The sequence below is a fragment of the Rummeliibacillus sp. BSL5 genome (genome assembly GCF_052928305.1).
The window spans coordinates 1,611,967-1,727,309 of record NZ_JAVGCV010000001.1 but is presented as its reverse complement, the minus strand read 5'-3'; the positions used below and the strand labels follow the sequence as shown (position 1 = coordinate 1,727,309).

Below are 115,343 nucleotides of genomic sequence, written 5' to 3'. Positions count from 1 at the left end.
GTGAATGCAAAGGGAGAGGTTGCAGAGGGATCTGAAGTATCTGTTACACCTATCTATAACGACGATAGAACTGAAGTTTCTTTTGATTTATCAAAGGGGAAAAAAGCGTATCGTATCCAATATGACAGTGTGATAGATGAGGGAGATTCTGATTCAGGAAGAGCTACCTATAAAAATACAGCATCTATAACAAATAGTGGTTCAACACAAGAAGCGTCGAATAGTCAAACAGTAAACTGGGGTCCTCCTATTGAGAAGTCAGTAAAGTCAGATGGGTATGGAACCAAAGCTGTGTGGACGATTAAGTATAACTATAACCGAAAAACCATTGTGAAAGATAAAGCTATATTGACGGATGTTATAACAGGGGATCATAAAATCAATAATGCGAGCGACGTCAAGGTCTATAGTGAAGATAATGAACTCATCGATGCTAGCTTGTATCATGTAGACGTTAATTCCGATGGAAAAGGGTACACCCTATCATTTAATCAAGATATTGACAAAACACCTTACCAAATTATATATAAGACAGAGAAAACAGATTATTTTACTAAGGGTGGAAAAGTTAGCAACATTATTACAAGAAAAGATAATAATAAAACCAGCAGTGCATCATTTAATTACAGCAATCCAAGTATCGTGAAATCCACAACAGGAACAAACTACAATGCGAAAACTATTGATTGGAAAATAGATGTCAATAAAGATTCGTATGAAATGAATAACATTGTTATCACTGATACCTATGAGGGTGTAGGTATGAAGTTTAAAGAAGGCTCTTTAAAAGTAATAGGCTTAAATGAAGATGAGTATGAATTTGAGGATCAGGGGAATAAAGGTTTTAGCTTCAAAGTTAAAGGAACAATCAGTAAGCCATTTACAATAACTTATACGACTGATTATGAAATAAAAGATATTGGTGCTAATGACAGGAAGTATATAAACAAAGCAGGCATCGCTTGGGAAACCAATAGCAAAAACTATACATCAAATGCTGAAGCTACTGCCAACATTAGAGAAGAACAAAAAGCAAACGGTTATAAGAAAGGCGTTTATAACTATAAAGAGAAGACCTTCAAATGGACTGTTGGAATTAATTTCAATGGTAACACAATTGAGAATGCTATATTTAAAGATCAGTTACCAGAAGGTCATGTTGTAAGCCAGGTTGAAATAAAACCAGTAATTGTGAATCCGAATGGGACAGTTTCTCCAGATGAAAGTGGAATACCAATTACAAGTAAACCTGATTTGAAGGGTAATAAGATTGAAATTGCTCTAGGAAAGATTACAGGTGCCTATGAAATCACATATACATCTGAAATAGAAAATGGGATTTTCCCTGTTACCGTGGGTAATTATAGAGCGAAAAATACAGCAGAGCTATTCGATGGTGAAAATAAAAATGCCAGTTGGATAGATGAGGTTACTGTCAATTATACAGATGAAACACTTTCAAAAGATGGGAAAGGGAAAAATGCTACATCACAAATTGATTGGAATTTGAAATTAAATTATGGACAATCTAAATTATCTAATATATTTATTTCAGATGCAGTAGGAAAAGATGCAGATGGAAATCCAAATCAATTAATTTTAGAAGATTCCTTCAAAGTATACGAAGTTACTTTAGCGGGTGAATCAAAAAATAGCAAACCAGCTGAAACAAAAACTTTACTAGAAGATGGGTATATTGTAAGAGTAGATAATGCCGAAGGCTCATTTACACTTACATTTAATGAACCTATAACTAAAGCCTATTATATTGAATACAGCACCATTTTCTTAGGAGCACCGAATGATATTGTCGAGAATGGAGCAACTCTTCGTTATGATGGTATTACGACAGGAAAAGAAGAAGTAAAAACAAAGAAATTTAATTATTGGTTTAGTGGATCGGGATCTACAAAAAAAGTACCGTTACAGCTAAAAAAAGTAGATGAGGCTACGCATGAAGTTTTGCCAGGAGCAAAATTTGCTCTTTACAACAAAGACAAAATTAAGCTTACAGAAGGCACTACGAATGATAATGGCGAGCTGCTTTTCCCTGTAAAACTAGGTGAAGGGAAATATGATTTAAAAGAGATAGAAGCACCTACAGGATATCTAAAAAATCCGGCTAAAGAGATTGAGTTGAAAATAGCTTCTTTAAAAGACGGAGTTCAATATGAAACTGTTACAAATAAAAAAATTCGTCAGGCAATTGAATTGACTAAAACAGATGCAGAAGGCACTCCACTTTCAGGTGTTGAATTTGAACTTAGACAAAAAGACGAATCAGGTGAGTACAAAGTAGTTACTGGCTACGAAAAATTAACAACCACCGAAGAAGGAAAAATTAATGTTGATGAGTTGGAGCCAGGAGATTATCAACTAGTTGAAACCAAAGCGCTATCTGGCTATTGGTTAGATCAAAAGCCAATGGACTTCAAAGTGGTAAAGGATCAAACGGAACCGACAAAAGCAACCATGAAGAATGACAAACAGGGTGAGTTGATTGTAAAGAAAGTTGATGCAACTGATACGTCAAAACCATTAGCAGGAGCGGAGTTTGCGCTTTATGACGGAAATGTAGAAATTGCGAAAGCAGTAACAAACGAATCAGGTATTGCAACATTCTCTCCTATTAAATATGGTGAATACACACTGAAGGAAACAGAAGCACCCGCAGGTTATTTAATGAATAACGAAATTGCTACTGGTATAAAAGTGAAAATTGATTCACCAATTGTAGAGACAGAACCGATTAAAAATGAAAAAATCCTCAATGCGTTTAAATTAATTAAAAAGGATGAAGAAAACGGTAATTTCTTAGCAGGAGCGGAGTTTGATTTACTTTATAATGATAAAGATGAGATAGTAAAAGATAAAGAGGGAATAGAACTTAAAGGCCTTAAAACAAATCAAGATGGTGAAATTCAAGTTGGCCATCTTGAACCAGGGAATTATCGTCTGATCGAAACAAAAGCCCCGAAATATTATTTGTTAGACAAAAAAGAACATCCATTTACCATTACTAAAAATCAAACAAAGTTCACAGAGGTATTTGCTACAAACAAACGTGGTAAAGGGCAAATAAAAATTGAGAAAGTTGATGCTTCAGATCATTCTATTCTTTTAGATAATGTGGAATTTGTGCTAACAAATGAAAAGGGAACAGTTAAAAAAACTGCCACAACAGATAAGGGAATTGCAACATTCACAGATTTACCGTATGACACGTATACAATTGTGGAAACCAAAGCACCTTCTGACTATTTATTAGATTCAAAAGAACAAACAATCGTTCTAGATTCAGAAAATCAAACAGACAATGCAATTGTTTCTAAAATGATTGAAAATAAAAAAGCGAATCGTTCAGTTTTGTTAACAAAATATAATGAAGATAAAACATTAAGACTTAAAGGTGCTATCTTTGAGTTAAGAAAAGCAACAGATAATGTGGATCAAAACAACAATCCTATTTATGAAGTAGTAAAAGGAATTGATGTTGAAAAACTTACATCAGATGAAACCGGTCAAATTTTCCTACAAGATTTGCCGGTTGGAAAATATCGATTGGTTGAAATTAAGGCGCCTTCTGGCTATCAATTAAATCAAACACCAATTGAATTTGATATAGTGGATCAACAAAAAGAAACAGTTTACCTTGAAAAAACAAATAGCAGAATACCTTGGAGTGGAGGAGGGTCACCAGGCGAACCAGAAAAGCCTACAACACCAGAACAACCAGGTGAACCAGAAAATCCAAGTAAACCGGAAGAGCCAACAAAACCAGAAGAACCAGGTAAACCCGAAAAACCAGGTGAGCCTGAAGAACCAACAAAGCCTGAAAAACCAGGAAAACCTGAACATCCAGACAACCCAGAACAACCAGGTAAACCGGAAAATCCTCATAAACCTGAGGATCCGAATAAGCCAGATCAGCCAAGTACATCATCTGATAAACCAAATGTTCCAGGAAATTCGAATAATCCTAATAAGTATACAAATACAACTCTTGAAACATTTGGAGGAAAAGCCTTGCCACAAACAGGTGAAGGGTATTCTCTAAACATGATAGTTGGAGGAATTGCCTCAAGTATACTGGGCCTTTGGATGATTCTCTATAGTTTTAGAAAAGTTAGAAAATCATTTGGTAAAAATAATTAGTTTTCTACTTAGGCACTTGCCACTATTAAAAGGTGGTAAGTGCTTTTTTGTTCAGTTTTTGTTCAGTGCTTTAATGGTAGGATTGTCAAGGTGTCCTAATAAAGGTTTCCGAAAATTATTGTATGAAATGGAGTTGTTTTTTTAACAATTTTATATAGAATTTCCTGTATTTTTTGCTATACTATGAAAGTTGAAATTGATTCGAAAGATACAATAGAGGAATTATTTCAAATGAAGTAGAAGTAAGAATAGAACATTATACTTATGTCTAAAAAATAGTTTTTATTAGAAAGTGTGTTTTAGGCATTAAGAATTATTGAGAGGAATATAATTAATAACCCCTATAAACCTAGTGATAATAAGGGTTTCAGGGGCGTTATAAGGAGCCAACGTGCTTACTATGAAGATACGAGGAGAAACAGTATGAAAGTATTAATAACAGGGGGCTATGGTTTCATTGGTTCGCATGTAGCTGACCGCTTTCATAAGGAAGACCATGAAATATTTATTATTGATGATTTATCATCAGGCAAAAAAGAGAATATCACCTTTAAACACAAAGGATACGTACTTTCTGTTGATGATCCAAAATGTGAAGAAATTTTTAAAGCGGTCCGATTTGATATTGTCATTCACCTAGCGGCTCAAATAAGTGTCGTAAAATCCTTTAATAATCCTTTGTTAGATACAGAATCTAATGTTGTTGGGCTTGTAAATATATTATCACTTTCTCAAAAGTATCATGTGAAGAAGTTTATATTTGCTTCATCTGCAGCTGTATATGGTGTGAACGGGGAATTGCCTTTATCAGAAGAAGAGGAATGTGCACCCATATCACCATATGGAATCAGCAAATGGATTGGTGAAACGTATTGTGAAAAGTGGAACGAAATATATGGGTTTGAAACTGTGTGTTTTCGTTTTTCAAATGTATATGGTCCTCGTCAGAATAGTAAAGGCGAGGGTGGGGTCGTTTCTAAGTTTGTAAACAACACATTAAATAGCGAAGCACTGAAGATTTTCGGAGACGGCGAACAAACGAGAGATTTTATATATGTCGGCGATATTGCGGACGCTATATATAGGTCGACCAATGCTCCTATTAGTGGAGTCTTTAATCTATCCACAAACACAGAAACAAGCATTAATGACTTAGCACAAATCTTTCAGGATATACATGGAAAAGTAAAAGTAAATATGCTGCCTGGAAAAGAAGGAGATATCCGCCACTCTGTTTTAAATAATAGAAAGCTCATGAACGGAATCGATTGGAGTCCACTTTATGATATTAGGACTGGGTTGGAAAAAACCTATCAATGGGCTACAAGAGATCGGGCGCAAAAAGAAATAGCAGCTACTACTGTAGAAGCAACAGATAAGCCGAAGAATTTTGCGCATGTAGTAATGCCTTTTAAAGCTTATATAGAAAATATAGTAGTTTTCCTTATTATCGCATGGTTTGTGCTGATAAATGATATATCTATTTTTAATACAACAGAAATTGGTGTTTTTTATATTATGATTTTTGGTGCTATGTATGGTATTAAACAATCTATCTTGTCTGTCGGCTTATCAATTGGACTATTAACCATAGAGAAACTGTTTGAGGGAAGAGAGTTTATATCTTTATTGTACGATACATCATTTTTCTTCCAGGTTGCTTTATTCTTATTTATCGGATTAGTAGTTGGCTACTCTGTGCAACGTAAAACAAATCGTTTACAAGAGCAGCGACAAAAAATGACTGAGCTGGAACAACGCTATGAGTTTTTAGAAGGCATCCATACAGAAACTCGAGAGGTCAAGGATGAGCTGCAATTACGTCTATTAAATAGCGAGGATAGTTTTGGTGAAATTTATTCTATTATTAAAGAGCTAGATGAATTAGAGCCGGAGAAGGTATTTTCAAAAGCTGTTCAAGTTGTAAAGCAGGTAATGGACGCTGATAATGTTTCAATTTATGTCTTTAATCGTAACCAAGCATTTTTAAGATTAGTAGCGAATACAAACTTCTCTCAATCGGCTCAAAAGAATTCGATTAAAGCAAACGAATACGAATATATACAACATGTATTGCAAACAGGCACTATCTTTGTAAATAAAGAGTTGTGGCTGGATACGCCTATTATGGCAGCACCCATCTATCGCAACAATAAGATTTCTGCTGTGATTACAATCGACTGGATGGAATTTAAACATATGTCACTCTACCATGAAAATTTATTTAAAATTACAACAGAGCTCGCTGGTTCGGCATTAGATAGAGCATTGCGTTATATAGAGGCGACAGAGGCCAACCGATTTATTCCTGAAACGAATGTCTTATATCTAGAAGTATTTAAAAGTATATTAGAAAGCAAGAAGGAACAAAAAGATAAGTACGGTATGCCGTATGCAGTGCTTGAGGCTTTTGTTGTTCAGCAAGAGATAGGTACTTATGCAAATAAATTATCAAATTTATTACGAGAAACTGATTATATTGGCATGTTAGACCAGAATCGGATGGGTGTCATTCTTTCGAATACAAATCAGAATGATGTGGAGTTAATTTTATCCCGTTTTGAGGCAAATAATATTTCTATGCGCTTGTTAGAAGGGGAAATGTAAAAATGCTGTACCTCTATCTTATTTATGTAATAGTCTCTGCTATTATCCTTGCGTTGGCTAAAAGAAATGTGAAGGAATGGCTTTTAGGGTTGACGCTTGTATCCTTTTTACCGTTAATTGGCTGGTTGTTACCTAGCATTTGGCCAAAAAAGTTTATTCCAAATGAGGGTAAATCTTTAGAGGATTATATGAATGAGCAAACGAATGATATAGAAATTGAGTTATTAACAAAAGAAGAAAGTGTAAAGCGTGAAAAAGAATTGAATGTGATTCCGATTAAAGAAGCATTGGTTATCAATGATTTTACGACGAGAAGGAAATTGATGCTCGATGTTTTAAAGAAGGACACCATGCAATATATTGATGTCATCAAAATAGCTGTGCTAAATGAGGACTCGGAAACTTCTCACTTTGCTGTAGCTGCTGTCATGGAAGTAAAACGAAAACTATCTCTTTCACTTCAGCGTTTTTCTGTAGAATTTGAAAAGAATCAGCAGAACACAACGGTTGCTAGATCATATGCGCAGGTTGTGAAAGAATACATGGCAAGCGGATTTTTAGATGATCACACGTTAAAGAAGTATAAGTATATTTACATCCAGGCTGTAGGGATATTGATTGAAAATGGGCAAGGTGAATCAGAGATTTATGAAGAGAAGATGAGAGTAGAAATGGAATTGCACGAATACCAAGAGGCTGAGAAGACAGGGCTTCAATACTTGGAAGCCTACCCTTTGAATGAGGAGCCCTACCTGTTTCTGATGGAGTACTATTACAGAACAAAATCTAAAATGAAGATGCAGGAGATTTTAGATGAATTGATGAATTCAACAATCCAATTTTCCAATCGTGCTCTTACCGTCGTGAGATACTGGTCGGGAGGAAGTAAGCATGAACTTCAAAAGTAAGGAATTAAGAAAAGTATATATTATTCTATTTCTTTTATTTGCCTGTGGTCTTTTACTCTTGTTTTCTCGTTCACAAACCGTTTTGAAAGCTCAAAAAGCAGATCATCCACAAAGAAATCAATATTTGGCAACGATGAAGAACCAGCGGAAGACACCTCAGCTAACCGGAGATAATTATTGTATAGCATATAATTCTTCAAGCGATTATAACAGGAAGCTAAAAGCGAATGCTGAAAAAGCGCTTGAAAATATGAAAAAGCGAACCACAATTTTTGATACGAAGGAACACCGAGTGAAGTTAAAGGATTGTAATACCACAATTCTAGCTACCGAGCATTTAAAAGATCTTGGTTCTGTAGAGACTATTGAAAAATATGTACAGAATGGTGGCTTTGTCCTCTTGATGTCAGTACTTAATCAGGATGCAGAATATCAAATTTTATATCGGAAATTAGGTATCTCGAGTTTTGGAGATTATGTATCACCACAAGGTATTCACCTATTGTCGAATGTACTAATTGGAGAAAAAGGATATAAAGTCGACGATGATTTTATAACAAACGATTCGATCAGTCTGGACCTTGATGATCAAACAGAATTGCTTGCTGAAAGTGCAGATAAAACGCCGCTCCTCTGGAAAAGTAAATATGGCGAAGGGGCATTTATGATTTTCAATGGGACTATCATGCAAGAAAAGATTAGTCGTGGTCTATTTACAGGTGCCTTAAGTCTATTACTTCCTGATTTTATTTATCCTGTGTTTAATGAAAAGCTGTTTTATATTGATGATTTTCCCGCACCTATTCCAAAAGGCAGGAATGCTGCTATATCAAAGGAATATCAGCGTGACATCCCATCTTTCTATAATGAAATTTGGTGGCCGAATATGCTGAAAACAGCGAAGAAGTATGGTTTTAAATACACTGGTGGGATTATTGAATCGTACACAGATGTAGTAACACCTCCTTTTGATAGTGTAGAAGATAAAGATAGCCATTACTTAATTGCCTTTGGTAGAGAATTATTAAAAAGCGGCGGAGAATTAGGCTTTCATGGATTTAATCATCAATCGCTTGTTTTAGACTCAAAAGTATCTTCAGCATATGGCTACAAGGTGTGGAAGGATGAAGAGGATATGTCGGATTCCATTCGTGAACTCAGCGCGTATGTAAGCAGGGCATTCCCAAATTACAAGATTACTAGCTATATTCCGCCATCCAATGTACTGTCTGAAGAAGGAAGACGTGCTTTAAAGGCAGCTTGGCCAGATTTGACTGTCATAAGTTCTGTATATAGAGAGGATATGACGGGGCTCGGCTATGTCCAAGAGTTTGAGATTGCAAAAGATGGCATTATTGAAATGCCTCGAATTACATCAGGCTATTTTGAGAGCGGATTTGATCGGTGGTCCATCGCTAATACTGTTACAGAGTTAGGGTACTTTTCTCATTTTGCCCATCCCGATGACGTGATTAGTGAAGATCGCAGCAATAATCTTGGCTGGAAAGAGATGTATGATGAGTTTGATCAATACATGGCAAGAATTAAAGGAACGTATCCGTGGCTGCGAGCTAATACATCAACAGATGCAGCTTATGAAGTAGCCAATACACTGCAAATGCAAGTGGAATGGAAGCATACGAAAAATCGTTTGGAAGGTCATATTAGCAACTATGCGCCGAACCAGTTTTATATCCTACGAACAGATAAGAAGCTGAATAGATTAGAGCATTGTGAAGCTACAAAGATTGATACACATACGTACTTAATAGAAGCAAAAAAGGCAGATTTCAAAATTGATTTGGGGGAATCCTGATATGCGCATATGCTTGATAGCTGAAGGATCTTATCCATATGTGGCGGGCGGTGTTTCTAGCTGGATTCACAGTCTTATGACAACAATGAAGGAGCATGAATTTATCATTTATGCTATAGGAGCAGAAACGAAACAAAAGGGACAGTATAAATACCAGTTGCCGCCAAATGTAGTGGAATTAAAAGAGATATTTTTAGATGAATATTTATATGAGAAAAAGAAATGGGGGAAAAGGTATAACCTTTCGACTGTACAGAAAGAGTCCCTCATTTCGTTAATCAATAATGATGTAAAAGTGCCCTGGAACGAGTTATTTGATTTGATACGAAGCAAGAAGTTTTCTAATGTAGGCGAATTTTTATCAAGCAAGGATTATTATGAACTGGTCGAATTTATGGGGAAGAATGAATACACGCAAGCACCTTTCACTGAACTATATTGGACGATCAGCTCTATGTTGCTACCTCTCATATCCATCATCCAGCATGAGGTCCCTAAAGCGGATATCTATCATGCTGTCTCCACAGGATATGCAGGTGTAATAGGGACATTAGCCAAGCATCTATACCAGAAGCCATTGGTCCTGACAGAGCACGGGATCTATTCGCGTGAAAGAGAAGAAGAAATTATTAAAGCAGATTGGGTTAAAGGATATTTCAAAGATATTTGGATTAACTACTTTTACACTTTATCAAGCTCTATTTATCATGCTGCAGACCAAGTCGTGACACTCTTCAACCGTAACAGAGAAATCGAAATAGAATTAGGCTGCCCTGATGAAAAAATTCAGCTTATTCCGAATGGTGTTGAGTGGAAGGATTATCAACAGCTAGAAGTAAAATCCGATACTCAACATATTCAAATTGGAGCAATCGTCAGGGTCGTGCCTATTAAAGATATTAAAACAATGATCCAAAGCTTTGCATTAGTAGAAAAGAAGGTTCCAAATGTTGAGCTATATATCATGGGCCCGACTGATGAGGACTCTGAGTACTACGAGGAGTGCCTTCAATTGGTAGAAGCTCTCGAAATAAAAAATATTGTTTTTACAGGTTTAGTCAATATCAAAGACTTTTTAGGGCAAATAGACTTTTTCCTATTAACTAGTATCAGTGAAGGCCAACCATTGGCTATTCTTGAAGGGTTAGCCTGTGAGAAACCCTTTGTATGCACAAATGTTGGTGGATGCAAAGAAATGCTGTTTGGCGGATTAGATGATGATTGTGGTCAGGCAGGATTTATTGCACCGGTTATGCATTATGAAGAAATCGCGCATTACATGATTGAACTGTGCAATAAACCTGAATTACGCAGAGAATTTGGAAAGAATGGATTGGAACGAGTGAAACATTTTTATACCAGATCTGCTTTGATATCAAACTATCGACAATTATATCAATCGATAGGAGAGGAATAGACATGGCGGGAATTGGTTTTGAACTTCGAAAACTATATAGAGAACAGGGGCTTGTTCAAAATGTAAGAGCTTATGTATATTCTTCTGTCACTACGATTGGTCCAATGATTTTGTGCTTAATTTTGATGTTTGCCCAACAAATGATGATGAAGGCGAACGGCAGCAGATACTTAGAGAACGAGTTGTTTATTGCAACGATGGTTTATAGTTTTGTGTTCTCCATCATCATCACATCTGGATTTTCAATGAGCGCTACTAGATATGTTGCCGACATGGTGTACCAGAAGTCATTCAGCAAAATTATTTCAGCTTATTATGGAACTCTCATTGTTGTCGTGCCGCTAGCTGGAGTAATTGCTCTACTCTTTCTTTATGGTGTGGAAGAATCGATAGGCTATAAACTAGTTGCTTATTTGTTCTTTATAGAATTAGTGATTATTTGGCTACAAAATGTTTTTTTATCTGCCCTAAAAGACTATAAGAGAATAGTACGAGGGTTCGTGATCGGCGTTGTTATTTCAATATTAATTAGCCTCTTATTGTTCAAATTGACAACACTACCACCCACAATTAGTGCTTTAGCTGGTATTGATGTAGGATTCGCAGTAATAGTGGGAATGATTATGTTTCACTTTGAACGTGTTTTTCCAAGAGATCCTTCAAAAGATTACTTTGCCTTTTTAACGTATATCCGGAAATATCCATCTATTTTCTTTAGTGGTCTGTTCGTGTATTCTGGCGTTTATATTCATAATTTTGTTTATTGGATATTCTCTGATCGTCATTTTATAGTGGCCGGTCGGTTTGTCTTAATGCCATTTTATGATGTGCCAGTGTTTTATGCGTATATTTCTGTATTGTCGTCTCTCGTCTTATTTGTCGTGATGGTAGAAACCAAATTTTATGAAAGGTTTTTAAATTATTACCAAAACGTCGTGAACGGCGGCACATATGAGAGTATGAGCAAAGCAAAGAAGAAACTACGGGAGGTATTGATGCAACAGCTGACCTTCCTTGTAGAAGTCCAAATGCTATTTACGGTTTTATCTATCGCTTTAGGTATTCTGTATTTGCCTAAGATTGGATTTACCATGGAACAACTGGATTTGTTCCTTATATTGTGTTTGGGATATGTCTTCTTTATCATTCTGTTTGTTATCTTGCATTTGCTCATGTATTTTGATGATCGAAAGGGAGTTTTATTTATTAGTGGCTCATTTATACTAGTGAACGTTCTTTTGACGTTTGGCACTATGAAGATAAATTTTGATGGTGCAGGCATGTTTTTTGCGTCATTCTTTGTTTTATTCATTGCCATTTATCGGTTGCTTTATATTATTAAAAACTTAGATTACTATACCTTCTGTTCTCAGCCAGCTATTACGATGAGCAAGAAGAAGCAGGCTTTATCGCGTCCCTTAAAGTCTCTTTCTCTTTTCGTTCTTTCTATTAGTGCAGCAATGTTGCTAACAGCCTGTTCAACAGAGGGTCAGGCCGATAATAAGAAACAACAAGTGAAGAATGAGATAGAGGTCGAATCTGCGAAAAATAACGATAAGTTAGAAGATGATAAGCGTTTGTATGAAAAAGATCACGATCACTCCATTAAAAAAATGTATATTACCGTGTTGCCAGACAAATCTAAAGGGTTAGATTGGTATAAACTCAATCGAAATACCAATCGCCAGAACAAAGACAAATTGGATATTATTTTTGCCGAAGGCACTGGTGGTGATAAAGGGGAATTTAGTGTAAATGAGGATGAACCTAATGCCAAAATAAGCCTTCGGGGGAACTCTTCACGAGAGGCTGCGCAGAAATCATATAAAATCAAATTGTTTGATAGTGCAGGTCTTTGGCAGCAGCAACGCACAATTAATTTAAATAAACATATTGATGATCCAAGTCGTTTACGAAATAAATTGAGTTTTGACTTGATGGAAAAAATTCCTCATATGACAAGCCTTCGTACGCAGTTTGTCCATTTGTATGTAAAGGATTTGACTGATGGAAACAAAAAGAAATATGAGGATTATGGTCTCTATACACAAATTGAGCAGCCGAATAAAAGGTTTCTTCGTACACATTTACTAGATCCGAATGGTTATTTATATAAAGTAACTTTCTTTGAATTTAATCGTTATCCTGATGAAATTAGATTGAAAACAGATCCAAAATATAACAAGCAAAAATTTGAATCCATTTTAGAGGTTAAAGGAAAAGATGACCCCGAAAAGTTGATTTCTATGTTGGATGATGTGAATAACGATAATATGCCAATAGAGGATGTTATTGAAAAACACTTTGATGTGGATAATTTGCTTACTTGGACCGCAATGAATATCCTTATGGACAATATGGATACAGATGCTAATAACTTCTTTCTTTATTCACCATTGAATTCTAATAAATGGTTTATCTTGCCGTGGGACTATGATGGCGGTTGGGAATTACAGAGAAGTGTTAATAGTATCCGACCTTACCAAGCAGGGATCAGTAACTATTGGGGAAATGTATTGTTAAATCGTTATTTTCGTTCAGAAAAAAATGTTCAAAGATTAACTGATAAAATTGAAGAGTTATCAAACCTAATCAATAAACGTACAGTGACTGCTCAAATGAATCAATATAAAGATCTAGTAAAACCATTCGTCTTTAGCAGTCCAGATAAAAATTATTTGCCTATTGAAAATAAGCTTTATGAGAATGACTTAGACTTAATAAGAAATACACCGGATAGAGCTAAGAAAAGATATTATGCGGATATACAAAAACCGAAGCCTTTTTATACAGATGATGTAGAACAAAACGGTAAAAAGTTGATCTTCACATGGGATGTTTCCTTTGATTTACAGGGCGATGATGTATTTTATACATTTACGGTTGCTAAAGATCCTTCTATGAAAAATATAGTTGCTACTAAGAAAGATATACGCACTAATAGAGTTGAATTAGACGATTTGGCTAAAGGTCATTATTTCTGGAAGGTATCAGTTAGGGATAGCAAGAACCATGAGCAAACTTCTTTTGATTTGTATACAGATGAAGAAGGAACAAATTATTACGGAATAAGAGATTTTGAGGTAGATTAATATGGATATTGCACAAAAGGTTTTTAGACACGAATTCAAATATTATCTCAACGCTTTGGAGTATGTTGTATTACAAAAGAAGATTGCTAGTTTCTTACCGCTTGATTCCCATTCATTTGATGAAGAGGGGTATCTCATCTCAAGTTTATACTTTGATGGTATACATCAGCATTCACTGTATGACAAAAATAACGGCGTTCTCAATCGAGAGAAATATCGCATTCGTATTTATAATGGGAGCGATCAAAAGATTACGCTAGAGAGAAAAAGTAAGAATGGAGATTTTATTTGTAAGGAAAATGCTCCTCTTTCTAAGCGAGAGTACGAGGCCATTTTAAATGGGCATCCGGAGGTCTTGGCAGATAAAGAAGATGTATTGCTCAAGGACTTCTATGCCGCTTTAATGTATCGAAATTTCCAGCCGGTCGTTATTGTGAGTTATACCCGAGAACCATATGTGTATGAGCCTGGTAACGTAAGGATTACATTCGATAAAAAATTAAATGCTGCAGTCAATACCATTGATTTGTTCGATGAACATATGATTTCTCAGGAAGTATTATTGCCGGAACAAGTCATCATGGAAGTGAAATTTGACCATTTTTTACCTGATAGCATTCGTCAGTTATTGCAACCTGAGAGAATGCTGCGTTCTGCTATTTCTAAATATGTGCTATGCAGAGAAGCAACATTTCAAAACTTTAAATAGAAACTTGAGGGAAATTATATGAATGATACAATGGGTTTTCAAGATTTTTTTAAGAAAAGCATCCTTCATCTCGAATCTTTTGAAACAGTATCCTATATTGATATAGTACTGGGGTTAGTTTGTTCTTTTGGCATCGGGATGTTTATCTACTGGATTTATAAAAAATATTTCCGTGGTGTTGTCTATAGCTATAACTATAATGTTTCATTCGTACTAATGACAATGATTACCACTTTAATCATTATGACCATCAGCTCGAATATTATCCTGTCACTGGGGATGGTAGGGGCTTTGAGTATTGTCCGTTTTAGAACAGCAGTTAAAGATCCATTAGATATAGCATATATGTTTTGGGCGATTGCAGCTGGTATTGCGACCGGGGCTAAAATGTATCCATTATCTATTATTGGTTCTCTTGCATTTGGTCTGGTTATTGCGTGGTTGTCTAAGAAGAAAGCAAAACATGAAGCGTACTTGCTGATCGTACGTCATACAGATGAAGCAACTGACGAGCTACGTGTATTATTGCGAAAACTAAATACAAAGCTAAAATCCAAAAGCATTCGTAACGGATTTACAGAGGTAACAGTGGAGATTAATTTAGTTGATGACAACACAGCTTTTCTGAGAGAAATTGACCAAATGAATGGTGTGCAGTCTTGCTCCTTAGTCAACTACACAGGCGACTACGCACAATAATGCATAAATTATATATAAACACAGCCTTATATGGAGGCTGTGTTTTTTACGGGTGTGGGCTTTTTTAGTAACCATTAATGGTATTATAGCGGTAGGAATATTTGTAGAAAGGAGGAAACCGATATAGTTAATAATATCCGATTTTTATGGCGTGGCAACACAATAAGTAGAGGTCTTTCTTGTTTGATCATTGCTTGCCTAAGTCTCTTTATCTGGTGTATGGATGCCAGTGCAGAAACAACCACTTCTCGTATTTTTTATGTAGATAATAATGGGAATGATGAGAATAGCGGAACCATCCATGAGCCTTGGAAAACAATACAAAAAGCCGCAGACAATACTGCACCTGGAGATCTTGTGTATGTTAGGGGAGGTATTTACCCTGAATTGGTCTCTATTAAAAATTCCGGCTCAGCGGAAGATGGATATATTACGTTCAAGGCATATCCAGGAGAAACGCCAGTAATGGATATGAATGAGCAGGTGATAAAGAAAGGGAATTCAGCTTTCTTTACGATAAATGCAAATTACATTGTAATTGACGGATTTGAAATGAAGAATTTAATCACAAACAGTCCTGAATATTATCCGAACGGTATCCTAGTTATGAATCAGAGCAATCACATACGTCTCGTTCAAAATGATATTCATCATATTGAAAATCATTCGAAAAAAGGAAATGCGCATGGGATATTGATTTACGGAAATGCCTCAGACCCTATTTCAGATATCACAATCAAGGACAACAATATCCACCATTTAATTCTGGGTAATAGTGAAGCATTAACCCTGAACGGAAATGTAGAAAAGTTTACTATTTCAGATAATGTTGTACATGATAATAATAATATTGGGATTGATATAGCTGGGTTTTATGGGACATGTACTGGGTGCATAGACCAAGCAAGAAATGGAACGATTAAAAACAATCGTGTCTATCTGAACAGTTCTAAAAAGAACCCATCCTACGCCGGGCACTATGCTGCAGGCGGTATTTATGTAGACGGAGGAAAAGCGGTTAAGATATTAAATAATATCGTATATAAAAATGATTTTGGCATAGAGCTTGCAAGCGAAAGAAAAGGGAAAACAACAAGTTCAGTAACGGTGAAGAATAATAATATCTTCAATAATAACGGGGCAGGTCTTCTATTAGGCGGGGCATATACCTCAAATGGTGGAGCAAGCAAAAATATCATTACAAATAATGCATTCTCTTTAAATGATATTAAGGATCAAGGCTATGGTGAGATTACTTTTCAAAAATATGCCAAAAAGAATCAGATTATAGACAATAAATTTTATATAAAGAAGAAATCGACTTCTATTTATCCCGTCCCGAAAAAAAATCCAGAAAACACTTTTAAAAATAACAAAACCTATTTTGAATTCTCCATTTTTCCTACCTATGAATATTTATCTCTATCTTTCTAGAATGCTTTAAATTTTTAATGTAATTAGGAACAATACATCTTAGCGTGAAAAAGCCAAACAAAGCGGAAGTTACTTTCTAATTGTTTGGCTTTTCACTTTGTGGAAATTGTATTTGTAAAGCAGCCTTTCCATCTATTAGTAGATATAGCGGGACAAAAATCGAATAAAGACCAACGATTCGAAAAAGTAGTATAATAATGTAGCTAAATACTTACTCAATATGATATAGTTCCTTTTTAGAACCATGGATTTCTTATATAGCAACGCTGGTAAGTTTTGCGATACATAGTTTTCTTTGAAAGGATTCAATTGTTTAAAAGAAGGAGAGAATATTGTTGAACAAGATAATTTTTGATGTAGATACAGGTATAGATGATGCAATGGCGATGGCATATGCAGTCAAAGCAAGCGAACTGGAGGTGCTTGCCTTTACGACTTGTTTTGGTAATGTGCCAGTAGAGGATGCAACCCGCAATACACTAACTGTGCTAGAAAAGTTAGGGAAACAGATACCGGTTTATCAAGGGGCGGCAGAGACTTTCGCTCGTGGTGAGAAAACGCATTGGGCAAGGCATGTCCATGGTGAGGATGGATTAGGTAATAAAAGATCTGATGATATTTTGAATTTACAGGCGGAAAGCCAATATGCACCTGATTTCATCATTGAACAGGTGAAAAAACACCCACATGAGATTACGATTATTGCTGTTGGACCGCTGACGAACATTGCGCTTGCTATCCAAAAAGATCCAGAGATTGTTTCGCTCGTGAAAGAAGTGGTCATCATGGGTGGTGCAGTAAGAGTACCAGGAAATACGACTCCATTTGCAGAAGCGAATATTCATGCGGATCCGGAAGCAGCAGAATTTGTTTTTGCTTCTGGCATTGAAGTGGTTCTTGTTGGGCTAGATGTAACCATGCAGACATTATTGCCAATTTCCAAATTGCAAGAATGGCGTGAAACAGGAAAAGAGAGCGCTGCATTTTTGGCAGACATTACAGAATTTTATATTGATTTTTATGAATCGACATATCCTGGCATTGGCGGCTGCGCGCTTCATGACCCACTGGCTGTAGGCGTTGTGATTGACCCAAGCTTTGTTAAAATGGAGTCCATCGAAGTCGGTGTCGTAACGGAAGGGGAAGAAGTCGGCAGAACCTTCGAGCAGTCAAATGGAGGACCAAAAATTCGCGTATGTACAGAAGTAGATGCAGATAGATTTGTAGAGCATTTTGTTAATCATACTGTATAACGATTTGAAGAAGGGGACCCTACACAGGTGTCCTCTTTTTCTGTCCTGTCTTCTCGACATTTGAGCCGTGCAACGTGTGAGAGCAGATGTCGTCCTATGCCTAGGAGGTGGATTTCTAGTGAAGTGGAAGAACAACTTGAAGAAGAAACAGGTTTTTATCTTTTGCCTGTTGCTTTTTTTATGTTTAGTTTCCATGGTTTTTGTAACGAATAACTATGGTGTATATGACCGGCCGATTGCTAAAGTGGTCCATATGGAAGTCACACATTCAGAAGCTGAGATAGATATGAATGGAAATAAAGATCGCCTGTATACGCAGAAGCTGATTGGTGAATTAAAAAATGGCAATCAAAAAGGAAAGAAAATCGAGTTAACGAATTCATACACGAAATCGAAGGCCTACGATCAAGCCTATAAAACGGGTGATGAGTTATTTATCACTATCGATAAGTCAAAAGGGAAGACCTTGAAAGGCACTATCCAAGATGTAAAACGCGATAAATATATGATGGCAGGTTTTTGGGCGTTTCTCATTGTTTTATATGGGATTGGGAAAAAACAGGGGCTATTCGCTGTCTTTAGCTTAGCTGTCAATATTGCTTTGCTGGCAGGAGCTCTTGAAATATATGTACGAACTGGACAAAATCTATTACTTCTTTCGGGTTTATTGGTAATTCTCTTTACAGTTCTCTCGCTGCTGGTTATTAATGGGCCGAACCAAAAAACATATGCAGCCATTTTGACAACGTTGTTAGGGACATTTGCTTCTATTGGCATTACACTCCTTGTCATGCGGATGACTTCAGAAAACGGCCTTCGCTATGAAGAGATGCAGTTTTTGACACGACCCTATAAGAACGTTTTCATTGCAGGACTATTTATTGGAGCGCTTGGCGCCGTCATGGATGTTGCGATTACCATCACTTCTTCTATTTTCGAGTTGTGGGAGAAGAACCACGACATAACGATTCAGGCATTGAAAAAGTCTGGGCTCGAAATTGGCAGAGATATCATGGGTACCATGACGAGCATTTTGTTTTTTGCTTATATTAGCGGTTCTATTCCTATGTTGATTCTCTATTTAAAAAATGCACTTCCGCTAGGATATACGTTGTCCGTCAATCTTTCTTTAGAATTAACACGGGCTTTGGCGGGCGGCATAGGTATTGTGCTGGCGATTCCGATTGGCTTATATATTTCAATTTTTTTCATAAAGAGAAAGAGGGCTAATATATGAATACGATTGTAGTATTGGCAGCAATTTTACTTATTTTAATGATTCTTGTTGGAGGGGCAAAAGGGGCAAAATCCTTCATCGCGTTATTTTTGAATTTTATCGTCATTCTATTTACTGTTATCTTAATGTTAAATTCGCATAATAATCCGGTGGTTTTGACCTTGATTGCATGTATTGGCGTTAGTGCAATCAATCTCTTTTATATTAATGGCATTAACAGCAAAACAGTGATTGCCTTCGTATCGACACTTATCACAATAAGTATTCTTCTTTTGCTAATTTATCTATTCGCCAAAAAAGCGATGATTCAAGGTTTCAGCGAAGAAGAAGAGGAGGGTATCAGTATATTTTCACTGCATATAGGAATAGATTTTGTGAAAGTAGCTGTATCCTTAATCATTATCAGTACGCTTGGCGCCATTACCGATGTGGCAATCGCCATTTCTTCGCCGATAAGGGAAGTATTTCATCATCATCCGAAAATAAGCCGCCAGGAGCTTTTCAGCTCAGGGATGGTCATTGGCAGAGATATATTGGGCTCTGATACGAATACACTTTTCTTCGCTTTCATTGGTGGCTACATGGCACTGCTATTATGGTTCCGTGATCTATCATATTCCTTTGGGGAAATCATTAATTCGAAAGTCTTCGGAGCGGAAATGCTGACGATTTTCTGTGGAGGTATTGGCATTGCGCTCATTATTCCGATAGCGGCAGGTCTTAATGCGTGGTATATCACAAAATATGTACAAGGCGAAGAAACAAAACAATTCGAATAGAAAAACTGTAATAAGCCTATCATTTCTCATGGAGATGAAGGCTTTTTCTTTATTGTTGGTGGATGACTAGGTTTCGCGTTTCAGTGCTATGCTTTGAAGGGTAGTAATGTACAAAATGGTTAATTGGCTTCAGTTATTTTTGCGGAAGAATTCACTGCCAATTAACTGAAAAATTTATTTTTGTCTGTGACGAATTAAAGTCCTAAACACCTACTGTTTTCCATATAATAAACCGAATCATCACTCTCACCTGCCGCCGTACAAAAATCTTTAGAAAGAAGGGGAAAAGTTATATAATCAAGAAACACATTGGTGCAGTAGTGGAGGTGATTCTATTTGCAGCAAAAAATATTGCCGGCCATGTCGACGATGAAGGATTTTGAGAAATTTTTAGCTTCGCCCTTTGAGATAGGGGTATTTCTGGAGGTTCACATCTCACAGCTGAAGAATATTCATAAAATGGCTAAAGAACATAATAAAAAAATGTTTTACCATATGGATTTAGTTCATGGACTAAAAAATGATGATTTTGGGACAACGTATGTGTGCCAGGAATATAAACCATATGGACTGATTTCTACCAAATCAACCGTGATTACCACAGCCAAAAAAAATGGCGTAATCGCCGTGCAGAGAATTTTTTTAATTGACAGCCATGCGCTGGAGAAAAGCTATAAACTCATCGAGAAGATAGAACCCGATTTTATAGAAGTAATGCCTGGAGCCATGCCTCATATGATACGTGAGGTAAAAAACAGGTTGAACATTCCAATCTTTGCAGGTGGGCTAATCCGTACGGTGGAAGACGCAGAAAAAGCGCTTAATGCAGGGGCTTCTGCGATTACCACATCAGAGAAAGAAATATGGAAACGCTTTTCCTAGAAGTTTGAAATGTAAAAATACTTGTTGACAGCGCTTTCTTTTACGATTAATATGTATTGTAAGTTAATAATCGTGAAGGAGATTGGGAGATCACAGGCAGTAGTAGCTCTTTTTGAGAAGCTATCTATGTCTATGGTCTCCCTTTTTCTTTTACACAAATTCATTCAAATAAAGGGGAGCGGTTAGTATGACACCATTTTGGGGTGAAATGTTAGGTACTATGATTTTGGTTGTATTTGGCGCAGGGGTTTGCGCCGGTGCTAATCTAAACAAATCTTTCGCAAAAAATGGAGGATGGGTTGTCATTTCGTTGGCCTGGGGGCTTGCGGTGACAATGGGTGTATTTGCAGTCGGCAGTATAAGCGGCGCGCATTTAAATCCAGCTGTCACCATTGGCTTAGCGATGAACGGTGATTTTCCTTGGGCAGATGTACCAAAGTATATTCTGGGTCAAATGATTGGAGCTATTTTAGGATCAGTGTTAATCTATCTTCATTATCTACCACATTGGAAAGCAACAGATGATCCTGCCGCTAAATTAGGTGTATTTGCTACTGGACCAGCAATACCACATACATTTTCAAATCTTTTAAGCGAAATGATTGGTACATTTATTCTGGTGTTAGGCTTAGACTTTATTGGGGCGAACAAATTCTCAGAAGGGCTAAATCCATTAGCTGTAGGTTCCTTGATTGTCGTAATTGGGATGTCGCTTGGCGGAACTACAGGTTATGCGATCAATCCTGCCCGTGATCTCGGTCCTCGTATTGCTCATGCCATCTTACCGATTGCTGGTAAAGGAGGATCTAACTGGGGATATGCTTGGATTCCGGTTGTTGGGCCAATACTAGGTGGTTCACTCGGTGCACTTTTCTTTAAAGCAGCATTTAAAGGAGAGCTAACTGGTTTATTCTGGATTGTACTTATCGTGGTTATCGTGTTGCTAGTTCTGTGCTATATCTTTGGCGAGAAAGGGAAAATAGCACACGATCCCAAAACAGCTAAAATAAATGAATAAAAATATATAATGTTATTAGAGTTACTTAAGTCAATTACATCATACAATTTCAATAGACAAACGTTCTTTATCAATATCGTGGAGCAGAAGACGGCGACTCCGGGGGTACGCAAGAACGAAGTGATGAGAAGATATCCTAGGGAATGTGCCGTCTGAAGGAGAACGGTTATTGGCAGCAAATCGCTGAAAGTTTTACGGAATTATTTTACCTATTAAAATAAGCATTGAGGGGGACATATCATGGAAAAGTACATTTTATCCTTAGATCAAGGAACTACTAGCTCTCGAGCTATTCTTTTTAATCATAAAGGAGAAATCGTTCATACAGCTCAAAAGGAATTTACACAATACTTCCCGCAACCAGGCTGGGTTGAGCATGATGCAAGTCAAATTTGGGGCTCTATCTTAGCGGTGATTGCATCTTGTTTATCCGAAGCAAACGTTAAACCAGAGCAAATCGCGGGTATCGGCATTACCAATCAACGCGAAACAACCGTTGTCTGGGATAAAGAGACAGGCAAACCGATTTACAATGCGATTGTTTGGCAATCACGCCAAACTAGCGGCATTTGCGAGGAATTAAAAGCTGCAGGACATAATGACCTATTCCGTGAGAAAACGGGTCTTCTGATTGATGCTTATTTCTCTGGCACGAAAGTAAAATGGATTCTTGATAATGTGGAAGGCGCACGTGAAAAAGCAGAAGCTGGAAAACTCTTATTCGGAACCATTGATACTTGGTTGATTTGGAAACTATCTGGCGGCAAAGCGCATGTAACAGATTACACGAATGCATCTCGCACACTTATGTTCAACATCTATGACTTAGAGTGGGATGAAGAGCTTCTTTCTATTCTGGATGTGCCAAAACAAATGCTTCCTGAAGTGCGTCCATCATCTGAAGTATATGCGAATACGGTAGATTACCACTTCTTTGGGCAAGAGATTCCTATTGCTGGTGCTGCAGGCGACCAACAGGCAGCGCTATTCGGTCAGGCATGCTTTGAACCAGGCATGGCGAAAAACACATATGGAACAGGCTGCTTTATGCTCATGAATACAGGTGAAAAACCTGTACCTTCTAAACACGGTCTTTTAACAACCATCGCATGGGGTCTGAATGGTAAAGTGGAATATGCATTAGAGGGAAGTATCTTTGTTGCAGGTTCTGCAATACAATGGTTACGTGATGGACTGCGGATGTTCAGAGATGCCGCTGACAGTGAAGAATATGCTACAAGTGTAGAATCTACTGATGGCGTTTATGTGGTACCTGCTTTTGTGGGTCTTGGTACTCCATATTGGGATAGCGATGTGCGAGGTGCAGTGTTCGGCCTAACTCGCGGAACATCCAAAGAGCATTTTGTGCGCGCTACACTTGAATCACTTGCTTACCAAACGAAAGATGTTCTTTCATCTATGGAATCAGATTCAGGCATCGAGCTTAAAACATTGCGTGTAGACGGCGGAGCAGTGAAAAATAATTTCTTAATGGAATTCCAAAGTGATATTTTGAATGTGCCTGTAGAACGTCCACGCATTAATGAGACAACAGCTTTAGGCGCTGCATATTTAGCAGGTCTTGCTGTTGGTTTCTGGGACAATGAGGATGAGATCGCACAACAATGGGCGATTGACCGGGCATTCGAGCCTACCATGGAAGAAGAAAGAAGAAATGACCTATACAATGGCTGGAAAAAAGCAATTCATGCAACAATGGCTTTTAAATAGTAACCACTTTTTAATGACAGCACATGTAGAAAATGATATAATAGAACCAAGTTAATAACAGGTTGGAGATTTGGAGAGGCCAAAGAAACATTTATTTATAAATGTTTTCTTTGGCCTCTTTTTATTTTATTCTCAGGAGGGTTTACTGTGGAATTTTCAAATAAAAATCGGCAAGAAATCAAGAAAGCAATGACTGATGTACAACATGATGTCCTCGTAATCGGTGGTGGAATTACAGGTGCCGGGATTGCGTTAGATGCATCAACACGTGGCATGAAAATTGCGCTAGTGGAAATGCAAGATTTTGCGGCAGGCACATCTAGCCGTTCAACTAAGTTAGTACATGGCGGTTTGCGCTATTTAAAACAACTGCAAGTCGGTGTAGTTGCAGAAGTAGGGAAAGAAAGAGCGATTGTTTATGAAAATGGCCCACATGTGACAACACCTGAATGGATGTTGTTGCCATTCCATAAAGGGGGGACATTCGGCAGGTATAGTACCTCTCTAGGTTTGAAAGTCTATGACTTTTTAGCAGGCGTAAAAAGATCTGAACGTAGAAAAATGCTATCAAAAGATGAAACGATCGAACGTGCACCACTTGTAAAAAAAGAAGACCTCATTGGCGGTGGCTACTATGTAGAATACCGGACAGACGATGCACGTTTAACAATGGAAACGATGAAAGAAGCTGTGAAATTCGGTGCATTGGCATTGAATTATGCTCGTGTAGAAGAGCTCTTGTATGAACATGGAAAAATTATCGGTGTGACCGTGCGTGACCTTTTAACGGATGAAACATTTAACGTCACAGCCAAAAAGATTGTCAATGCAGCAGGACCATGGGTAGATGATATTCGTGAAAAAGACCATTCAAAAAAAGGCAAAGTCCTGCAATTATCGAAAGGTGTTCACCTTGTGTTCGACCAATCAAAATTCCCATTGAAACAAGCTGTATATTTCGACACGCCAGACGGACGTATGGTGTTCGCGATTCCGCGTGAGGGAAAAACGTATGTGGGCACAACAGATACTTTCTATAATAAAGAAAAGGCAACACCACGCATGACAACAGAGGATAGAAACTATATCATCAAAGCGATAAACTATATGTTCCCGACTGTTGGCATCAAAGATGATGATGTCGAATCTAGCTGGGCTGGCGTTCGTCCACTAATTTATCAAGAAGGAAAAAATGCGTCTGAGATATCCCGGAAAGATGAAATTTGGGAATCTCAATCTGGCCTAATCACCATTGCAGGCGGGAAATTGACAGGCTATCGTAAAATGGCTGAAAATGTAGTCGATCTTGTGGCTAAGAAATTTGCTGCAGAAGAAAATCGTCAATTTCCAGGCACAAAAACAAAACATCTTCCATTATCAGGCGGACATGTTGGCGGTTCAAAAGGTTTCCAAACCTTTATGGCCAATCAGCTAAAAAATGGTATTGATGCAGGATTAACTGAAAAAGAATCAAACGATATAGTACGTAAATATGGTTCTAATGCGGAAATTTTATTTGAAATTGCCCGTACGAAAAAAGAGGAAGCAAAAGAATTTGGCTTGCCTCTTGGCCTATTCTCTATGCTTGTATATGCAATCGAGCACGAAATGGCTGTAACGCCGCTCGACTTTTTCTTAAGACGAACAGGTTTCCTTCTATTCTCAATAGACACTGTGAGACAAACAAAAGAAAGAGTTATTCATTATATGCAAACAGTCTTTGGTTGGTCTGAAGAAGAGAAAGTACGTCTTGAGGAAGAGCTAGAACGCGAATTGAATTTTGCAGTGATTCCAGCAGATTTACAAAAATAATAATCACATTGAAACTATAAAAGTCTCCATCTTTTTAGAAGATGGAGACTTTTTTGTTGGATGGAATACTGTCAAAAATCTATCACACCTTTTCTATTTACAATTTGTAAATGGTGTAAATACTAACAAATTGACCTATCTTAGTCAAGATACATCTCAATCTAATGCGTGTCGAATTCTAGCGGAATTTTGGTTACGGAATATATTTCCAAAATTTTGAATAAAAGCTATGATTCATATGACTATGTTTTTAGGAGGGGAAATGTTGAAATCATTTTATCAGAAACTCGCTGTTCTAGGTGTCAGTACTGGCCTTATGGCTTCTACTATCATACCAACTTGGACAGCGGCAGTAAGCAAGCCATATAGTAGTACAAATCTTTCTAAGTTCGAGGCGAAGGGAATCCACTCAGGAGATACCGAAAAGCAAAACCCATTGAGCAAGGATACACTCGTTATTAAATTTGATAAGCCTCTGACAGCAACAGAGCACAAACTTGCAGGCGGTACAGTCGTAAAGCAGTTTTCGAACCTGCACTATGCTGTAGTAAAAGTGAAGGACAAGAAAAACCTGTATAAAGTGATTCAAAAATATCAAAAAATTCAGAAGGTCCAGTCTATCAGCCCAAGCGTAAACTATCAGACAATGGGGAATGCCGACCCGAAAGCTGCAGAGCAGTATCATCTCTCTATGTTAAATATCGCTAAAGCCCAGCAACTAGCGGGCAAAAACAAAGTGACTGTAGCGGTCATTGATACAGGCATTGACACAAAGCATCCAGATCTAAAGGGTTTATTTTTGCCTGGCTATAACGCCCTGGACCCAATGCATCAGCCTGCAACAGATAATCATGGAACACATGTGGCCGGGATTATAGCGGCCAATAAAAATAACGGAATTGGTGGATACGGGATAAATCCAAATGTCAAAATCCTGCCGATAGATGTGTTTGAACGTTGGGGTGCCAGTGACTATAGCATAGCTGAAGGGATTTTACATGCAGTTAAAAAGGGCGCAAAGGTAGTTAATATGAGTCTTGGTGGTCCAATGCCCTCGCCTTTAATCGAAGAAGCGATCAATAAAGCGAATGAAAAAGGCGTGGTCGTCGTGGCGTCTGCGGGCAACTCTGGAGATGATTGGGTGAATTATCCGGCGGGCTATGAAGGCGTCATCAGCGTAGGAGCTGTGGATAGTCGAAAAAAATTAGCGGATTATTCGAGTTACGGAACTTCCGTTGATCTTGTCGCCCCAGGAGATGAAATTTACAGCACTATTTATGAGGCAGAGAAGAAATCAAGCTTTCAAAAAATGAGCGGTACTTCTATGGCTTCGCCAATGGTAGCAGGTGCCGCTGCTTTATTGCTGTCCAAATATCCAAAATTAACGCCGTCACAAGTCGAGTATATTTTAGAGCAAAGCGCGATAGACTTAGGTCCAGCAGGTTTTGACGAGAAATATGCGAACGGTCTCCTTAATATTGTAGAAGCGATGAAATTTAACACTAAGAAAGTTCCTACATTTGTAAAGGAAAAGTGGAATCAGGAGGAAATACTTAACAATGCTCAAAAAGTAGAAAGCAACGATAAGATAAAAATAGATGGCCAGATAACGAAGCCTTTTGAACAAAAGTGGATCCAGTTTAAGGTTGAAGAAGGTGACTCGATTCAGGCTGTGCTAGAAGGTGCTACCCAGTATGATTATAAAATGATGATCCATTTCTATGGGGATAACAAAAAAGAAACAATGGACGTAAATAGCACCGGAGCTGGCAAGTCGGAAGGAAAGCTTGTAAAGGCGCCATTTTCAGGAACTGTGGCTATTGGCGTGAAAGATGTAAACGGTAGTTATGACAGCACATCAAAAAAACAATCTCATTATTCATTGTCAGTTGAAAAAACGAAGGAACTCCCTAAGGATGATTCATCTGTAGAAAATATGGTAGCTATAGATGCACTCCCATTCGAATCGAAAGAGGGCTATACATTCATCGGTGAGAAAGGCGATAATGATTACTATACTTTCAAAGTTGAGGAGAAACAAGCGGTTAAGATTACGACAACTGGAGTGCCAGGTGTGAATCCAAGCATGAGCTTGTATCAATTGGAACAAATATTATCGCCTGATGAGGAAATAACAGAAGAAGAAAAGACAAAATTGCTTAAGAACACGTTAGAGGGAAAAGATGAAATTGAACCAATTGCTTATGCCAATAATGGTAGTACAAGTGAAGGTGATAAGCTTACTTACTCAGCTGAGCCGGGAACCTATATCCTTAAAGTGTCCAATAAACCAAGCAATTACTTTGGCCTTTTTGACTTCTTTATGGGTATGGAGATTTCAGAATCCAATACATCCGTTGAACAATCGATTATTCCGTATGGATTAAAAATAGAAACGAAAGTGCTCCCAGAGGATGAGGATAACTATCCGAAAATGGAAGATAAAGAATCTACTGAAGAAATAGATGGAACTGAAAGCCTACAAACAGATGCACTTGCTAAACAGCGAGCAGCACTTGCGGAGGCAGAAGAACAAGAGTCAGAAGATCCGCAAACAGAAGATCCTAATGAATATATTCAGGGTATACTTGATAGCGCAAGACCTTACTCTATGATTGGGGAGACATCCGCTTATTTGCAAAACAACATGGATGAGGATTGGTATATCATCAAACCAGAACAAACAGCCATCTTTAAATTTACGTTAGAAAATAAAGATAATGAGATACCAATGATGGATATATATCAGCTTGATGAGGAGAAAAATGAAAAAGGTGAAAAAATATTAAACTTAAATAACCTTGGTGATAACATTGATTGGGGCAGTAGTTTAATCTCAACCAAGAAGAATTTCTATACAGGTTTTAAAAAAGGCAAGACATATTTAGTGAATATCCAATCGAATTACTTTAATGATTCTAATAGTATTTCGTTTGAACCGTACAAGCTAAGCTCTAAGGTAAGGCTCTCCGGAGTAGAGGATCAATATGAAGACAATGATTCATTTGAGAATGTGAAAAATTTACCTGGAGCATCGTTTAAAGGGAATTTTGCAATGCCAAATGATAGGGATATTTTTTATTATCAGGCAAAGAAAACTGAGTTAATCGGTGTGACCATTGATGAGCACACCATTACAGATACCATGAAAGCAACATATGCTAAGGATTTATTAAGCATGTATGCAGGTGTGACAGGTATAATTGAAGACCGAAATAATAATAGAAAAATAGATGAAGAAGAATATAATTATATTCATATCATTGACAAGGGTATTTGGGGCCACTTATATGGGTCATTTAACGCTAAAAAGGGAAAGAATTATTTCATTATGATGGAACCAATAATGAATGGTAATGTTCCAATGTCTATTGTCCCTTACACATTTACACTTGCTTCAGCACCCACGAAGGATGAAGATGCTGGCTCAGTTGTGAAGAAAAATATCCCGTCTAAGCCACTTAAGCTGAAAGGATCAAAGGTAAAAACTGCCACAGGCTACTTCAATGCAGGTATCACAAAGGGAGATAGCGACTGGTATGAATATAATGTAACAAAGAATACCAAAGGGGTCATTAAGCTATCTGCTGGCCAAGAAATTGATGGTGTCATTTCTGTTTATAAAAATGGAAAACTAATATTTAAGTCAGATTACTATTCTGGCGGCGATGCTGAAATCACCCCATTTAATCTGAAAAAAGGAAAATACCATATCAAGGTGAATGATGTAAATGGTAATGCTAGCATGAAGCCATATAAACTAAGCATCTCAACTAATAAATAAGAATTAAAAAGTCTTCAATCTCTAAGGAGGTTGAAGACTTTTTATATTATTAGTGAGTTATTTTTAAGCCGAAATTTGAACTTGTGAAGAAGTGGAATTAACTACGCTTTCCGCGGGCGAGCGCGGAGCCTCCTCGCTACGCTGTGGGGTCTCGTCTGTCTCGCTATCCCGCAGGAGTCTTCATTATTTCCACTTCAATCATTTTTATATCAGGTTTTAATACCCGTTCTTTATATTAGCCTTTTTTACGAAACAGACTAATTAGTGCTAGTAAAAGAGCTACTGCTGATAGTGTAATTGGAAGCCAATTGGAAGAATTGTTTGTGCTTGTTTCAGCTTTTGCTTCCGTTGTTTTGGCTTCGCTTTGAGCATTAGCCTTATTATGTTCTGCTTCTGCATCGCCTTTGTTAATCGTAGTCACAGAAGCCGGCTCATCTGAATCAGGAGCGCCTGTCCATTTTACTACAGAACCATCCTTATAGGTTTGTAACGCATTCCAACTCACTTCTCCTGGTTTGCTTGGATTCGCGCCAATAAAGGCGAATTCCATAAATTCGTTGGCTTTAATTCCAGCTTTTTTAGCTGTCCAAATAACTGAGCTAACTTGTCCATCTTTATCTTTTTTAAGTTCATAGCCCCAATCAGGTATTGGCATAACAGAGACAAGGCTAACCCCTTTAGGAACCTTTAATTCTACTTTAGTTGTATTGATATCCTTTTCTACAGGTACGCGCATTGTATACTTCTCATATGCATTTGTTGTTGATTCCTTCGGTTGTACAGAAACATGAGCATCCGCTGTATAAGTAAATCCCATTAAGATTGCTGTAGCCAATATAGGCGTTAACCATTTTTTCTTTGTTTTCATTTTTATCTTCTCCTATTATTAATTATTTGCACTGCTGATTGATACTTGATCAGTCCATTCCGTGGTTTTCCCACCAGGATAGTTTGCTGTGATACTGTAACGATAGTTGCCGGACATCACAAATGGAAGTAAGACCTGATAACTTCCAGTATCCATTTCTTTGGCAGGGTAAGGACCGGCCTTCATATCATGATCGGTCATAAAGATTGTAACGCTCACATCTTTTGGCTTTTTCCCTTTTATCGGAGGTATTTCGATCGTCATTGATTTATTGCCGGCATGCAAATTCTTCATATGAACTTGGACTGTTGACTCCGAAGCTGTCAAAGCTTTATCATACGAAGTTTTTGGCAGGGGGTAAGCTGATTGGCTTAGCCAAACACCAAGTAATATAAGAACAATACCGATCAACCATTCTGTACGAATTAGACGAAAAGTAGAAAATTCTCCGTTTTTCTTCCATTTAAGTGTTTGCACAAGTGCCAGGCAAAGCATTAGAAGAGTAAGCACAATTTTGCAAAGAAGCAATGTGCTCCAATTCATCCAGCCTTCAAATATAGCTTTCCAACTGGTTTGGAAAAACACCATGGCTATTCCGGAAAGGATGACTAACCCGGAAAATGCAAGTACTCGATTGACGAAGAAGGATCTAAATTCTTCCCAATGAACTTTTCCTTTGCGTCTAATTAAAATCATGTACAAAAGTGCGCCTAACCATAGGCTGATGCCTAGTTGGTGTATAATACGCGGAATCAGAGCAGCATACGGATGTGCCAGCCCCCATACATGGCCTCCAAATGCCGGAGTGATGGCCAATGCTAGCCACAAGACAATATACCAGCCTCGCACCATACCAGGAATCATGAGAAGTAGAATGCAAGCTAATTGTGCAAATAACATCAGCACAAATGGGAAGTGCAGCAATAAATCCCATCTTCCTTTAAACATGGCTTGTACCAAGCCTGGTGGTAGTGAATTTACGTAAGCGACTAATTCAGCTACACTCGCTACCAGTAGAATCGGATAAACCCAGTTCAATTTAGTGATTAACTGACGAAGAGCAGGATACTTGCGTTTCTCCGCCCAAATGCTAAATATGTAGACACCTGCTAGTAAAACAATAGCGCCTTGTGCAATAGTTCGGAAGATAATCAACATTACACCGCTTGATTGATTGCCATCCGCGATCGCATTTGCTCCATTACTAGTTGCTTTGCCAACTGAGAAGTAGTAAGAACCGCTGACAGGATGACCATCTAATGACACAACACTCCATTGAACGGTATAAGTTCCTTGTTTTAACTTAGGAAGTGAAAAAGAAAGGTTAGCTGAACGCTCACTCTTACTTTCTGGTTGATGAGTAAAGACAGGCAATGAGTTTCGATCATAAATAGTAACATTCGCTAAGTCTAATTCTACCGGCTCATTAAAGCGCAACTTTAATGTGGTTGGTGATTTTTCAGTTACAGCTTTTTCAGCAGGTATCGATTCGATAAGGGCAGAATGTGCATCGGCAGTAGGCATCCCAAAAAGGGGAAGCAACAAGGCTATGGAAGCTACTATGAACAACGCCAATTGGGCAAAATATTTTTTAAAAATAGTAAACTCCCCCTAGCAATCTGAACAGCAATTATTACTGCTGCCATTCATTTTTTGAGAGACTTGTTCCATAGCTTCTTCAAACGAATACACTTTACCACCAAAACCTTTTACAAAGTTCTCTGCATGCTCACGCCATTGAAAGGGAAGTACTTGAGGTTGGCAGCACCCTAAATTCAGAGAAGTGTCCATCACATACCATGCCATAGGTGCACTAATTGTTGTTTGGGTAAGAAAGTCTGGGCAAATAGCTTGCATGGTTTCCTCTGCCAGCTGTTGATGCCGAAGCAGTCCGCAATGTGTACAACAAGCCATTTCAATCTGATTATTATTTAAAATTAATCGATAGGCTAACTTATCATTAATGCTTTTGTGGCATAGTACACAAACATTTGTGTTAGTGCTTTTGGAAGTTTGGTATGATGGAGCAAGACAAATGCCTCCAAACGTTTTTTCTACAAACCCTTCCTGAATCAATAGCTTTACATCACGATGAATGGTCATTTCGGAAACATTCAATAGCTCACTTAACTCTGTAATCTTCAAATGTTTTCTTTCACTGATTAACTCTTTTATGCGCTTTTGTCGTTCAAGCGGCAACATGATATCCCCTCCTGTTATAGTATTGATAATTTATAACAAAAATAAACATTTTATAACATGATAATTGTAAGTGCATTACAAATAAAAATCAACGAGATAGTCTGATTGTTTACTGCTCTATTATTAAAATAGAAACTTTTTGTGACAGGGAAGTTAATATTCACCCTATTTACAACGGCTAAATTAAATTGTACTCTCATATTCGGGTAATTTACTTTTTAAAATATACTCTTTTCTAGTGTAGAAACACTAGATATCATCAATGTCATACTGTAAAATAAACTAACAATATAATCGACAGAATATTCGAAAGTTATTAAAGGTCGAACTATAGAGGAGTTGCAAAATGGCAAATTCTATAATGGATCACATTGGAAGGCATATAGCTGTTCCTGACTCTCCTAAACGAATACTCTCTATTTGTCCAGCCATTACGGAAACTCTTTTTTCATTAGGGCTTGACGAAATGATTGTAGGACGAACAAAATATTGTATATTTCCAAAAGGAAAAGTAGAAAATATCCCCATCGTAGGCGGCACAAAAGAGGTTAAGATTGAAACTATCCGTAATTTGCAGCCGGATTTAATTTTGGCAGAAAAAGAAGAAAATACGAGAGACATTGTGCTTGCTTTAGAAGAGATTGCTCCAGTTTTCGTCACAGAGGTACAGAGTACAGACGATGCATATCGGTTGATTAAAACACTTGGGGCATTGACCAATCGAAAGAAGCAGGCTCATGAGCTGCTTACCTCATGTCAAAATGTTTTTCCTACACCTACAGAGGATCAAACGCTTAAAGCCGCCTATATAATTTGGCGAAAGCCTTATATGGCCGTTGGCGGAACAACTTATATTAATGATGTCTTAAGGATATTAGGGTTCGAAAATCCCTTTACGAATAAAAAATCAAGATACCCTGAGGTTACAAACGAAGAACTTGCAGAGGCTAATCTTGATATCCTTCTGCTTGCTTCTGAACCATTTCCATTTCAAGAAAAGCATATAGCAGAATTTCGTAAGTTCCTTCCAAAGGTCAAAATTCTTTTAGTAGATGGTGAGATGTTTTGGTATGGCGCAAAGATGCTGGAGGCTTCTGAATATCTGAAGGACGTAAAAAGAAGAGCTATCTCTGAAAGAGATTAGTAAAGTAAATGAATTAGGAAGGTTTTGAACAAAATGAATCCCAAAATTGATGAATATATAAACAGTGCGACCCTTTGGCAAGAGGAAATGAAATTGCTGAGAGAAATAATTCTATCATGTGGCCTAACAGAAGAATGGAAGTGGCGGATTCCTTGCTACACGATGGATGATAACAATATCGTTATGATACAGGCATTTAAAAAATATTGTGCACTGGGCTTCTTTAAAGGCTCCTTATTAAAGGATCCCAATGGCATCTTAGTCAAACCAGGAGAGAATACACAAGGTGGTCGCCAAATTCGATTTGCTAATGTCATAGAGATGGATTCTATGAAAGACAATGTAAAAGCATATATCTTTGAAGCAATTGAAGTGGAAAAGGCCGGCATGAAGGTAGCTCTAAAAAAAGAAGAAGTAGAGATGCCAGAAGAATTGAAAACAAAATTTGTTGAAATGCCAGCTTTAAAAGCATCTTTTGAGTCATTAACGCCTGGACGACAAAGAGCCTATATCATGCATTTTTCAGCTGCCAAACAATCAAAAACGCGCGATGCCAGGATAACAAAGAATATCGAAAGAATTCTTAGCGGTAAAGGATTGAACGATTGTATATGTGGCATGTCAAAAAAAATGCCGAATTGCGATGGTTCACACAAGTTTATATAAGGTTATTGAAAAATAAACAACTAATCTGTCGAATAATAAAGGGTTTTGGACTTCTAGAGAAGAATGAAATAAAAACTAAAATACTGAATGAGGTGCTGAGGAAATGAGAGCATGGAAATCGCACGAGCACATTGAAGTAATCTTCGACGAATCTCAGAAACACCGTCTAAAACTCACTTGTACATGGGATGAAGATTTGCCGGATTGTTTATATATTATGTTAAATCCGAGTTCTATTGAATTGGACAAATGTGACCACACGATTGATCGTTGCATTAAGATTGCCGAATTTAATGGTTATGGCTCAATCAGTATTGTTAATTTATTTTCTTTACGCACAGTTAAAACAGAAGAGTTGCTAGAGGCAGAAATACGTTCTATTCCTCAAAATCTATGGACGATCAAGAAATCGATTGATAAAGCTCATATTGTGGTGGCAGCATGGGGCTCAAAAGGGGGATGGTTCAATGCCAACTATCCTATTTTGAAATACTTAGAAGAGACAGGAAAAAAAGCTCACCTCCTCGATGCTAATAGTTTTGGCTGTCCTATGCATCCATCGTTCATTAAAACGATGACCTATTTTAAGGAATATCAATTTCATGAAAAGATAGGCTTGTCATCGTGACTCCTTTGATAGACTAATTAAAAAATACCAATCATCCTAGAAAGTTAATATACATAAATCATTTTATTAATTAGAATATAAGAAAAAAGGAGTTTTAATGTAAAGCACCATATGAACAGGAATGTCAGGTGCTACTTCCTACTTTGCTAAAAATGTCGGTTAAATTTTGATTAAATCTAATTACAAATAAGAATGCAAGGAGTTAATAATGTGAAGCGAAATCTAGCAATCTTACTAGGGTTTTTGACGTTATGTCTCATGATCTCAGTTACTACCCCTAAAATGGAAGCACAAGCGGCAGGACCTAAAGTAACTATTAAAAAATATAAAGATAAGAAAGAATACCAATACGCAGTTATTAGTGGAGCTAAATATAAAAAAGCGAATGCTCAGATGCTTGCCTATACAAAACATGTTTACAGAGTGAATGAAAAACTCCAAAAGAAAAATAAAGAGGATTTGAAAAAAGGATCTATCCCAAACGGAATGCCATATTTTGCTGTAATTACCTGCTCTAAAAAATTTAGTCAATCTTCTAAAGTAAGCATTTTCTGCGAGAAATATACGTATACAGGTGGAGCACACGGTATGCCTTATTCAAAAACCTTTAACTTCTTGAATGGGAAAAGTATGAGTTTAAAAGGAGCGTTTCAATCTGCTAAAAGTTATGAAGATGGTAAGGCCTATGCTAAGCGCTTTATTCTAAGCCATCCTGAAAAATATCCATTTGCTGATAGCCATACAAGCATTGCAGGTCATTCTTTCTTTTGGACAACTAAAGGTTTGAAGGTCATTTTTGAGCCATACGAAGTTAGTTCATTCGCAGATGGTTTTAAATACGTTTCAATATCAAGCAAGTACTTGAAAAATTAAAAAGTATATAAAGCTAGCCTTTTGTATTAATAAAAGGCTTTATTCTTATTTATACAGTTCTAGGGATAAAGCATATGGAATCGGTAGGAACGCTTAATCCAAGGAGAGCAATGAGTCTTTATAGGTAATGAGAAGATAACATTAAATCCCCAATCTTATTAGATTGGGGTCTTTTTATGTTCAATATCATTGGTATTAAGGTAGGGACCTTATATGTCCATTTATAAAGCTCGTATCCAAAGAACGATTTATGGATATGGGTAAGAAGACTGTTATTCTTCCACTCTATGCAATTGCTGATCTGCAAATTCCCTGTAAAGAGGATGTGATTGGTAGAGCTCCTGATGTGTACCGCTTCCTGTGATTTTTCCTTTTTCAAGAAAAATAATCTGATCTGAATCAATAACTGTTGAGAGACGGTGGGCGATGACAATCGTGGTACGACCATTCATTAGATCGTTTAATGCTTGTTGCACAACTTTCTCCGATTTGCTGTCAAGGCTGGATGTCGCTTCATCTAGCATTAAAATTTCTGGATTTCTTAAAAACGCTCGAGCAATGGCAATTCGTTGGCGTTGGCCGCCAGAAAGTTTCATTCCTCTTTCGCCGACTTCTGTACTATAGCCATTTGGGAGATCCGCGATAAATTGATCGGCATAAGCCATTTTAGCGACAGTCTGAATCTCCTCATCGGTCACCTCACGCCTCAAACCGTAGCAGATATTATCCCGTATAGTCCCGGAGACTATCGGGCTTTCTTGTGATACATAACCGATATGACTTCGCCAAGAGGTAAGGGAGAAATCGTTGATTGATTTATCGCCAATGGTAATACGTCCACTATTGGGCTGGTAGTATCGTTCGAAGAGAGAGAATAGGGTTGTTTTACCGCTGCCGCTAGGTCCGACAATAGCGGTTACTTTTCCTGACTGGATAGTAAAGTTTATATCATGTAAGATTGTATCTTTTTCATTGTAACTGTAGTTGACATGTTCCACATTTAAATCTGCATCTACGTGTTCAACGTCATCTGTAGCATTTGGCTCTGGGGCTAATTCAAGAATATCAATGATTCGTTCTGTGGCACCTGTAGCTTTTTGGAAGTGAGTGAAAAATGACGCCATTTGGGCCATTGGCATAATGATCTGAAACAGATACATGATGAATGCTACTAAAGAGCCCGCTGTTAAAGCACCGGATGAAACGCGCATGCCGCCATAACCCAGTAGCAGAACAAGCAGTGTCATCATGACAAGGCTAATGATTGGGCCAATTAACGATTGGACCTTAGCTTCTCTTAAACCAAAATTGAATAAGTTGGTAATGCCTCGACGTCCATTCGCATATTCAACTTCTTCAGCATTGGAAGATTTAACAAGTCGAATTTCAGATAAAACCTGCTGAAGGACAGCAGTGAATTTTGCCGTTTCATCTTGTGTTCCTTTAGCGATTTTATACATCTTTTTACCAAGTGGAACAAGTATAGCAGCCGCAATCGGTATTGCAATGAACATCACAAGGGTCATTTTCCAATCTAAAATAAAGAGAACGATAATAGAACCAACAATGGAAATAATACCTGCAACAAAGTTTGCTAAGTGGTCAGAGATGAGATCTTTCACAACCGATGTATCATTCGTCATTCGGCTTACCGTCTCACCAGAAGGGTGTTCATCAAAATAACTGACAGGCAATACAAGTAGCTTCTTCCAAAGTCTATCTCGAATGCTCGCCACAACTGTTTGACCAATACGATTCAATAAATAAATAGAGAAACCGCTTGCCAATGCCTGAGCAAGAATCGCTACGACTAGGAAGGATATACTTTTTGCGTTGATGGCGCTAATTGAAAAATCATTCACCAGGTTTTTAGTGAAAAGTGGTACGAGCAAGCCCACCCCTGTCGTAATCAGACTTAGCAAGATGGCTATGCTGATTAAGAGTTTTGGCGGATTAGCTTGTTGTACAAGCTGAAGAAATGGACGCCAGCCTGTTTGATTCTTTTCTTGTTTCATAGAGTAGTGTTCCTTTCTCTCATAGTAATCAAATTATATACATCTTTTAAGTGTGTGTCAGGCAGCAGGGATTGAATAGTATTGAATCAAAAGGTAATTTGCAAAAGGGAGGGTGTAACTTTATATCGAAATATCTGGAAAACAGTCTATCTTCACTTTTGACAAAAAGTGATTTTGCTTGAAAATGCCAATTTAAACCTATAGTATGGGTAATAGATTCCAACAAAGAGCTTTTAATAACAAAAACTGTACTATTTTAGATAGATTAAGTATTTATTTGCTTAAATAAAGGATTAGAGTGCTCAAATGAAGAATTTATATAATAAAATATACTAAGGGGGTAGTTTATAAGAATTGATTTGATAAATGAGTATTTTTCGTAAAATTAGATGAAGATTGACGAATAATCTCTATTTTATAGTTTTTAGGAAGACGAAAATCCTTTGGATAAGCTTGAGCTTAAAATCCAATTGGAGCGAAGCCTTAATTGGCAAAGAAAAAGTTTCCTTTATACACTATTACAAAAAATTTATGAAATGATTCAAATAAACTACTGTTGTATTTGTAATTAGTTTTTGTGACTACATTTAATATTGAAAAATCCTCGAAAAACCTTCTTTTTCATCCCACGATTCTCTTTTTAAATTTCCAGCACATAATCTTGATAGAGATTAGTTTATTTCACCATATTTCAGTTGTTTTCTGGATGCTGTTTTTTGCTATTTTTTAAAAATGGAAGATAATTAGAAACAAAATTATTTATTAATATCCAAGTGGTAACAACTATCGTGTAAAATTCTTTGAATGCTTGAGAATAATTAGGATAGGTAGGGGATAAAGAATATGGGAAAAATGGTAGATCGAGATCAGCTTTATTATATGCAAATAGATGGGATAATACAGCGTTGTAAAGCCTTATCTGTTCCATGTCACATTCAAACAATAAGTACTTTAACCGGTCTGAATGATGAAAAAATATTGGAATTGATAGAATGTAATTATAAAGATAAGATGATTTCAAGCGATAATTACTTTTTTGAATAATTCTTTATATGAAAAATCATAAATTAACTTACAAAAACTATTAAATGGTTATCCGCAACTAGAAAAGCCGAACTATTAGGAATGCTAGCACAGCATTCTATATAGTTCGGCTTTTTGGCTTTAACTAAACTAGCATTCTATTAAGGACGAACCTTCATATTATATGTCCCGCGTTTTAATCAATCTTGTGAGAAAAGAGATTTTAAACTATTCACTCTTTCCAATAAATAAATTAAGAGATTCTGTTTGAAATGTAATCTTTCAATCCATACTGAAGAAAAGAAGGTATGAAAGTTAAATAGATTATATTTAATTAAATTTATAAAAAAAGAGTAGATTAGGGGGTATTAAAGTGCTTCAGCTAGAATCGATGGTTGAAAAATTAAATGCTACTTTTTATAATTCGGTAGATTTTGTAGCTAGAGAAATTTCTTTTCCCAAAGATCAATATGCCATTCTCTGTTACTACAGTTCGATGGCTAATAAAAAAGATGTTCAAAATATAGTTAATTTATTAAAGGTGCAAACAACTCTAGATGAAAAAGAGTGGGATGCAACGACTTCTTCCCAAAAGGAGAGTTACAATCTTGAAAAATTAGTTGAGTATGTGTGCCAAGGATTTACGGTGCTACTATTATTGAATTCTCAGGAAATGGTTCGTTTTACCATACCAGACTTACCTCATCGTTCCCCAGATGAACCGACGAACGAAGCAATTATACGAGGGTCCCATGAAGGGTTTGTTGAAGATATGGATGTGAATTTGGGATTGATTAGAAAAAGGATGCGCGTACCAGATTTAATTGTTAAAAAAGTGACTGTTGGAACAGAAAATAAAGCTGATGTATATTATTTTTATTTAGCCCGCTTTGCTAATCAAGATAACCTCACAGAATTAGAGCGCAAACTCAATCTAATGAAAGATAAAATAGATGGATTGTACACTTCTGGTCAAGCAAATGACTTTATAGAAGATTCACCTTTATCACCATTCCCACAAATCTTAAATACGGAAAGGCCAGATAGAGTCTTTGCCAATCTTTCAGAGGGGAAAATTATTATAATGTCGGATTTTTCACCGAATGCTTTTATCGCACCTGTCACATTATTTTCATTTTACCAATCGCCTGATGATTTTAATAGTCGTGTAATCGTGGGTTCTTTTTATCGGATGGTGCGAGTCTTTAGTTTTCTGGCAGCCATTTTTTTACCTGCCTTTTATATAGCGGTTGTTAGTTTCCATTATGAGGTGCTGCCAATAGAATTAAGTAAGAAGTTAAAATTAGATATAAGTGAAATTCCCTACAGACCCATATTTGAAGCATTGATTGTTGAAGTTATTATTGAACTCATTCGTGAGGCCAGTGTAAGGCTTCCAGTAGCTTTGGTTCAAACTATTGGTATTGTCGGTGGTTTAGTTGTCGGAGATGTCATTATCAATGCAGGTTTAGTTTCAAATATGGTAGTAATTGTGGTAGCTTTAACGGCTATATCTAGTTATGTAGTACCGTCAGTGGAGTTAAATACTTCTATCCGAGTTTTGCGTTTTCCGTTTATGTTTGCTGCGTCAATACTAGGATTCTTTGGCATATTGATAGGAGCGCTTGCTCTAGTTGTTCATTTATGTAATTTAAACTCATTGAAATCACCTTATTTATATCCAATTGTCCCATTTGATCCAAAGAAAGTGAAACAAATTTTATTCCGTGGAAAACACACCAAGTCTTCTCCGCAACCTAGCAGTTTTGACCCGAAAGGAAGGGAAATATGAATTTTACAATTACAAAAGTTCAACTTTTTCTCATGCTCTTTTTCAGATCAACAGGTATCATATTTATTGGTTATCCAGAAACAATTATTTTAGCTGGTGGCCGTGATGCGTGGATTATATTCTTTGTGGGATCACTAATTGTTTTCTTTCAATTATGGATATACGAAAAATTATATAAGTACTTCGATTTAGGGAAATTCACAGCTTGGATATATATTTTCATTTGGATAATTGTTCTCATTGGTTCAATCATTTATATGCAATACAATTTGAATATTTGGGTACAGCAAAACACACCCAATACGATTTCATTAGTATTAATGTTATTAATATCTTTTTATATCAGTGTAAGCAGACCGTCTACAATTATCAATTTACCAGTATTTATAATTCCTTTTATTTTTATTTTTATTATATATTTGTTATTTTCTATTCCAGAGTTAAGTCTTAATCATCTATTCCCAATAGGTACGAGTACAGGAGGTCAATGGATGAAAGGGACGATGGTTGCAATGGCTGCTTTTACAGGACTAGAGGGGTATTTAGTATTAAGAAAATATGTTTTGCCAGAGGATAAAATAAGCTTTAAAGATATTTTAACCTTCCAACTTTCTATAACACTATTTATTGGTTTCTTAGTTATTGTTACCAAAATGTATTTTGCTACAGATGCTTTGCCGTATGTAACAGAACCTATCTTGTATATTTTAAAATCAATCGAAGTGACATTTGTAAAAAGACTCGATATTTTCTTCTTTTTTTTATGGCTGGGCTGGAGCATTATTTCATTTGGTTTAATCGTGTTCAATATACGAATCGTCTATTTCAAACAGAAACGTAAGCATAAAATATGGCCAATGGCTGTTTTGCATTTAATCGTTTTTATTGGTAGCGTAGGAATAATAAACATTCAAGTAATGGAATTCATTCGAAACCACTTCCACTATTTTTATATTCCAACTACTTTTATTCTTCCTGCCATCATTATGTTGATCAACAAAAGGAGGAAATCTAAATGCGCCGAGCTTTGATGTTCTTCCTGATTAGTTCTATTTTTCTAAGTGGGTGTTGGGATCAGAGGCTGTATAAAGATCTCTCTATCATTTCTGTTATAGGAGTTGATGGGTATATTGGGGATATAAAAGCATACTATGCGTACCCTAGTTCGAGTGATGATCCTACCAAATATATTGTACTTGATGGAAAGGGGAAAACAGCTAGAGAAGTAAGGATGGACGCTAATAAAAAATCCGAGCAAGCTATAGATATAGCAGAGCTGACTACAATATTATTTAGTGAAGATACAGCAAAAAAAAATTTATACAAAATGTTGGATGTCTATTACCGTTCTGCTCAAAGTCCGATGACTGCAAAAGTCGTATTAACTGAGGGTTCTGTAAAAAAGTTTTTAGATTTGAAGGAAAACATTCCGAAAGAGATTGGTGAGTATTATTTAGATTTTATAAAAAGCTTTGAAGAATACTCCATATATCCTAAAACTAATTTAGAAATTGCAGCCAATAGAATGTTTAGTGAAGGTGTGGACTTAGGGTTACCATATATAAAAATTAGTGGCAAAGGCCTTCCAGAAGCAGAAGGTTTGGCACTGTTTAATGGTCAAAAATATACAGGTGTACATCTTACTCAAAGAGATTCTCTATTTGTGACATTATTAGGTTATGGGAAATCAAAGATGGTCGAAGTGTCCTATCTGTGGGATAAAGGTGAAGAAAAAGAGCCAGTATCTTTTAATATCATCCGCTTTAAGCAAAAGAAAAAAGTTTCACAGGTAGGTAGTAAGATAAAGGTGAGCTATGAAATAAAAATGCCTATTGTCATGACAGAGTATCCACCGGACCATTTAAATAAAAAGGAAAAAAGAGAGCCCTTAAAAAAGTTTATTGAAAAAAGAATTGAAAAGGACATTGCAAAAATGTTTAAAAAATGTCAAGAAGCTTCTTCTGATGTAGTAGGAATAGGAGAAGATATTAGAGCGTATCATCCGGATCTGTGGAAGGAAGGAAAATGGAAAGAATTATATAAGGATATGGAAATAGAAGCGAAAGTAAATGTACAAATCGAAAGAAGTGGTAGCACTAGATAAGCTATCTGTCTACTGATTGTAATTTGGTTAGTATATTACTACTTATTAAAACAAACATGAATGTTACACATTCATGTTTGTTTAGTGAAAAGGCTATAGCAGCTTAATTTTCATTTTATATCAATAATAATAAAGCACTGATCATCACTTTTAGAGTTATCAATCGGACAGTTGGAAAGTGTTTGTAACATTTTTTTCTTAAATGCAGGCAAAGATAGAGATGCATTTTCCATAAGGAATGGATGCAAATACTCTGTACCAAGTGGGTCTACCCCATCTGTATATAGAAGTAGCCTACCACTGTTTTGATATAAAAGTGTTTGGGTTTCAAATTCCACATTTTTAAACAATCCAAGAGGAGGTGTAGTAGAGTGTAATTCAAATTGTGTACCATTCGCATCTTGCCACAGTGCAGATGGATGACCGGCATTTATGTAATCGATTTGCTGTTTATCTGTATCAATTAAAAGGAAAATAGCAGTACAATAATGCCTTGCATCTTCATTACTTTGAAACAATTCATGTAGATGATTATCCAACCCTTTCATCACTCTTTCAACTGTATGGCCTTCTTTCATAATTAATCTATGGAAAAGGGCATGAAGAGACATCGTGATTAATGCTGATGAGATACCATGTCCCATTACATCAAGAAGTATAATCCCGTATCGGGTTGAATCAAGTTGATATATCCCATAAATATCACCAGATAATTCTTTAGATGCTTTATAGAATGTTTCCATTTCAATATCTTCATTTTGAATAGGCATTGTTAGAGATGTCTGTTGGATTTTTCGAGCCAGTTCAAGCTCTCTTTTTGTTTCTATTTTGAATTGTTGGTTTTGTTCATTCAGTCTTAGAAGTTCCGATGTTTGAGCTTCTAATGCTTCTAGTGTTACCTGTAATTCTTCAATCGCATCATGCTTAGCTTTTAGAGCTGCTTCAGCTTCTTTTTTTGCGATTAACAGTTCGTTTTCATACTTATTTCTTTGTCTAATTGGAATTAATATGCATGCCACATTGTTTCTTTCGTTCATACTTTGTTTAGAAGCATTTATGAGTACAGGAATTTCTCCGCCATTCCTTGACTTTAAAGTTATATACAATTCTTCAACATGGCCCTCTAAAGCTATGAGTGGCATCAGATAAAGTTGAACAAAAAGACAGGATGGGGAGGTAAGAATTAAATTAATATGTTCCCCTATCAAATTCTCTTTCTTATAATCTAGCAATTCTACTAAAGTTTGATTTACCAATGTGACAGTTCCGTCTTCTTCCATATTCAGAAAACCACATGGTGCACGATCCAATAGCTCATCCATTTCATAAAATCTCCTCTGTTTGTTTTTTCGTTAACTGTTCTTCTAAATATTGTCGGATCGTATTTGATAATTCTTCAGGATGGCTCATATGTGGACAATGTCCTATAGCATTCAATTGTTTTAACACACTGTTCGGTATATGCTGATGCGTATATTGTGTCACTGTTTCTGGAGCGATAATATCATCAGAGCATTGAACAATAAGTGTAGGATGTATTACATTTTCAAGATCTTTTCGGTTATCTGCAAAAAAAGTTGCCTTAGCAAAATTAAGCGCTGTTATAGGGTCCGTCGAACAAAAACGGGTTTCTAGCTCTTGTTTAACTTGTGGACGACTTGGATTATTTGTCACGGTTGCTGCAAATATATTTGCCCAGCCTATGTAGTTTTTCTCCATTAATTCGATTAAACCAAGGAGCTCACTCTCTTGAAAGCCTCCGATGTATTGGGGTGGCTCATTAAGGTAACAAGGAGAAGGACCAACCATTATCAGATGCGAAAAGTATTCGGGATGTCTAAAACTTGCGAGCATGCCAATCATACAAGAAACAGAATGGCCCACGAAAATAGCATCTGTTAACTGTAAAGTAGCACAAATCTCTAATATATCTTGGGCATAGCCTTCAAGTGTACTATATCTATTTGAATCGTAGAAATTTATATCAGTATTTCCTGAACCGACGTAATCGAATAGAACTACTTGGTAATCGCCTTCAAATTTCTGTGAAACTGCACTCCACACTGTTTGATCGCAACCAAACCCTGGTGTAAAGATGATCGTTTTCGTACCTTTACCAGTTAATCGAACATTATTACGCAGTAAGATATTATTTTCCATACTGATATCCCTTTCTTCTATTATTCTAAATCGAGTTTAATCATAACATACTTAATCTATGGAAAGATAATTTTCAAGTTTTACAGTTTGGAGTCAAATAATTATTAAAAAAGTCCTAGGGGCTACACATTTTCTATGGAAAGAGCTTAAGCTGAAAGCTAAGCATTAAGCATGACGAGATGGAAGCCAAGACTGCGTAAGGTGATGTCTTTAGTACGAAGCAATTATGAATGAGCGAGGCAGAGTGGTTTACAATGTGGTCGAATACTTTTATAGTGTTGAGGGTAATGGGTAATCATACATACTTTTAAGCTTGAAATATAAAACCCTATTAATAGGAGAAGGTCTTATGTCAGAAAAACAAAAGTCATCCAATCGAGTTATTACACTTTTGACAATCATTGCAGCATTTTTGATGGGATTTATTGATGCCTATACGTTTATGGCGCAAAACCACGTGTTTGCGAGTGCTCAGACAGGGAATATGGTGACGTTTGCCGTGAAGCTGTTTTCTGGAGAATGGCGGCAAGCTGTCCGTAATATCATCGTGTTCTTTGGATTCGCGCTAGGTGTTTTCTTAGGAGAGATTTTTCTTGTGAAGTTTGCGGAGCTGAGAATGCTCAAATATCGATTGTTTCTCTATTTCCAGGCTGCTCTACTATTGTTGCTAGCTATATATCAGCTTCAATTAGATACGCGTGTGATGGGCGTATTACTTGGAATTTTATCAGGCTATGAATTAACAATGTTCCGGAAAATTAGAGATACACAAGTGAACAATGGAATTATGACAGGCAATGCGAAAAATTTAATGAACAGCTTATATCGTATTCTATTCAATAAAGAGAAGAAGGCAAAAAGCGATTTCCTCAATCAATTGACAGTCATTGTGATGTTTATCTTCGGTGTAGGCATTGGGACGCTCGTTGTGCAATGGCACGCTACCTATAGCTTATGGTTTGCCTTCTATCTTGTTTGCTTGTCCATTGTGAGCATGTTTTTTGTAAAAGAATAAGGGACAATCCTCCTATTTGGATGTTTACTTTTTACCAGTAAAGGTAGAAGTATATAAGGTTTAAATATCCAGTATAGGAGGATTTTGTATTGAATAAATTAATTGGTGAAAGCCGTTCCTTTTGGCGCATGTCAGCCAAAGGGCTAAGTTACACGAAGCTGGCCAATACGGTCGAAGTGGATGTGGCTGTTGTAGGTGGAGGAATTTCAGGTATTTTGGCATCTTACTTTTTAGCAAAGAAAGGCAAGAAGGTAGCATTATTGGAATCAAGAGAATTAATTAGCGGCACAACTGGAGGTACGACTGCAAAGCTGTCAGCTCAGCATGAGCTCGTTTACAATAAACTAATTAAACAAAGTGGAGAAGAGTTAGCAAGACTTTATTATGAAGCGAACTCAAAGGCTATCGATATGGCCGAGTCCCTTGTAGAAGAATATGGGATTGATTGTGATTTTGAAAGAACAGATGCGTACGTCTTCTCACAAAAAGAACGTTCTCTAGAGCAATTAGAAAGTGAGGAAATTGCTTACCGGAAATTAGGAATAGATGGACAGATGGTCGATGACATTCCTATTTCTTTTGATATAAAAGGGGCGCTTGTTATGAGGAATCAAGCACAATTCCATCCGGTTAAATTTCTGCAGGGTATTTTAAGAGAATTGGAAGACATGGGGGCCCATATCTATCAGCACACTAAATATATAGGTTATGAAAGAGACGGGGATCGTCTTACTCTTAATACGGATACGCAATTCCAGGTTAGATGTGATGATATGATCCTAGCTACATTGTTCCCCGCAGAAGATCCAGAGTCATTTTATTCGAAAACCATGAAACCCTCTACAACACATTTAACCGCGTTTGCTCACCTGAATCGAAATTTGAAAGGTATGTATATAAGTAATGATAGGCCGGAGCTTTCTTTTAGGTCCGCGTATTATGAGGGAGAACCTGTTTTAATTATCGGTGGACAATCTCATCCAACTGGCGATAATGCCTCTACAGCGGAAAGGTATGAATCTATTAAAGAAAGAGTAGAAAAAGAATTTGGCTTAACCGAAATGATGGACTATTGGTCAGCACATGGTTATATTACACCCGATTCACGTGCCTTCATAGGGAAATTGCATGAAGGAACTGATTCCATTTACGTTATGACTGGCTTTAATGAATGGGGTATGACAACTGGCATAGTGGGAGCAGAGTTGATTACCGATTTAATTATGGGAGAAGAAAACCCATATCAGCCATTGTATGACCCAAATCGTAGTTTGCCAAAGCAACAGGGTCATGAGAAGAAATCAACTCCAACTATTTTAGATGAAGCAGCTGAACTTAAGGAAGGGCAAGCGAAGAAGTTTGAAGTAGATGGAAAACCTGCAGGGATGTATAAGGATGCAAATGGCGAGGTTCATTTTATGAACTTAGCCTGTACACATCTCGGCTGCGAAGTGAAATGGAATGATGGAGACCATACATGGGATTGTCCATGCCACGGTTCTATCTTTGATGGAAAAGGAGAAGTCATATCAGGACCTGCAAAAGAACCATTGAAGAGAGTGAACCCATTTTAAAATATGAAAAGAAAGCTCTAAATCTTTTAAAAGATTTAGGGCTTTCTTTATGTTAAATCAAAGGAGGGAGATAAAAAAACCATGCAGGGTAAATCTGCATGGCTTTACGGTTATTATTTAAATTTTACATTCGGACGTTTATCGCTATGCAATGCATTTTTGATAAATTCATCGCTTAGAGGTAAGTGTTCTTTCAGAAGTGATTTTGGTGTTTGAGACATCCATTGGTTAAGTGAGATATCTGCATAGTGATCACTCTTGAAGATTTCAAGGAAGCGGAGAGGAGTATCTCCTGTGTTTTGAACATAGTGGCCCATCGCAAATGGAACATAGCCAACATCACCAGCCTGATAATCATATGTCCGTGCTTTACCGCCAGAGGCAAACACAGTCATTCGACCTTGTCCTTCAAGATAGTACTGCCATTCATCATTGTTTGGATGCCAATGTAATTCACGGACAGCACCAGGTTCTAATTCAACAAGGGCTGCTGCCACTGTGGTAGAGGCTGGGAAGTTATTTGAATCTGAAATCCATACTTTACCGCCGTTTGTTACAATTGGTTCTACATCATGGAGTTTGAAGCTATAAGGATTTTTAACAAATTCATTTGCATCTTCCGGTAAGTCTTGTGCAATCGGTCCAGGTACCTTTCCTTGGAACATATAGCGTTCGCTGCTAGGGAAATTATCAAATTCCTCTTCTGAAACGCCAAAGTTTGCAGCAAGGACGTCTTTTGGTGTGTGTGCGAACCAATCTGTAATCGAGAATGTACTATTCTCTGAGAAACTACCATCATCAAATGCGAGCAGGAATTCGGCTCCTTCGCTTAGACCCTTGATAGAATGTGGAACACCTCTTGGGAAATACCACAAATCTCCTTCCTCTACATCGTCTACAAACTCACGGCCATCAGGAGAGATAGCTGTAATTCTCGCTTTTCCTTTAATCATGTAAGACCATTCGCCTTCTTTGTGCCAATGAAGCTCACGTACCCCTCCTGGCTCTAAATGCATATTAACGCCAGCGATAGTAGTAGATGCAGGCATCTCGCGAACTGTTACCTCACGAGACCAGCCGCCATATTCTACACGCATATGTGATAAAGCATACGGGAATTTTAAGTTTGGCATAGTCCCTTTATCAGTCGTAGGGGGAACTAAAATATCTGGATTTTGGCGGTCAATTTCCGGATTTTGGGCACCCCAAATTTCTCCTCCGCGCTCACCGCTCATTGGTTGTGGGTTAGTGTTTTCATTTTGTTTATTTAAAGTCATTCTTGAATTTCTCCTTTCAATATGATTGGATTTTTCAAAAAACGAGTTAGTTGCCAATTGCTAGTCCGCCAGCACGCGGATCTGCTCCTGACTCAAGGCGATCAGGCCAGATGCGAATTGCCTGCGCATGACCCATCAAGTCACTGAAGTTTTCTACCATGGAAACGTTAATATGCCCTAGCTCCTCGAGTTTTTTTGCAATTTCTTTATCATAACGGCTCTCTAAACGAAGTCCTCGTATATCATCTCCCCATGTACGGCCGAGAAGCCATCTTGGAGCATCGATTGCTTCTTGGACAGAGTAATGCTGGTTTAATATTCGCATGATAATCAGTGCTTGTGTTTGCGGTTCGCCGTCTCCGCCCATTGCTCCAACAACTAACTCGGGTTTGTCGTCTTTGAATACCATGGAACAAGTCAACGTATGGGCAGGGCGTTTATTAGGTTCCAAAGTGTTGTGCGCTTTTGGATCAAGCGAGAAGTAAGCACCACGGTTTTGAAGCATCATGCCTGTCCCTTCTGCGACGAAACCTGAGCCCCATTCCCAATAGAGGCTTTGGATGACTCCAACTGCATTGCCTTCTTCATCAACTGCACAACTAAATGTTGTATCGCCTTTCTTGGCATATCCGTTTTCCGGAGGTCCAAGCGATGGATCATGCATTTTTTTAACGCGTTCTTCAAAGTATTCTTTACTTAGTAAGATATCAGTTGGAACTTTATTGAATGCGGGGTCATCTAAATATTGGTCCCGGTCCATAAATGAAAATGCAGTAGCCCGAGTAAAGTAGTCAATAAATTTTTCCTCTTGGCCAATTAGGCTTGTGATATCTAAATGATCCATCATACCAAGAATTTGGAGTGTGACCATTCCAGCTGAATTGGGCGGCGGCGCAATGACTTTGCGGTCGCCGTATTCTACAGAAACAGGTTCCACCCATTCTGCTTTGTGATTAGCAAAGTCTTCTCTTGTTAGCAATCCTCCATTTTTTTGTAAAAATGCTGTAACCATATCGGCTATTTCACCTTTGTAAAAGGCATCTTTACCGTGTACTGCTATTTTCTCGAGAGTTTTTCCTAGATCAGGATTCTTAAGGATGTCGCCTTTGATATACGGCGCGACACCATCTTTGAGGTAAACCTTAGCTGTCGATGGGTATGTGCGGAGTAATGTAAGAGCACTTTCTGAGAACTTAGCAAGAGAGTCTCCAACAGGGAATCCATTGTAAGCATAATCAATCGCTGGCTCTAAACAATCTTTTAATGGAAGCTTTCCAAACCGCTCATGCGCTTCAATCCATCCGCTGACAGCTCCTGGTACAGTAGTAACTGCTTTAGCTCCGCGGATGTCCATGCCATCTTCCCGATTGAATTGATCGCGCGTGACATTTTTGCCGGAATGCCCAGTTGCATTTAAGGCGTGACGTTTACCTGTTTTAGCATCATAAATTAACCAAAAAGAATCGCCTCCTGCTCCGGTCATATGAGGAAAAACAACACCTAGAACTGAGTTGGCTGTAACCATTGCATCAATGGCATTTCCACCTTTGATAAGAATCTGGTTTGCGGCCATGGAAGCAAGTTCGTTAGGTGTGGCAACTGCATTTTTGTTAGATATAAAGGAGTTGCCGTAGCGAGGATCAATATCTTCACCATATACCCTGGATTTTTGAACCATTTAAGTACCTCCAAATTAGAAATTTTATAGGTAATTTCGTCCCTATAACTATGCATACCCTTTTACATATGGGTAAAACATATTAATTTTTAGAAGGTGGTTTAATACGATTCCATTTCACTACGTTTTCTAAAATAAGGGCCATCAATATGCCCATTAATAAGCCATTGCCGACAATTGGCTGAACTACCTTTGGAAGGGAAGAAAAATAAGAGTCAGGCATAATCATAATGACGATGGCTAAAAAAAGGGGAATGGCAGAGCGATATACATTTCTCTTGTTAAGCTCTATTTTCTTAAAGAAATCCATGGATGAATTTAATAGCTGCAAATAAGCAACAAAGAGGACCATACTGCCTATGCTAAGAGGAATATTGGAAAAGAAATGCGCGGCAGGCGGTATCAATCCCATTATGAAAAATAGGACACTGCCTATTACAAATGGAAGGCGCTTAACAATGCCTGATTGTTCTAAAAACCCGATTGATGACACGAAAGGTGCATAAGGAACTAATCCAAATAGACCACCCAGTCCAGACAATACACCTGAAATGGTGAGGCTCCGCTTGTATTGTTTCTTGCTCGTTTCTTCATCATATAGATTTTCAGTTCCTTTTAAAGCACCGAATGTATTTGCTAAATTCATCAAGCCTGTAATGACAGCCATCACTATAATGCCAATATTCCAAGCAGGTTTGCCCAAGTTAAATAGTTGGAACTTAAAGGTAGCATCTGTTTTTACAGAATGCTCTGGTCCAAAAATAAGAGCATAAGCAATCCACCCGACAACTATTCCGCCGAGAAGTGAATACTTGCTATATTTAGTTGGGGCTTTCACATTGATAAAAATCATTATGGCTGCGATGATAAACGTCAAGGCCGCTACTGATAATTTGATTTTTGCATCATCAGGCGCGTTACCCATTGGTATACCTAACATGCCTTTTAAAAAAATTTGGATTAATTGAATGCCAAAAAGTAACATAAATACAGCCATGACACCTGGTTTGAAAAGCTTTGAAATAGCAGGCCCCCAGCCAAAAAACCCAATAGCTATATTTAAAACAGCGGAAATCAGGATTCCAACTGTCAAACTGCCCCCTAATTCCCCGAGGGAAGTCCCTTGTGCGGTAGCCATGCTGACAATTGATAAAATCATGCCCCACCATAATCCAGATTGACCTTCAAGAATGGCTCTTTTGTGGCCAATGAAAGCTTGCAATAAACAAGCTGCTCCTGTCACTAAGAAGGATAACTGCAATGTGGTAATAATACTGTCTTGTCCAAGCTTAAATGCTTTTCCCACTGTTAAAGGGATGATGACAATATTGGCGAAAATAAAGAAAAACCACTCAATCCCTGCAATCCATTGAGATGGCTCCTTTAGGCCAGAAAACTCCTTCTTCATTTCTTTTTTCATATTTTGTTCCATTACCTAACCTCCAATCTTTTAGGTTAGTAGAAGATTCCCTAAAAAAATAAAATAAAACGAAATTAGGTTTATTAATACTATTAAAATCTAGATATATATACCTTAAAAATGTAAATACATGTATGAAATATTATGCTATATTTTAGGTGATAGACCATTGATGGGATGGAAGTGAGAAATGACAATGTCTAAAACTACTATAATTGATAAAGAAGCTGCTCGTCGGATCAGAGAGGGAATGAAAGCAGATTGCACAAAATGTTTTAGTCTCTGTTGTACTGCTCTAAATATTGTTGCTTCAAGCGATTTTTCAATTAATAAACCGGCAGGAACTCCCTGCCTGAATTTGCAACCTAATTACAGCTGTCAAATACACAGCCAGTTGAGAGATAAAGGCTTCAAAGGATGTACAGTTTTTGATTGCTTGGGGGCGGGGCAGGTCGTTTCTCAGGTTACTTTTAAGGGACAGAGTTGGCGAGGAAATCCTGAAATAGGGAAGAAGATGTTTCAGGTATTTCCAATTATGGAGCAACTCCATGAAATGATTGCATATGTTTCAGAAGCTCTGTCTTATGAAATACCGGAAGATATAGCAGATAAATTGAGCAAACAGTTAAAGAAATTGCAGTATTTAACTGAGTTGGATGCAGATGATTTACTTGCCCTTGATTTAATAATGTACCGTTTTTCTTTAAATGAGCTTCTAACTATAGCAAGTAATTTTGTTAGGGAAAAAGCGATTAGTAAACTGCCTGGTAATCGAAATATAAAAGATTTTGATCATGCAAGAGTCGACTGGATCGGAAAGAAACTAGAAGGAAAAGATTTAAGGGCTTCTGATTTTAGAGGAGCTTATTTGATTGCTTCAGATATGAGAAATTCAGATTTGAGAGAAGTAAATTTCATTGGTGCTGATTTACGAGATGTTAATTTGGGTGGAGCTGATCTTTCTACTAGTATGTTTTTGACTCAAATGCAAATCAATTCAGCAAAAGGAAATGAGATGACCCGGTTGCCAATATATATACAGAAACCTTCTCATTGGTAAAGGTAGCTATCGCTGTCTGTTCTATATTTTTAATCTTCAGGTAATATGAGCTGCTGAATAACCCTAGCGTTTGATAAAACCGTGCAGTTTCTCTGAGGGAAGCTCTGAAAAGCATGTATGCTTGCTTATTTACTTTTATTGATGACAATACAAAAATGCCTTTGTTCAGCGTCTTGAACAAAGGCATTTCTCTTATACAAATGGACGTCTTACACCTGCAATTACATTACAGTGTGAATTGACAACTGGTGAAATCATTACCTTCTGTGGCCATGATTCGATTACTTTGTTGTCGCCGAGATAGATTGCTACATGCCAGATAGTGTGTGTACCTGGCTCATAGTAAAAGATTAAATCACCGCGCTGCCGCTTGTTGTAGCTTACTTTTTTAAATTTCGAAGAAGCAAACAGTTTGCGGCTGTTCCACTCATTGCCAGGGTGTGCGTGTTGGATGCTTGATACTGGGACAGGGTTAATCCCGCCTGCATACAATCCTTGCGTTACTAGCCCACTACAATCTAGTCCATAGCTTGGTGAAGAGGAAGCGCCGACGATATAGGGTTTTCCTAAATATTTATAGCTTTGTGTTATCATCGCTTCGATATGTTCTTTACGTCCATCCCAAGCAAAGGCTTTTAGTGGTGCAATATACTGGTCAATGCTATACCATGATGCTTCACTGAAACCTAATTTCTTCCAAGTTTTTATATCCACATTACCTGTAACGGGCAGATGATTTTTGGCTTGGAAATTACGTACGGCATTATATGTGGCATCGTTATATTTAGCATAGCCGTTGGGTCCGATAATCCCAAGTTTATTCATAACTTTCCATGTCTTGATTCCTTCGTAGCCTCGACTTAAATTATAGCCAACTTTCCCTGTGGGCTTGATTTGTTTATATTGAACTTGATAGTAGGCTTTGGGATTTTGATAACCCTTCGTTTTTACCACAAAGTGTTTATGAGCGGTAAAATAGTTGCCATTCGTCAATTGAAGGCGCGGTGTTCCTTTAGAAGAGGAGACAATTCGCTTAACATGCAAATAGGTGCCTTTCTTTTCAAAGCTTACTTTCTTTTTAAATTCAACATCTTTATACATGGAGGTACCTGCTATTACCTTTACAATCACAGGATTGGTCTTATAGAACGTTGATACTTCTTTTGCCTGTGCAGTAGATTCCTTGCCAATCGCAGGGGAGAGCAAGAGAATACTTGCCATCAAACCCATTAACCATTTTCGCTTCATCTGTTAACCTCAACTTCCATAGTAGAATAAAAGACTTAAGTTTCTCCTTTAATAGCTGATTGCCCGATATTTGTCATCTTTCCAATGTTTTTTAAATGTACTGATTTTCATGCTGCTTTTTTTACCTGTCCATGGGTCATTAAAATAAACTCTTGAATTATCATAACCTGTTACAGTTAATGCGTGATTTACAAAACCATCGACATTCGCTACCCATACAACTACCGGGTGATTACGATTGATTTGTTTTTTAATCGATGTAAACGATTTGCCTGTCATGTTCACCGAGGAACCGGCATATTTTTTGACTAGTTTCATCAATGCAGGAGGGAAGATCCACCAACCTGCTTTACTATAGGGACTGCCAACGAAGCCTAGATTGCCATTTAATGTACTAGTTCTTGGCATTTCCCTGGCCATTTTCATCTTATCCACTTTGGCTCCTTTATACTGGAGCATCATGGTGACGGCAGTAATTTCACAACCAGTTGGCAACTCAGGAAGCTGATTAATGACCTTTACGTTTAGGTTTTTATAATATTCGCTTAAGCCATTTGCTTCAATCCACCCTAACAATTTGCCATTATATGAAATTCTGTACCATAGTTTTCCGCCAGCTTTAGCAGATCTGCTTATGTACATTTTCTTGCTCTTATAGTTGAAGCTGCGGTGGCTTGGTTTCATGGAATTCTTGTCTACATTATAGGGATTATGTTTATAGATAGGGTAATTTTTCTTTTGCACTGTTTTGATTTTTAGATAGAAATTCTGCTTTTTTTCATCTATCTTTTTATAGTAAAAATGTTTTGCCTTTAAAGGTGTTTCCTTCGGTGGTTTCGTTTGTGGAACTTCTTTACTTTCATCTGATTCTTCAGAAGGAGTTTGTGGATTGGTTGGTTTATTTACCTCTCCGTCGCTTTCATCATCGGTTTTAGGAATAGCCTCTGTAGCACTGGTTGGTGTGTCCTCTAGCAACTGATCGACACGCTGATTTTCTTCGTGTATAGCTGGTGTCTGTTTTAAGATTCTTTGCTGATTTAGCTCATTTGCCTTTGGGAGTTTGGGTGTTTCATTTGCCGCATGAACAGAATAGAGAGAAGGCTCTGCAAATAGAAGCGAAGCAGCCACTATAGTAGATAAGCCAATTTTCTTCCTATTATTCTTCATTTATAGTCCCTCCAATGTTAATTTATTTATAATGTATTACCCATTCATGCTAAAAGTATATAGGTTAATGGGTTAATTTACAAAAAAATTAAAAAATGGAATGTAGCTTATAGTCCTTTTTCTTTATATTTATTTAAAAAAGTTCGCTTAAAAAATAAGCGAACTTGGTTAAGCTATTTTTGTTTAGCTGATGCTCTCGATTGAAGGCTCCACTCCTGCTTCTTGATTGGGTTTTTTATAAACTTCATCTTTGGTATAGATAGTTAAACCTGTTGTATCTTTTGTTGATCGTGAGAATAGCAGACTTATGATATATCCATATACATATGCAGAACAGAATGAAACGATACTAACTGTAAACGGCGTTAAATTAGTCTTTTGAACAAAATACGCTGTAATTGCACTTAAGAATAGGCCGATTAATACACCTGGTGTATTTGCGCGTTTTGTAAATATACCTAATGCAAAAATGCCGGCAATAGGTACACCAAACAATCCGGTAATAGCTAGGAAGAGATTCCATGTTTCTGCACGATTAGTTGAAATTAGATAAAGAGCTGCAGCCATACCGAGTAGGCCTGCTATGATGACGATGATACGAGCCAACCAAACATCTTTTTTCTCATCTTTTCCAAAGAAACGTTGTTTAAAATCAACCGTTACACAAGCAGAAATACTATTCAAGCTTGATGAAATAGTTGATTGGCAAGCTGCGAAAATAGCAGCAATCAGAAGACCTGCCACACCTGCCGGCAAACTGGAAACGATAAAGTAAGGAACAAGAGCAGACGTATTAAAGCCTTCGGGAAGTGAAGTGACATTGTTGTAATAACTGAAAAGCACAGTTCCCATACCGAAGAAAACAGGAATTGTCACCAAAGCTAAAATGCCGTTTGTCCATAGAGATTTATTGGTTTCCTTAATGGAACTCGTGGTTTGATAACGCTGCACCACATCTTGGCTCGCCGTGTATTGATGTAGATTATTAAAAATAGAGCCCAAGAAAATAATGGGAATAGCTGCAGCTGCACCTCCGAATTGGAAGTTTTTCGCCGTGATTAATTTATCATGGTCCATCGCGTTTTGCATCACCGTAGAAAAGCCGCCGTCAATCGCATCAATCCCTAAAAAGACAAGCAGAATTGCTCCGCCCAATAGAATAATTCCTTGGATAACATCACTCCAAATAACACCTTCCATACCACCTAGGAATGTATAGATGATACATAGACCGCCAACAGCTGTAGCGATAATAATCGGATTAATATCAGATACAAGTGTGATAGCCAATGTCGGCAAATAAATAACGATGGCTACGCGTCCAATATGGAACAGTGTGAATAACAAGCTGCCAATAAAGCGAAGAGATACCCCAAATCGTGCTTCTAAATATTCATAGGCAGTTGTCACATTTAACTTTCTGAAGAAAGGAACATAAAAGTAGATTAAGACCGGAATAATCACCAAAATCGTGAGATTCCCGGCTGCATAGGACCAGTCAGATAAAAAAGCCTGTTCAGGTGTTGACATATATGTAATCGCACTTAAAGTCGTTGCATATATACTAAACCCGGCAGCCCATGCGGGAATTTTGCCACTAGCTGTAAAGAAAGCATCTGTATTTTTGCTTGATCTCTTTGTGAAATAAATCCCTACCGCCAACATAGCCAGCAAATAAAGAACAAGTACCGCCCAATTGGCCGTTCCAAAGCTAATTTTCTCCATAAAACTCACCCTTTCAATAAATAAAACATTTTTTATTTATACAAAATTCTTTCAATTTAGCCCGTAGCAATCTACTAAAAGATTGCTAAAAATTATAGTTCATATTTTTCCACAAGGTGTTTAACTGCATCTTTCTTTGCCGGATCAAGAGAAGACATTGGCTGTTTGACGGTGCCGGCTTGAATGCCTTTTACGTTCAAAATTTCTTTTAACGTTTGATACAAGCCAAGCTCTAAAATCTTTTCAATCAAATCATTGGTTTTATGTTGTACTTCGTAGGCCTCTGCGACTTTGCCGGTTTGGCATAAATCCCATATTTGTTTTGCTTGTTTTCCGTTTACGTTATAGGTGCTGCCGATTGCTCCGTCGACACCGCTGATCGCTCCGTAAATTAACATCTCATCAAACCCTGAGTAAATAAGTTTATTAGGATATTGTTTTCTAAGACGTTCAAGTAAGAAGAAGTTACCGTCTGTATATTTCACACCTATAATCTTTTCATTTTGGAAAAGCTCATCAAACTGAGCCATTGACATAGAAACACCAGTAAGCGCAGGAATAGCGTAAATAATCATATCGTTGCCAGTTTCACGAATAATTGTTTCATAGTAAGCTTTGATTTCTTGGAATGTAAATTTGTAATAGAAAGGCGTGACGGCAGAAAGGCTATCATATCCAAGTTCTGTTGCATATTTACCAAGCTCAATTGCTTCATTAAGATTAAGCGAGCCAACCTGTGCAATTAATTTAACTTTACCTTTATTTTCATCGCTTACAATTTGAAAGATCTGCTTCTTTTGTTCCGTGGAAAGTAAGAAGTTTTCTCCTGAACTTCCATTTACATAAAGTCCATCAATTTGTTGAACATCCATGTTAAACCTTACGACATCACGTAAACCTTGTTCAATTATTTGACCATTTTCATCAAATGGTACAAGCAATGCAGAAAATAAACCTTTCATTACTCATTCCTCCTATTTACTAATTGATAAAACAATACGCAAAATATATAATATTGTCAGACCAATTTTTAGTTAGTACCATCATAAAAGGCTCAAATTGAAAAGTCAATATTTTTTGTAAGGGTTTTCATATAGTTGCAGCTTATAGATCAGAGTCGTTATGATAGAAAAAAAGAGGAGAAGAAGGTGAAAGATGGTTATCCAGAAGATATCTTTGGTCGACCTTGCAATTGATCGAATAAAAAATTATATCAAAGACCAAGATTACAAACCGAATGATAGATTCCTATCTGAAAAAGAGTTGGTAGCCAAGCTTCAGGTAAGTAGAACGGTTGTTAGAGAAGCGCTCATATCTCTCCAAACCATTGGCATATTGACTATCAAATCAGGTGGCGGAGTTTATATTGCAGAACCAAAGCTTGATTCTATTACAGAAATCTTGAAATTTCATTATGATACGTACGGGATAAAGCTTAAAGAATTAATTGAAACGCGAGAGATTGTTGAAATGGGTGCTCTAAGATTAATCATTGAAAATAATACGCTCGCAGATACAACCGAATTAACAAACTTAAATGAATCATACTTTCAAGCGATTATAGCAAAGGATGATCCTAAGCCGTATGATCGACTATTTCACCAAGCTTTAATGAAAGCTACTGATAATAGTACGTACTATTTATTTAGTGAAATTATCAACGAATACTTTTCATTCGTTTGTATTGATGTAAAAGAAAAAGAAGACGAACTGCTACAAGCATATACAGAACATAAAGCTATTATTGAAACTATAGAAACAGGAAACCTTCATGAAGCGCAAAATAAAATGAAAAAGCATTTTGAACCTATTTTTAAATTGGTTCAACAATTAAAGGAGACACCTGACGATGGAGCCGATTCAATCATCTGAAAGAAAGTCATTAAAGAAAATGATCATCCAAGAAATTAAGCAATATATTATTGATCATGAATTAAAAGCTGGCGACCAGCTCCCAACTGAAAGGAAATTCACAGAGTTATTCGGAGTGAGCAGATCTGTGGTCAGAGAAGCACTGAGCTTTCTTGAAAATACGGAAATCATTACTGTACGCCAAGGACATGGAGCATTTTTAAACGAAACAAATTTTGAAAATTTATTGGACAACTTTTTCTTCTTATGGCAAATCAATAGCGGGAAAATGAAAGAAATTGTGGGCTTAAGGGCACTTTTTGAATCAAGTGCTATTGATGAAATTGTGAAGGCAAATCGCAAGGACGAATTAAATCGCCTAAAAGAATTGGTGGAAAATAGTGCAGGACTTACAACCCCGGAAGAATTCAGAAATGCTGATCTTGCCTTCCATAAGGAGCTTTTGAAAGCAACGGGCAATGAGTTGTTTATACAAATGACTAATATGATTACAAGCTACTTTTTCCAAGTGCAGCATGTACAGCTGACCCATGCAGAATATCAAGCCATTATTAAAGAACATCAGGAAATAGTTGCAGCCTTGCTAGCGGGAGACGCAGAACGAGCCAAAAAGCTTTTGACAAATCACATGAAAAATACACGTGCATAGGGGGCTACCATGGCTAAATATTTAACAATAGATATCGGCGGCACCTATATTAAATATGGATTGGTTGATGAGCAGCTTCATCTAATTGATAAGGGAAAAGTAGCTACAAAGAGAAATATGGAGTCTGCTATTTTACAACAAGTAGACGAGATAATAGAAAAATTTCTAAGCGTAAGCTCAATAAATGGAATCGGTATAAGCACAGCCGGAATTGTTGATAGGCAGAGAGGCGAAATTGTATACGCCGGTCCTACAATTAAAAATTATAAAGGCACTTCGTTTAAAAAACATATAGTTGAAAAGTTTGATTTGCCTGTTCATGTTGAGAATGATGTAAATGCCGCATTGTTGGGCGAAATATGGAAAGGTGCGGCGCAACATCACGATCAAGTCTATTGCATTACACTAGGTACGGGGATAGGTGGTGCCTATTATGATGAGGGAATTGTAGATGGCTACCATTTGCAAGCTCACTCGGTCGGCTATTTATTATATGACCCTGCTTCTAAAACAAACTATGAAATGAGGGCTTCCACCTCTGCTTTATCAAGGAAGGTTGTAAAAGAATTAGGCACTGATTTTACAGTGCAAGATGCCTTCGACAAAGCGAAACTAGGTGATGTGAGCTGCACCGCTATGATTAGAGATTGGTGTAAGGAAGTCGCGAGGGGGCTTTCTGAAATTATCCTGTTGGTTGATCCAAGCTGCATAATAATTGGTGGAGGCATTTCTCAACAAGGAGACTTTTTATTGCACCTCATTGAAGAACAGGTGGAGGAGTTCTTGCCATCCCATTTTTTAAAGACGGAAATTAAAATGGCGCAACTTTATAATGATGCAGCCTTGTACGGCGCTGTATACCCATTTTTTAAGGAGGAAAAGTAGAATGATCCAACAAGTCAAAGACGGTCTGATTGTTTCATGCCAAGCTTTACCGAATGAACCATTACACAGTTCTTTTATCATGTCAAAGATGGCGTTAGCTGCCTGGCAGGGGGGCGCAAAAGGGATACGTGCAAACTCAAAGGAAGATATTATAGCGATTAAAGAAGAAGTGGATTTGCCTATTGTAGGCATAGTAAAGCGCGATTATAGAGATAGTGATATCTATATTACAGCCACTACGAAAGAAATTGATGAATTGCTAGAAAGCCAATGTGACATGATTGCGCTGGATGCAACAAGCAGAAAACGCCCTGGTGACATTCATTTAAGTGAGTTGGTTGCGTATGTGAAAGAGAAGGCTCCTGAATGCCAGCTGATGGCAGATATTGCAACGCTTGAAGAGGCAATCGAAGCAGAGAGATTGGGTTTCACTTGTATCTCTACGACATTGCATGGCTATACAGAAAAAACAAAGGGGAAGAAATTATATGATAATGACTTTGAATTTCTTAAGAACGTTCTCAGTCAAGTTAAGATACCAGTTATTGCAGAAGGCAATATTTTGACCCCTGAAATGTATCAGCGATGCATGGAGATAGGTGCACACGCATGTGTAGTTGGAGGAGCAATCACACGGCCAAAAGAAATCACTCAGCGCTTTGTGGAAAAGTTTTAAACTGTAAAGTCTTTAATCTCACCAAGGTTAAAGGCTTTTATTATATATATCAAATATCTGGTGAGTTCTTATATATACATAATATTTGGGTGAATCACACATAATTTTATATAATTAAAATGAAGTATTAAATTTGATAAGAAGGGTTTTGAAATTATGGTTGCGAGTATTCGTAACATTACCATCTCCAACAAAGATGAAATTTTAGCACTGCATGTAGCTAAAGCGCAAGAAGGGTTTATTGAAACAACACAAGAATGCTTAGAGGAAGCCGGTGAGAATGCCAATTTTGTCCCCGTTGGTTTGTATGTAGACGACATTCCTGTAGGGTTCGCCATGTATGGTGCCTTTCAGGATGAAAAAGAGGGACAACGAGTGTGGCTAGATCGGTTTTTGATTGATTCGCATTACCAAGGAAAGGGTTATGGTCGTCTTTTTCTTGAGCAATTAATCCAGCATTTGATTGCGAAGTATCAGTGTAAGAAAATCTATTTAAGCGTATATGATAACAACAAGCATGCTATCCATTTGTATCAGCAATATGGGTTCTTCTTCACCGGTGAACTAGATACCAAAGGAGAGAAAGTAATGGTTAAGGATATTTCGAACTAAATTTTTAAAAAAATCCAACGAATAAAGTTGGATTTTTTTGTTTATGTAGTGCAAAAAAGGGTATAAGGTGTTATCTTAGCATGTGTATACATATGTTAGACAATGTGCATTTTTATTTCAAAGGGAGGAAATAAAATGAAAAAATGGTTAGTTACAGGTTTATCGATTGTGTTAGCAGCTACCCTTGCTGTTGTCCCAGCAACCCCAAGCGTTTTAGATGCAGGTCCTAAAACAGCATCTGCGGCTACAAAGACAACGCAAACTTACATGCTGAGTACGAAGAAAACTTATGTACGTAAGGGTGCAAGCACAAAAAATACGGCTGTTGGATATATTGACAAGAAAGTACGCGTAAAGCTGAAGATTACAAAAGGTAAATCTTGGGCTTACTTTAGCGAAAAAGGCTTAAAGGGCTATGTAAAACTAGCTGACTTTAAGGATTTAAAAAGAAAGAGCAGCAGTGAAAGAGAATCAAAGATTATCACGCTTGTTAATAAAGAACGAAAAAAAGCAGGCTTAAAACCTCTTAAAGAAAATAAAGTGATGAACTACACAGCTTATTACAAGAGTAAAGAAATGGCACAAAAAAATTATTTCGGCCACGATGGCGGAAAGTATAAAACATGGTCTAACCTAATTACTAGCCATATTGGCATAAATATTACAGGAATGGGCGAAAACATTGCCTATGGTTATCCATCCACGAAAGAAGTAATGATTGCATGGATGAATTCAAAAGGGCATCGCGAAAATATATTAAATAAAAACTTCAAGGAAATGGGTGTTGGCGTTTATTACGATAAAAGCAACAAACGTTTCTATTGGACGCAGCATTTCCTAACAAAATAAGAAGAGAAAAAAGGATATCTCATGGGAGATATCCTTTTTATTCGTTCAATTTCCATGTAGCATAATTCAAGCTTAGCGCGAAGATAACCCATCCTATATAAGGAATCATCAATGTACCTGCTGCTCGATCCACTTGGAAGAAGTCATAGGCAGTAAGTGCAATCGCGCCCAGTAATACGGTCATTTCCACTAATGCCGTGCCACGAAGCTCCCAACGGAAGAACAAAAATGACCATAAGAAATTAAGTCCAAGCTGTAGTTCATAGATGGAAATTTCCTTTTTTCTTTTACCTTCTTGCTGTTTGGATACTCTATATTTTGCGAGCCCCATTAATCCATATAATGTAGTCCAGGCAATGGGAAAAACGGCGGAAGGTGGAGAAAACGAAGGTTTTTTCAGCTTCTTATATTTCTCTTGAGCATGTCGATTGGCAAGCCAACCGGTTATAGAACCGCCAATAATAGGGACAAGGACATGCTTGGCTAAGCTCTTTGTATCCATCTTTCCATTAACTTTCAATAGTTCCATAGAAAATACACCTCCTGACTATCATCTTTCCCTTGTAGTAGTAATCCAAACAATACCTGATGAATCTTAACGGATAAATTTTTTACTGTCGTTTAAAAGTAATTTACCACCGCCCCGAGGCAAAATACTACCGCAATTCGATGATTTACTTAACGCTAAACTAAAATTTACTCCCCAGACTTTACAGATTCCGTCTTATAGAAAAACTGTCCCATAATAAAAAATCCCCTCGATTAAATTCGAGGGGGTTGCTACATCTAACAACATAAACATTAGTCAGCCATTTTTGCCTGAAGTTCTGCTTCTTTTGCTTCCATAGTTTCAGATTGCCACCAAAGGACATCATCTGGGTCTTGATCTAGGACTTCTTTAAACTCTTTACGTGAATCCACAGCTGGGAATGAGCCTTTAAGTGGACGTCCAGATGTATCGCGGAATAACCATGTAAAGATCACGAAGCCAATAATACTAATCACCATTAGATAGATGGCAGGTGACAACGGATTTTTTGTAGCATGTACAAGATAAGATGCTACAAGTGGTGTAGTACCGCCAAAAATTGAAACAGAGATGTTAAACGATACAGCTAATGCACGGTATCTGACATCTGAGAAGAAAAGTGTTGGTAATAGCGACGGCATAGTACCTTCATAACAGCTTAGGAAAAAGCCCAGCAAAAAGACGCCAGCGAAAATCCAGCCGATATGGCCATAACCCATCATTGAAAATGCAGGGACTGCTAAAATAAGCGTACCAAGCAAACCAATTTGAACAATGCGTTTATTACCAATCTTATCACTCCAACGACCAAAGAAGAGTGCAAGTGGAATCATAATCATCATCACAACTAACAAAATGACTAAGCTTACTGTATTGTGAATATGCAATACCTCTGTCATATAAGAAGGAATGTATGACAGTATCATATAATTTGTAATGTTAAAGAAAGCCACAATTACAATACTTAGAAGTAAATCTTTTTTATAGTACTTGATGATATCCCTAAATGGAATGTGTTCTTCATTTTCACGAGCTTCTTCCATCTCTTCAAATACAGGAGACTCATCTAAATGACGGCGCAAGTAAAGGCCGACTAAACCAATTGGCGCTGCAATAATGAACGGTAAACGCCATCCCCATGATAGCATTTGTTCATGCGACAGCATAAAAGTAAGTAGTGTGACAACCCCAGAGGCAAAAATATAGCCAACGAGCGTACCAATTTCCAGGCCGCTGCCAAGAGTCCCACGTTTTTTATCAGGAGAAGATTCTGCAATATAGACCATTGCGCCTGAGTATTCGCCGCCTGTTGAAAAGCCTTGAATCATGCGTGCTACAAGCAGTAAAATAGGTGCCCAAACACCGATTTGTTCATAAGTGGGTAAAATACCGATTAAGAGGGTAGAGATTGCCATCATAATAATGGTCGTACTTAAGACGATCTTTCGTCCATATTTGTCCCCGATCCGGCCAAAGAATATGCCGCCGAGTGGACGAATTAAGAAAGCAACCGCAAAAGTGGCGAATGTAAAGACGAGTTGAAGACTGGGGTTACTTACTCCTGCAAAGAATAATTCACTGATTACAACGGCTAGGTATGCGTAAAGTCCAAAATCAAACCATTCCATCATATTACCTACACCTGTTGCAAATACAGCTTTCTTTGCTTTCTTTGAGCTTACGATATTAATATCCGAAGGCTCAATATCAAGATTTTTTTGTACCATATTTCTAAAACAGCTCCTCTATTTAGTTTTTGCTATTTTCGAGAAGCTCCAAAAAGATACCTATGTTTAAAAGAAATAGCGGAAACTTAAAAACAATCTCCGTACCTTTTAAGAGACCATATTCAGTTGTATTGTTGCAAAGTAATGAGTGAAAAGAGATGAAACTATGAAGTTGTTAGATGTGAAAAAAGATAAACGCATTTCCTAATGATGAATAGGTATACTATTATAATAGAAGAAACTAAATTTAACAACCCATAATGTCCACCATGTTCTGATTCCCTATTCAATCAGCCTATAAACATATTAAAAATAGATAAATCTTTTTCTGAGTGAAATAGGTTCTTATTTCATACAAATTCAACAAATTTCGACACTAATAAGGTATATTAATATATGTATTTTTTATTGGAGGGAAGCCATTTGAATCGCCGAGGTATCAGTATATGTCTGCTGCTCATATGTTGTTTGCTTGTATTAACGAGCTGCATGAAGAAAAGTATTCAATACCAGGAAGTAAAGCCTCTTTCATCTACCGAAAAATTTGTGATTAATCATTTAATCAATGAGGATGGGCTTTTGCGCACGAATTTAACTGATCAAAAAAATGTCTATTTATCTGAATCTGCCGGTTTATGGTTAGCTTATTTATATGAAAAAGGTGACCAGGAACGTTTTCATCAACAAGTAAAAGTGATTAAAGACCATTTTTTAAAGAACGGATTGCTTGCATGGAAAATTGATGGAGAAAAGCAGGCAACTGTCAATGCATTGATTGATGATGAAAGAATTGCAGGTATTTTACTAAAAGCAGGGGACAAATGGCATAGTGCAGCATATACCAAGTTAGGGAAGACAATCAGCCAATCGCTAGTAAAAGACGGAATGCAGGATGGCTTTTTTGTTGATTATGTAGATGTAGATACATATAAAAAAGCAAATGTATTAACGCTGAGCTATATAATGCCACAATCTTTAAAGGAAATGAAAAAACATGATGTTCTTACAGAGGAACAATATCAAAAGCAGCTATCGATTTTAAGTAAGGCGCCTCTATCAAAAAATGATACCTATCCAAAGGCCTATCAGATTGATAATCAAACGTACGTATATGACGATGATTTGCATTTAGTTGATCAGCTTTATGTCGCATATCACCAAGCATCTGTTGGTCAAAATACCCAAACTTTCAAAAAATGGCTTATTAAGATATATAGAAGGGAACATAAACTTTATGGGAGGTATACAGCAAGTACTGAAAAACCCTCTGTGCAGTATGAATCACCTGCAGTTTACGCACTTGCTACACGCTATATGCTTAAAGCAGGAGACATCAAAATGGCCCAAGAATTTTATGGGAAAATGAATGAAATGAAAATTAATAAAAAATCTGGTTACTATGATGCAAAAACAAAAGAAACTCATGCATTTGATAATCTATCCCCATTATTAGCAGAAAGGGAGATGGCGCATGCAACTAAAAAGTAAATGGCTAAGAGAATTATTTGGCTTTGGGGCTTTATTTATTATACTGAGTCAATTGCCCCCTTATTTTTTGTTGAATGGTGAGAATACACGGCTGTTATTATATATCCTATTGCTTCTTATCTTTTTCTTTACTCTGTGGCGTGGGTTGGTAGCAGGATTAATTAGCAGTTTAATTTATCTGTTTATAACAGGTACAGCCCTGATTTATACGGAGTTTTCAGGAGAAGCTGTATCAGCGACTCGTATGCCATTACAGTTATTTTTAGGATACGGGATTGTACTTTTGCTTGGCGTCCTCGCCGCAGGGAAGATACAAGGAATACTTGTGACGCAACAGGAGTATAACAAAAGGCTTCAACAAGATATCAAGAATTTTGTAGCGGTGGATCCGGAGACGGGTTTTGACAATGAGATGCGTATGCGTTTGACATTAAATGAAGAGATGCGAAGAGCTGATCGTTATCATCATACATTCACCTTTATTCTCTTAAAACTTGAGAACTATAGTCAATTTAAGAAACTATATGGCATGAAAGAAGCAAATAATCTTTGGAAGCAGTTAGCTTTAAGAATTACAGGCAAGCTCCGTCATATTGATAAAAAGTTTCGGTATCAGCAGAATGAAATCGGTTTGCTGTTGACAGAAACATCTGACGCTTCAATTGATATCATTTATCAAAAATTGGATGACATACTCAAAAATCATCAACTACTCAATGGCAAATGGATAACACTCCAATACAAAACAAGCTACATTACCTATACACCTAATAGCGAGCGTACCCTTGATGAATTGCTAGGAGAGATGGAAAGGGAGATGAGGACAAGTGAGCTATAAGAAGTTTTGGCTGTTTACTCTTGTTCTTTTAGGAAGTGTTATTTATGCAGGAAATACATATGCTTCTGCCAAAGAAAAGGACACTGCAATCGTCTATATGACAAGCGACGGGCGAGTCAATGAAGACATCGTAGCATTGCAGGAGATGTTGGAATCTGTAGTGTCTGTCGATATATTCCCCGTAGAATCATTAACTGATAACAACTTGAAGCAATATCGTAGGCTAGTGTTTATTAGCACCTATAAGGAGAAAGTTCCCCTTAAAGCAAAAAGAGCAATGGAACATTTCAAAGGGCCGGCAATTGCTATTGGCGAAAATGCTACGCAATTAAAACCCTTCGGAAAGTGGAGAGACCGTGAAAATATAAAACTACGCAAAATTGGCAACTATTCGTTGACAGAACCAATTAGGTGGCATGCTATAATTCCGCCGAAAGAACAATGGAAAGTCCTTGTACATGCCTCTACGTTAACGCAAAAAGTGCCATTTGTATCGCGTTCCCTTCATTCAAACTGGTCTTATATGGGCGATTTGATGTCGTCAACAGACTTTGTCTACAGCTGGCCGCATCTCTTTAGCCAAGTGCTGGGCATACAGTTTCAAAATACACATCCAGCCTATATCGTCCTAACGAATATAAATATGAAAACCAATTTAACAAAGCTAAAAGAAACAATCAACGAGCTTTCTTCTCGTCACATTCCACTTCATCTAGCAATTACGCCGATTTACAAAGAGAAAGATGGCTCATCCTATTATATTCAGGATAACAAAAAGCTGGTTAAGTACCTGCGTTCTCTTCAACAAAGAGGGGCATCGCTTATTCTATCTCCTTCTGGCAATGAAGTAGATAATAGTTTGGAATATATGGTTTTAAATAAGCTCTATCCTACAATCATCAGCAATCCAACTAAAGGCTTTACGGCTGCCCTGCATGAACATAGCCAACACTTTTATATGGCAAAACAGGATGGTCATATAATATATCCGATAAATGTAAATCAGATACAAGAATCAACGGAGACGTCCATTAATCAGTTTCAGGCATCGCTTACTCAATTAAGAAATGTGCCAGGTTCAGCGATAGGCATGCCTTATCCAGTCTATCTAGGATCTCCCTTGATGGAAAAAATCATCAGCACATTAGAAGATACCCAAATGCCAATTGAATGGATTGATTTTCGGAAGAGTCAGCTTCAAGTCAAGACAAAGAAAGTAGATATCAAACAGGAAAAAAGCGGAGCCCTGCACGTGAAGAAGTCATTTACTATAAAGGATCGGCTACAAATGTATTTCCAGGAAAGGCCTTTTGAAGTTATTTTGTGGGCTATTCTAGTGGTTGTAACAGTATTTGTAGTGATTTTTTTCATAAATACGCTTCGTTTGCGTATCACATTGCGCAAGCGATTGTTTGAGGAGAGGAATGAGCATGGCTGATCTTTTATTTTATATAGCACTATTTCTTATATGGGTAATGCTGTTATATCATATGTTTCTAATGGAAGGGGGCTATCTCCATTTCCGCAGTTTTGAAAAGCCCATTCCTGAATGGTCCAGAAATATGGAGGAGCTGCCAACTGTTAGTATCTTTATACCAGCCCACAATGAAGAACTCGTTATCGAACAGACTTTACGAGCGATGTCTCGGTTGTATTATCCCAAGGATAAGCTTGAAATCATTGTTATTAATGATAATTCGTCTGATGATACGGGGTTGATTGCAAGTAGGTTTGCGGAAAAATACCCATTTATCCGAGTCCTTGAAACAGTGGAACCGAATAAGGGAAAAGGCAAATCCTCTGCATTAAATTCTGCGCTTGCTGACTCTTCCAGCGAGATTGTTATCGTATATGATGCGGACAATACGCCGGAGCGAATGGCGGTTTGGTACTTGGTGATGGGACTTCAAAATGACCCCAAAGCCGCAGCAACTGTCGGCAAATTCCGTGTCATCAATGCGCAAGAAACCTGGCTGACTCGTTTTATCAATATTGAAACGATTTGTTTTCAGTGGATGGCACAAGGCGGACGCTGGAAATGGTTCCGTGTTGCCACCATCCCTGGTACTAACTTTGCTATTCGCCGCAGTATTTTAGAGAGGCTTGGCGGTTGGGATGTGAAGGCATTAGCAGAGGATACAGAGCTGACCATTCGTGTTTATAATCTTGGCTACCATATCCGCTTTTTCCCAAAAGCTATTACATGGGAACAAGAACCGGAAACCTTGAGTGTATGGTGGAAACAGAGAACACGGTGGGCGCGTGGTAATCAATATGTTGTGCTAAAGTTTCTTCGCCAATTTTTAACACTGAAGAGAAAGAGTATTATCTTTGATTTGTTTTATTTCTTTTTCACTTATTTCCTATTTTTCTTTGGAGTAATTCTGTCGAATGCTTTATTTATCATCAATTTGTTCTATGATATCGGCCTTAGCATTGGCAATATCTCCTTAATTCTCTGGGGACTTGCATTTTTACTCTTCCTAGGAGAAGTGATGGTCACATTAAGTATTGAAAAAACAGAGATGAATTGGAAGAATTTCATATATGTTATCGCCATGTATTTTACATATTCACAGATGTGGATTGTGTTAGTGGTTCGTTCTTTATATTTAGAAATCAAGCGTTTGATTACAGGCCAAGAAGTCAAATGGTATAAAACAGAGCGCTTTGCGAAGAAGCCAAAGTAAGGAGGAGAAACATGAGAAACTTTATATATCTTGCAGCGTTGTTCTTCAGCCTGTTTCTATTTTCTTTGCCTGGAAAGGCAGCAACGAATATTACAGTGAAGCACCCTATTACAATAGAAGGCACAAATAACGAAGAAAAACCGCTTACCAATAAAGTAATCGAATTGCAGGGGCCATCATCTTCCACTGACTTTTATTATTCATTAGAAGAAAGTGAAAGAAATAAAAAGCATAGTGCTACTTTTCACTTGGAGCATTCGGAATTACTAAAATCCCCTTCATCATTTACAGTGAAAGTGGATGGATTGCCCGTTAAGTCAATTTCTCTTGCAGGCAAGAAAACAAACAATAGCGTGACGATTGATTTACCAAAAAGAGCCTTAACAAAAGGAGACCACACGATAACAGCGAGTTTTTATGGAGCGGTAAAAGAAGGCGTATGTGTTGCGTCGGGAGATCAAGGTAACTGGCTTAAGATTGATGTACTTTCAACTATCTCCTCGTTTGCAAAAGAAAAAAAAGAAATAGTATTAAGCGATTATCCATCTGCTTTTCAAACAGGGAACACCCAGATAGTATTACCAGACAATCCATCAACAGCTACTTTAAATAGCGCTTATCAGCTAGCGGCATTTTTATCAGAAGAGGAAGACAGCGAGGCTACAGTATCAAGAGAAACTTATCTTCGCTCAGTAAAAGGACCGGTTATTTTTATTGGAGCTAAAGATGAGTTTAAAACATCGGAAATACAACGCATTTTGTCTAAGGCAAATGTCAGCTATAAAGATGGAATCTCTCTCAAAAGCGGAATATTGCACAATCAAGGCAGCAAGGATGAGGTTCCTGCACTTTTTGTAACTGCAGACAGCAGTAGTACCATTGAACAAAGAATTGATCTTTTATTAAAAGAAGATTTAACAAAGCAACTGTCGGGGAAACAGATGACGGTAGACCAATTACCGCAGTCAAAGAAGAAGGACGGCACCCATATAAAACTTAACGAATTAGGCTTTAAGAGTGAAACCTTATCTGGCGGTAACACCACATCAAAAGATTATTATGTTTCATTGCCTCGCATGGAAGAAGACAATCAAGCAAACCTTCATTTGTATTTGAAAAAATCAGCAACCATGCCTGTAAAAGATGAAGCGAATGGCCGAAAAACAGAGCTAATCCTTTATGTCAATGATGTGCCTCATTCCATTGATCTTAGCAAACTAAAGAAAACACAATCAGGTATATATGAAGCGAATGTACCCATTCAAACGAATTTATTAAACAAGCATTCGCTCATTGATTTGAGATTCGAGGTCACAGGATTCCAATTAGAAGATCCATGTGAGCATACAGGTGAACGTTTTGAGTTGTATATTGATGGAGACAGTACGTTGAATCTTGCTAAGAAAGCAAACAATACGGTATTTTCATTGCGCGATTATCCCAATGCTTTTGATCATCAAACACTGATCATCATGCCTAATCAAAAGCAAGTGAACGATAGTCAAATGCTCGCTCTATACAAAACATTATTTATTAACGGTGAGCTCCCACCTATTAAATTGAAAAAAGAAAAAGAGGTTTCGCAGGCTGAACTGCAAAAATATGCGCTAATCTTTACAGGGGAAGTGAACGATTTTAACTTATTAAAAGATAGAAGAGACCAACTCCCATTATCAGATGAAAAAATGATGGAAGAAGGCTTCTTGCCGCAGGCAGTCGCATCAACTGCTTACATCACACAAAATTTCTGGCAGTCTAGCGAACCGTTGCTCGTCCTTGAAAACCGAGAGCAATCTCTCCAGGATGATGATTTTTATCGTCAGTTGAAAAACTCAAACGCTAACAAATCAGCAGCAGTTGAAACAAAAGACGGTCGCTTTATTGTTTCTACTAAAAAAGTTACTGAAACAAATAATGTCTCCAAAAACGATACAAAGAAACAAGCTGTACCGTATATAGTTGGTTTTGTTATTCTTATCGCGGCTATTGCTCTTATTCTTTACATGACCATACGGAGAAAGAAAAAGAATACGACCCACAATGAAAAATAAACGGTTTAAACCCTTTTCTATAAGAAAAGGGTTTTTTTTAGGTGATTTAAGGGATCAACCATTCTTTGAATACTGTTAAAGTGACATACTAATCAAGATTTATGGGGGAAATTTAGATTTAGTATGACATAAATTAATTATTATGTTGACATAATTAAAGTTTTTAAGTATATTATGTGTAAACGATTACATATGTAACCGGTTACACGTTCAATAAGGAGAAATTAATGGTAACAATTAGGGATGTGGGGAAACACGCAGGCGTTTCGGTTGCGACCGTTTCGCGTTATTTAAATGGCAAGGGCTATGTAAGCGAGGAAACAAAAAATATACTCAAGAAAACGATTCAAGAATTAGGATATAAACCAAATCAGATGGCACGTTCACTGAGTACAAAAAAGACAAATATTATAGGATTGCTTGTTCCTGATATTACAAATCCTTTCTTCCCAGAATTGGCGAAAGCCGTAGAGGAAACAGCTTTTTCGAATGGATATACGGTTGTCCTTTGCAACTCTTCTGAACAACAGGAGAAAGAAAAGCATTATATACAATCTTTGCAGCAAAATTATGCAGCAGGGCTGATTGTAACGACTAATTATACGGAAGCGGAATATTACCGCCATATCAAATTGCCGATAGTTGCACTCGACAGGCGATTAGATCCTACCATACCGACTGTTACGACAAACAATGTAGAAGGCGCAAAAATGGCGACCAGCTATTTACTTGACCAAGGATGCAAACATATTCTTTGCATACGAGGTCCTCAAGGAATCGGAGTAGCCGAAGATCGGATGAAGGGATTTCTGGAAGTAGTCAATAATGCGTCAGATATTCAAGTCGAAATTATCACATCGCCATTTGAATTTACAGAAGCAGAACAAAAAGCTTTCAACATACTCAGTGCTTTTCCAACAATTGATGGGGTGTTCGCAGCAAGTGATGCATCTGCCATCGGTGCTATGAAAGCAGCGCAATCGCTGGGTAGAAACATTCCAGATGATATCCAAATTGTAGGGTTTGATGGAATTAGCCTTGGAGCGCTTGTCACACCAGAACTAACCACAGTCGCTCAAGATATTTATCATCTTGGTAAAGTAGCGACAGAATTATTGTTAAAGAAAATTAAAGAAGAACCTATAGATAATCATCTCATCGAATTGCCGACAGAGTTAGTCATTCGGCGCTCGACAAAATAAGGAGGGGTCAAATGATTACAGTCATTGGAAGCATCAATATGGACTTAGTAGTAGATACAACGATTTTTCCTAAACAAGGAGAAACCGTGCTAGGTAATCGTTTTGAAACAGTGCCTGGCGGAAAAGGCGCAAATCAAGCGGTCGCAGCAGCAAGACTAGGCGGAGAAATTCATATGGTAGGCGCTGTAGGACAAGACGGATTTGGCCAAGAACTCACAGCAAATTTATCAGCAGAAGGCATTCACACACGTTTTGTTGCCACTGCACAGGAAACAGCAACGGGCATTGCCAATATCCTTTTATATGAAAATGACAACCGGATTATCGTTGTGCCCGGTGCAAATGGACTTGTAACAGAAGCGGGAATTGACGAAGCGAGAGAATTAATCGAGCGCAGTGAACTAGTCATCATGCAATTGGAGATCCCGCAAGAAACCGTCGATTATGCACTTCGGGTCTGTAAAGAAGCAGGCATTCCTGTTCTGTTAAATCCAGCGCCTGCGAAAAACTTTAAGGAAGAATGGATGAATAACATTGCTTACTTAACTCCAAATGAAACAGAGTGCGAAGAAATCTTTCATAGTGAAATAGAAGAAGCTCTTGAGAAGTATCCAAACCAATTAATCGTCACATTGGGTGCAGCTGGAGCTCGCTATTATAACGGCAAAGAACATATATTCATTGAAGGCTTTAAAACAAAAGCGGTAGATACAACAGGAGCCGGTGATACATTCAATGGCGCACTTGCATACGCCATAACATCAGGACAGCCGCTAAAAGAAGCAGTACGATTTGCGAACATTGCAGCATCCTTATCTGTAGAGAAATTCGGAGCGCAAGGCGGCATGCCAACACTTCAAATGGTGGAAGCCCGCTTGAAAGGATGAGCAGTTTGAAAAAACAAGGAATTTTAAATCGGGAGCTGGCAGGCATTTTCGCAAAAATCGGCCATACAGATACCATCATGATTGCTGATTGCGGTCTGCCGATTCCGGACGGGGTCACATGTATTGACCTTGCCTATACAATGGGAAAACCGAGTTTCATAGACATACTCGAAACTGTGCTTGGTGATTTCAAAGCAGAAAAAGCTTGGATAGCAACAGAAATGGACGCAGAAAATGTGGAGCTTTATAGTCAGCTAACACCTTTTCCATGTCCAATAGAAAAGGTCAGCCATGAACAATTAAAACAAAAATCGGTGGATGCCAAAGTTATTATCCGCACAGGAGAGGCAACACCATACGCTAATATACTTTTGCAATCAGGTGTGATTTTTTAAAAGGGCGGTGTTAAATAATGATTGAAATGACAGGCATTGATAAAGCCTTTAACGGAAATGTCGTGTTAAAAGGCGTCAATTTTTCTCTCGAGGATGGAGAAATCCATGCGTTGATGGGGGAAAACGGAGCAGGTAAATCAACGCTAATGAAAATTTTGACAGGCATTTATGAACGGGATGCAGGCGTAATCAAAGTGAATGGACAAGAAGTCAACTTTAAATCTCCCAAAGAAGCGGAAGCACTAGGCATCGCCGTCATCCATCAAGAGCTTAATATTTTGCCAGATTTATCGGTTGCAGAAAACCTATTCTTAGGAAATGAGCAGACCCTTGGCAGGACAGGCATTTTAAAAACGAAAGAAATGAACAAAGAAGCTTCACGTATTTTAAGCCAATTAGGGCTCGATATAGATGTCAAAACGCCAGCTGGACAACTTTCTGTTGGGAAACAGCAGATTATTGAAATTGCTAAAGCAATTGAAACGAAGGCAAAGGTCATTATTATGGATGAACCGACGGCAGCTCTAACAGATCGTGAAATACAAACACTATTTAAAACTATTCACAAACTACAAGAACAAGGTGTTTCATTTGTTTATATTTCACATCGGATGGAAGAAATCTTTGCGATTTGCGATCGTATTACGATCTTACGTGATGGACAATATGTCGGTGTTCGGGTGATTAAAGAAACTACTTTTGATGAGATTGTCAAAATGATGGTTGGACGTGAACTAGGTGAACGTTTTCCAGAACGCCATGCTGAAATTGGCGACGTCAAGCTTGAGGTGAAGGGCCTTACAAGAGATGGTTATTGTGAGGATATTAATTTCAAGCTTTGTAAAGGCGAAGTCCTTGCAATCGCAGGATTAATGGGAGCTGGTCGTACAGAGGTGGCACAGGCCATCTTCGGATATCGCAAAATGGCAAAAGGCGAAATCTTCATTGACGGCAAGAAAGTAAAAATCACGAATCCGCTTCACGCTAAAAAACATGGCATTGGATATGTGACAGAGGACCGCAAATCGGAAGGTTTAGTTGTTGATTTCTCAATAAAAGACAATGTGTTGCTGACAAACCTAGACAAAGCTTCAAACATGGGTATCATCAATCGAACAAAAGAAAAGAGCTTTGTAAGCGATTTAATCAAAAAGCTGGGTGTTCGTACATCAGGCCCTATGCAAACAGCCAAGTCTTTGAGTGGTGGGAATCAGCAAAAAGTAGTCATTGCTAAATGGTTAGGCGATGAACCGAAAATCTTGATCCTGGATGAGCCGACGCGCGGTGTCGATATTGGGGCTAAAAAAGAAATCTATCAAATTATTAATAACCTTGCTGAGCAAGGTGTCGCAATCTTAATGATTTCCTCGGAACTACCAGAAGTAATCGGCATGGCAGATCGCGTGCTCGTTATGCATGAAGGAAAAGTTACAGGAGAAGTAACAAAGGAAAATATGACGCAAGAAAAAATTATGTATTATGCCACTGGAGGAGACAAAGTTGTCCAAATCTAAAGATTTAATTCAAAAACTCGGACCATTGCTAGGACTTCTTTTAATCATCATTATTATTTCATTTATGAGCCCTAGTTTTTTAACAGCTACAAATATCTTTAATGTTCTGCGCCAAGTATCCATCAGTGCCTTAATCGCATTTGGGATGACGTTTGTCATTTTAACAGGCGGGATCGATTTATCGGTCGGCTCGACATTAGCGCTGACAGGAGCTATTAGTGCAGGCTTACTTGCAGGTGGTATGAATCCACTTTTAGCTATGCTTATTGGTTTACTATTAGGTGCATTGCTTGGAGCTATCAATGGGGTTATTATCGCAAAAGGCAAAGTAGCACCATTTATCGCAACACTTGCCACTATGACTATTTTCCGAGGTCTAACACTTGTTTATACAGATGGTAAACCGGTCTCAGGTCTAGGCGATTCACAGGCATTCCAACTATTCGGGAAAGGGTATTTATTTGGAATCCCTGTGCCAGTAGTGACTATGATCGTGGCATTCATTGTTCTTTACTTTATTTTAAAACAAACAACATTCGGCCGCAGAGTGTACGCAATTGGTGGTAACGAGGAAGCTTCCCGTTTGTCTGGCATTAATGTAGACCGCATCACCATCGCGGTGTATGCACTAACAGGTATGCTTGCTGCATTGTCTGCTTTAATTCTTACTTCTCGTTTAAATTCAGCACAGCCGACAGCAGGTCAATCCTATGAATTAGACGCCATTGCAGCAGTTGTATTAGGCGGTACTTCTTTAACAGGCGGACGTGGCTGGATCTTCGGCACATTAGTCGGTGCACTAATTATCGGCGTATTAAATAATGGCTTAAACTTAATCGGCGTTTCATCCTTCTTCCAACAAGTCGTGAAGGGGATTGTCATTCTAATCGCAGTACTACTTGATCGTAAAAAAACAGCATAGGAGAGATAAAGATGAAAAAACTATCATGGACTCTAGCGTTATCAGCATCATTATTACTAGGAGCTTGCTCTATGTCACCAAATGGTGATGATTCAGCTTCGAAAGACTCGAAAAAATCAAATGACGATATGAAAATCGGTCTGTCTGTCTCAACTCTAAATAACCCATTCTTCGTTACATTATCAGATGGCGCAAAAAAAGAAGCGAAAAAAGAACATGTAAACTTAACAGTAGTAGATGCACAAGATAATGCATCGAAACAAGCTTCAGACGTAGAAGATTTAATTCAACAAGATGTAGATCTTATCATCATCAATCCAACTGACTCAGAAGCAGTAGCATCTGCAGTCGAATCAGCAAACGATGCAAAAATTCCAGTTATCACAGTTGACCGTTCATCAGACGGCGGTAAAGTTGTAGCTCATATCGCTTCCGATAACGTTAAAGGTGGAGAAATGGCAGGCGACTATTTGAAATCATTGATTGGCGATGGAGCGAAAGTAGCTGAGCTTGAAGGTGTTGCAGGTTCATCAGCAGCTCGCGATAGAGGAGAAGGTTTCCATAAAGTAGCAGATAAAGGCTTAGATGTAGTCAAAAAGCAAACAGCTAACTTTAACCGCTCTGAAGGTCTAACAGTTATGGAAAATATCCTACAATCTAATCCAGATATTAAAGGCGTATTTGCGCACAATGATGAAATGGCTTTAGGCGCACTAGAAGCAATTGAAGCTGCAGGCAAAAAAATCAAAGTAGTCGGCTTTGATGCAACTGATGATGCTGTAAAATCTGTAAAATCAGGCAAGTTAGCAGCAACAATCGCACAACAACCAACAGAAATTGGCGAAATTGCTGTAGAAACAGCTGTTAAATCCCTAAAAGGTGAAAAGGTAGAGAAAAATATTCCAGTGGACTTAGAACTAATTAAGAAATAAGAATGTCGGAGAAAATCACACTTCATTTGAAGTGTGATTTTTTTATTAGTTCAATCAAAGTGAGTGCACCGAATGATTCGTATAATCATCTACCACTTTCGGAAAAATATCATAGCCCCCCTTAGTCATTTGTAAACTAGTTTCAGATGTCATTATGACTTAAAGGTATACGCCGCGCCATACTCAGATGACTTGGTTTTGTAGTATGTGTGAACAAACAATACCACAGGCAACAGAAAATGCATTGCTCGATTGGTTTTTACTTTTCAAACCTTCTATCACTCATGAGGAATGTAAAAAATATCTTCAAGAGTGTTCACAAAAATCTATTACAAGATTGATTAGTAGGACAAGTCTCCTATAAAACGGGAATACCCGGTCGAGAAAATACATCTATCGATACAATCAGCCTCTTTTCAACAAATTACTTGAAAAATCCCCCAAATAAAGTTGCAATCTTTTACATTCCTATCTAAAATAAAAGAAAGAATGTGCAGTATATTCGCAGATTTTCTTGCTCTGTTTGAGACTCTCGTACAGGGCTTTCTTCATTTTCATTCTATGAATCTTGAAGAAGGATGCGATTAAAGGAGAAAAAAATATGATACTGAGGATAAACCCGTTTAAAGGGATTTTTACACCCGCTGTTTATAGAGGAATGTTAGCGGAAGCAGAGCATTATAAACGTTATCGTCTTTCTATTATTTTATTATATCTGGCAAGTATTTTAATCTACATGGTGGGTAGCTCGCTTGGCATTGGGAGTGAATCCATCTCGAAGGAACTACCAACGCTCACAGATTCTGCCTTTGAAGCGAGAAAGCAACTTTTCTTAATAGGAAAGCTGCTGCAAGCCCTAATCATTCCAACCATCTTCCTATATTTAAGCAGCTTATATTATGTGGCTTTTGCCAATGGACAGTTCCGCAAAATGTTGATTATGCAAATGAATGTATTAGGACTTTTCCTTATTGAGAAACTCCTCCTTATTCCATTATTTTTGGGACTAAATATTGGGTCTGCATCAAATATTTTTTCATTTGGCGTCATCGCACAATATATCACTTCGAATGAGATTGCTATACACTTTTTAAGTGAACTCACTTTATTCCGGGTAGCGATGTTCATCTTATCATATTTCTATCTAACGAAGTTAATTGAAGGAAGTAAGCAAACGCTATTCGTACTGAATGTGATACTATATGCCATTTATTGGATCTTTGCAGGTTTCATATCTTATATGAAGATAGAATTCTTTTTCTAAAGGAGATTGGAAAAATTGAAGAAGTGGAGCAAGTCGATTATTGCCGTATTGGCCATTGTGTTTGTTCTATGCAATGTGTATCTTCTTTTAAAAGAAAATAGCAAAGCTGAAAGAACAATTAATGTTCGAGATTGGACAAGAGTAGAAAAGGATAATGTGAAAAAACTATTTTATACAAAAGGTGTGACAGAGCCTGAGTCTGAAACCCATGTATATTTTGATAAACGCAAGGGTTCATTAGATAAAATCCTTGTAAAAGAGGGCGAAACGGTGACTGCTGGAACCCCGTTATTTGTGTATGATGCGCAAAAATTGGAGGACAAAAAAGCAATATTAGAAGACCGAAAAGAACGGCTGCAAAGCGAGATGAGCAGTGTGGAAAATGAAATTACAGAATTACAGCAAATTAAACAACAAGCTCCAGCGGATACAACAAAAACCGAAACAGAAAACAAAAAAGTAAAAGTAGATGTAAATATAGATACCTCTCCAATTATTGATAGCAATGTACAACAAAAAATAGCCGCTGCTCAAACGGAAAAGAGCAAGCTAGAAGCCACTCTAACTGAAAACGATGCGAAACTATCACGGATTGATGAGCAATTACAAGATTTAAATGTAGTGAGTCCAGTTGATGGGCAAGTAACAAATATTAACCCTGAACTGCAGGATCCTATGATTACAATTGCCTCTACTAGTTCAGCGGTAAAGGGAAACTTGCCTGCAACACGAGTGCACGAAGTTCAAGAAGGACAAGCAGTTAAATTGTATTCACCGCTGTTAGATCAGTATTATACAGGTGAAGTATCGCAAGTTATCGCTATTCCTAACTATAAAACAGCAAAAAAAGAACCTATGTATTCTTTTTTGGTTAAATTAGGGAATGAAAGTGACAACAGTGCAATTGAGGATACACCAACTGATGAGGCAACAGGAATCACAAGCGAAGCTGAAGAAAATACCACAGAAACAAGTGGCAACACGGATGCCGCGAAAAGTACAGACAAACAACCAAAGGTAAATCTAAATAACGAGGCGTCGACGGTAACTGAAAAAGAAAAACCGTTATTACTCGGTACAAAAATGGATATGCAGGTAACGTTAGCTGAAGCTCTTCAAGTGCCTGTGATTGCATCACAGTCTATTGAAAAAGAAAATAAAAAATATTATGTATACCAAATGACGAAAAATGGCATGGTCCGAAAACAACCGATTCAAATAGGGGTATCCTATAAGAAAAAAAATCAGGTTATTGATGGCATTCTTACAAAGGATACAATCGTAACAAATGAACAAAACGTCAAAGTTTCTGATCCATCTCCGTTTATTACACCAAGTAAATCAGAGAACTTGAATAAAAAGGATATCAAAGCGTTACCTTCTATTCAAAAGGCAAAATATATCCTTATTGGTCTTTTTGAATAATAGTAAGCTGTAGGCGAGTCAAATCTCGTCTACAGTTTTTTTTGTTTATGCACCTTTTGTCGATTGATGCTAGGTAACTACTTTGTCGTATAATGGCTTTTCCTTTTAAATAAACGAGGGGTTCATACGACAAATATGGATACTATTTGCTATGCAGGACCTCATCCTTTATGGATCTATCTTATTTATGCTATATTCGAAAGAAGGGAATAAATGGAGAGAAGTAAAAAATCTCATGTACCCTTTACTATTTGAAAAAGGAGCGATAAATATGAAATCTCGATTAGAGCATTTTATTAATGGCGAATGGGTTGCATCTACAGGAAGCGAAACAATTGATGTCATTAATCCTGCAACGGAGGAAGTAATTGGCCAAATCAGCAGTGGGACAGAGGAAGACCTAGATAAAGCTGTTGCTGCCGCACGGGAGGCTTTTCCTTCTTTTTCACAAACTTCAAAGCAAGAACGCATTGATTTACTGAACCGAATTGCGGACGAATATGAAAAACGCAAAGACGATATTATAGAAACGATCACACAAGAACTTGGTGCGCCAATAAAAATGAGTGAAAAAGTACACTACAATATGGGGCTTTCTCACTTTAGACAAGCAGCTAAAGAGCTTGAAGCTTTAGAGTTCACCGAAAAAAGAGGCTCCACTCTTATTACAAAAGAGGCGATCGGAGTGTCTGGGCTAATTACACCTTGGAATTTCCCAACTAACCAAACTTCTACAAAGCTTGCAAGTGCCTTTGCGGCAGGAAGTACAGTTGTTTTAAAACCTTCTGAGCTAACACCTTTTGCTGCCATTATCTTGGCAGAAATCTTTGAAGCAGCAAATGTACCAAAAGGAGTGTTTAACCTTGTAAACGGTACTGGTGAAGTTGTCGGAAATGGCATTAGCTCTCACCCTGATATCGACTTTGTTTCATTTACAGGTTCAGGTGCTGTCGGCCAAAAAATTACTGAAAATGGCGCGAAAACGATAAAAAAAGTAGCATTAGAACTTGGTGGGAAATCTCCTCTTATTGTTCTTGATGATTATGATGTAAAAAAAGCTGCAAAAATTGCAGTGGGCAATATTTTATCCAACTCAGGCCAAGTCTGTGCAGCTGCGACGCGTACGTTAATTCCACAATCAATGAAAGATGAGTTCATTGAGGCAGTTAAAGAGGTTCTTCCAGAATTCCCAGTTGGAGATCCATATGACCGCAGCACGTACTTAGGGCCACTCGTATCTGAAAAACAATATAATCGAGTACAGGATTATATTAAAAAAGGGCAATCTGAAGGTGCCACACTTGTTGTCGGTGGTACGGGCAAACCTGAAGGATTAGATAAAGGCTATTATGTAAAGCCAACTGTTTTCGCGGATGTGAAAAATGATATGACCATAGCTCAAGAGGAGATCTTCGGTCCAGTAATGTCTATCCTAACCTATGAAACTCTTGATGAAGCCATTGAGATTGCGAACGATACCATTTTTGGATTAGCAGGTTATGTTGTTGGTGAAGATAAAGACATATTATTAAAAGTGGCTTCTTCTATCAGAGCGGGCCGCATCACTATAAACCAAGTACCAGCTGATTATGCTGCTCCATTTGGCGGCTATAAGCAATCAGGTATCGGACGAGAATGGGGCGTATACGGAATCGAGGAATACTTAGAAATTAAATCGATTATCGGTATGCCATCATAATATATTGAAGCATAAAAAACATCCAAGTTCCGTAATAGAACTTGGATGTTTTTTTACATCTCAATAAATATTTCATTTAATTTATTAAAGCCCATTACAATTCTTCCGCTATTCGTAATACTTATACCTTCAGGTTCTCTATTGGTGTTCAACCGTAGTTTCTGGCTTTGGCTTCCATCAGGATTCACTATCATATATTCGCCATTTGAAAGGATATAATATTTCCCCTTGCCATATGCAAAGCCTTGTACTTCCTTACCTGGGGTTGTTCCGACAAGTCCGTTAATGTGTACCTTTTCTCGCCAATCACGACCAGCCTCTTTTCCTTTTCCTAAATGAATCTTGTTGAGGTCATAACCATTGCCGGATTTAGAAACGCCCACAGCTGTATTCTTATCCAACATGGTAATAACATTGGGATGGATTGTCGACGGAACCAGCCATTTGCGTTCCACTTTAAATGTTTTTACATTGATTTTTTGCAATGTATACCGGCTTTGTCCCCGTATATCTGCTAATTGATATAAGTAGCCATCTTTATAGGCAATAGCTTGGCCATGACCAATCGTGAGACGCTCACTCTTTTTCAAAAGTTTCCCTTTGGAGCTATATTTATAAATATACCCGTACCGCGTTTTATCACCTGTTGAGTAGGTGAGGTAATATTGTTGATGCTCATCGACTGTGACGCCTTGTAATCCCTTTGCTTTTGAGCCTGTAACACCTGCTGGGTCTCTGTAGGGATAAAAAAGTGTCTTCGCTTTTAATTGCTTACTCAGCTGTAATGTATGAACTGGATTAGATTTGGCTGTAGCTGATACTTGTATAGCTAAAAGAACAACTACTAAAAGTAGTAATAATCTCAGATTTTTCATGATGATTGAACTCCTTTTTGATAAATTATAGTTTAATTATCGGTTAGAAGTTTGATTTATTCACAAAAAAGCTCCTTCTGTTTGTAGCCAAACAATAGGAGCTTTTTTTATATACCCATTCCGCCATCTGCAGGCATTGGATCGATTTCTTCGTTGTCGACATCAATTTTTTGAGAGTCATCCACAGGTTTTATAGGGTTATCATGATTTTTTTCTATATACTTTATCAGTTTTGTCTCTTTCTCCTTATCTTCATGGAAGAGATTGTCTAGTTGATTATCAATAAAATTCATTGATGTGGATAACACAAGTTTGACGTCATCGTATACAGAAGAAAGTGTGGCTGGTGCAGCGGCAAATAATTCAACACTATTTTTGTTCCAATCTAGAAACTTAGTTGATGATGTATTCAATGTATAATAAATGCCTGCTCCAAAAGATATGGCGCAAATAAGTGCTATACTGATTAGTTTTTTCAACATACATAATTCCACCTTTATAAACATTCGTTAAGATCATTATGGACAAAATTATACAAATTTAATCAATCAACAGGATAGAAATCGACAGCCCTCTAAAACCGGATAAAATGCACTTTTTGAGGAAACCTAAAATAGGAGGTGATCTTTTGAGTTTAGACAATCATTCAAAAAAATCATTGGATTTTAAGAAAGTATACGATCAAAATTCACAGGTTGAAGCTACAAGCGATGCAATCAAAACGATTGTAGGTCAGTATGGCGGAACGATGACATCTGCCTACAGTCATCCAGTCGATTATGAGAAACCCCCCTTATTTTCATCCGGTGGTGTCAGTCAACATCAAGCTAAAGGAGAACCTGATCAACCACAATCCACAGATGTGTGAATAAACAAAAATGAAAGGAGAGACAACAGATGAATAAAAAATATACTGAAGTGGGTACAGACATTGAGGACGTCAAAAGGCAAAATGCGATGTCTGGTCCATCTTACAATGAAATAAAAGAAATAGTAGCAAATCATGAATGGACAGATACACAATCTAATGGTAATATGATTGACCCGAAAACGCCAAAAAAGTATACATGGACTGGAACGGATATTGAGGAAGTCAAAAGGTTAAATGCCGCTTCTGGTCCTAGCTATAAAGAAATCTTTGATATGTTAGATGAAAAGTACAGCAACAGATAGGTTAAAGCCTCCGAACATTTACGGAGGCTTTTTCATATGCTTTTTAAAAAGTAAATATAAATTGTCCACATCAGACATATAGTGAAATATAGAAACGAAATGGAAGATTGGATGATGAATTATAGATAAATCCGTATTAATTATGGTTGTGATGCGCCTGATTTCAGGAAGTCTTGAAATTACGGCCGCATTATTTATGTTTAGGTTCAACAACCTAGAGAAGGCATTTTATATCAATACAATGCTAGCGTTAGTGGGACCGACTGTACTGATTATTACCACAGCCGTTGCCATGTTTGGGCTAGCAGATAAGATTTCTATGACGCGCATGATCTGCCTATTTGCTGGCGTTACGCTGATTCTTATTAGTATGAATGCCAAATGAATGATAAAAGAAGGACCGATTCAAAAGAATCTGGTCCTTTTTTATTCTGTCTTTGGTTCCAAGTTTTTATTTTTTGAACCAATCTCTTCCGCTTTAATCAATTTGACGACAAGCCATACCAAGATCAATCCTAATATGCTAGCGGTGATATAACTATGATTCAAATAGTTTTTCATTACAAGAGACATGACGGGTGGGCCAGCAGCAACGCCAATAAAGCGAGCAGCACTGTAAAAGGAGGTAACTGTACCGCGTTCTTCCTTTTTAATATTTTGAGTAATAATGGCATCTAGTACAGGAAGTAAGCAGCCTAGGGCAATGCTGGCAATACTTGCAACGATCAAAAGGAAAATTAAATGATCCTCTAAAAAACCAATAAAAGCAATACTCGCAGAGGTGATGATTAGTGAAATCAAAATCAGCTTTTTCAATGCTTTAATTTCGCCCTTTGCTTTTTTACCCGTAATAAAGGAGGCGATACATAGCATCAATAACGGAATGGCCAAGACAAATCCTTTCTTCACCCCTTTAATATCATGGGTGCTTTCCAGAACCTCAGAAAGGAAAAACAACATGCCAAATAGTACAAGCATGACATAAATGCCGCTTAAAAAGACAACAGAGAGCCACTTGCCTTCTCTTGAAAATGTTCCTTTAACGTTGGACACAAATTCTTTGAAGGCCACAGGCTCGTCCTCATCCTTGGGGACTTTAATGAAGAAGAAAATTAAAATGATGGAAATTAAACTGAAGAAAGAAATCGAGAAGAAGGGTAAAAACCACAGAAAAGCAGCAAAAATTGAACCCAATATAGGACTCAGCACTTTACCGAATGTATTAGATGTTTCAATAATGCCAAGGCTGGATGTAGCCTTTTCTTCATCGCCATTAAAAAGATCCCCAACAAGAGGAATAACGATAGGCATTGCCCCCGCTGCGCCTATACCTTGAAGGACTCGTCCAATAATAATCATGGTGTAGGGGCTATCCAGCTTCCATGAGGCGATGGCTGATATTAATCCACCGATCAGAGCTAAAATTAAACATGGCAAAATAACGATTTTTCGTCCGAATCTATCCGATAAATAACCAGCTACTGGTATAAACAGTATGGCTGCAATAGAGTAGCTGGTAATAATCATACTGGATTGGAAGGAAGAAATATCAACTTTCTTTTCTAATATTGGCAATACAGGAATTAACATTGAATTGCCGAGCGTCATGACTAGAGGGATGGAAGCTAAGCTGAATATCGCCCAGAATCCAACCTTCACATCATCTTTATCCGTATTCCCCATGATAACACCTCAATTTTATTTGTTAGAGGTAGGTTTTCCGTAATGCACTTTTTTATGCAAACAGGGCTTGATAAGCTTGGTAGCCAAAATGAATACCGAAACCAATCATAGATAGAGACGATGCAATTGATATCCCATTTAAAAATTTTGTAGACAGTATTTTTCGTGAGCCGCTTGAAATACTAGCCATAAATAAATCTACAACGACGATTCCACATAAAATCACTAAACTAAATAATGCAACTTCCCATTGTTCCAACTTTCCGGTTTTTCCTACTAATACTGATCCATAGATACCCAGCCAAAAGAGGATGGTCAATGGATTTAATAGTGCAATAAAAAAACCTGACATAAAAGAATGCCTTAATCTTGTTGCTTTCTTAAAGTTACCATCAAGCTTTAGTTTATGAAGTGTTAATAAATTTTCAATCCCTGTGTACAATAACACGAAACAGCCAAACGACCATAAGATTGTTTTTACAACCTGGTATTCAATAAATTGGCCAATACCAAAGTAAACTAATGTCATGTACATCATGTCAGTTGTAATGGAGCCTAAGCTAAAAAACCAAGCGTGAAAAAACCCGTTTTTTATCCCAAGGTTTAGCAGGGTTGCCTTAACTGGTCCAATCGGTGCGGCCAAAGATATGCCTAATAAGAAATAAGGGAAAAAAGAGTGCATTGTGGTTTCCTCCGTTTTGTGGTGTCTTACATCCTATTCAGCGGAGACAACCATTACGACTAATAGTAAAAAAATTTATTAGGTGGGACGGAGTGATTAAAGTTTTAGTATGGCGCAGGATGGATATGCTTACACATAAGAGAAAAGAGGAGTGTTGTTGATGAAGGAATTTAAAGTGACTTACTTTTTTGACCAAGAACATTATGTGCGACGTTTCATTTTTGTTGAGTCGCAAGCAGAAGCAGAAGCATTAATCCAAAGTGAAAGAGATCAATATATCCACTTTACAGATTCTAGAGGTATTTATCATGAACTCTTTACGGGGCATGTACGGGTTATCCAAATTTCAGAGTATCATAGAATAGATAAAACAAAAAAAGCGAAAGAGATGATCGACGGAAGTCATTTTTATTCATAGTGAGTGGCTCGCTTCTTAAAATAGATGCGAGCTTTTTTGTAATATAAATTTGTTCTCATTATCACATTCTTGTCATATTCACCCCTTATAATGAACATGTTCAATAAATAACTACAAAAAATAAATATAACTAATAAAGATAATAACTGAGTTAATTTCATAATAAAATTTCACTAAAAAAGAGTATGGATAGTATTACGGGTACGGCATCTTCTAAGGGATGCGATCGAGCTGGAAGCCTAGCGCGAACATGAAGCAATAGAGAGAGTAAGCTAATGTCGCTGAAAGTGCTGTCTGGAGAACAGATGACTGTTCGTCTATATGCTATTAAAAAGACTTTATGAGATTGATTCAACTAAGGGAGAATATTAAATGAGAAAACCATTATTAACAGCAATCGCACTAAGTTCGGCACTACTATTTACAACAGTGGGAGAAGAAACAACCGCATCAGCAGCTACAGTTACATACAAAGTAAAATCAGGCGACACCCTTTCTAAAATAGGAAGCAAATATCATATTTCATACAAAACAATCATGAAATTAAATCATATGAAGTCTACAAAAATATATGTAGGCCAAAAATTAAAAGTAAAGAAAACAAAAGCTAAAAAGAAAGCTACAAAAAAAGTCAGCAAAAGTGTTGCAGGCGTTTCAACCTCGTCTAACGGTTCCAAAGCTCTAGCAATTGCTCTTAAGCAACAGGGGATAAAATACGTTTTTGGCGGCTCGTCAAAAAACGGTTTTGATTGCAGTGGACTTATTTACTATGCATATAAAAAAGCAGGATACTCTGTATCACGCACAAATGCCCAAGGTTTTTATGCACGTTCATCTGCAACCAAATCACCTCGTATTGGCGATTTAGTTTTCTTTAAAAATACATATAAATCAGGAATTTCACATATCGGTATTTATATGGGCAACAGCAAGTTTGTTAGTGCAAGTGGTACAAAGGTTCAAGTTAGCTCTGTGAATGAATCTTACTGGAAAAAACACTTTGCTGGTTACAGACATTTATAATTTGATATAAACGAAAACCATTTAGTTGAAAAACTAAATGGTTTTTTTGACATAATTAAGGGTAGGTTCTGTAATTTTTTTCATTTTACATTGAAAAGTTGAATCTCTCACTGTTATAATAATGATGAAAAAAGGCCTAATTATCTTTTAAGATAACAGGAATTTTTACTTAATCGCTGAGGAAGTGAGAAATTTGACGATGGATGAACTAAAATGGGAAGACCTTCAAAAGAAAAACTTTTACCTATTTTTAATGGTCTTTATTTGCTCTGGGTTAGGCACAATTGCGCAGCTTATATTGTCATCAACAAATTTGGTAAGGATTAGTCTGGGAATATCTTTTATACTTTTTATAATCGCTTATGTTGCACAGAAAAAAATTAATGCCTTAAAAATTGCTTTCCCATACTTTGTTGTTGCCATGATATTTCTAATTAGTATGACTTTGATTTTTGGCCAAGGTGAATCAACACTCGGTACTATTGCTTTAAGCTTTTTCTTAATTATAGTGGCAAGTATTCATTCTAATCGAAAGATTTACTTTACCGGAGTAATCCTCGGCCTTATTACAATTTATATGAACTATGCCAATTTTAAAAATGAAGATATACATAGTCAATTGGCCAATGTCGTATTAGTTTATTTATTAATGATTATTGGATTATATCTACAAATTTTGCAGAATGGTAGAGTGCTCGACCAAGCGTTGGGCTACTTACGCACAGTACATGAGCAGGCAGAAAAGGAAAAAGATACTTCGAATAAGCTGAATACAACAGTCGATACAATAACTTCTAATTTAAACGACATTAAAAATACTTTCGAAAACACCACTATTTCATATCAAGAGATGCTAGGGGCAGTGAGTGAGGTAAGTGCTGGAGCAGAACAGCAGAATTATCGGATCAATGATATCGCACAAGATATCCAATATATGCACAAAACGGTCCTCGATATTGGACGCTCGTTAGAAGGCGCTAAAAATGAAACAGAGGAAGCTGGGCAACAAGCAACACAGGGTGCGAAAAATATGAAAGAAATGAAGGATGAAATCGATAATTTCTCTGGATTTTTCCAACAGCTTTCACAATCCGTTGAAACGCTGACTTCTAAAATTCAAGAAACCAATACATTCACAGTTGCGATTAAAGGGATTACAGAACAAACTAATCTGTTGGCCCTCAATGCTTCTATTGAGGCTGCACGTGCCGGTGAATATGGGAAGGGCTTCGCTGTTGTAGCAGAAGAAATTCGTAAACTGGCTTCCACTACTGCAGATACATTGGTGAAAATTGATGAAAATCTAAGCAATGTCAACACATACAATGAAAGCACCTTAAGCCAATTACAAGTAGGGGCAAAACGTGTCGAGCAACAAGTAGAAACTGTAGAAAAGTCAGTAAATGCGTTTACTCATTTATATACTGCTATGCAAAACCTGAATCAGCAAATGATAGTAGTAGCAAGTGAAATTAAAAGTGTTGAAGACAAGACAGGCACTATTGAAGCGAATACAAATGAATTTGCGACAATTATTGAGGGAAGCACTGCTTCATTAGAAGAGCTCAATGCTACACTAAGTATGCTAGCGGATGACCAGAAAAAAACTGCCAGTAATCTCGTGGAAACATACGAGGCGGCTACACAACTATAGATGAAAAACCAGCGATTGCTGGTTTTTTTGTTGGTCAAAGAAATGTTCCTTTCCGATACTCTTTACTCATTGTTAATCTATTGGTATAAAGGCCCAATTGCCTTAGTCATTTGACCATATGATACAAAGAATAATGAAAAGGGAGTGTTTAGAGAATGGTTCAACCTTTTGATGGGCAAGGCGTTAATTACATGAGAGAAAATATGGAGTATAACCCATGGATGTCACAAATGAGTCAACAGCACGGCGGGTGGCATTCTGGCGATCAATGGGGACAGGGTCATGATTGGAATCAAAACTATGGACATATGCAGCATCAACAACATGGCAACTGGAATATGGGACACCATGGGGGTCATGGAGGGCATGGAAGTCATGGAAGTCATGGAAGTCATGGAAGTCATGGATATCCAATGCATCATGGCTACCATCAATCCTATCCTTGGCAATCAAGTCAACAACACTGGCGTCCAACACAACAACATTGGCAAACATACCCGATGCACCATGATGGCCATCATCAACAATGGCAACAATGGAACCCAGGCCATCCATGGATGTAATTTAATATAAAAGTAGAAGGGCTGGCACAGAATTTTTCTGGCCAGTCCTTTTTGGTATGTGAATAAAAACCTTTCTATTTGCCTTAGACTTATTCAACATTGGCAATATAGGAGGAGTTTTAGTGGAGCAATCTATAACACAGCCAGCTAGTAAAAGGCAATTTATTAATGTTTATATATTATTTATATTATGCTTGTTAGATACAATTTTAACAGACATAGGCTTACGCACTCATATTATTGGAGAAGCCAATCCTTTAATGAATTGGATATATAGCTCGAGTAAAATAGCCTTTTATTTAATGAAATTAGCTTTGCCTGTAGCTCTCATTGTTATTCTAAGTAAGATGAGGGCTACTTTATTGGTAAATCTATTTTTAAGAGCAGCGCTTGTTATCTATAGTATTGTTTTTCTTATGCATATTAGTTGGATTGTGAGTGTATTGGCGCTTTCTATTTAAATAATTTTAACCTTTAGTATGGTTAAAATTAACGTAATTTAGGCCGTTTAAGTTAAGAAAGTAATGAAAAAAGTTAATCAGCTTTTAACAGTGTAAAATAACAAAACCGCTAATTAACAGGTTTTTGAGAGAAAAAAGGGATTTTATAGTGAATTTAATAGGAAAATATGTTTATTTGACACTGGGTTTTAATAGTAATAATATAATATAAAATTATCCTGATTTATGTCGAATTTACAAATTATGTTTGATTTGATGGCGGGGAATTTTGTTTTATCGCTTTTATTTTATTAATGAGGAGGGAAATGAATTGATTAAACATGTTTACGCTTTATCTATTGAAACGCTTGCACTTATCCCATTTTACGAAAATGCGACAGGGAAGGTAAAAACTAAAATTATGGAGTTGGGGGGAGTTACACTAAGCGGTTTAAATCCAATCGAAATTATGGATGCCAATTTAAAATTTTCAGGCTCTAGCTTAACAGGCGCAGGACAAGGGACAAAGCATATTCTTGGTAAAGTTAAAATGCATCCGGTCACTATTAATGAAAGAGTCTGGTTTCCCGTTTTTTCGCCAAAGAAAGATGGCTGCATATGGTTAGCACTTAACCATATAAAAAGGTACAGTGCATACGGTAGCTTAGGCACTATTATTACTTTTACTAGTGGAACCGAATTAATAATGGATATTACAGTAAGTACATTTGAACGGAGAATGAATCGTGCATGCGCATTAAAAGCGCAAATAGAATACTATACGTTTTATATGCGAATTCCTCCAAAAGAAAAGAGAAACTATGCAAAATACGAGATTATTAAAGAAGAGAATAGCATCAACTATCAAATTAATAGAAAAACAAATCAAAAGGTTAAAGGTGACGATGAAGGCGAAGGCAACTTAGTACCTTAGTATTACTAGCAGAATAGAGAGGGAGACAAGCACAAAAGCCAGAATGGTAAAGTATGTAGGCGCCTCTTTACCTACAATAGAGACATATAAAAAGATGCCCAACCTCTTAAAAGAGTGGGCATCTCTATCCTTAATTACTACCTTTAAATGTACCTGTCGCAAATCCAACGAGTTCATCTTCTTCGTCATAGAGACGGCCTTCTACAATGGTTGTTGAACGAGTTTGCGATATGATACGCGCTAGCCCTTTCACACGACCGTGAGTAACCGGCTTTAAAAAACGCGTTTCTAGTTGAATAGTAATTACATCTTTAAAACCAAGCGTATGTGTTGCAATGCCCATAACCGTATCAAGCGCTGACATGAAGACACCGCCGTGCATTGTACCCACCACATTGTTTAACTCTTTTTTATAGTCAAAGGCAATTTCGGCAATTCCATCTTCAGCATGTATATATTCAAGTCCAAGTGTTTGCCAAAAAGGACTTTCTTCAAAACGTTGTTGAACAGATTTCATTGTTGTCAAAATAAATTCCTCCCCAAATTTTAACAGGCACATCTAACTATAAGTACTACGTAATTATATCATATTTAGGCAAAATTCTTCAAAATTTTTAATAAAAAAGCGCTTTCATTCATTGGAAATAATGATATAGTATTATCTGAATAGTCTTACATACTATTATTATATTATTTTTAATTTTGAGTATTGTATTGTTATATAGCAGACTATACAATGAAGAAGAAACAAACTTACATATAAAATGGGAGAGTGTAGAGAGTGTTTAAAACAAAAATCGTCGCAACATTAGGGGCTGCTGCATTATTAATGACGCCTATGTCAGCTTTTGCCAAAACAACGCCAGCAAAACCAAAAGCACCAACAACTGTGCCAGTACAGTTTCTATCTATCAATGATATGCATGGTAATATCGGAGAGAGTTATAAAGCTACAGATGGTACACCAATCGGGGGAGCACCAGCTCTTGCTTATCACTTTGAGCAAGAAAAAGCAGCATTTGCTAAGAAGTACAAACTGAAAACAGCCGCAGCGAATACTTACAGAATTAGTGCAGGCGACTTAGTAGGCGGAAGTCCATCTTATTCAAGCTTACTTCAAGACGAGCCAACAATGAATGCAGCCAATGCAATTAAATTTACTGTTGGAGCACTAGGTAACCATGAATTTGATGAGGGAATCGATGAATTCAAACGAATTTTAAACGGCCTTGCACCGACCGAAGCAACACAAAACTATGAATTAGTAAAAGACTATAAATTGACTAAAAGCAATATGGAAATCCTAACTTCCAACATTGTGGATAAAAAATCTAAAAAAATCCTTAGTGGCTTCAAACCTTATACAGTGAAAAAATATGGTGGAGTTAAAGTTGGATTTATCGGTGTCGTTACACCAGACATTAAAACAGTAGTACTATCTAAACACGTTGAGAATATCGAAGTGGTAAATCCAGCAAAAGCAATCGCGAAATATTCAAAAGTTTTACGTAAACAAGGTGTAAATGCAATCGTTGTAGTTGCACACTCTGGTGCCTATAACACAGATGCAGACACATCAATTGAAACACAAGGAAAAGAGAAAATTTTAGGCCAAACAGTGGATATGCTGAAAGAGCTTGAAAAAATCGATTCGAAACACTCTGTAGACGTAGTAATCGGCGGCCATGATCACAACTTTGCTAATGGCGTTTACAAAAATACACGCATTATTGAGGCAAAATCATTTGGTAAAGCTTACTCAGTTGTAACAGGTAAAATTAGCAAAAAGACAAAAGACTTTATTAAAACACCATCTGGTATTGTAAAATATAACTACTTGCCAACTGAAGAACAAATCAACAGCAATAAAGTATCTAAGAAAGTAAACGGCATTGTGAATGAAGCGAAATCTTTAGTAAAAGCGAAAATTGATGCGCCAATCGCAACAGCATCATTTGAATCCATTACAAGAGACCGTGTCGCTCATCCACTAGGTGGTTCTCCAGTCGGCAACTTAGTAACTGATGGGCAATTAAGCCAAGCAAAAGCTCTAGGCTACAATGCTGACTTTGCTATGACAAACTCTGGTGGTATCCGTGCTGACCTTACTACAGTTAAAGACGGAGACAAAAATGTTATTACATGGGGTAAAGCGCAAGCAGTCCAACCATTCGGCAACTACTTGAAAGTTGTAGACATGACTGGTGCCAATATTAAAGAAGCAATCAACCAACAATTCACAGGTGGTTATGGCTTAGAAGTATCTGGCTTGCACTATACTTATAACTCAAAAGGTGTTGTAGATGTATTTGTAGGGGATACAAGTGAAAAAATCGATCCTGCAAAAACATATTCTGTTGTAATTAACGACTTTATCGCAACAGGTGGCGATAACTTCAAAGCATTCACAACAGCAACAAATGATAAAACAATCGAAGTAGACACTGATGCATTCATCAACTACTTAAAAGGTAAACAAACAATTGAAGAGCCAACAGAAGTTCGCAATGTAAAAGTGGACTAACATACTAATAAAAATCCTCTTGCCATAAAAGCAGGAGGATTTTTTTTGCCTTAGCGTTTCATTTCATATAATGTAAGGAAAATGATAAGATAAGAGTAAGTAATATTAATTACACACTAATGGAGGGTATTTAATTGAAATTTAAAAAACTTGCGGCAGCTTTATTTGCAGCTACTCTTGCTTTCTCAACTGTAGGGCCTGTTGTTTCAGACCATTTCAGCATCACAGCTGATGCAAGAGGTTACAAATCAGGCAAAAGAGGTTTTAATTCAAACGGTAATTCCAACAATTCTATTTTCAATAACAACAAATCCAATACAAATCGAAATACACAAGATAATAAAAACTCAAGCTTTAATAACAAAACTAACAAATCAAAAACTGCTAATTCAACTCCACGAAAAGGCGGGTTTATGCGTGGTATGATGCTCGGAGGACTGGCAGGACTTTTATTTGGCGGAATGCTTAGCAATATGGGTGCAATGGGCAACTTATTTGGTTTATTAATCAATGTTATTGCCATCTTGGTACTTATTATGTTAATCATGAAAGTCTTCCAAATGTTCCGCGGCAACAAAAAACGTGATGAGGACCGAAATGTATGGAAACAATAGTCTTATCAGAAGACCAATTAATTAACGCGTTATGCGTATACCATGCACGCCAAATCAATGTAATGCCCGAAAATGTAGAGATCGAGCTTTGCTTTGATGACGATGAAGGCTACTCTGCTGATGCATATTATAATAATCGACAAGATACGTATCGCGTAGCCAACATGTTGTCCGCTATCCGTGCCTACTTACAGGAAGAAACGAACGTAGATCCTTATGCAGCAAGCATCCGATTAGAAATTGATGATGAAGAGGGCATGATTGCTGTAATAGAATAAGAAATAAAGCCATCCAATTATGGATGGCTTTTATTGTGGATAAAAATAAATTTATATTCACGTCTTATATATCTGAAATACAAAGTAATACTATATAGTTTGAAATTAACTAAGCATTTTATGGCTATATGTAGAAACTCTGTAGTGGTAGAATAAAGAAATAGTATATACAAAAAGTACTATATACTAGCGGGGAACAGGAGTAGAAAAATAAGATGTTGTTTCACTTACTTTTTTACAAATATATTCAGTAAAAAGCGAATGTTAGTCAAAATTTGTCGAATAAAGTGGTATTAAACCAAAAAAAGACGAACTTTGTAGTTCAAAAGTTTATTTTCAAAATAAAAAAGAACTAGGAAATTGTTAAGGGAAATATAATAATAAAGCTTATAGATAAACCAATGAAAATTAAAAATATGTTTTTATGTAAAAAATTTTATAGTATTTTATCTAATATTAAACATTAGTAGAATTTATAATAAAAAAATACAAAATACTAAGTAGAATAATAGTAATAAAAATTGGAAAATGATATAAATTTATTGGATATAATTATATATTATTCATATTTTATTCGTATTTTAATAAAAAAATATAAAAAACTATTATGCAAATTTAAATAATGTGATAATATAGTCGTTAAGGATTACGAATTGAAGGATTTTGGAAAAAAACTTATAAAAATTACGTAGTATCGTAATCCGTAAAATAGTTCATCTATAAAGGAGAATGGGAATTTTGAAAAATTATAAACTTATTAAAACTGCTGCTGCTGTTGCTCTAGGCGCTTCTGTCATAACAGCCGCCTTAGTGCCAGGTTCAACAAGCGCATTTGCAGCTTCTAAATACAAAGTATCAAAAGGTAAACTAATAAACGCTAAAACTGGTAAGGTTGTAAAAGGTTATGTTGTTTATAATTCAAAACTTTACTACAATGGCAAATTGAAAACTGGATACAAAACAGTTGGTTCAGGTAAAACAATCAAACTTTATTTCAATGGATCACTTAAAAAAGGTTACAAAACAGCAAAAGAAAATAAATTGTTGTTCTACAATGGATCACTTAAAAAAGGCTACAAAACAGCTGGTAACGGTGAACGCCTTTACAAAGATGGCTATCTTGACAAGGGCTACGAAGTATATGGTGATGTTGATAAAGATCCATCTCTATACTATAACGGCTACCTTAAATCAGGTTACAAAACAGCGAACAACGCAACTTTAATGTTCTACAATGGTAAATTATCAGAAGGCTACAAGACTGATAAAAATGGTACAGTTCTATATAATGAAGGTCGCTTAAACAAAGGATTTGTAAAAGTAGAAGATAAATTTTACAATGACGCAGAGCTAGCTAATGGAACTTTTGAGTATGAAGGTAAAAAAATTGAAATAAAAGATGGTATGGTAGTTTCTTTAAATGTTGAATCTGTAAAAGCTATTGATACTACATCAGCAAAAGTTTCATTTAGCAAAGCAATTGACTCACTTGACAAATCTGCATTCGAAGTAGTAAACAAAGCGACTGGTGAAAAACACGTAGTAAAAGCAGTTACATTGTCTGAAGATAAAAAATCAGCTACTTTAGAATTCTATAATGCATTTGCAGCTAATACTACCTATACTGTAAACACTAAAATAGGTGAAGATAATGTTACAAATGATTTAGTAATAGGTTCATTAAAGCCATCATCAGTGGAAGTAGCAAATCAAACTGTACAAGCTGATACTAATACAGTACTAGATTACAAAGTTAAAGACGAAAGCGGAGTAGATATTACTGCTTCATACCAACCTGGGACAACTGGTGTATCATTTGAATCAGCGTCTACTGCGATTAATAAAACAACAGGTGTAATTAACCTTGCTAAAGGTTCATCTATCAAAGCGAAAGTTGTAATTAAAGATGCTGATAAAGTTTTAGCTGAAAGCTCTGAAGTAACTATTTCTGCACAGGAAGCAGTAGCTTCAACAATTTCTGCTTGGACTGTAACAACTAGTGTTACTCCTGATTTCTCTAAACCAGCTTCAACAATTTATGGTTCAGGATATTCTTTAAAAGCTCAAGCAAAAGATCAATTAGGTAATGTAATTGCTGGTAATTTCACATATGAATCACAAAATAATGGTGTGGCAGTAGTTGATAAAACAACTGGTACCATTACACCTATGGGAACAGGCGTGGTTCCTGTGAAAATCTCATTAGTGAATGATGGCAAAGTAGTAGATACTAAAACAGTTGAAATTAAAGTAAACGCTGCAAAAGCAGTAGACTCGATTAAAGCTGAAAAGTCTTCTTTATTATTATCTAATACATCTGCAGATTCACAAGATTTAGCTGTTTCAGTTAAAGATCAATACGGTAATGCTTTTAGTACTGAGTTGAACAAGGAAGTTTTAGATAAAGACGGTAAAGCACTTGCTAAAGATGTAAATGTACCAACTGTAAAAGTGGAATCTGTAGCTGAAAAAACAGGTGAGTACACAGTAAATATTGCAACAGATAGTACGACAACTGCTGGCACATATACTGTAAAATTAGTAGCTGGTGAAAAATCAGCTACATTCACAGTAACTGTAAAACCTTCTGGGGAAGCAACTTCTTACGTTGCTAAAGAAATTCCAACGACAGTTGATTTAAAAGAAGCTTCTTTAAGCTTTTCTCCTAAGTTATATACTTCAGATGCTGAGGGTTTAACAGTTAAAGATGTAACTTCTGATGCAACAGTATCTGTTTCAGATAACGAAGGTGTAACTGTAAGTGGGGGTACAGTAACTGTTAATAAAGAAAAAGTTAAAGCTGGGGATACATTCACAGTTGTTGTAAAAGTTGGTCTTAATACTGTAGCTTCTAAAGTTGTAACTATAGTTGATACAACTTCAAAATATACTGCTGATTTTAAAGGGTACACTTTAACAGGAGAAATTAAGGGCAATCTAACTAATTTACTATCTAATAATGTAAGAGTTTTGATAGACGGTAAAGAAACAGATGTTTCAAAAACATTGAATGTTAAATCTACAAAATTTGTTGCAACTGATTCTACAGTAGTAAAGAATGATGGAGAACTTGCTGAAGGTACTGCGACCGTATATGTACAAGAAATTACTCTTTCAAATGATAAAGTTGTTACTTTCAATACACCTGTAAAATTCACTGTAAATGTTACTAAATAATTATCTCAAATGCATGGAACTAGTTTATAGGTAAACAGTTTAAGAAAAAGACCTTGATCTCATAGTAGATAAGGTCTTTTTATCTTTCGAGAAGTTCTAAGAGTTAATTGGTGTTTATCTTTTTGTGTGAATATATATTTTGAGGAAATACAAAGTAAACTACAAAAAATAAAACCCCTTCAACGTGAAGGGGTGGCATGTATTTAAGTTGTCGATTTTCTAATATGCCGACTAAGAGAATCGAACTCTTATCAGTGGATTACGAGACCACCGTTTTGCCATTAAACTAAGTCGGCAACAGTTATTTACACCAATAGTATAGCACTTTTATTTTCTTAATTCAGATTTCATGATTTAGGTGATATTCAAAAATGCCCTAGCATTATCTTGACTTATTCTTCTCCAATGCAACTGGGAAGAAATGAATTATTTTTCTTCCTCTTGTCCCTCGCGTTTCCACTTTCCACTTTTAAAGGTTTTCTTAAAATCATCATCATTATTGATGGTCGATTTGGCCAAAAGTATGAGTGTTAGGAGCATTGTGCCTGTTCCAACGATAAGATAGAACATAGTGAATACTTTTCCTATCGCTGTTTCAGGGGAAAGGTTGGTATCGATGCCGGTTGGAATAATGCTCACAACGCAGAAATAGATGGCGTCTAGAACGGCCCAGCCTTCTTTTTGTGTATAAAATAACACGCCTGACAGAATGATGAAAAATAGGGTAGTAATAAGCGATAAAAATAAAGGATGTTTTGATGATTTATACAAAGCTTCTAGCAGTCGTTTTAGTGTTAGGATAAATGAAATCAAAGTGAAAGAATTCCTCCTCGTTATTATTCATTGAATACAGTATCATGCAAGGGAAAATATTTCTAGGTTGAGGGGTGGGGTAGTCGGATAAGCAGGATTAGAAATTGAAAAAACTGCTCACAAAGCATATAGCATTTGCTAGCAGTCAGCATGTTGTATAACTACTTTATAACGCGTGAAACCGTCATTCCGTCGCCGATCGGTATTAATACAGATTGCAACTGAGAGTGTTCTGCGACTGTTTTATTGAACTCTTTCATGAACTCACTATAACGTTTAGGCTGTGAGTTTGAATCTGCAACACTCCCGCCAGCTAAGACATTGTCTGTGACAATAATAGCACCAACTTTGGCAAGCTCGATACAAGCGTTTAAATAGTTGATGTAATTTAGTTTGTCTGCATCTATAAAGAAAAAATCATATTGTTTATTATTTTCTTTTAGAATTTGGAGGCTTTCTAGTGCTGGACCAGTCAAGTAGGTAACTTGATTACCAAAGCCTGCTTTGGTTAAATTTTGATGAGCGAGGGTAGCATAGTTTTCCTCTAATTCGAGTGATGTTAAATAACCTTCGCTGCCAAATCCTCTTGCCAAGCATATGCCGCTATAGCCGCCAAGTGCTCCAATTTCTAGTACTTCTATAGCTTGTGATAAAGACACCAGCATTGTAAGAAGCTTACCAGAGCCGGGTGATACGGAGATAGAACGCATTCCGTTTTCTTCAATTGATGTCAGCACGTCCTCTAAATCTGTATCTGTTGGAGCGAAGAGGCTATCGATGTATTCATTGATTAATTTCATCTGCTGGATCTCCTATCATTTCTGAAGCTTCTTTAGAAGAATTTTCAATGTTTACCATTTCATCACTTTCTTCTAAATCAAATAGCTGTATGAATTCGTTGATAACCATATCGAGTGCCTTTAACTCGCCGATTAAGATTGGCTTAATAGTTTCAAATTCGGGTTCGTCTAGTTGCTGTTTGATAGTCATACGTTTTAGCTGAATCATCTCTAAAAACGCTATTGCTCTGCCGCGCCTAAATGTTTTAGGACCCTTTGTATGATGGCCGCCATGATGACGATGTCGGCCGCCTCTTTCCTCATTTGGTCTCATACCGCACCTCTTTCTGTATACAATTGTATACAATCGGAATATAAAATTATTGTATACAATTGTATACAATAAATCAATATAAATTATAAGAGCGAATTTTTATTAATAAATTGCTACTGGATTTTTGAATGGAAATTGGACATATAAAAAAGCCGATTCAATTTAATAGAATCGGCAAATTGTTATTTTGATTGCAACACCTTAAGCAGAAAAAGAGGTATCTTCATCATACGTTTTATACGGGTGGGTTGTGTGATTAGGCGATAGAACCATTCAAGATTAAGCTTGATAAAGAGTTGTGGCGCGCGGCGAACATTGCCTGATAACACGTCCAAACTGCCGCCTACGCCCATCATGACACAGTGCTCGAATTGATGGCGGTGGCTAGCTATCCATTCTTCTTGTTTGGGAGCTCCCGTAGCAATAAAGATAAAATCAGGCTTTAAGGACGCTGCCTGAGTAGCTACTGCGTCTCTGTCACCATAGCCATCAGCAGTCCCCACAATATTAATATGGGGGTAGAGGGCGATTGCCTTTTTAGCCGCTGCTTCTGCTATACCAGGCTTGCCACCATAAAAGAAGAATCGATTTTTATTAACATCAGCATTTTTCATAAATGCATGTACTAATTCATAGCCTGGTATCCGTTCCCGCAAAGGCGTACCTAATATTTTAGAACCGATGACAACGCCTATACCGTCTGCGACTACATAGGTGGATCGCTGTACGTATTGTTCATATTGTGCATTTTCTTTTGTTAGCATAACAATTTCTGGATTCGCTGTTACGATTGAAATGGGTTCCTTATTGCTGGTTGCCAAGGTCAAGACATGGCTAACAAACTCTTTTTTGGTAGTATCTACAAAAGGAATGCCCAATATATTTATCTTTTTCATTCAACTTACCTTCCATAACACGTTTTCCCTCATTATATACCACGGAAAGGAATCTTTAAATAAACCGAGTAGACATTATAAAGGAGACCTATGGAAAAGAAAGTAAGGTGTGCATATAGTGCTGAAAATAGGGTAAAACAAATAAGTAGAAATACCTTCGAAAAAAATCTATTTTCTCATTCTATTCTTTGGAATTTATGCTATGATAATCTTTGTGAAATTGAATCTAGAAAGCCGAATTGATAAAATTTTGAAACTTTCATATAGGCTCATTCGTCTATAGTATTGACAATTAAATAATGATAGGAAGTGGATGTGTGATGACTAAAAATCGACGGTATCAGCCAAAGAAAGCATCCATCAAAAGAATAGCTGTATCCATTGTATTAATAGCAGCCATTATCTTGGGTGCGTTTATGCTCCTAACCAAAAATGAAAAGTCAGCAAATGAAAATGAACATATTAAAGTAGAAAAAATCAATAAGCCTAAAAAGGAAGAGACAAAAAAGAAAGAAGAACCGAAAAAGGATCAAGAGGATAAGGTGACAGCTAGCCGTCAAGAGGGAAGTGTGACCAATGATATTCCTGCAACTGGCCAGCCAACGACGACCAAAGAAGAAACAAATGTTGTTATGCCTAAAAATGATACCTCTGCAATTATTGCAAACGCTAAAACGCAAGTCTATACGATCGTGACAGATTTGCAGCAAGGTTCTGGGTTCCTATTTAACAAAAAAGGAGACATTATCACGAATGCCCATGTGGCGAAAGATGCTTCTTATGTTTTAGTTTCAAATGAGCATGGCCAAGAGTTTCAAGGTCAGGTAATTGGAATTTCAAAAAAGACAGACGTTGCTCTTATACGTGTACCAGAACTGGAAGGGAAAGACCCGCTCGTTTTAGATACAGCACCAGCAAGACTTAACACGCCTGTTATTGCAATTGGTAGCCCGAATAATAAGGGCGGCACTTCAACTGAAGGAAAAATCACAAACATTGGCGCAGAGTTTACGGATGAATACACATATAGCGGACTATACGAAATGACGGCTCGTTTGCATCCTGGTTCTAGCGGTGGCCCACTGATTAATGCAGAAACAGGTAACGTAATTGGTATTAATTCGATTATTTTAACAGATCAACCTGAAATAGGTTACGCTATACCAATTAAACAAATAATGAATTTGATTACAGGATGGTCAAACAAAGATGTAGAAATCGATATTGATAACGATCAAGATTTTGATAATGATCACAGAGATGAAGCATATTTAGGGAAAGACTTGATAAAAGATTATATCGATAGCTTCTATGATCTTGTACCACTTGCTATTAAAGACCCTGTTAAAAGACCTTCATATGAGTCCTATATTCTACCAGGAAGCACAGCGCAAAATGCAGCATCTAAGATGTTAGAAACATACACAGCTGAAGGCAGAAAGTATAAAGATTTAAAACATTCAATCGGCAATATTCAAATCACAGACGATTATGCGACTGCCGAAGTTGACTCTACATTCACTTATGTAGATAAAAATAAGCAAGAGCATCAATTGAAAGAAAAAATAATCTATAAAATTGTTATCGACGACTATGCGGATTATCAATTTAAAGAAATTACAATCAGCAGTACTCAAGACGATGGAGCATCTGCAGAAGAGTTGGAGACACCAGAGCAAGATACTGATGTTGAAGAAACACCAGCCGTACAAACGAAAAGCATTAAGGAAAACAAATCTGTTGTAGAACCAAAGTCAACTGAACCTGCAAGTGAAGAAGAAACTTATCAAACTGCATCCTAATGAAAAAGCTCAGCTACGTTAGCTGAGCTTTTTTAACGTACGATATATTGTTCTAACGGGCACTACTTATAACATTCAGTTAGCGAATGCTACCGTAGCTATGAATGTAATTTTTCCAATAAGTGCTCATTGTTTGGTATTGTACATGGCTGCCTGCAGCATGTACAATCATGCCATTGCCTGCATAAATTGCCACATGTGTAATAGCACCGCCACCTACATTAAAGAATACTAAATCTCCTGGTTGTGGATTGCTTGTATATGGTACGGCAGTACGTTGCTGACGACTTGTACGTGGTAAAGTAATACCATGTTTACCTAAAACGTAGCGTGTAAAACCACTGCAGTCAAAACCAGATGGAGTAGTTCCACCATAAACATAAGGAACACCCAAGTAGTTTTTAGCTGTATTAACAATATCACTTTGATTTGTACTAGAAGAAGTTGTTTTAACGCCAGCGCCAGCTTTTAAGTAAGCTGCAGACATCCAGCCTGTTTTGCCTTGTGCACTAACTTTAAACCATGTTCTACCTGAAACAACTTTTTTGTAGCTTGCATTTACAGTTTTATTTTTTTTGAAGTAACCTAACTTTCCTGCAGATAGAGAAGGTGCCTTACGTAATGTTAAGGAATTTGCAGTAACATGGTATTTGCCGCTGATTTTAACAGCTTGTGAGCTTGAAACCATTGTAATAGATGTATGTTCTGTAGTAGTTGCTGTATCGTGTTGTTCCGCTGCTTTTGCTTGGCCAAATCCAATTGTTAATGCTAATGCGCCTGATGCGATAGCCGTTAAGAAAGTTCTCTTTTTCATGAAAGGTCCTCCAACTATTCTAGTAAGTTTTTTTATATTTCGTAGTTATTTAAGTTCAATCGTTATAGTTCAAATGTTATGTTTTATTTCGTTTTTTACAAGTATAACTTTATAAAAAATCTGATAAATTAACAATGCTATTTCGTTTACAGTTATATTACATTCTTGTAACAAAAATAGAGGATAATGATTACAGTTCGACAAAAACGTTGATATATCAAGCTTTCTCAATGTAAAAAAACCCTATCCAAAAATATTAGATAAGGTTTAAAAGTTAGTAATATAGGGGAAATTTATAACTTATAAATCGTAAAATCGTTTATAGCTATCAAAGTGGCTCTTCCAATAAGATTCATTTACCGAAGATACCTGTACATAATCACCGCCGGCATGGACGAATTGGCCATTACCAATATAAATACCTAAATGCGAGATACCAGTCTTGTACGTATTTTTAAAGAATACTAGATCGCCAGGTTTCGGACTGGAAACATAGTAAGAACGCGCTTCGTAGCTAGCAGCGCTTGTGCGGCTGATGTTATTATAACCAGCTTGTTTAAATACATAGTAAATAAAACCGCTGCAATCAAAGCCGCTTGGCGAAGAACCTCCCCATACATAAGGTGTTCCTTTCATAGAAAGCCCAATATTAATAGCATTTTTTAATACTGTAGATGACGCTTGTCCAGGTGTTGGATTAGACACACCTGTTGTATTCTCTTTATCTTGTTGGACTGTTGTCCCGCTATTTTTTACAGCGAGGACTTGCCCTACGCGGATCATATCTGAAGTTAATCCATTCCAAGATTTTAGCTGTGTGATTGTTATACCAAATTTGTGGGCTATTACCGAAAGCGTATCACCTGACACCACTGTATATTTTTTTGCGTTCGAAGGCGCTGTTGGAGTCTTACTCGGTGTCGCTGGTTTCGTGTTATTGCTTGCTGGTTTTGTTGAAGACCCATTAATTTTTAACTTTTGACCAACATAAATAACATGGTTTTTTATGTTATTATTTTTTTCGATTGACGCAATGGATACATTAAAAGCTGCAGCAATCTTTCCTACATAATCACCTGATTTGACAGTATAGGTCGTTGCCTTTTTGCTTGTCGTTGGTTTTGGAGAATTATTCTTGTTAGAAGAAACATGAGTGACTGTAGTGCTTGAGCCAGGTATCTTCAATGTTTGGCCAGCAAAAATAAGGTCATTTTTTAGGCCATTAGCTTTCATTAAGGCTGATAATGTAATACCATGATTGGCTGCAATTTTTGCGATATAATCGCCTGGTTTTACTTTGTACGTACCAGACTTTTTGGTAACAGTTGTCGTTTTACTTGTTGTACTTTTTTTCGGAGCAGAGGTTTTCTTGCTCGCACTGTTGCTCGTTGTGCCTGAGGTTTTTAAGGTTTGTCCTACATAAATAAGATCTGAAGTCAGATGGTTCAGTTTTTTAAGTTTGGTAATTGTCGTATTTTTCTTTTTTGCTATGACATATAGTGAATCACCACTTTTTACCTTGTATGTATTAGTACTTGCTTTCGCATCTTGGTCATGTATTACAAAAGTGGTAGCACATACAGCTAGAGCAGAAACGATTGCTTTTTTCATATAGGTCACTCCTTTTGGGTTGGATCTTATGAGTATATTTTATTAACTGTATTGTAGAGAAAAATGGGATTTAATACAATCAACTGACGAAAAAAGGGAGTTTTGATAGATAGATTGAAATATTTTTAAAATATATGTAGGAGTGGTAGCTACTAAAGGACCATTAAATAAGTAGGTAAAAATAAAAAAAGCGCAATTTGCGCTTTTTCTTTACACTTGAAACACTTGTATTTGTTTGTTTAATGTTTCTGCTAACTGGCTCAATTCTTCTGCTGAGGCTGTAATTTCTTCAACAATTGCATATTGCTCCTCACTCAGGTTAGCAATCTCTTGAGTTTTTGAATTTGTTTCTTGTGAAATAGCATTTACATTTTCAAGGGAAGCTGCCGTTTCCTGAGAGGCTGCTGCCATTTCTTCGGTAATAGTCGATACTTCTTGTATTTCATTAGAAAGATTGATAGACATTGTATAAATCTCCTTGAATGCTTTACCTGTTGTTTGAATATTGTTGAAACCATCATCAGCCTTTAAATTGACTTGTTCCATTTGCTGTACTGTTTTATGCATATACTTTTCGATATTTTCGGTTGTTTCACGTATTTCATTCGCTGAACGTGCCGATTCCTCTGCAAGCTTTCGAACTTCCCCGGCCACTACCGCAAAACCTTTACCATGCTCCCCGGCACGAGCCGCTTCTATTGCTGCGTTAAGTGCTAACAGATTTGTCTGCTCCGAAATTTCAGTAATCGTAGAAAGCATGCTGTTAATTCTCTTTGAACTATTCGCGAGCTCTAATAAAGAAGTTTGGGTTTCTGCCACTTCTGCTTTGATCTCTTTTATTTGTTTGACCGTATTCTCCAGATGCTTTCCACCAAATACCGTTTTGTCTGATGAGTTTGCAGCTGATTTTGCAGCGGAAGCAGCTGATTCGGCTACAGCGCTAATTTGGCTAGCAACAACATTCACTGAATTCGTTCCATTTGTTAAATAGTCAGTTTGCATCGCAGAATCAAGTGCAAGCTGATCAATTTTTTGGCTTACATTTTTAGTTGTATTATTGGTTTGCTCAGTACTCGCGTACAATTCTTCGGAAGAAGCTGCTAGATGTTCGCTCGTTTGTGTTAATGTATGGATCATGTCTCTTAAATTTTGGTACATGCCATTAAATGCTTCCGAAAGTTCATCAATTTCATCATCTTGTCCATGGTGAATTGGTTCAATTGCTAAATTGCCATTCGCTACTTCTAAAACAAAATTCTTTAGTGAGTATATAGGTTTCATTTTATGAGAAAAATAAGATAGAACTACTGCAATATAAATCATAAATAGCGCTAGAAGACCAGCCATTGTGATAATGCTCACTTTTACCTGCGTTTTAGCTTTTGCTACTTGTTTTGCTGTTAATTTTTTTAATGATTTGTCAAAAGAATCAATAGAGCTGCTGATATTATCTTTTAATAAACTATATTCAGTTCCATAAAGTATATCTTTAGCTTGGACGAATTCCTCGGATTTTGCTAATGCGATTGCTTTTTCTTCTAGTGGTTTAAGTTGTTCTGATTGTGTAATCGCATATTCGGCAAGAGCAATAATATCTTCTGGAAGTTGATTGCTCTTTAATTTTTTTAAAGTCTCATCAGCGTTGAGTGAGGATTGGACCTCACGTTCATAAGCTTGTAAGAAACGGCTAGAGCCAGATTCTGCGTATGTACGAATATTAGAAGACTTTGTTTCCGTATTCTTCATCAATGAAAGAGCAATTGAACTGTCTTCACGATTAATTCTTTCGATTTTGTTTTGGTTGGATATACTTTTTGCCAGGTATCCTAAACTTAATCCGTTAAGAATAACTAAAATAGCTGTAATTATGATTGTCAGACGAATCATCTTTTTAATGCTCATTACCACACCTCATATTTTCACAATGGATTTTGTAACTTTTGACTGAATTTACTTATACTTTTACTAGTATAAATGTAACTGCTCCATCTGAAAATAGGCTTGTTTGCATTTTCGACAAATATTTCTTAATTTAGTGCAAAAATAAGATGATTACTTTAAAATAAAATAGAATTACTGTGTAAAAGAGAAGATTTAGTAATCAATACAGGGGGAATAAATAAAAATAAAGGTTATTCCTCGGGAAATAAGTCGGATTAAATAGTAAAAGAACCGCTAAGGGGGAAGCGGTTCTCTTGGGGGAAGGTTTTTTCACATGAATTTATATTTCAAATCGAAATATGCTATGGGAGTTGGATGATTATATTTCCAGTATAACTAAGTACTACAAATTCTATACACTTAATTTCTAATGGAATTAATTTTCTTGTAGCAAAATGAAAGAACTTCTAATCCGTTTATTTTGAACAGAAATCTGTAAGTTTATAGGGAGTATATTTACCTTTAAAGACGAAAGGGGTAGAATGTATTTCTAATCGTCACAAAATAGTCATAATAGTGTAAGGTGGAGGGAAATATATGGCAATACAAAATATTATACGTAGTCTAATAGTAGAAACACCATCAAAACCAGGAAATTTCGCTAAAGTTGCAAAAGCGATCGGCGACCAAGGTGGCGATATCGGCGATATCAAGACGCTAAAGATTGGCACGTTATCTACAATTCGTGATGTTTCTTGTACATGCGACAGTGTAGAACAATTGGATGCCATTGTGGGTGCGTTAAATGGTTTAGAAGATATTACTGTCCGCGCTGTTTCCGACGATGTAATGAAGGCTCATGAAGGTGGAAAAATACATATGTCCAGGAAGATTGATGTTCGTTCACTTAGTGATCTTCGACGTATTTATACACCTGGCGTGGCAAGTGTCTGCCAAGAAATTGAGCGCTCACCTGAGAAAGCAAATTACTTTACAAGCATTGGTAATACAGTAGCGATTGTCACAGATGGTACTGCTATTTTAGGGCTTGGTAATATAGGATCTGTTGCTGGGATGCCTGTCATGGAAGGAAAATCTGTGCTGTTTGACCAATTTGCAGGAATTAGCGGTATACCAATTCTACTTGATACGAGTGATCCTGATGAAGTCGTTGAAACAGTAAAGCATATTTCACAAGGGTTTGGCGGGATTCTTCTAGAGGATATTGGTTCACCTCATTGCTTTGAAATTGAAGAACGCTTAAAGAATGATTTAAATATACCTGTTATGCATGACGACCAACATGGTACTGCGGTTGTAACATTAGCTGCAGTTTTATCTGCTAGCCGTTATGCAGGAGTTGACTTAAAACAAGCAGTTGTTGGACAAGTAGGTCTTGGAGCTGCAGGACTTGCCATTTCTCGTATGTTGATTGAGTATGGCGTGAAAGAAGTATGCGGTAGTGATTTACAAGAAAGTTCTTGTGACCGCTTACGTAGTTTCGGTGGTACAGTCATGAATTCTTTAGAAGAGCTCATGCAAAAATGTGATATTGTGATTGCGACAACTGGTGTCAAAGGTCTTATTAAACCAAGCATGGTGAGAAAAGGGCAAATCATATTGGCGTTGTCCAATCCATACCCTGAAATCACACCAGAGGAAGCATTACAAGCAGGAGCAGCCTATGCGGCTGATGGACGACTTGTAAACAATGTTCTTGGGTTCCCAGGTATCTTCCGCGGTGCTTTAAATGCCAATGCAAAAAGCATTACTTATCCGATGTTGCTGGCTGCAGCAAATGCAATCGTGGATGCTACACATAATGGCGATTTAGTGCCACACCCACTAGATCCGAATGTCCACAGCTCTGTTGCAAAAGCAGTGGAACGAATTGCATTAAAAGAGTTAGATTAAAATAGGTTGGATAACGGAATATCCTGCCTGCTTTCTAAATAAAAAAGGCAACTTTTGTTGGGTTTTCAACTGAAGTTGCCTTTTTACTTTAATTTTAGGTTTGCCAGGTATAAATATATATAAATGGTCTTATATTAAGATGGTAATGCTAGCATGTATGCTTTTAGTTGATGGTAAGTGAGGTAGATTCCAACAGTTGTAATAATCTCTTTGAACAATGGCTTTATACGAAAAAACGAGCATAAGAACGACGGAATCATTCTTATACTCGCTTGTATTCATCATCCTGCTAAAAGAGCAGGGGAATTCTTTCTATTTAAATTAAAATTTAGGATTAAGGTTTTCTACTTTATATACACGGCCATGTTCATCTTTATAGACAATATGTTCGCTATTAAATTTAGTAGGAGAATCCAGGCCTGCAGCAGCTGCTACTCGGTAAAGGCCTTCCCGCATTGTTAAAATATAGTTAGTAACGCGGAACTTTTTCTCATCAACGATTAAACCATTTTGAAGTTTTGGATCTGTTGTAGCTACTCCTGCAGGACATTCATTTGTGTGGCAACGTTGGGCCATAATGCAGCCTACTGAAATCATAAATCCACGTGCTACATTGATTAAATCTGCGCCAAGGCCAAGGATAACTGCTGCACGATCTGAAGTGATAATTTTACCGGAAGCTATGATTTTAACACGGTCTCGAACACCATGTTTTACAAGTGCGTCATGTAAAAGGACAAGACCGCTGTGCAATGGAAGTCCAACACTATCAGCTAAATCTTGATAAGTAGCACCAGTACCGCCTTCAGCACCATCGATAGTAATGAAGTCAGGGCCTTTGCCAGACTCTTTCATATATGAGGCAAGGTTGTCTGCATCATCTGGACTGCCGATTACCACTTTAATGCCGACTGGAAGTCCGCCTACCTCACGAATTTGTTCGATAAAGTCGAATAATGATGGGAAATCATCGAATTGGCGGAAACGGTTTGGACTGTTGATTGTTTTACCAGGTACTACGTTACGGATACGGGCAATCTCTTCGGTTACTTTATCGCCTTCAACGTGGCCGCCTCGTGTTTTTGCACCTTGAGCCAATTTTAGTTCAAAAGCTTTTACTTGTGGTATAGCAGCTTTTTCTTTTAATAATTCAAAACTGAAGTCGCCTTCAAGTGTACGGAAGCCAAATAAACCAGAACCAATTTGTGCGATTAGGTCAGATCCACCAGCTAAATGGTGATCGGAAACGCCACCTTCACCAGTGTTCATCCAAGAGCCTTTGGCTAAGCCGATCCCTTTTGATAAAGCGCTAATTGCATTTTTCCCTAAAGCACCATAACTCATCGCTGATTGGCCAACCAAGCTCTTCACATGGAAAGGCTCACGGCAATTAGGTCCGATGACTACGGCGTCTTCATCAGGCAATAACCATGGTTTAGCGACAATTTTTTCAGTATGCTCTTTACGGCTAATTAGGCTATCTGAATCAATTACATATTTTTGTGTTTCAACTGTTTGTGTTTGGTCTACGCGCATTTCTTCTACTTGTTTAGTAAATGTGGCATTACGAATATAATATCCTGGTTCTTCAAAATTTCTTTTAGAACCAAATCCTATGACATTACTCAAGTATTTCCCGGGTAATACGACATGTAAGAAGTCTTCTCGACTAAATGGTTTCCCTTCATTGTCTCCATCGAATAGATATTGTCGAAGCTCAGGACCGACTTTTTCTGTAATATAGCGGACCCTGCCAAGAACCGGGAAATTTCGCAAGATGGCATGTTGTTTTTGTTTTTTGTCCATTATTTGCAGGAATAATAATGCGATTCCTAGAACAACGACAAAGATTGCCAATAAAATTAAAATAATCGAAGCGACTAATTCATACCACTCCATTTTTGTTACACCCTCAATCCTTTGTGTCTAATTTATGAATATATCTCAATAGCGTATTAAATATATCACACTATGAGATGAATTCAAGCTTTTGTTCTTAAAAAGTTGAGTCTTTTATAAAATTTTTGAAAGCGTTTTTTTATAGTTGTAAATATAATCAAACTTAATAATTATATAGAAGGTAAACGGTTGCCTATAACTGGTTAAAGGGAAGTTTAAAATATTGTTTTATCCTATTAAATGAAAGCACAATAAAAAGCGATTAGAGATTCGCTCTAATCGCTTAAATAATAATATATTATTTTCTTTTTAAGAAAAGAGAAATGATCCAGCCAATCACTGCACCTATTAAAGCGGGAATGAGCCATCCGATTCCTGTTGAATAAAGAGGAATCTGTTTCAAAAACTCTTCATAGGCTGGCCATTCAATTTTTGCACTCTTCAGGCCATCGTAAATACTGATAAATGCTGTAAAAATAAGCGCTGTAATGTAGACGGAACGAGCATCGAGGAACCATTTTGATACTAGCGTTAATACCATCAGTACAATGGCTAATGGATAGATAGCTAAAAGAACTGGTAAAGAAACTGCAATTAGCTGATCTAAGCCAATATTAGCAACAATAGTAGAGAAGATAGCGAAAATCCATACCCAAGCTTTATATGAAATTGATGGGAATAATTTATAGAAAAACTCAGATGAAGCTGTCATTAAACCGATTGAGGTTGTCAGACAGGCCAACAAAATTACCGCAGTTAATAAAATGTTGCCAAATTGCCCATAAAGTATGTTGGCAGACTTTGTGATAATATCAGCTCCACTATTGAATTGCCCAATAGTCTGATAGCTGGACGAACCGATATACCCAAGAGCTAAATAGACGAGTGCAAGTCCAGCTGCTGCAATAAAGGCTGCAAAAATGGTTGTTTTAACGACTGTTGGTTTATGTGTGATGTTTTTCCCTTTTAAAGCCTCGATAATTACAATACCGAAAATTAATGCTGCAAGAAAGTCCATTGTCAAATAGCCCTGTACAAAACCTTCTCCGAAAGGATTTGAGACATATTTACCAATCGCTTTTCCAGCTCCGTCCATTGGTGTAACAATTGATTTTATAGCAAGAGCTGCGATTACAACCAAAAGTGCTGGTGTTAGAATTTTTCCCACTCGGTCAATTAGCTTGCTTGGATTCAATGCAAAAAACATTGTAATTAAGAAGAAGAGTATTGTAAAAATAATTAGTGGCCAGCTCATAGAAGCGGTATGTTCTGATAAATAAGGTTTTACCCCTAATTCGTATGAAACGGTTCCGGTACGCGGCATGGCGAAGAAAGGACCGATAGCTAGATAAACAATTGCTGTGAAGATGATTCCAAATAATGGACTTACTTTAGAAGCCATATCCTGTAATTCGCCGCCTGATTTAGCAACTGTAATAACGCCGAGTAAAGGCAGACCTACACCTGTGATTAAAAATCCTATAATGGCTAAAACAAAATGTTCGCCTGATTGTTGTCCTAGCAATGGCGGGAAAATAATGTTGCCTGCACCAAGGAAAAGGGCAAATAGCATAAAACCTACCGAAATTTTTTCTCCAAGTGACAGTTTTTGAATTTCCATAGAAAAACTCCTTTTTACTTAGGCACTGAAAAATCTAAGAAGTGTTTTAGTGTTTTTCACTGGCCTGTGTTTTGCCGTATATCATTTTTTAATTAGAATAGTAAGTGAATTTATTTAATATCTGAAAATTCTAATTAAAATTTCAAAAGCTATTGATTAGAGTACCATAAAAAAATATCGAAAAAAACACTATTTTGTGATAAAAAGATGAATATTTTTATAATTTGTCGAATACATTAAAATCTTAAGGCTTTTTAAATGTATTTATTTACTATTAACAGTTCTATTTTAAAGAGATCAATAGTCTGGTAATATGAAGAACAATAATTGGAACAATTTGTTCTTAAATACGTCTTGTAATTTTAGAGTATCCCAATTAATATATAGTGAAGATTAGAAATAAGTAGAGCGACTGCATTTTGTCTATGTGTATAAAGAATAGAATTGGGGAAGAAGTACATTTGTGAATGTGAGTGGCCCAATGAATTCCTTGAAAGAGACTGCTATTTTGCTAATTTCGTGCTATAATAGTCTTTGTACTTAATGAGAAATAGTATATCACTGCGTTATTGGGACGCATATTTCATATAAAATGATGTAGAGTTCGTAAGGAGGACGGGTAATATGACTTACCTAGCACTAATTGTAGCTTTTGTTGCTTCAATACTCTTGACTCCGTTCGTTAAGAAACTCGCATACCGCATTGGCGCTGTTGATAAACCAAACCATCGCAAAGTACACAGCAGTGTAATGCCGCGACTTGGCGGTTTAGCCATTTTTATAGCCTTTCTAATAGGAATTGCTGTGGCACATCCTATGGATAAGTCAATGGTTGCTATTTTAATTGGTGGCTTTGTGATTGTTATAACTGGGGCTCTTGATGATATGCTTGAAATTACGCCAAAAGCAAAACTGCTTGGCCAATTGGCAGCAGCATTAATCGTCATCTTCTTTGGCGGCGTTCAAATTGATTTTATCAACTTGCCTTTTGACGGAAAATTAACCTTTGGATATTTTAGTATTCCATTAACAATACTTTGGATATTAGCTATTACAAATGCAATTAACTTAATAGATGGATTGGATGGCCTTGCTGCTGGTGTTTCTACGATTGCTTTAGTTACACTTGCTGGTATGGCGTTTATTATGAGTAATGGTTTTGTACTTGTGATTGCTTTAATTCTTGCTGCAAGTACTTGTGGTTTCTTATTTTATAATTTCCATCCAGCTAAAATTTTTATGGGTGATACAGGCGCGCTGTTCCTTGGATTTATGATTGCCGTTTTATCATTACTTGGTTTTAAAAATGTTACGTTTATCTCTTTGGTTATTCCGATCGTAATGTTGGGCGTGCCAATTTCGGATACGTTCTTTGCTATTGTGCGCCGTTTATTAAATAAACAACCGCCATTTAGTCCTGACAAATCCCATTTGCATCATCGTTTGATGAGTATTGGATTTACTCATCGCCAAACAGTACTGTTAATTTACGGTATTGCAGCGATGTTCGGAGTAGCGGCAGTTACATTCTCGATGGCTACAGTATGGGGAGCTATTTTACTAATCACGGTAATCTTGATTGCCATTGAATTATTTGTTGAAGCGATTGGACTAGCTGGACAAAATTACCGACCACTTTTAAATCTAGTAAGACGTAAATAACTAGTGATTTAAGACGACGTGAAAGATATATCTTTCACGTCTTTTTTTAGTTAATAAATAGATATAGGAGATGAACGACAAAGTGAAGTTTTAGTAAAGAGAGGAAGGATGACTCAGTTCTTATTAAACTCAAAATAGATGGACTATTATAACTAGTGTAGTAGATACGATATCTCCTAATATATGCGTGATCTGAAAGTCCTGCATGAACGTAGTGACGAAGAGATGGAACTAAGCGCGCAGAAAGTGCTTCTTGAAACGGAACTATTATTGCGCAATACTAATATGGATTGAAAAAATTATTGTGAAAGATCAAAAAACACCCCAAAGCTAGATTTGATTCTAACGTTTGAGGTGTTTCTTATTTATTAGCCAATGAAGCGACTTTATTGATTACCGCCGGAATTGTAACTGCCACTATAGTTGTTAGTGGATCCAGATTGATAGCCAGCATTGTTGTTTCCGGCATTATTATTTTGTTGGTTCGTGTTTTGCTGTTGGTTATTCGTGTTTTGTTGATTAGTATTGTTTTGCTGGTTATTATTATTTTGTTGATTAGTGTTGTTGTCAGTTTGTTGATTCGTTTTGTTTAAATCACTGTCACTTATTCCTAATTGTTTTTGCAAAACTTGGCGTGTTTCAGCTAAACCATTTTCGTCAAGTTTATAGTAGTAAACACCTGTAGACATATCATCGTTACCTTTTAATGATAACGACTTAACTTTAGGCATACCGTTTTTCACATATGCTGCAAGTGACTTCATTTCGCCGAACGTCATATTGGTTTTCATATTGTTGCCGATTGCTTCCAAGATGTCATCATATTTTGTGAATGATGAAACGGAAGAAGCTTTTTTAATAATGGCTTTTAAAATCATTTGTTGGCGTTCGCCACGCTGTATGTCGCTGTCTTGATGACGTGTACGTGCAAGCGCTAATGCTTCACTACCATTCAGAACTTGCTTTCCTGGTTTTAAATTAATGGTCCGTTTGTCATTTTCATCTAACTCATGTAGGGCGTACGGTACTTTCACTTCGATACCGCCTAATGCATCTACAATCTGAATAAACGCATCAAAGTTCAATCGATAATAGTAATCCACTGGAACATTCAACAAGTTTTCAACAGTATCGATTGTTGCTTGTGTACCGCCATATGCATGGGCATGCGTAATTTTATCTTGGTAGCCTACATAGGGAA

General features: G+C 37.1%; 94 protein-coding genes and 1 tRNA gene (2 of these 95 only partly in view). 64 read left to right on the top strand and 31 right to left on the bottom strand.

All coding sequences use genetic code 11. The annotated features are described in order from the left end of the window. The 17 genes from RCJ93_RS08615 to RCJ93_RS08535 all read left to right on the top strand — a co-directional run. Window positions 1-4,155, top strand: partial view of a SpaA isopeptide-forming pilin-related protein gene (locus tag RCJ93_RS08615; RefSeq protein ID WP_446738833.1) — the 3' portion only. It extends 1,191 nt beyond the left edge of the window; 4,155 of the gene's 5,346 nt are visible here — the last part of the coding sequence; the start codon falls outside the window, past its left edge; its stop codon occupies window positions 4,153-4,155. Window positions 4,156-4,578: 423 nt separating this feature from the next. After that, window positions 4,579-6,762: an NAD-dependent epimerase/dehydratase family protein gene (locus RCJ93_RS08610; protein WP_446738832.1), complete on the top strand. Its 2,184-nt coding sequence runs from the start codon at window positions 4,579-4,581 to the stop codon at window positions 6,760-6,762. A gap of 2 nt (window positions 6,763-6,764) precedes the next feature. After that, complete coding sequence (locus RCJ93_RS08605; RefSeq protein WP_446738831.1) at window positions 6,765-7,670, top strand: hypothetical protein; 906 nt, start codon at window positions 6,765-6,767, stop codon at window positions 7,668-7,670. Continuing rightward, window positions 7,654-9,486 (top strand): DUF2194 domain-containing protein, encoded by a 1,833-nt coding sequence (locus RCJ93_RS08600; RefSeq protein WP_446738830.1) that lies wholly within the window; start codon window positions 7,654-7,656, stop codon window positions 9,484-9,486. The genes RCJ93_RS08605 and RCJ93_RS08600 overlap by 17 nt, the downstream gene beginning before the upstream one ends. A gap of 1 nt (window position 9,487) precedes the next feature. After that, window positions 9,488-10,903, top strand: a complete 1,416-nt coding sequence (gene pelF / locus RCJ93_RS08595; protein WP_446738829.1) for a GT4 family glycosyltransferase PelF — start codon at window positions 9,488-9,490, stop codon at window positions 10,901-10,903. Between the two features lie 2 nt (window positions 10,904-10,905). Then, on the top strand, window positions 10,906-13,995 hold the full coding sequence (pelG, locus tag RCJ93_RS08590; RefSeq protein WP_446738828.1) for an exopolysaccharide Pel transporter PelG: 3,090 nt from the start codon (window positions 10,906-10,908) through the stop codon (window positions 13,993-13,995). A 1-nt stretch (window position 13,996) separates the two neighbouring features. Next, window positions 13,997-14,704, top strand: a complete 708-nt coding sequence (locus RCJ93_RS08585; protein WP_446738827.1) for a polyphosphate polymerase domain-containing protein — start codon at window positions 13,997-13,999, stop codon at window positions 14,702-14,704. An 18-nt stretch (window positions 14,705-14,722) separates the two neighbouring features. Further along, a complete protein-coding gene (locus tag RCJ93_RS08580) occupies window positions 14,723-15,403 on the top strand; it encodes a DUF4956 domain-containing protein (RefSeq protein WP_150283591.1) in 681 nt (226 codons plus the stop codon). A gap of 183 nt (window positions 15,404-15,586) precedes the next feature. Then, window positions 15,587-16,837: a right-handed parallel beta-helix repeat-containing protein gene (locus RCJ93_RS08575; RefSeq protein ID WP_446738826.1), complete on the top strand. Its 1,251-nt coding sequence runs from the start codon at window positions 15,587-15,589 to the stop codon at window positions 16,835-16,837. Window positions 16,838-17,172: 335 nt separating this feature from the next. After that, on the top strand, window positions 17,173-18,090 hold the full coding sequence (locus RCJ93_RS08570; RefSeq protein ID WP_446738825.1) for a nucleoside hydrolase: 918 nt from the start codon (window positions 17,173-17,175) through the stop codon (window positions 18,088-18,090). A gap of 118 nt (window positions 18,091-18,208) precedes the next feature. Then, a complete protein-coding gene (locus RCJ93_RS08565) occupies window positions 18,209-19,327 on the top strand; it encodes a YibE/F family protein (protein ID WP_446738824.1) in 1,119 nt (372 codons plus the stop codon). Continuing rightward, window positions 19,324-20,106, top strand: coding sequence for a YibE/F family protein (locus RCJ93_RS08560; RefSeq protein WP_251645301.1), 783 nt, complete (start codon window positions 19,324-19,326; stop codon window positions 20,104-20,106). The genes RCJ93_RS08565 and RCJ93_RS08560 overlap by 4 nt, the downstream gene beginning before the upstream one ends. 336 nt (window positions 20,107-20,442) lie before the next feature. Then, window positions 20,443-20,988: a glycerol-3-phosphate responsive antiterminator gene (locus tag RCJ93_RS08555; protein ID WP_269465572.1), complete on the top strand. Its 546-nt coding sequence runs from the start codon at window positions 20,443-20,445 to the stop codon at window positions 20,986-20,988. 187 nt (window positions 20,989-21,175) lie between these two features. After that, window positions 21,176-22,006: an MIP/aquaporin family protein gene (locus RCJ93_RS08550; protein ID WP_066784315.1), complete on the top strand. Its 831-nt coding sequence runs from the start codon at window positions 21,176-21,178 to the stop codon at window positions 22,004-22,006. A 240-nt stretch (window positions 22,007-22,246) separates the two neighbouring features. Further along, window positions 22,247-23,737 (top strand): glycerol kinase GlpK, encoded by a 1,491-nt coding sequence (gene glpK / locus RCJ93_RS08545; protein WP_150283596.1) that lies wholly within the window; start codon window positions 22,247-22,249, stop codon window positions 23,735-23,737. Window positions 23,738-23,884: 147 nt separating this feature from the next. Then, window positions 23,885-25,549 (top strand): glycerol-3-phosphate dehydrogenase/oxidase, encoded by a 1,665-nt coding sequence (locus RCJ93_RS08540; RefSeq protein ID WP_446738823.1) that lies wholly within the window; start codon window positions 23,885-23,887, stop codon window positions 25,547-25,549. Window positions 25,550-25,814: 265 nt separating this feature from the next. Further along, complete coding sequence (locus tag RCJ93_RS08535; RefSeq protein WP_446738822.1) at window positions 25,815-29,333, top strand: S8 family peptidase; 3,519 nt, start codon at window positions 25,815-25,817, stop codon at window positions 29,331-29,333. 235 nt (window positions 29,334-29,568) lie between these two features. Here the strand turns inward: RCJ93_RS08535 and RCJ93_RS08530 are convergent, their stop codons facing one another. The 3 genes from RCJ93_RS08530 to RCJ93_RS08520 all read right to left on the bottom strand — a co-directional run bounded on the left by RCJ93_RS08530 (window position 29,569) and on the right by RCJ93_RS08520 (window position 32,403). After that, window positions 29,569-30,201: a YcnI family copper-binding membrane protein gene (locus RCJ93_RS08530; RefSeq protein WP_446738821.1), complete on the bottom strand. Its 633-nt coding sequence runs from the start codon at window positions 30,199-30,201 to the stop codon at window positions 29,569-29,571. An 18-nt stretch (window positions 30,202-30,219) separates the two neighbouring features. Beyond that, a complete protein-coding gene (locus RCJ93_RS08525; protein WP_446738820.1) occupies window positions 30,220-31,725 on the bottom strand; it encodes a copper resistance CopC/CopD family protein in 1,506 nt (501 codons plus the stop codon). Window positions 31,726-31,812: 87 nt separating this feature from the next. Continuing rightward, window positions 31,813-32,403 (bottom strand): DeoR family transcriptional regulator, encoded by a 591-nt coding sequence (locus tag RCJ93_RS08520; protein ID WP_446738819.1) that lies wholly within the window; start codon window positions 32,401-32,403, stop codon window positions 31,813-31,815. A 346-nt stretch (window positions 32,404-32,749) separates the two neighbouring features. Here RCJ93_RS08520 and RCJ93_RS08515 point away from each other — a divergent pair, with 346 nt between their 5' ends. The 4 genes from RCJ93_RS08515 (at window position 32,750) to RCJ93_RS08500 (ending at window position 35,714) form a co-directional block, all read left to right on the top strand. Then, the gene (locus RCJ93_RS08515) at window positions 32,750-33,547 is read left to right on the top strand and encodes an ABC transporter substrate-binding protein (protein WP_446738818.1); all 798 of its coding nucleotides are present in this window, start codon (window positions 32,750-32,752) and stop codon (window positions 33,545-33,547) included. 33 nt (window positions 33,548-33,580) lie between these two features. Further along, window positions 33,581-34,213 (top strand): DUF1801 domain-containing protein, encoded by a 633-nt coding sequence (locus RCJ93_RS08510; protein ID WP_446738817.1) that lies wholly within the window; start codon window positions 33,581-33,583, stop codon window positions 34,211-34,213. A 103-nt stretch (window positions 34,214-34,316) separates the two neighbouring features. Further along, the gene (locus RCJ93_RS08505) at window positions 34,317-34,841 is read left to right on the top strand and encodes a DUF1643 domain-containing protein (protein ID WP_446738816.1); all 525 of its coding nucleotides are present in this window, start codon (window positions 34,317-34,319) and stop codon (window positions 34,839-34,841) included. A 210-nt stretch (window positions 34,842-35,051) separates the two neighbouring features. Next, the gene (locus RCJ93_RS08500; RefSeq protein WP_446738815.1) at window positions 35,052-35,714 is read left to right on the top strand and encodes a PdaC/SigV domain-containing protein; all 663 of its coding nucleotides are present in this window, start codon (window positions 35,052-35,054) and stop codon (window positions 35,712-35,714) included. 272 nt (window positions 35,715-35,986) lie between these two features. Here the strand turns inward: RCJ93_RS08500 and RCJ93_RS08495 are convergent, their stop codons facing one another. Continuing rightward, window positions 35,987-37,729 carry an ABC transporter ATP-binding protein gene (locus tag RCJ93_RS08495; RefSeq protein ID WP_446738814.1) on the bottom strand — a complete coding sequence of 581 codons (1,743 nt, stop codon included), beginning with the start codon at window positions 37,727-37,729 and terminating at the stop codon, window positions 35,987-35,989. Window positions 37,730-38,572: 843 nt separating this feature from the next. On the opposite strand from RCJ93_RS08495, the gene RCJ93_RS08490 reads away from it, so the two are divergent. The 4 genes from RCJ93_RS08490 (at window position 38,573) to RCJ93_RS08475 (ending at window position 42,648) form a co-directional block, all read left to right on the top strand. Continuing rightward, window positions 38,573-38,773 (top strand): hypothetical protein, encoded by a 201-nt coding sequence (locus RCJ93_RS08490; protein WP_446738813.1) that lies wholly within the window; start codon window positions 38,573-38,575, stop codon window positions 38,771-38,773. A 352-nt stretch (window positions 38,774-39,125) separates the two neighbouring features. Beyond that, a complete protein-coding gene (locus RCJ93_RS08485; RefSeq protein WP_446738812.1) occupies window positions 39,126-40,544 on the top strand; it encodes a spore germination protein in 1,419 nt (472 codons plus the stop codon). After that, window positions 40,541-41,575, top strand: coding sequence for a GerAB/ArcD/ProY family transporter (locus tag RCJ93_RS08480; RefSeq protein WP_446738811.1), 1,035 nt, complete (start codon window positions 40,541-40,543; stop codon window positions 41,573-41,575). Before RCJ93_RS08485 ends, RCJ93_RS08480 begins: the two co-directional genes overlap by 4 nt. Beyond that, window positions 41,560-42,648 carry a Ger(x)C family spore germination protein gene (locus RCJ93_RS08475; protein WP_446738810.1) on the top strand — a complete coding sequence of 363 codons (1,089 nt, stop codon included), beginning with the start codon at window positions 41,560-41,562 and terminating at the stop codon, window positions 42,646-42,648. The genes RCJ93_RS08480 and RCJ93_RS08475 overlap by 16 nt, the downstream gene beginning before the upstream one ends. Window positions 42,649-42,758: 110 nt before the next feature. Here the strand turns inward: RCJ93_RS08475 and RCJ93_RS08470 are convergent, their stop codons facing one another. Then, window positions 42,759-43,970: a SpoIIE family protein phosphatase gene (locus tag RCJ93_RS08470; RefSeq protein WP_446738809.1), complete on the bottom strand. Its 1,212-nt coding sequence runs from the start codon at window positions 43,968-43,970 to the stop codon at window positions 42,759-42,761. A gap of 1 nt (window position 43,971) precedes the next feature. After that, on the bottom strand, window positions 43,972-44,808 hold the full coding sequence (locus RCJ93_RS08465) for an alpha/beta fold hydrolase (protein ID WP_446738808.1): 837 nt from the start codon (window positions 44,806-44,808) through the stop codon (window positions 43,972-43,974). 349 nt (window positions 44,809-45,157) lie between these two features. On the opposite strand from RCJ93_RS08465, the gene RCJ93_RS08460 reads away from it, so the two are divergent. Both RCJ93_RS08460 and RCJ93_RS08455 read left to right on the top strand, forming a co-directional pair. Further along, on the top strand, window positions 45,158-45,823 hold the full coding sequence (locus RCJ93_RS08460) for a YoaK family protein (RefSeq protein WP_147194995.1): 666 nt from the start codon (window positions 45,158-45,160) through the stop codon (window positions 45,821-45,823). Window positions 45,824-45,912: 89 nt separating this feature from the next. Beyond that, on the top strand, window positions 45,913-47,397 hold the full coding sequence (locus RCJ93_RS08455; protein ID WP_446738807.1) for an FAD-dependent oxidoreductase: 1,485 nt from the start codon (window positions 45,913-45,915) through the stop codon (window positions 47,395-47,397). A 113-nt stretch (window positions 47,398-47,510) separates the two neighbouring features. Here RCJ93_RS08455 and RCJ93_RS08450 read toward each other — a convergent pair whose 3' ends face one another. The 3 genes from RCJ93_RS08450 to RCJ93_RS08440 form a co-directional block, all read right to left on the bottom strand. Continuing rightward, window positions 47,511-48,674 (bottom strand): oxalate decarboxylase family bicupin, encoded by a 1,164-nt coding sequence (locus tag RCJ93_RS08450; protein WP_150283611.1) that lies wholly within the window; start codon window positions 48,672-48,674, stop codon window positions 47,511-47,513. A gap of 46 nt (window positions 48,675-48,720) precedes the next feature. Beyond that, complete coding sequence (gene ggt, locus RCJ93_RS08445) at window positions 48,721-50,352, bottom strand: gamma-glutamyltransferase (protein WP_446738806.1); 1,632 nt, start codon at window positions 50,350-50,352, stop codon at window positions 48,721-48,723. 82 nt (window positions 50,353-50,434) lie between these two features. Then, window positions 50,435-51,784 (bottom strand): uracil/xanthine transporter, encoded by a 1,350-nt coding sequence (locus RCJ93_RS08440; protein WP_446738805.1) that lies wholly within the window; start codon window positions 51,782-51,784, stop codon window positions 50,435-50,437. 184 nt (window positions 51,785-51,968) lie between these two features. On the opposite strand from RCJ93_RS08440, the gene RCJ93_RS08435 reads away from it, so the two are divergent. Continuing rightward, window positions 51,969-52,832: a pentapeptide repeat-containing protein gene (locus RCJ93_RS08435; RefSeq protein WP_150283613.1), complete on the top strand. Its 864-nt coding sequence runs from the start codon at window positions 51,969-51,971 to the stop codon at window positions 52,830-52,832. Window positions 52,833-53,024: 192 nt separating this feature from the next. On the opposite strand, the gene RCJ93_RS08430 is transcribed toward RCJ93_RS08435, so the two are convergent. From RCJ93_RS08430 to RCJ93_RS08415, 4 genes are all read right to left on the bottom strand, one after another. Then, window positions 53,025-54,080, bottom strand: a complete 1,056-nt coding sequence (locus RCJ93_RS08430; RefSeq protein ID WP_150283614.1) for a DUF5776 domain-containing protein — start codon at window positions 54,078-54,080, stop codon at window positions 53,025-53,027. Between the two features lie 48 nt (window positions 54,081-54,128). Further along, window positions 54,129-55,247: a C39 family peptidase gene (locus tag RCJ93_RS08425; RefSeq protein ID WP_150283615.1), complete on the bottom strand. Its 1,119-nt coding sequence runs from the start codon at window positions 55,245-55,247 to the stop codon at window positions 54,129-54,131. 183 nt (window positions 55,248-55,430) lie between these two features. After that, window positions 55,431-56,972 carry a sodium:solute symporter gene (locus RCJ93_RS08420; RefSeq protein ID WP_446738804.1) on the bottom strand — a complete coding sequence of 514 codons (1,542 nt, stop codon included), beginning with the start codon at window positions 56,970-56,972 and terminating at the stop codon, window positions 55,431-55,433. A gap of 92 nt (window positions 56,973-57,064) precedes the next feature. Then, window positions 57,065-57,934, bottom strand: a complete 870-nt coding sequence (locus tag RCJ93_RS08415) for an N-acetylneuraminate lyase (RefSeq protein WP_446738803.1) — start codon at window positions 57,932-57,934, stop codon at window positions 57,065-57,067. A gap of 193 nt (window positions 57,935-58,127) precedes the next feature. Between RCJ93_RS08415 and RCJ93_RS08410 the strand changes: the two genes are divergently transcribed. The 6 genes from RCJ93_RS08410 to RCJ93_RS08385 all read left to right on the top strand — a co-directional run bounded on the left by RCJ93_RS08410 (window position 58,128) and on the right by RCJ93_RS08385 (window position 62,515). Further along, entirely contained in the window at window positions 58,128-58,844 is a 717-nt protein-coding gene (locus RCJ93_RS08410; protein WP_251645344.1) for a FadR/GntR family transcriptional regulator, read from the top strand. Beyond that, a complete protein-coding gene (locus RCJ93_RS08405; protein WP_251645345.1) occupies window positions 58,822-59,493 on the top strand; it encodes a FadR/GntR family transcriptional regulator in 672 nt (223 codons plus the stop codon). Before RCJ93_RS08410 ends, RCJ93_RS08405 begins: the two co-directional genes overlap by 23 nt. 9 nt (window positions 59,494-59,502) lie before the next feature. Next, window positions 59,503-60,378: an ROK family protein gene (locus RCJ93_RS08400; RefSeq protein WP_446738802.1), complete on the top strand. Its 876-nt coding sequence runs from the start codon at window positions 59,503-59,505 to the stop codon at window positions 60,376-60,378. A 1-nt stretch (window position 60,379) separates the two neighbouring features. Continuing rightward, the gene (locus RCJ93_RS08395) at window positions 60,380-61,054 is read left to right on the top strand and encodes an N-acetylmannosamine-6-phosphate 2-epimerase (RefSeq protein ID WP_446738801.1); all 675 of its coding nucleotides are present in this window, start codon (window positions 60,380-60,382) and stop codon (window positions 61,052-61,054) included. 156 nt (window positions 61,055-61,210) lie between these two features. Further along, on the top strand, window positions 61,211-61,666 hold the full coding sequence (locus RCJ93_RS08390; protein WP_150283621.1) for a GNAT family N-acetyltransferase: 456 nt from the start codon (window positions 61,211-61,213) through the stop codon (window positions 61,664-61,666). 135 nt (window positions 61,667-61,801) lie between these two features. After that, entirely contained in the window at window positions 61,802-62,515 is a 714-nt protein-coding gene (locus tag RCJ93_RS08385) for a CAP domain-containing protein (protein WP_066784393.1), read from the top strand. Between the two features lie 37 nt (window positions 62,516-62,552). Here the strand turns inward: RCJ93_RS08385 and RCJ93_RS08380 are convergent, their stop codons facing one another. Both RCJ93_RS08380 and RCJ93_RS08375 read right to left on the bottom strand, forming a co-directional pair. Beyond that, window positions 62,553-63,044 (bottom strand): TspO/MBR family protein, encoded by a 492-nt coding sequence (locus RCJ93_RS08380; RefSeq protein ID WP_150283622.1) that lies wholly within the window; start codon window positions 63,042-63,044, stop codon window positions 62,553-62,555. A 272-nt stretch (window positions 63,045-63,316) separates the two neighbouring features. Continuing rightward, the gene (locus RCJ93_RS08375) at window positions 63,317-64,771 is read right to left on the bottom strand and encodes an MFS transporter (protein ID WP_066784405.1); all 1,455 of its coding nucleotides are present in this window, start codon (window positions 64,769-64,771) and stop codon (window positions 63,317-63,319) included. Between the two features lie 423 nt (window positions 64,772-65,194). On the opposite strand from RCJ93_RS08375, the gene RCJ93_RS08370 reads away from it, so the two are divergent. From RCJ93_RS08370 to RCJ93_RS08305, 14 genes are all read left to right on the top strand, one after another. Beyond that, entirely contained in the window at window positions 65,195-66,259 is a 1,065-nt protein-coding gene (locus tag RCJ93_RS08370; RefSeq protein ID WP_446738800.1) for a glycosyl hydrolase family 8, read from the top strand. Beyond that, window positions 66,243-67,097, top strand: coding sequence for a diguanylate cyclase domain-containing protein (locus RCJ93_RS08365; RefSeq protein ID WP_249775445.1), 855 nt, complete (start codon window positions 66,243-66,245; stop codon window positions 67,095-67,097). The genes RCJ93_RS08370 and RCJ93_RS08365 overlap by 17 nt, the downstream gene beginning before the upstream one ends. Then, complete coding sequence (locus RCJ93_RS08360) at window positions 67,087-68,535, top strand: DUF2334 domain-containing protein (RefSeq protein ID WP_446738799.1); 1,449 nt, start codon at window positions 67,087-67,089, stop codon at window positions 68,533-68,535. Before RCJ93_RS08365 ends, RCJ93_RS08360 begins: the two co-directional genes overlap by 11 nt. Then, complete coding sequence (locus RCJ93_RS08355; protein WP_446738798.1) at window positions 68,528-69,787, top strand: glycosyltransferase family 2 protein; 1,260 nt, start codon at window positions 68,528-68,530, stop codon at window positions 69,785-69,787. Before RCJ93_RS08360 ends, RCJ93_RS08355 begins: the two co-directional genes overlap by 8 nt. Before the next feature lie 11 nt (window positions 69,788-69,798). Next, window positions 69,799-71,838 carry a cellulose biosynthesis cyclic di-GMP-binding regulatory protein BcsB gene (locus RCJ93_RS08350; RefSeq protein WP_446738797.1) on the top strand — a complete coding sequence of 680 codons (2,040 nt, stop codon included), beginning with the start codon at window positions 69,799-69,801 and terminating at the stop codon, window positions 71,836-71,838. 227 nt (window positions 71,839-72,065) lie between these two features. After that, window positions 72,066-73,040, top strand: coding sequence for a LacI family DNA-binding transcriptional regulator (locus RCJ93_RS08345; protein WP_150283627.1), 975 nt, complete (start codon window positions 72,066-72,068; stop codon window positions 73,038-73,040). A gap of 11 nt (window positions 73,041-73,051) precedes the next feature. After that, on the top strand, window positions 73,052-73,927 hold the full coding sequence (rbsK, locus tag RCJ93_RS08340) for a ribokinase (protein WP_446738796.1): 876 nt from the start codon (window positions 73,052-73,054) through the stop codon (window positions 73,925-73,927). A gap of 5 nt (window positions 73,928-73,932) precedes the next feature. Then, entirely contained in the window at window positions 73,933-74,322 is a 390-nt protein-coding gene (gene rbsD / locus RCJ93_RS08335; protein WP_150284891.1) for a D-ribose pyranase, read from the top strand. A 17-nt stretch (window positions 74,323-74,339) separates the two neighbouring features. Continuing rightward, window positions 74,340-75,836 (top strand): sugar ABC transporter ATP-binding protein, encoded by a 1,497-nt coding sequence (locus tag RCJ93_RS08330; RefSeq protein WP_446738795.1) that lies wholly within the window; start codon window positions 74,340-74,342, stop codon window positions 75,834-75,836. After that, window positions 75,802-76,758, top strand: a complete 957-nt coding sequence (gene rbsC, locus RCJ93_RS08325) for a ribose ABC transporter permease (protein ID WP_150283630.1) — start codon at window positions 75,802-75,804, stop codon at window positions 76,756-76,758. Before RCJ93_RS08330 ends, rbsC begins: the two co-directional genes overlap by 35 nt. 11 nt (window positions 76,759-76,769) lie before the next feature. Continuing rightward, on the top strand, window positions 76,770-77,690 hold the full coding sequence (gene rbsB / locus RCJ93_RS08320) for a ribose ABC transporter substrate-binding protein RbsB (protein ID WP_446738794.1): 921 nt from the start codon (window positions 76,770-76,772) through the stop codon (window positions 77,688-77,690). A gap of 601 nt (window positions 77,691-78,291) precedes the next feature. Next, a complete protein-coding gene (locus tag RCJ93_RS08315; protein ID WP_446738793.1) occupies window positions 78,292-78,954 on the top strand; it encodes a hypothetical protein in 663 nt (220 codons plus the stop codon). Window positions 78,955-78,969: 15 nt separating this feature from the next. After that, complete coding sequence (locus RCJ93_RS08310) at window positions 78,970-80,379, top strand: efflux RND transporter periplasmic adaptor subunit (RefSeq protein ID WP_446738792.1); 1,410 nt, start codon at window positions 78,970-78,972, stop codon at window positions 80,377-80,379. A gap of 271 nt (window positions 80,380-80,650) precedes the next feature. Then, window positions 80,651-82,078, top strand: coding sequence for an aldehyde dehydrogenase family protein (locus RCJ93_RS08305; RefSeq protein ID WP_446738791.1), 1,428 nt, complete (start codon window positions 80,651-80,653; stop codon window positions 82,076-82,078). Between the two features lie 53 nt (window positions 82,079-82,131). Here the strand turns inward: RCJ93_RS08305 and RCJ93_RS08300 are convergent, their stop codons facing one another. Further along, entirely contained in the window at window positions 82,132-82,953 is an 822-nt protein-coding gene (locus RCJ93_RS08300; protein WP_446738790.1) for a hypothetical protein, read from the bottom strand. Window positions 82,954-83,060: 107 nt separating this feature from the next. After that, entirely contained in the window at window positions 83,061-83,435 is a 375-nt protein-coding gene (locus RCJ93_RS08295) for a hypothetical protein (protein ID WP_150283636.1), read from the bottom strand. 146 nt (window positions 83,436-83,581) lie between these two features. On the opposite strand from RCJ93_RS08295, the gene RCJ93_RS08290 reads away from it, so the two are divergent. The 3 genes from RCJ93_RS08290 to RCJ93_RS08280 all read left to right on the top strand — a co-directional run bounded on the left by RCJ93_RS08290 (window position 83,582) and on the right by RCJ93_RS08280 (window position 84,511). Continuing rightward, on the top strand, window positions 83,582-83,821 hold the full coding sequence (locus RCJ93_RS08290; RefSeq protein WP_150283637.1) for a hypothetical protein: 240 nt from the start codon (window positions 83,582-83,584) through the stop codon (window positions 83,819-83,821). A gap of 29 nt (window positions 83,822-83,850) precedes the next feature. Beyond that, window positions 83,851-84,126: a hypothetical protein gene (locus tag RCJ93_RS08285; RefSeq protein WP_446738978.1), complete on the top strand. Its 276-nt coding sequence runs from the start codon at window positions 83,851-83,853 to the stop codon at window positions 84,124-84,126. Between the two features lie 118 nt (window positions 84,127-84,244). After that, the gene (locus RCJ93_RS08280; RefSeq protein ID WP_446738968.1) at window positions 84,245-84,511 is read left to right on the top strand and encodes a YqhV family protein; all 267 of its coding nucleotides are present in this window, start codon (window positions 84,245-84,247) and stop codon (window positions 84,509-84,511) included. 41 nt (window positions 84,512-84,552) lie between these two features. On the opposite strand, the gene RCJ93_RS08275 is transcribed toward RCJ93_RS08280, so the two are convergent. After that, window positions 84,553-85,809, bottom strand: a complete 1,257-nt coding sequence (locus tag RCJ93_RS08275) for an MFS transporter (RefSeq protein WP_150283640.1) — start codon at window positions 85,807-85,809, stop codon at window positions 84,553-84,555. Between the two features lie 52 nt (window positions 85,810-85,861). Beyond that, window positions 85,862-86,491 carry a LysE family transporter gene (locus tag RCJ93_RS08270; protein WP_150283641.1) on the bottom strand — a complete coding sequence of 210 codons (630 nt, stop codon included), beginning with the start codon at window positions 86,489-86,491 and terminating at the stop codon, window positions 85,862-85,864. A gap of 160 nt (window positions 86,492-86,651) precedes the next feature. On the opposite strand from RCJ93_RS08270, the gene RCJ93_RS08265 reads away from it, so the two are divergent. From RCJ93_RS08265 to RCJ93_RS08240, 6 genes are all read left to right on the top strand, one after another. Beyond that, a complete protein-coding gene (locus RCJ93_RS08265) occupies window positions 86,652-86,909 on the top strand; it encodes a hypothetical protein (RefSeq protein WP_066784466.1) in 258 nt (85 codons plus the stop codon). Window positions 86,910-87,281: 372 nt separating this feature from the next. Next, entirely contained in the window at window positions 87,282-87,932 is a 651-nt protein-coding gene (locus RCJ93_RS08260; RefSeq protein WP_150283643.1) for a C40 family peptidase, read from the top strand. Between the two features lie 199 nt (window positions 87,933-88,131). Continuing rightward, a complete protein-coding gene (locus RCJ93_RS08255) occupies window positions 88,132-89,586 on the top strand; it encodes a methyl-accepting chemotaxis protein (RefSeq protein ID WP_446738967.1) in 1,455 nt (484 codons plus the stop codon). Window positions 89,587-89,741: 155 nt separating this feature from the next. Continuing rightward, complete coding sequence (locus RCJ93_RS08250) at window positions 89,742-90,149, top strand: hypothetical protein (RefSeq protein WP_446738789.1); 408 nt, start codon at window positions 89,742-89,744, stop codon at window positions 90,147-90,149. A 122-nt stretch (window positions 90,150-90,271) separates the two neighbouring features. Beyond that, window positions 90,272-90,610, top strand: coding sequence for a DUF5658 family protein (locus RCJ93_RS08245; RefSeq protein ID WP_251645377.1), 339 nt, complete (start codon window positions 90,272-90,274; stop codon window positions 90,608-90,610). 310 nt (window positions 90,611-90,920) lie between these two features. Beyond that, entirely contained in the window at window positions 90,921-91,523 is a 603-nt protein-coding gene (locus RCJ93_RS08240) for a competence protein ComK (protein ID WP_190323362.1), read from the top strand. Window positions 91,524-91,653: 130 nt separating this feature from the next. Here RCJ93_RS08240 and RCJ93_RS08235 read toward each other — a convergent pair whose 3' ends face one another. After that, window positions 91,654-92,040 carry a PaaI family thioesterase gene (locus RCJ93_RS08235; RefSeq protein WP_236717725.1) on the bottom strand — a complete coding sequence of 129 codons (387 nt, stop codon included), beginning with the start codon at window positions 92,038-92,040 and terminating at the stop codon, window positions 91,654-91,656. A gap of 264 nt (window positions 92,041-92,304) precedes the next feature. Between RCJ93_RS08235 and RCJ93_RS08230 the strand changes: the two genes are divergently transcribed. The 4 genes from RCJ93_RS08230 (at window position 92,305) to RCJ93_RS08215 (ending at window position 98,116) form a co-directional block, all read left to right on the top strand. Beyond that, window positions 92,305-94,047 (top strand): bifunctional metallophosphatase/5'-nucleotidase, encoded by a 1,743-nt coding sequence (locus RCJ93_RS08230; protein WP_446738788.1) that lies wholly within the window; start codon window positions 92,305-92,307, stop codon window positions 94,045-94,047. Between the two features lie 134 nt (window positions 94,048-94,181). Beyond that, on the top strand, window positions 94,182-94,661 hold the full coding sequence (locus tag RCJ93_RS08225) for a hypothetical protein (protein ID WP_066784490.1): 480 nt from the start codon (window positions 94,182-94,184) through the stop codon (window positions 94,659-94,661). Next, window positions 94,649-94,939 carry a DUF2653 family protein gene (locus tag RCJ93_RS08220; protein ID WP_066784491.1) on the top strand — a complete coding sequence of 97 codons (291 nt, stop codon included), beginning with the start codon at window positions 94,649-94,651 and terminating at the stop codon, window positions 94,937-94,939. Before RCJ93_RS08225 ends, RCJ93_RS08220 begins: the two co-directional genes overlap by 13 nt. 738 nt (window positions 94,940-95,677) lie before the next feature. Next, complete coding sequence (locus RCJ93_RS08215) at window positions 95,678-98,116, top strand: hypothetical protein (RefSeq protein ID WP_446738787.1); 2,439 nt, start codon at window positions 95,678-95,680, stop codon at window positions 98,114-98,116. A gap of 225 nt (window positions 98,117-98,341) precedes the next feature. On the opposite strand, the gene RCJ93_RS08210 is transcribed toward RCJ93_RS08215, so the two are convergent. From RCJ93_RS08210 to RCJ93_RS08190, 5 genes are all read right to left on the bottom strand, one after another. Beyond that, window positions 98,342-98,412, bottom strand: a tRNA-Thr gene (locus RCJ93_RS08210). 130 nt (window positions 98,413-98,542) lie between these two features. Further along, window positions 98,543-98,929, bottom strand: coding sequence for a potassium channel family protein (locus RCJ93_RS08205; protein WP_066784496.1), 387 nt, complete (start codon window positions 98,927-98,929; stop codon window positions 98,543-98,545). Window positions 98,930-99,090: 161 nt separating this feature from the next. Next, window positions 99,091-99,729: an O-methyltransferase gene (locus tag RCJ93_RS08200; protein ID WP_446738786.1), complete on the bottom strand. Its 639-nt coding sequence runs from the start codon at window positions 99,727-99,729 to the stop codon at window positions 99,091-99,093. Next, window positions 99,713-100,042 (bottom strand): hypothetical protein, encoded by a 330-nt coding sequence (locus RCJ93_RS08195; RefSeq protein ID WP_446738785.1) that lies wholly within the window; start codon window positions 100,040-100,042, stop codon window positions 99,713-99,715. Before RCJ93_RS08195 ends, RCJ93_RS08200 begins: the two co-directional genes overlap by 17 nt. Before the next feature lie 182 nt (window positions 100,043-100,224). Beyond that, a complete protein-coding gene (locus tag RCJ93_RS08190; RefSeq protein WP_150283652.1) occupies window positions 100,225-100,938 on the bottom strand; it encodes a WecB/TagA/CpsF family glycosyltransferase in 714 nt (237 codons plus the stop codon). Window positions 100,939-101,258: 320 nt separating this feature from the next. Here RCJ93_RS08190 and RCJ93_RS08185 point away from each other — a divergent pair, with 320 nt between their 5' ends. Next, a complete protein-coding gene (locus tag RCJ93_RS08185; RefSeq protein ID WP_446738966.1) occupies window positions 101,259-102,740 on the top strand; it encodes a S1C family serine protease in 1,482 nt (493 codons plus the stop codon). 79 nt (window positions 102,741-102,819) lie between these two features. Here RCJ93_RS08185 and RCJ93_RS08180 read toward each other — a convergent pair whose 3' ends face one another. From RCJ93_RS08180 to RCJ93_RS08170, 3 genes are all read right to left on the bottom strand, one after another. Next, window positions 102,820-103,554: a C40 family peptidase gene (locus tag RCJ93_RS08180; RefSeq protein ID WP_066784520.1), complete on the bottom strand. Its 735-nt coding sequence runs from the start codon at window positions 103,552-103,554 to the stop codon at window positions 102,820-102,822. A gap of 300 nt (window positions 103,555-103,854) precedes the next feature. After that, window positions 103,855-105,165: a LysM peptidoglycan-binding domain-containing protein gene (locus tag RCJ93_RS08175; protein WP_446738784.1), complete on the bottom strand. Its 1,311-nt coding sequence runs from the start codon at window positions 105,163-105,165 to the stop codon at window positions 103,855-103,857. A gap of 210 nt (window positions 105,166-105,375) precedes the next feature. Further along, window positions 105,376-107,067 carry a methyl-accepting chemotaxis protein gene (locus RCJ93_RS08170; protein WP_446738783.1) on the bottom strand — a complete coding sequence of 564 codons (1,692 nt, stop codon included), beginning with the start codon at window positions 107,065-107,067 and terminating at the stop codon, window positions 105,376-105,378. Between the two features lie 576 nt (window positions 107,068-107,643). Between RCJ93_RS08170 and RCJ93_RS08165 the strand changes: the two genes are divergently transcribed. After that, on the top strand, window positions 107,644-108,960 hold the full coding sequence (locus tag RCJ93_RS08165) for an NAD-dependent malic enzyme (protein WP_150283656.1): 1,317 nt from the start codon (window positions 107,644-107,646) through the stop codon (window positions 108,958-108,960). A 321-nt stretch (window positions 108,961-109,281) separates the two neighbouring features. Here the strand turns inward: RCJ93_RS08165 and RCJ93_RS08160 are convergent, their stop codons facing one another. Then, the gene (locus RCJ93_RS08160; RefSeq protein ID WP_147194834.1) at window positions 109,282-110,859 is read right to left on the bottom strand and encodes an FMN-binding glutamate synthase family protein; all 1,578 of its coding nucleotides are present in this window, start codon (window positions 110,857-110,859) and stop codon (window positions 109,282-109,284) included. 298 nt (window positions 110,860-111,157) lie between these two features. Then, on the bottom strand, window positions 111,158-112,480 hold the full coding sequence (gene brnQ, locus RCJ93_RS08155) for a branched-chain amino acid transport system II carrier protein (protein ID WP_147194831.1): 1,323 nt from the start codon (window positions 112,478-112,480) through the stop codon (window positions 111,158-111,160). 624 nt (window positions 112,481-113,104) lie between these two features. Here brnQ and RCJ93_RS08150 point away from each other — a divergent pair. Then, window positions 113,105-114,142: a glycosyltransferase family 4 protein gene (locus tag RCJ93_RS08150; RefSeq protein ID WP_150283658.1), complete on the top strand. Its 1,038-nt coding sequence runs from the start codon at window positions 113,105-113,107 to the stop codon at window positions 114,140-114,142. Window positions 114,143-114,528: 386 nt separating this feature from the next. Here RCJ93_RS08150 and RCJ93_RS08145 read toward each other — a convergent pair whose 3' ends face one another. Then, on the bottom strand, window positions 114,529-115,343 hold the 3' portion of the coding sequence (locus tag RCJ93_RS08145; protein WP_150283659.1) for an LCP family protein. The gene runs 397 nt beyond the window's last position; only the last 815 of its 1,212 coding nucleotides appear in the window; its start codon lies beyond the right edge, outside the window; it ends in the stop codon at window positions 114,529-114,531.

What these genes read in the sequence shown, in the direction of transcription:
- RCJ93_RS08505 (WP_446738816.1), top strand. Translation starts at nt 34,317, where the DNA reads ATGAGAGCATGGAAATCGCACGAGCACATTGAAGTAATCTTCGACGAA.
- RCJ93_RS08185 (WP_446738966.1), top strand. Translation starts at nt 101,259, where the DNA reads ATGACTAAAAATCGACGGTATCAGCCAAAGAAAGCATCCATCAAAAGA.
- RCJ93_RS08345 (WP_150283627.1), top strand. Translation starts at nt 72,066, where the DNA reads ATGGTAACAATTAGGGATGTGGGGAAACACGCAGGCGTTTCGGTTGCG.
- RCJ93_RS08305 (WP_446738791.1), top strand. Translation starts at nt 80,651, where the DNA reads ATGAAATCTCGATTAGAGCATTTTATTAATGGCGAATGGGTTGCATCT.
- RCJ93_RS08195 (WP_446738785.1), bottom strand. Translation starts at nt 100,042, where the DNA reads ATGAGACCAAATGAGGAAAGAGGCGGCCGACATCGTCATCATGGCGGC.
- brnQ (WP_147194831.1), bottom strand. Translation starts at nt 112,480, where the DNA reads ATGGAAATTCAAAAACTGTCACTTGGAGAAAAAATTTCGGTAGGTTTT.
- RCJ93_RS08600 (WP_446738830.1), top strand. Translation starts at nt 7,654, where the DNA reads ATGAACTTCAAAAGTAAGGAATTAAGAAAAGTATATATTATTCTATTT.
- RCJ93_RS08260 (WP_150283643.1), top strand. Translation starts at nt 87,282, where the DNA reads ATGAGAAAACCATTATTAACAGCAATCGCACTAAGTTCGGCACTACTA.
- RCJ93_RS08315 (WP_446738793.1), top strand. Translation starts at nt 78,292, where the DNA reads ATGATACTGAGGATAAACCCGTTTAAAGGGATTTTTACACCCGCTGTT.
- RCJ93_RS08450 (WP_150283611.1), bottom strand. Translation starts at nt 48,674, where the DNA reads ATGACTTTAAATAAACAAAATGAAAACACTAACCCACAACCAATGAGC.
- rbsC (WP_150283630.1), top strand. Translation starts at nt 75,802, where the DNA reads ATGCCACTGGAGGAGACAAAGTTGTCCAAATCTAAAGATTTAATTCAA.
- RCJ93_RS08605 (WP_446738831.1), top strand. Translation starts at nt 6,765, where the DNA reads ATGCTGTACCTCTATCTTATTTATGTAATAGTCTCTGCTATTATCCTT.
- RCJ93_RS08405 (WP_251645345.1), top strand. Translation starts at nt 58,822, where the DNA reads ATGGAGCCGATTCAATCATCTGAAAGAAAGTCATTAAAGAAAATGATC.
- RCJ93_RS08415 (WP_446738803.1), bottom strand. Translation starts at nt 57,934, where the DNA reads ATGAAAGGTTTATTTTCTGCATTGCTTGTACCATTTGATGAAAATGGT.
- RCJ93_RS08385 (WP_066784393.1), top strand. Translation starts at nt 61,802, where the DNA reads ATGAAAAAATGGTTAGTTACAGGTTTATCGATTGTGTTAGCAGCTACC.
- RCJ93_RS08495 (WP_446738814.1), bottom strand. Translation starts at nt 37,729, where the DNA reads ATGAAACAAGAAAAGAATCAAACAGGCTGGCGTCCATTTCTTCAGCTT.
- glpK (WP_150283596.1), top strand. Translation starts at nt 22,247, where the DNA reads ATGGAAAAGTACATTTTATCCTTAGATCAAGGAACTACTAGCTCTCGA.
- RCJ93_RS08235 (WP_236717725.1), bottom strand. Translation starts at nt 92,040, where the DNA reads ATGAAATCTGTTCAACAACGTTTTGAAGAAAGTCCTTTTTGGCAAACA.
- pelF (WP_446738829.1), top strand. Translation starts at nt 9,488, where the DNA reads ATGCGCATATGCTTGATAGCTGAAGGATCTTATCCATATGTGGCGGGC.
- rbsK (WP_446738796.1), top strand. Translation starts at nt 73,052, where the DNA reads ATGATTACAGTCATTGGAAGCATCAATATGGACTTAGTAGTAGATACA.
- RCJ93_RS08250 (WP_446738789.1), top strand. Translation starts at nt 89,742, where the DNA reads ATGGTTCAACCTTTTGATGGGCAAGGCGTTAATTACATGAGAGAAAAT.
- RCJ93_RS08295 (WP_150283636.1), bottom strand. Translation starts at nt 83,435, where the DNA reads ATGTTGAAAAAACTAATCAGTATAGCACTTATTTGCGCCATATCTTTT.
- RCJ93_RS08550 (WP_066784315.1), top strand. Translation starts at nt 21,176, where the DNA reads ATGACACCATTTTGGGGTGAAATGTTAGGTACTATGATTTTGGTTGTA.
- RCJ93_RS08390 (WP_150283621.1), top strand. Translation starts at nt 61,211, where the DNA reads ATGGTTGCGAGTATTCGTAACATTACCATCTCCAACAAAGATGAAATT.
- RCJ93_RS08220 (WP_066784491.1), top strand. Translation starts at nt 94,649, where the DNA reads ATGGAAACAATAGTCTTATCAGAAGACCAATTAATTAACGCGTTATGC.
- RCJ93_RS08430 (WP_150283614.1), bottom strand. Translation starts at nt 54,080, where the DNA reads ATGAAGCGAAAATGGTTAATGGGTTTGATGGCAAGTATTCTCTTGCTC.
- RCJ93_RS08270 (WP_150283641.1), bottom strand. Translation starts at nt 86,491, where the DNA reads ATGCACTCTTTTTTCCCTTATTTCTTATTAGGCATATCTTTGGCCGCA.
- ggt (WP_446738806.1), bottom strand. Translation starts at nt 50,352, where the DNA reads ATGGTTCAAAAATCCAGGGTATATGGTGAAGATATTGATCCTCGCTAC.
- RCJ93_RS08480 (WP_446738811.1), top strand. Translation starts at nt 40,541, where the DNA reads ATGAATTTTACAATTACAAAAGTTCAACTTTTTCTCATGCTCTTTTTC.
- RCJ93_RS08610 (WP_446738832.1), top strand. Translation starts at nt 4,579, where the DNA reads ATGAAAGTATTAATAACAGGGGGCTATGGTTTCATTGGTTCGCATGTA.
- RCJ93_RS08275 (WP_150283640.1), bottom strand. Translation starts at nt 85,809, where the DNA reads ATGGGGAATACGGATAAAGATGATGTGAAGGTTGGATTCTGGGCGATA.
- RCJ93_RS08165 (WP_150283656.1), top strand. Translation starts at nt 107,644, where the DNA reads ATGGCAATACAAAATATTATACGTAGTCTAATAGTAGAAACACCATCA.
- RCJ93_RS08525 (WP_446738820.1), bottom strand. Translation starts at nt 31,725, where the DNA reads ATGCCTACTGCCGATGCACATTCTGCCCTTATCGAATCGATACCTGCT.
- RCJ93_RS08355 (WP_446738798.1), top strand. Translation starts at nt 68,528, where the DNA reads ATGGCTGATCTTTTATTTTATATAGCACTATTTCTTATATGGGTAATG.
- RCJ93_RS08375 (WP_066784405.1), bottom strand. Translation starts at nt 64,771, where the DNA reads ATGGTACAAAAAAATCTTGATATTGAGCCTTCGGATATTAATATCGTA.
- RCJ93_RS08490 (WP_446738813.1), top strand. Translation starts at nt 38,573, where the DNA reads ATGGGAAAAATGGTAGATCGAGATCAGCTTTATTATATGCAAATAGAT.
- RCJ93_RS08395 (WP_446738801.1), top strand. Translation starts at nt 60,380, where the DNA reads ATGATCCAACAAGTCAAAGACGGTCTGATTGTTTCATGCCAAGCTTTA.
- RCJ93_RS08400 (WP_446738802.1), top strand. Translation starts at nt 59,503, where the DNA reads ATGGCTAAATATTTAACAATAGATATCGGCGGCACCTATATTAAATAT.
- RCJ93_RS08560 (WP_251645301.1), top strand. Translation starts at nt 19,324, where the DNA reads ATGAATACGATTGTAGTATTGGCAGCAATTTTACTTATTTTAATGATT.
- RCJ93_RS08190 (WP_150283652.1), bottom strand. Translation starts at nt 100,938, where the DNA reads ATGAAAAAGATAAATATATTGGGCATTCCTTTTGTAGATACTACCAAA.
- RCJ93_RS08580 (WP_150283591.1), top strand. Translation starts at nt 14,723, where the DNA reads ATGAATGATACAATGGGTTTTCAAGATTTTTTTAAGAAAAGCATCCTT.
- RCJ93_RS08585 (WP_446738827.1), top strand. Translation starts at nt 13,997, where the DNA reads ATGGATATTGCACAAAAGGTTTTTAGACACGAATTCAAATATTATCTC.
- RCJ93_RS08160 (WP_147194834.1), bottom strand. Translation starts at nt 110,859, where the DNA reads ATGGAGTGGTATGAATTAGTCGCTTCGATTATTTTAATTTTATTGGCA.
- RCJ93_RS08440 (WP_446738805.1), bottom strand. Translation starts at nt 51,784, where the DNA reads ATGGAACAAAATATGAAAAAAGAAATGAAGAAGGAGTTTTCTGGCCTA.
- RCJ93_RS08200 (WP_446738786.1), bottom strand. Translation starts at nt 99,729, where the DNA reads ATGAAATTAATCAATGAATACATCGATAGCCTCTTCGCTCCAACAGAT.
- RCJ93_RS08330 (WP_446738795.1), top strand. Translation starts at nt 74,340, where the DNA reads ATGATTGAAATGACAGGCATTGATAAAGCCTTTAACGGAAATGTCGTG.
- RCJ93_RS08180 (WP_066784520.1), bottom strand. Translation starts at nt 103,554, where the DNA reads ATGAAAAAGAGAACTTTCTTAACGGCTATCGCATCAGGCGCATTAGCA.
- RCJ93_RS08350 (WP_446738797.1), top strand. Translation starts at nt 69,799, where the DNA reads ATGAGAAACTTTATATATCTTGCAGCGTTGTTCTTCAGCCTGTTTCTA.
- rbsB (WP_446738794.1), top strand. Translation starts at nt 76,770, where the DNA reads ATGAAAAAACTATCATGGACTCTAGCGTTATCAGCATCATTATTACTA.
- RCJ93_RS08465 (WP_446738808.1), bottom strand. Translation starts at nt 44,808, where the DNA reads ATGGAAAATAATATCTTACTGCGTAATAATGTTCGATTAACTGGTAAA.
- RCJ93_RS08410 (WP_251645344.1), top strand. Translation starts at nt 58,128, where the DNA reads ATGGTTATCCAGAAGATATCTTTGGTCGACCTTGCAATTGATCGAATA.
- RCJ93_RS08255 (WP_446738967.1), top strand. Translation starts at nt 88,132, where the DNA reads ATGGATGAACTAAAATGGGAAGACCTTCAAAAGAAAAACTTTTACCTA.
- RCJ93_RS08170 (WP_446738783.1), bottom strand. Translation starts at nt 107,067, where the DNA reads ATGAGCATTAAAAAGATGATTCGTCTGACAATCATAATTACAGCTATT.
- RCJ93_RS08425 (WP_150283615.1), bottom strand. Translation starts at nt 55,247, where the DNA reads ATGAAGAATAATAGGAAGAAAATTGGCTTATCTACTATAGTGGCTGCT.
- RCJ93_RS08150 (WP_150283658.1), top strand. Translation starts at nt 113,105, where the DNA reads ATGACTTACCTAGCACTAATTGTAGCTTTTGTTGCTTCAATACTCTTG.
- RCJ93_RS08300 (WP_446738790.1), bottom strand. Translation starts at nt 82,953, where the DNA reads ATGAAAAATCTGAGATTATTACTACTTTTAGTAGTTGTTCTTTTAGCT.
- RCJ93_RS08435 (WP_150283613.1), top strand. Translation starts at nt 51,969, where the DNA reads ATGTCTAAAACTACTATAATTGATAAAGAAGCTGCTCGTCGGATCAGA.
- RCJ93_RS08470 (WP_446738809.1), bottom strand. Translation starts at nt 43,970, where the DNA reads ATGGATGAGCTATTGGATCGTGCACCATGTGGTTTTCTGAATATGGAA.
- RCJ93_RS08510 (WP_446738817.1), top strand. Translation starts at nt 33,581, where the DNA reads ATGAATCCCAAAATTGATGAATATATAAACAGTGCGACCCTTTGGCAA.
- RCJ93_RS08515 (WP_446738818.1), top strand. Translation starts at nt 32,750, where the DNA reads ATGGCAAATTCTATAATGGATCACATTGGAAGGCATATAGCTGTTCCT.
- RCJ93_RS08520 (WP_446738819.1), bottom strand. Translation starts at nt 32,403, where the DNA reads ATGTTGCCGCTTGAACGACAAAAGCGCATAAAAGAGTTAATCAGTGAA.
- RCJ93_RS08420 (WP_446738804.1), bottom strand. Translation starts at nt 56,972, where the DNA reads ATGGAGAAAATTAGCTTTGGAACGGCCAATTGGGCGGTACTTGTTCTT.
- RCJ93_RS08285 (WP_446738978.1), top strand. Translation starts at nt 83,851, where the DNA reads ATGAATAAAAAATATACTGAAGTGGGTACAGACATTGAGGACGTCAAA.
- pelG (WP_446738828.1), top strand. Translation starts at nt 10,906, where the DNA reads ATGGCGGGAATTGGTTTTGAACTTCGAAAACTATATAGAGAACAGGGG.
- RCJ93_RS08265 (WP_066784466.1), top strand. Translation starts at nt 86,652, where the DNA reads ATGAAGGAATTTAAAGTGACTTACTTTTTTGACCAAGAACATTATGTG.
- RCJ93_RS08475 (WP_446738810.1), top strand. Translation starts at nt 41,560, where the DNA reads ATGCGCCGAGCTTTGATGTTCTTCCTGATTAGTTCTATTTTTCTAAGT.
- RCJ93_RS08530 (WP_446738821.1), bottom strand. Translation starts at nt 30,201, where the DNA reads ATGAAAACAAAGAAAAAATGGTTAACGCCTATATTGGCTACAGCAATC.
- RCJ93_RS08175 (WP_446738784.1), bottom strand. Translation starts at nt 105,165, where the DNA reads ATGAAAAAAGCAATCGTTTCTGCTCTAGCTGTATGTGCTACCACTTTT.
- RCJ93_RS08460 (WP_147194995.1), top strand. Translation starts at nt 45,158, where the DNA reads ATGTCAGAAAAACAAAAGTCATCCAATCGAGTTATTACACTTTTGACA.
- RCJ93_RS08380 (WP_150283622.1), bottom strand. Translation starts at nt 63,044, where the DNA reads ATGGAACTATTGAAAGTTAATGGAAAGATGGATACAAAGAGCTTAGCC.
- RCJ93_RS08365 (WP_249775445.1), top strand. Translation starts at nt 66,243, where the DNA reads ATGCAACTAAAAAGTAAATGGCTAAGAGAATTATTTGGCTTTGGGGCT.